100 protein-coding genes, 1 other RNA gene, 3 pseudogenes and 1 riboswitch (1 of these 105 cut by a window edge) are annotated in these 113104 nt (G+C 68.0%); of the genes and pseudogenes, 69 read left to right on the plus strand and 35 right to left on the minus strand.

What is annotated here, in order from left to right:
* Positions 1–121 precede the first annotated feature (121 nt).
* The 17 genes from ACS5PN_RS04220 to tolA all read left to right on the plus strand — a co-directional run bounded on the left by ACS5PN_RS04220 (position 122) and on the right by tolA (position 14319).
* Positions 122–973 carry a transglycosylase SLT domain-containing protein gene (locus tag ACS5PN_RS04220; RefSeq protein ID WP_439462684.1) on the plus strand — a complete coding sequence of 284 codons (852 nt, stop codon included), beginning with the start codon at positions 122–124 and terminating at the stop codon, positions 971–973.
* A 21-nt stretch (positions 974–994) separates the two neighbouring features.
* A riboswitch (ZMP/ZTP riboswitch) is annotated at positions 995–1107 on the plus strand.
* Between the two features lie 57 nt (positions 1108–1164).
* Positions 1165–2418 carry a serine hydroxymethyltransferase gene (gene glyA / locus ACS5PN_RS04225; RefSeq protein WP_439462685.1) on the plus strand — a complete coding sequence of 418 codons (1254 nt, stop codon included), beginning with the start codon at positions 1165–1167 and terminating at the stop codon, positions 2416–2418.
* Between the two features lie 9 nt (positions 2419–2427).
* The gene (nrdR, locus tag ACS5PN_RS04230; RefSeq protein WP_439462686.1) at positions 2428–2871 is read left to right on the plus strand and encodes a transcriptional regulator NrdR; all 444 of its coding nucleotides are present in this window, start codon (positions 2428–2430) and stop codon (positions 2869–2871) included.
* A 143-nt stretch (positions 2872–3014) separates the two neighbouring features.
* Positions 3015–3563 (plus strand): GspH/FimT family pseudopilin, encoded by a 549-nt coding sequence (locus ACS5PN_RS04235; protein WP_439462687.1) that lies wholly within the window; start codon positions 3015–3017, stop codon positions 3561–3563.
* 61 nt (positions 3564–3624) lie between these two features.
* Entirely contained in the window at positions 3625–4098 is a 474-nt protein-coding gene (locus ACS5PN_RS04240) for a type IV pilin protein (protein WP_439462688.1), read from the plus strand.
* Between the two features lie 2 nt (positions 4099–4100).
* Complete coding sequence (locus tag ACS5PN_RS04245) at positions 4101–4904, plus strand: PilW family protein (protein ID WP_439462689.1); 804 nt, start codon at positions 4101–4103, stop codon at positions 4902–4904.
* A gap of 11 nt (positions 4905–4915) precedes the next feature.
* Entirely contained in the window at positions 4916–6232 is a 1317-nt protein-coding gene (locus ACS5PN_RS04250; RefSeq protein ID WP_439462690.1) for a PilX N-terminal domain-containing pilus assembly protein, read from the plus strand.
* 12 nt (positions 6233–6244) lie between these two features.
* Entirely contained in the window at positions 6245–7567 is a 1323-nt protein-coding gene (locus ACS5PN_RS04255) for a type IV pilus modification PilV family protein (RefSeq protein WP_439462691.1), read from the plus strand.
* Between the two features lie 20 nt (positions 7568–7587).
* Positions 7588–8619, plus strand: coding sequence for a bifunctional diaminohydroxyphosphoribosylaminopyrimidine deaminase/5-amino-6-(5-phosphoribosylamino)uracil reductase RibD (ribD, locus tag ACS5PN_RS04260; RefSeq protein WP_439462692.1), 1032 nt, complete (start codon positions 7588–7590; stop codon positions 8617–8619).
* Positions 8620–8668: 49 nt separating this feature from the next.
* Positions 8669–9766, plus strand: a complete 1098-nt coding sequence (gene ribBA / locus ACS5PN_RS04265; RefSeq protein WP_439462693.1) for a bifunctional 3,4-dihydroxy-2-butanone-4-phosphate synthase/GTP cyclohydrolase II — start codon at positions 8669–8671, stop codon at positions 9764–9766.
* 15 nt (positions 9767–9781) lie between these two features.
* Positions 9782–10255 carry a 6,7-dimethyl-8-ribityllumazine synthase gene (gene ribH, locus ACS5PN_RS04270; RefSeq protein ID WP_439462694.1) on the plus strand — a complete coding sequence of 158 codons (474 nt, stop codon included), beginning with the start codon at positions 9782–9784 and terminating at the stop codon, positions 10253–10255.
* Positions 10252–10743 (plus strand): transcription antitermination factor NusB, encoded by a 492-nt coding sequence (nusB, locus tag ACS5PN_RS04275; protein WP_439462695.1) that lies wholly within the window; start codon positions 10252–10254, stop codon positions 10741–10743. The genes ribH and nusB overlap by 4 nt, the downstream gene beginning before the upstream one ends.
* A 7-nt stretch (positions 10744–10750) precedes the next feature.
* Positions 10751–11938 (plus strand): pyridoxal phosphate-dependent aminotransferase, encoded by a 1188-nt coding sequence (locus ACS5PN_RS04280; protein WP_439462696.1) that lies wholly within the window; start codon positions 10751–10753, stop codon positions 11936–11938.
* Complete coding sequence (gene ybgC / locus ACS5PN_RS04285; RefSeq protein ID WP_439462697.1) at positions 11935–12333, plus strand: tol-pal system-associated acyl-CoA thioesterase; 399 nt, start codon at positions 11935–11937, stop codon at positions 12331–12333. Before ACS5PN_RS04280 ends, ybgC begins: the two co-directional genes overlap by 4 nt.
* Entirely contained in the window at positions 12330–13004 is a 675-nt protein-coding gene (tolQ, locus tag ACS5PN_RS04290) for a protein TolQ (RefSeq protein ID WP_439462698.1), read from the plus strand. The genes ybgC and tolQ overlap by 4 nt, the downstream gene beginning before the upstream one ends.
* The gene (tolR, locus tag ACS5PN_RS04295) at positions 13004–13438 is read left to right on the plus strand and encodes a protein TolR (RefSeq protein ID WP_439462699.1); all 435 of its coding nucleotides are present in this window, start codon (positions 13004–13006) and stop codon (positions 13436–13438) included. The genes tolQ and tolR overlap by 1 nt, the downstream gene beginning before the upstream one ends.
* Entirely contained in the window at positions 13435–14319 is an 885-nt protein-coding gene (tolA, locus tag ACS5PN_RS04300) for a cell envelope integrity protein TolA (protein WP_439462700.1), read from the plus strand. Before tolR ends, tolA begins: the two co-directional genes overlap by 4 nt.
* Before the next feature lie 6 nt (positions 14320–14325).
* On the opposite strand, the gene ACS5PN_RS04305 is transcribed toward tolA, so the two are convergent.
* From ACS5PN_RS04305 to ACS5PN_RS04325, 5 genes are all read right to left on the minus strand, one after another.
* Positions 14326–15606: a response regulator gene (locus ACS5PN_RS04305; RefSeq protein ID WP_439462701.1), complete on the minus strand. Its 1281-nt coding sequence runs from the start codon at positions 15604–15606 to the stop codon at positions 14326–14328.
* 92 nt (positions 15607–15698) lie between these two features.
* On the minus strand, positions 15699–16199 hold the full coding sequence (locus ACS5PN_RS04310) for a DoxX family protein (RefSeq protein ID WP_439462702.1): 501 nt from the start codon (positions 16197–16199) through the stop codon (positions 15699–15701).
* Positions 16196–16897, minus strand: coding sequence for an HvfC/BufC family peptide modification chaperone (locus tag ACS5PN_RS04315; protein ID WP_439462703.1), 702 nt, complete (start codon positions 16895–16897; stop codon positions 16196–16198). The genes ACS5PN_RS04310 and ACS5PN_RS04315 overlap by 4 nt, the downstream gene beginning before the upstream one ends.
* On the minus strand, positions 16894–17745 hold the full coding sequence (gene bufB, locus ACS5PN_RS04320) for an MNIO family bufferin maturase (protein WP_439462704.1): 852 nt from the start codon (positions 17743–17745) through the stop codon (positions 16894–16896). Before bufB ends, ACS5PN_RS04315 begins: the two co-directional genes overlap by 4 nt.
* A 4-nt stretch (positions 17746–17749) precedes the next feature.
* Positions 17750–18013 (minus strand): BufA1 family periplasmic bufferin-type metallophore, encoded by a 264-nt coding sequence (locus ACS5PN_RS04325; RefSeq protein WP_439462705.1) that lies wholly within the window; start codon positions 18011–18013, stop codon positions 17750–17752.
* Positions 18014–18114: 101 nt separating this feature from the next.
* Between ACS5PN_RS04325 and ACS5PN_RS04330 the strand changes: the two genes are divergently transcribed.
* Positions 18115–18696 (plus strand): sigma-70 family RNA polymerase sigma factor, encoded by a 582-nt coding sequence (locus ACS5PN_RS04330; RefSeq protein ID WP_439462706.1) that lies wholly within the window; start codon positions 18115–18117, stop codon positions 18694–18696.
* On the plus strand, positions 18693–18887 hold the full coding sequence (locus tag ACS5PN_RS04335; RefSeq protein ID WP_439462707.1) for a zf-HC2 domain-containing protein: 195 nt from the start codon (positions 18693–18695) through the stop codon (positions 18885–18887). The genes ACS5PN_RS04330 and ACS5PN_RS04335 overlap by 4 nt, the downstream gene beginning before the upstream one ends.
* Here ACS5PN_RS04335 and pcp read toward each other — a convergent pair whose 3' ends face one another.
* The gene (pcp, locus tag ACS5PN_RS04340) at positions 18888–19541 is read right to left on the minus strand and encodes a pyroglutamyl-peptidase I (protein ID WP_439462708.1); all 654 of its coding nucleotides are present in this window, start codon (positions 19539–19541) and stop codon (positions 18888–18890) included.
* A gap of 129 nt (positions 19542–19670) precedes the next feature.
* Here pcp and ACS5PN_RS04345 point away from each other — a divergent pair, with 129 nt between their 5' ends.
* The 15 genes from ACS5PN_RS04345 (at position 19671) to ACS5PN_RS04415 (ending at position 36624) form a co-directional block, all read left to right on the plus strand.
* Positions 19671–22202, plus strand: a complete 2532-nt coding sequence (locus tag ACS5PN_RS04345; RefSeq protein ID WP_439462709.1) for an ATPase, T2SS/T4P/T4SS family — start codon at positions 19671–19673, stop codon at positions 22200–22202.
* A gap of 142 nt (positions 22203–22344) precedes the next feature.
* A complete protein-coding gene (locus tag ACS5PN_RS04350; protein WP_439462710.1) occupies positions 22345–24081 on the plus strand; it encodes a GspE/PulE family protein in 1737 nt (578 codons plus the stop codon).
* Positions 24078–25310, plus strand: coding sequence for a type II secretion system F family protein (locus ACS5PN_RS04355; protein WP_439462711.1), 1233 nt, complete (start codon positions 24078–24080; stop codon positions 25308–25310). Before ACS5PN_RS04350 ends, ACS5PN_RS04355 begins: the two co-directional genes overlap by 4 nt.
* A gap of 150 nt (positions 25311–25460) precedes the next feature.
* Entirely contained in the window at positions 25461–25838 is a 378-nt protein-coding gene (locus ACS5PN_RS04360) for a type II secretion system protein (RefSeq protein ID WP_439462712.1), read from the plus strand.
* Between the two features lie 4 nt (positions 25839–25842).
* Positions 25843–26292 carry a pilus assembly FimT family protein gene (locus ACS5PN_RS04365; protein ID WP_439462713.1) on the plus strand — a complete coding sequence of 150 codons (450 nt, stop codon included), beginning with the start codon at positions 25843–25845 and terminating at the stop codon, positions 26290–26292.
* Between the two features lie 37 nt (positions 26293–26329).
* Positions 26330–26887 (plus strand): type IV pilus modification PilV family protein, encoded by a 558-nt coding sequence (locus ACS5PN_RS04370; protein WP_439462714.1) that lies wholly within the window; start codon positions 26330–26332, stop codon positions 26885–26887.
* Entirely contained in the window at positions 26877–27689 is an 813-nt protein-coding gene (locus ACS5PN_RS04375; protein WP_439462715.1) for a PulJ/GspJ family protein, read from the plus strand. The genes ACS5PN_RS04370 and ACS5PN_RS04375 overlap by 11 nt, the downstream gene beginning before the upstream one ends.
* Positions 27686–28159 (plus strand): agglutinin biogenesis protein MshP, encoded by a 474-nt coding sequence (locus ACS5PN_RS04380; protein WP_439462716.1) that lies wholly within the window; start codon positions 27686–27688, stop codon positions 28157–28159. Before ACS5PN_RS04375 ends, ACS5PN_RS04380 begins: the two co-directional genes overlap by 4 nt.
* On the plus strand, positions 28129–31743 hold the full coding sequence (locus ACS5PN_RS04385) for a DUF6701 domain-containing protein (RefSeq protein ID WP_439462717.1): 3615 nt from the start codon (positions 28129–28131) through the stop codon (positions 31741–31743). The genes ACS5PN_RS04380 and ACS5PN_RS04385 overlap by 31 nt, the downstream gene beginning before the upstream one ends.
* Positions 31743–32726, plus strand: coding sequence for a hypothetical protein (locus ACS5PN_RS04390; RefSeq protein WP_439462718.1), 984 nt, complete (start codon positions 31743–31745; stop codon positions 32724–32726). Before ACS5PN_RS04385 ends, ACS5PN_RS04390 begins: the two co-directional genes overlap by 1 nt.
* Positions 32726–33406: a PilN domain-containing protein gene (locus tag ACS5PN_RS04395; protein ID WP_439462719.1), complete on the plus strand. Its 681-nt coding sequence runs from the start codon at positions 32726–32728 to the stop codon at positions 33404–33406. Before ACS5PN_RS04390 ends, ACS5PN_RS04395 begins: the two co-directional genes overlap by 1 nt.
* The gene (locus ACS5PN_RS04400) at positions 33403–34113 is read left to right on the plus strand and encodes a hypothetical protein (RefSeq protein ID WP_439462720.1); all 711 of its coding nucleotides are present in this window, start codon (positions 33403–33405) and stop codon (positions 34111–34113) included. The genes ACS5PN_RS04395 and ACS5PN_RS04400 overlap by 4 nt, the downstream gene beginning before the upstream one ends.
* A complete protein-coding gene (locus ACS5PN_RS04405) occupies positions 34110–34514 on the plus strand; it encodes a hypothetical protein (protein ID WP_439462721.1) in 405 nt (134 codons plus the stop codon). The genes ACS5PN_RS04400 and ACS5PN_RS04405 overlap by 4 nt, the downstream gene beginning before the upstream one ends.
* Entirely contained in the window at positions 34511–36298 is a 1788-nt protein-coding gene (locus tag ACS5PN_RS04410) for a secretin N-terminal domain-containing protein (RefSeq protein WP_439462722.1), read from the plus strand. Before ACS5PN_RS04405 ends, ACS5PN_RS04410 begins: the two co-directional genes overlap by 4 nt.
* Positions 36298–36624 carry a hypothetical protein gene (locus ACS5PN_RS04415; RefSeq protein ID WP_439462723.1) on the plus strand — a complete coding sequence of 109 codons (327 nt, stop codon included), beginning with the start codon at positions 36298–36300 and terminating at the stop codon, positions 36622–36624. Before ACS5PN_RS04410 ends, ACS5PN_RS04415 begins: the two co-directional genes overlap by 1 nt.
* A 2-nt stretch (positions 36625–36626) precedes the next feature.
* Here ACS5PN_RS04415 and ACS5PN_RS04420 read toward each other — a convergent pair whose 3' ends face one another.
* The 7 genes from ACS5PN_RS04420 to ACS5PN_RS04450 all read right to left on the minus strand — a co-directional run bounded on the left by ACS5PN_RS04420 (position 36627) and on the right by ACS5PN_RS04450 (position 44065).
* Entirely contained in the window at positions 36627–38459 is a 1833-nt protein-coding gene (locus ACS5PN_RS04420) for a right-handed parallel beta-helix repeat-containing protein (protein WP_439462724.1), read from the minus strand.
* Positions 38460–38538: 79 nt separating this feature from the next.
* Positions 38539–39423, minus strand: coding sequence for a DMT family transporter (locus ACS5PN_RS04425; RefSeq protein WP_439462725.1), 885 nt, complete (start codon positions 39421–39423; stop codon positions 38539–38541).
* On the minus strand, positions 39420–39923 hold the full coding sequence (locus ACS5PN_RS04430; protein WP_439462726.1) for a methylated-DNA--[protein]-cysteine S-methyltransferase: 504 nt from the start codon (positions 39921–39923) through the stop codon (positions 39420–39422). The genes ACS5PN_RS04425 and ACS5PN_RS04430 overlap by 4 nt, the downstream gene beginning before the upstream one ends.
* Positions 39920–41362, minus strand: coding sequence for an Ada metal-binding domain-containing protein (locus ACS5PN_RS04435; RefSeq protein ID WP_439462727.1), 1443 nt, complete (start codon positions 41360–41362; stop codon positions 39920–39922). Before ACS5PN_RS04435 ends, ACS5PN_RS04430 begins: the two co-directional genes overlap by 4 nt.
* 61 nt (positions 41363–41423) lie before the next feature.
* Positions 41424–42146, minus strand: a complete 723-nt coding sequence (locus ACS5PN_RS04440) for a substrate-binding periplasmic protein (protein WP_439462728.1) — start codon at positions 42144–42146, stop codon at positions 41424–41426.
* Positions 42147–42176: 30 nt separating this feature from the next.
* A complete protein-coding gene (locus ACS5PN_RS04445) occupies positions 42177–42935 on the minus strand; it encodes a LytR/AlgR family response regulator transcription factor (protein ID WP_439462729.1) in 759 nt (252 codons plus the stop codon).
* Complete coding sequence (locus ACS5PN_RS04450) at positions 42932–44065, minus strand: sensor histidine kinase (RefSeq protein WP_439462730.1); 1134 nt, start codon at positions 44063–44065, stop codon at positions 42932–42934. The genes ACS5PN_RS04445 and ACS5PN_RS04450 overlap by 4 nt, the downstream gene beginning before the upstream one ends.
* Before the next feature lie 135 nt (positions 44066–44200).
* Here ACS5PN_RS04450 and ACS5PN_RS04455 point away from each other — a divergent pair, with 135 nt between their 5' ends.
* The 3 genes from ACS5PN_RS04455 to ACS5PN_RS04465 are packed head-to-tail and all read left to right on the plus strand — an operon-like array spanning position 44201 to position 49877.
* Positions 44201–45610 (plus strand): phosphomannomutase/phosphoglucomutase, encoded by a 1410-nt coding sequence (locus ACS5PN_RS04455; RefSeq protein WP_439462731.1) that lies wholly within the window; start codon positions 44201–44203, stop codon positions 45608–45610.
* Positions 45610–46872, plus strand: coding sequence for a 3-deoxy-D-manno-octulosonic acid transferase (locus tag ACS5PN_RS04460; RefSeq protein WP_439462732.1), 1263 nt, complete (start codon positions 45610–45612; stop codon positions 46870–46872). Before ACS5PN_RS04455 ends, ACS5PN_RS04460 begins: the two co-directional genes overlap by 1 nt.
* Complete coding sequence (locus ACS5PN_RS04465) at positions 46869–49877, plus strand: fused MFS/spermidine synthase (protein ID WP_439462733.1); 3009 nt, start codon at positions 46869–46871, stop codon at positions 49875–49877. Before ACS5PN_RS04460 ends, ACS5PN_RS04465 begins: the two co-directional genes overlap by 4 nt.
* A 95-nt stretch (positions 49878–49972) precedes the next feature.
* On the opposite strand, the gene ACS5PN_RS04470 is transcribed toward ACS5PN_RS04465, so the two are convergent.
* From ACS5PN_RS04470 to ACS5PN_RS04490, 5 genes are all read right to left on the minus strand, one after another.
* The gene (locus ACS5PN_RS04470) at positions 49973–50758 is read right to left on the minus strand and encodes a THxN family PEP-CTERM protein (protein ID WP_439462734.1); all 786 of its coding nucleotides are present in this window, start codon (positions 50756–50758) and stop codon (positions 49973–49975) included.
* Between the two features lie 166 nt (positions 50759–50924).
* Positions 50925–52337: an efflux transporter outer membrane subunit gene (locus ACS5PN_RS04475; protein ID WP_439462735.1), complete on the minus strand. Its 1413-nt coding sequence runs from the start codon at positions 52335–52337 to the stop codon at positions 50925–50927.
* A 19-nt stretch (positions 52338–52356) separates the two neighbouring features.
* Complete coding sequence (locus ACS5PN_RS04480) at positions 52357–53940, minus strand: DHA2 family efflux MFS transporter permease subunit (protein WP_439462736.1); 1584 nt, start codon at positions 53938–53940, stop codon at positions 52357–52359.
* 7 nt (positions 53941–53947) lie between these two features.
* Complete coding sequence (locus ACS5PN_RS04485; protein ID WP_439462737.1) at positions 53948–55039, minus strand: HlyD family secretion protein; 1092 nt, start codon at positions 55037–55039, stop codon at positions 53948–53950.
* A complete protein-coding gene (locus ACS5PN_RS04490) occupies positions 55036–55890 on the minus strand; it encodes a pirin family protein (protein ID WP_439462738.1) in 855 nt (284 codons plus the stop codon). The genes ACS5PN_RS04485 and ACS5PN_RS04490 overlap by 4 nt, the downstream gene beginning before the upstream one ends.
* 101 nt (positions 55891–55991) lie before the next feature.
* On the opposite strand from ACS5PN_RS04490, the gene ACS5PN_RS04495 reads away from it, so the two are divergent.
* Entirely contained in the window at positions 55992–56924 is a 933-nt protein-coding gene (locus tag ACS5PN_RS04495; RefSeq protein ID WP_439462739.1) for a LysR substrate-binding domain-containing protein, read from the plus strand.
* A 2-nt stretch (positions 56925–56926) separates the two neighbouring features.
* Here the strand turns inward: ACS5PN_RS04495 and ACS5PN_RS04500 are convergent, their stop codons facing one another.
* The 4 genes from ACS5PN_RS04500 to ligA all read right to left on the minus strand — a co-directional run bounded on the left by ACS5PN_RS04500 (position 56927) and on the right by ligA (position 61886).
* On the minus strand, positions 56927–57769 hold the full coding sequence (locus tag ACS5PN_RS04500; protein WP_439462740.1) for a substrate-binding periplasmic protein: 843 nt from the start codon (positions 57767–57769) through the stop codon (positions 56927–56929).
* Positions 57770–57921: 152 nt separating this feature from the next.
* Positions 57922–58611, minus strand: coding sequence for a helix-turn-helix domain-containing protein (locus tag ACS5PN_RS04505; RefSeq protein WP_439462741.1), 690 nt, complete (start codon positions 58609–58611; stop codon positions 57922–57924).
* Positions 58612–58624: 13 nt separating this feature from the next.
* Positions 58625–59761 carry an epoxide hydrolase family protein gene (locus ACS5PN_RS04510; RefSeq protein WP_439462742.1) on the minus strand — a complete coding sequence of 379 codons (1137 nt, stop codon included), beginning with the start codon at positions 59759–59761 and terminating at the stop codon, positions 58625–58627.
* A gap of 88 nt (positions 59762–59849) precedes the next feature.
* Positions 59850–61886, minus strand: coding sequence for an NAD-dependent DNA ligase LigA (ligA, locus tag ACS5PN_RS04515; RefSeq protein ID WP_439462743.1), 2037 nt, complete (start codon positions 61884–61886; stop codon positions 59850–59852).
* Positions 61887–61920: 34 nt separating this feature from the next.
* Between ligA and ACS5PN_RS04520 the strand changes: the two genes are divergently transcribed.
* The 3 genes from ACS5PN_RS04520 to ACS5PN_RS04530 all read left to right on the plus strand — a co-directional run bounded on the left by ACS5PN_RS04520 (position 61921) and on the right by ACS5PN_RS04530 (position 66161).
* Positions 61921–62445 (plus strand): hemerythrin domain-containing protein, encoded by a 525-nt coding sequence (locus ACS5PN_RS04520; RefSeq protein WP_439462744.1) that lies wholly within the window; start codon positions 61921–61923, stop codon positions 62443–62445.
* 80 nt (positions 62446–62525) lie between these two features.
* Positions 62526–64073, plus strand: coding sequence for a methyl-accepting chemotaxis protein (locus ACS5PN_RS04525; RefSeq protein WP_439462745.1), 1548 nt, complete (start codon positions 62526–62528; stop codon positions 64071–64073).
* Between the two features lie 231 nt (positions 64074–64304).
* Positions 64305–66161, plus strand: coding sequence for a carbohydrate-binding module family 20 domain-containing protein (locus ACS5PN_RS04530; RefSeq protein ID WP_439462746.1), 1857 nt, complete (start codon positions 64305–64307; stop codon positions 66159–66161).
* Here ACS5PN_RS04530 and ACS5PN_RS04535 read toward each other — a convergent pair.
* From ACS5PN_RS04535 to smc, 4 genes are all read right to left on the minus strand, one after another.
* Positions 66151–67452, minus strand: coding sequence for a hemolysin family protein (locus tag ACS5PN_RS04535; protein WP_439462747.1), 1302 nt, complete (start codon positions 67450–67452; stop codon positions 66151–66153). The genes ACS5PN_RS04530 and ACS5PN_RS04535 overlap by 11 nt on opposite strands.
* 33 nt (positions 67453–67485) lie before the next feature.
* Positions 67486–70230, minus strand: a complete 2745-nt coding sequence (locus ACS5PN_RS04540; protein WP_439462748.1) for a putative bifunctional diguanylate cyclase/phosphodiesterase — start codon at positions 70228–70230, stop codon at positions 67486–67488.
* Between the two features lie 163 nt (positions 70231–70393).
* Positions 70394–71440, minus strand: a complete 1047-nt coding sequence (locus ACS5PN_RS04545; protein ID WP_439462749.1) for a cell division protein FtsZ — start codon at positions 71438–71440, stop codon at positions 70394–70396.
* Complete coding sequence (smc, locus tag ACS5PN_RS04550; RefSeq protein WP_439462750.1) at positions 71437–74952, minus strand: chromosome segregation protein SMC; 3516 nt, start codon at positions 74950–74952, stop codon at positions 71437–71439. The genes ACS5PN_RS04545 and smc overlap by 4 nt, the downstream gene beginning before the upstream one ends.
* 167 nt (positions 74953–75119) lie before the next feature.
* Here smc and queF point away from each other — a divergent pair, with 167 nt between their 5' ends.
* From queF to ACS5PN_RS04585, 7 genes are all read left to right on the plus strand, one after another.
* Entirely contained in the window at positions 75120–75560 is a 441-nt protein-coding gene (queF, locus tag ACS5PN_RS04555; protein ID WP_119046574.1) for a preQ(1) synthase, read from the plus strand.
* An 88-nt stretch (positions 75561–75648) separates the two neighbouring features.
* Complete coding sequence (gene dapC / locus ACS5PN_RS04560) at positions 75649–76854, plus strand: succinyldiaminopimelate transaminase (protein ID WP_439462751.1); 1206 nt, start codon at positions 75649–75651, stop codon at positions 76852–76854.
* Positions 76851–77675, plus strand: a complete 825-nt coding sequence (gene dapD, locus ACS5PN_RS04565; RefSeq protein WP_439462752.1) for a 2,3,4,5-tetrahydropyridine-2,6-dicarboxylate N-succinyltransferase — start codon at positions 76851–76853, stop codon at positions 77673–77675. Before dapC ends, dapD begins: the two co-directional genes overlap by 4 nt.
* Before the next feature lie 2 nt (positions 77676–77677).
* Positions 77678–78847, plus strand: a complete 1170-nt coding sequence (locus tag ACS5PN_RS04570) for a PilT/PilU family type 4a pilus ATPase (RefSeq protein WP_439462753.1) — start codon at positions 77678–77680, stop codon at positions 78845–78847.
* Entirely contained in the window at positions 78844–79716 is an 873-nt protein-coding gene (gene prmB / locus ACS5PN_RS04575) for a 50S ribosomal protein L3 N(5)-glutamine methyltransferase (protein ID WP_439462754.1), read from the plus strand. Before ACS5PN_RS04570 ends, prmB begins: the two co-directional genes overlap by 4 nt.
* Positions 79713–81647, plus strand: coding sequence for an ABC-F family ATP-binding cassette domain-containing protein (locus tag ACS5PN_RS04580; RefSeq protein ID WP_439462755.1), 1935 nt, complete (start codon positions 79713–79715; stop codon positions 81645–81647). Before prmB ends, ACS5PN_RS04580 begins: the two co-directional genes overlap by 4 nt.
* 307 nt (positions 81648–81954) lie before the next feature.
* Positions 81955–82335, plus strand: a complete 381-nt coding sequence (locus ACS5PN_RS04585; protein WP_439462756.1) for a hypothetical protein — start codon at positions 81955–81957, stop codon at positions 82333–82335.
* Between the two features lie 66 nt (positions 82336–82401).
* Here ACS5PN_RS04585 and ACS5PN_RS04590 read toward each other — a convergent pair whose 3' ends face one another.
* Positions 82402–82764 carry a DUF1304 domain-containing protein gene (locus tag ACS5PN_RS04590; RefSeq protein WP_439462757.1) on the minus strand — a complete coding sequence of 121 codons (363 nt, stop codon included), beginning with the start codon at positions 82762–82764 and terminating at the stop codon, positions 82402–82404.
* A gap of 136 nt (positions 82765–82900) precedes the next feature.
* On the opposite strand from ACS5PN_RS04590, the gene ACS5PN_RS04595 reads away from it, so the two are divergent.
* The 4 genes and pseudogenes from ACS5PN_RS04595 to ACS5PN_RS04610 form a co-directional block, all read left to right on the plus strand.
* Positions 82901–83386 carry a MarR family winged helix-turn-helix transcriptional regulator gene (locus tag ACS5PN_RS04595; protein ID WP_439462758.1) on the plus strand — a complete coding sequence of 162 codons (486 nt, stop codon included), beginning with the start codon at positions 82901–82903 and terminating at the stop codon, positions 83384–83386.
* A gap of 37 nt (positions 83387–83423) precedes the next feature.
* Positions 83424–83858 (plus strand): organic hydroperoxide resistance protein, encoded by a 435-nt coding sequence (locus ACS5PN_RS04600; RefSeq protein ID WP_439462759.1) that lies wholly within the window; start codon positions 83424–83426, stop codon positions 83856–83858.
* 272 nt (positions 83859–84130) lie between these two features.
* Positions 84131–85213, plus strand: a pseudogene (locus ACS5PN_RS04605) (esterase-like activity of phytase family protein); the annotation flags it as partial.
* A gap of 111 nt (positions 85214–85324) precedes the next feature.
* Positions 85325–85411: pseudogene (locus tag ACS5PN_RS04610) on the plus strand (PEP-CTERM sorting domain-containing protein); the annotation flags it as partial.
* Here the strand turns inward: ACS5PN_RS04610 and ACS5PN_RS04615 are convergent.
* On the minus strand, positions 85412–86332 hold the full coding sequence (locus ACS5PN_RS04615) for an asparaginase (RefSeq protein WP_439462760.1): 921 nt from the start codon (positions 86330–86332) through the stop codon (positions 85412–85414). It abuts the pseudogene before it with no gap.
* Between the two features lie 84 nt (positions 86333–86416).
* On the opposite strand from ACS5PN_RS04615, the gene lexA reads away from it, so the two are divergent.
* Complete coding sequence (lexA, locus tag ACS5PN_RS04620; RefSeq protein ID WP_439462761.1) at positions 86417–87088, plus strand: transcriptional repressor LexA; 672 nt, start codon at positions 86417–86419, stop codon at positions 87086–87088.
* An 83-nt stretch (positions 87089–87171) separates the two neighbouring features.
* Here the strand turns inward: lexA and ssrA are convergent.
* The 4 genes and pseudogenes from ssrA to ompA form a co-directional block, all read right to left on the minus strand.
* Positions 87172–87544: a transfer-messenger RNA gene (gene ssrA / locus ACS5PN_RS04625) on the minus strand.
* 14 nt (positions 87545–87558) lie between these two features.
* Positions 87559–88232 (minus strand): annotated as a pseudogene (locus tag ACS5PN_RS04630) (HAD family hydrolase).
* 2 nt (positions 88233–88234) lie between these two features.
* Positions 88235–88939 (minus strand): bifunctional 2-polyprenyl-6-hydroxyphenol methylase/3-demethylubiquinol 3-O-methyltransferase UbiG, encoded by a 705-nt coding sequence (gene ubiG, locus ACS5PN_RS04635; protein ID WP_439462762.1) that lies wholly within the window; start codon positions 88937–88939, stop codon positions 88235–88237.
* A gap of 76 nt (positions 88940–89015) precedes the next feature.
* A complete protein-coding gene (ompA, locus tag ACS5PN_RS04640) occupies positions 89016–89675 on the minus strand; it encodes an outer membrane protein OmpA (RefSeq protein ID WP_439462763.1) in 660 nt (219 codons plus the stop codon).
* 262 nt (positions 89676–89937) lie between these two features.
* Between ompA and gyrA the strand changes: the two genes are divergently transcribed.
* The 14 genes from gyrA to ACS5PN_RS04710 all read left to right on the plus strand — a co-directional run bounded on the left by gyrA (position 89938) and on the right by ACS5PN_RS04710 (position 105734).
* A complete protein-coding gene (gene gyrA / locus ACS5PN_RS04645; RefSeq protein WP_439462764.1) occupies positions 89938–92574 on the plus strand; it encodes a DNA gyrase subunit A in 2637 nt (878 codons plus the stop codon).
* Position 92575: 1 nt separating this feature from the next.
* The gene (locus ACS5PN_RS04650; protein WP_439462765.1) at positions 92576–93163 is read left to right on the plus strand and encodes a DUF2059 domain-containing protein; all 588 of its coding nucleotides are present in this window, start codon (positions 92576–92578) and stop codon (positions 93161–93163) included.
* A gap of 13 nt (positions 93164–93176) precedes the next feature.
* A complete protein-coding gene (gene serC / locus ACS5PN_RS04655) occupies positions 93177–94265 on the plus strand; it encodes a 3-phosphoserine/phosphohydroxythreonine transaminase (RefSeq protein ID WP_439462766.1) in 1089 nt (362 codons plus the stop codon).
* On the plus strand, positions 94258–95355 hold the full coding sequence (gene pheA / locus ACS5PN_RS04660) for a prephenate dehydratase (protein ID WP_439462767.1): 1098 nt from the start codon (positions 94258–94260) through the stop codon (positions 95353–95355). Before serC ends, pheA begins: the two co-directional genes overlap by 8 nt.
* Positions 95356–95364: 9 nt before the next feature.
* Complete coding sequence (locus ACS5PN_RS04665) at positions 95365–96261, plus strand: prephenate dehydrogenase (protein ID WP_439462768.1); 897 nt, start codon at positions 95365–95367, stop codon at positions 96259–96261.
* Positions 96261–98261 (plus strand): bifunctional 3-phosphoshikimate 1-carboxyvinyltransferase/cytidylate kinase, encoded by a 2001-nt coding sequence (locus tag ACS5PN_RS04670; protein ID WP_439462769.1) that lies wholly within the window; start codon positions 96261–96263, stop codon positions 98259–98261. Before ACS5PN_RS04665 ends, ACS5PN_RS04670 begins: the two co-directional genes overlap by 1 nt.
* A 197-nt stretch (positions 98262–98458) precedes the next feature.
* Positions 98459–100174, plus strand: coding sequence for a 30S ribosomal protein S1 (gene rpsA / locus ACS5PN_RS04675; RefSeq protein WP_439462770.1), 1716 nt, complete (start codon positions 98459–98461; stop codon positions 100172–100174).
* Between the two features lie 120 nt (positions 100175–100294).
* The gene (locus ACS5PN_RS04680; RefSeq protein ID WP_056202110.1) at positions 100295–100594 is read left to right on the plus strand and encodes an integration host factor subunit beta; all 300 of its coding nucleotides are present in this window, start codon (positions 100295–100297) and stop codon (positions 100592–100594) included.
* 26 nt (positions 100595–100620) lie between these two features.
* Positions 100621–100920 (plus strand): LapA family protein, encoded by a 300-nt coding sequence (locus tag ACS5PN_RS04685; protein ID WP_439462771.1) that lies wholly within the window; start codon positions 100621–100623, stop codon positions 100918–100920.
* Positions 100910–102055 (plus strand): lipopolysaccharide assembly protein LapB, encoded by a 1146-nt coding sequence (gene lapB, locus ACS5PN_RS04690; RefSeq protein ID WP_439462772.1) that lies wholly within the window; start codon positions 100910–100912, stop codon positions 102053–102055. The genes ACS5PN_RS04685 and lapB overlap by 11 nt, the downstream gene beginning before the upstream one ends.
* Positions 102056–102223: 168 nt before the next feature.
* On the plus strand, positions 102224–102964 hold the full coding sequence (locus tag ACS5PN_RS04695) for a glycosyltransferase (RefSeq protein WP_439462773.1): 741 nt from the start codon (positions 102224–102226) through the stop codon (positions 102962–102964).
* 2 nt (positions 102965–102966) lie between these two features.
* Positions 102967–103830, plus strand: a complete 864-nt coding sequence (locus tag ACS5PN_RS04700) for a Kdo hydroxylase family protein (protein ID WP_439462774.1) — start codon at positions 102967–102969, stop codon at positions 103828–103830.
* Positions 103831–104778 (plus strand): glycosyltransferase family 32 protein, encoded by a 948-nt coding sequence (locus ACS5PN_RS04705; protein ID WP_439462775.1) that lies wholly within the window; start codon positions 103831–103833, stop codon positions 104776–104778.
* The gene (locus ACS5PN_RS04710) at positions 104775–105734 is read left to right on the plus strand and encodes a glycosyltransferase family 2 protein (RefSeq protein WP_439462776.1); all 960 of its coding nucleotides are present in this window, start codon (positions 104775–104777) and stop codon (positions 105732–105734) included. The genes ACS5PN_RS04705 and ACS5PN_RS04710 overlap by 4 nt, the downstream gene beginning before the upstream one ends.
* Here the strand turns inward: ACS5PN_RS04710 and ACS5PN_RS04715 are convergent.
* Positions 105685–106815 carry a glycosyltransferase gene (locus tag ACS5PN_RS04715; protein WP_439462777.1) on the minus strand — a complete coding sequence of 377 codons (1131 nt, stop codon included), beginning with the start codon at positions 106813–106815 and terminating at the stop codon, positions 105685–105687. The two genes, ACS5PN_RS04710 and ACS5PN_RS04715, sit on opposite strands and share 50 nt — an antisense overlap.
* A gap of 65 nt (positions 106816–106880) precedes the next feature.
* On the opposite strand from ACS5PN_RS04715, the gene ACS5PN_RS04720 reads away from it, so the two are divergent.
* Both ACS5PN_RS04720 and ACS5PN_RS04725 read left to right on the plus strand, forming a co-directional pair.
* Positions 106881–108617 carry an ATP-binding cassette domain-containing protein gene (locus ACS5PN_RS04720; RefSeq protein WP_439462778.1) on the plus strand — a complete coding sequence of 579 codons (1737 nt, stop codon included), beginning with the start codon at positions 106881–106883 and terminating at the stop codon, positions 108615–108617.
* Positions 108617–108898 (plus strand): ComEA family DNA-binding protein, encoded by a 282-nt coding sequence (locus ACS5PN_RS04725; protein ID WP_439462779.1) that lies wholly within the window; start codon positions 108617–108619, stop codon positions 108896–108898. The genes ACS5PN_RS04720 and ACS5PN_RS04725 overlap by 1 nt, the downstream gene beginning before the upstream one ends.
* Here the strand turns inward: ACS5PN_RS04725 and ACS5PN_RS04730 are convergent.
* Positions 108872–110161: a patatin-like phospholipase family protein gene (locus tag ACS5PN_RS04730; RefSeq protein ID WP_439462780.1), complete on the minus strand. Its 1290-nt coding sequence runs from the start codon at positions 110159–110161 to the stop codon at positions 108872–108874. The two genes, ACS5PN_RS04725 and ACS5PN_RS04730, sit on opposite strands and share 27 nt — an antisense overlap.
* Positions 110162–110189: 28 nt before the next feature.
* A protein-coding gene (gene dnaE, locus ACS5PN_RS04735) for a DNA polymerase III subunit alpha (RefSeq protein WP_439462781.1) crosses the window boundary here: on the minus strand, positions 110190–113104 show its 3' portion. It continues 634 nt past the right edge of the window; the window shows 2915 of its 3549 coding nt (coding positions 635–3549); its start codon lies beyond the right edge, outside the window — the gene reads right to left on this strand; its stop codon occupies positions 110190–110192.

A 113104-nucleotide genomic window follows, 5' to 3' on the forward strand; every position in this document is an offset into this window, starting at 1 on the left:
GGTCCTCCGGGCACAGAGATGCCACAGACCAAAGCAATCGGCCGGGAAATTATCACCGTCGCCCCACCCAGACCGCCTCACACCGAGGCAGCCTGAGGCGGGCCGCGACACAAGGAGTCGCATGACGACACGTCAAGACCTGTTCAGCCTGGCTCGCCACACGCGGGATTCGGCGTCGCTGTTCGTGAAGGACATCGGCAACGGCCTGCTGGTGGTCAGCCACAACACGCTGGCCCTCGTCGGGCTGGCCGTGGTGTCGGTGCTGCTGGTGTTCACGAGCCAGGCTGGCCTGCGCGAAAAGCTGGAATCCGCCACCCTCGGCTGGCTGAGCGCCCGCCAGGAAGCCCGCGCGGAAGCCGAGGGCAGCACGCTGATGGCCGCGGCCGAGCCGGATGCCATCGCCCGTGCCACCGCCACGGACCCCCGCGAACTGAGCCGCCAGCAGGCCGCCGTTGCCCACTGGCTGGCGCGCCGCTACAGCGTGGCACCCGAGCCCATCAGCCGCCTTGTGCAGGAAGCCTGGGCCGTGGGCCAGCGCGCCAAGGTCGAGCCGACGCTGATCCTGGCCATCATGGCCATCGAGTCGCGCTTCAACCCTTTTGCCCAGAGTTCCGTCGGCGCCCAGGGGCTGATGCAGGTCATGACCCGCGTCCATGACGACAAGTACGAGGCTTTTGGCGGCACGCTGGCGGCCTTCGATCCGGTGACCAACCTGCGCGTTGGCGTGCAGGTGCTGAAGGAATGCATCCAGCGCGCCGGCGGCCTGGAAGAAGGCCTGCGCTACTACGTCGGCGCCGCCAACCTGGCCGAGGACACGGGCTATGCCGCCCGCGTGCTGTCCGAGCATGAAATGCTGAAGGCGGTTGCCGCCGGCCGCACCGTGCCGACGATGACGACCGTCCGCCCGCTGGTGCGTGAGGCGGCCTCTGCCCCCTCGACGGGCGACTCGGCACAAGTGGCTCTGCTGCGCTAGGCGCCGCCGCTGGCATACACTGGGTGTTCACGCGACTGGCGATCAGGGTCACGAGCTGACCCGAGGTGGGCCACCACCGGGGAGCGTGAGGCGGTTGTCCTGACCGCTTTCAGCCGTTCGCCTGGGCAGCCCTGGCCTCACGCTCGCTCGTGGGCGCCGGGGATTCACCGCCTGACCTTCGGAACACCAGCATGTTTGACCGCAACACCTCCACTCTCGCCCTGGTCGACCCCGAGCTCTGGACCGCCGTCCAGAACGAAAACCGCCGCCAGGAAGACCACATCGAACTGATCGCCAGCGAGAACTACACCTCGCCGGCCGTCATGCAGGCCCAGGGCAGCCAGCTGACCAACAAGTACGCCGAGGGCTACCCCGGCAAGCGCTACTACGGTGGCTGCGAGTACGTCGACGTCGTCGAGCAGCTCGCCATCGACCGCCTGAAGCAACTCTTCGGCGCCGAATACGCCAATGTGCAGGCCAACTCGGGCTCGCAGGCCAACCAGGGCGCCTTCTTCGCGCTGCTGCAGCCCGGCGACACCATCATGGGCATGAGCCTGGCCGAAGGCGGCCACCTGACCCACGGCATGGCCCTGAACATGAGCGGCAAGTGGTTCAACGTCATCTCCTATGGCCTCAACGCCAAGGAAGAGATCGACTACGACGCCATGGAAGCCCTGGCCCGCGAGAAGAAGCCCAAGCTCATCATCGCCGGCGCCTCCGCCTACTCCCTGCGCATCGACTTCGAGCGCTTCGGCAAGATCGCCAAGGAGATCGGCGCCTACTTCATGGTCGACATGGCCCACTACGCCGGCCTGATCGCCGCGGGCGTCTACCCGAATCCCCTGCCCCACGCCGACGTCGTCACGTCCACCACGCACAAGAGCCTGCGCGGCCCGCGCGGCGGCATCATCCTGACGAACAAGGAAGACATCGCCAAGAAGATCAACTCGGCCATCTTCCCCGGCATCCAGGGTGGCCCGTTGATGCACGTCATCGCCGGCAAGGCCGTTGCCTTCAAGGAAGCCCTGACGCCCGAGTTCAAGGCCTACCAGGAGCAGGTCGTCAAGAACGCCAAGGTGTTGGCCGACACGCTGATCGAGCGCGGCCTGCGCATCGTCTCCGGCGGCACCGAGAGCCACGTCATGCTGGTGGACCTGCGTCCCAAGGGCCTGACCGGCAAGGAAGCCGAGGCCATCCTGGGCGCCGCCCACATGACCTGCAACAAGAACGGCATCCCCAACGACCCGCAAAAGCCCATGGTCACCAGCGGCATCCGCCTGGGTACGCCGGCCATGACGACGCGCGGTTTCAAGGAAGAACAGGTGCGCCAGACGGCCCACCTGATCGCCGACGTGCTGGACAAGCCCCACGACGAGGCCAACCTGGCCGCCGTGCGCGAGAAGGTCGCCAAGCTGACGTCCGCCTTCCCCGTCTACCGCGGTTAAGCAAGCCCCATGCGCTGCCCGTTCTGCTCTCACACCGAGACCCAGGTCGCCGAGACCCGGGAATCGGATGAGGGCGACGTCGTCCGGCGCCGGCGCCGCTGCCTGTCCTGCGACAAGCGCTTCACGACCTATGAGCGGCCGGACATCGCCCTGCCCTCGGTCGTCAAGAAGGATGGGCGGCGCGCCGATTTCGATGCCACCAAGCTGCGTGCTTCCATGCAGCTGGCCCTGCGCAAGCGGCCGGTCAGCGTCGAGCAGATCGACGCGGCCATCAACCGCATCGAGGAAAAGCTGCTCGCCAGCGGCGCCCGCGAAATCGCCTCCACCCGCCTGGGCGAACTGGTCATGCGCGAGTTGAAGCGCATCGACAAGGTGGCCTATGTGCGCTTTGCGTCCGTCTATCGCAGCTTCGAAGACGTCGACGAGTTCCGGCAGCTGATCCGCGAGATCTGACCCCGGGACGACCCTATCCCCCTTTGGTGGGAGCTCGGGGGGAGGCCTCCCTCTCCATCCCCCTCCGTTCCGCCAAAAGGAGGAAAGACGCCGCGGTTGGCGCTTTCTAGAGTTCGTTCACACAACGAACCCAGGGAGCCGCCATGAACCGCATCGCCACCGCCCGCCGCAAAAACCGTGGGTTCACGCTGGTCGAACTCTGTGCCAGCGTCGGCATCAGCGCCGCCCTGCTCGGCCAGGCGGTGCCGGCGATGGGACAGCTGCACCAGGACCAGAAGCTGCGCGCCGCCGCGGAGGGCCTGGCCGGCGACTTGCGCCTGGCCCGCAGCGAGGCCGCACGCATGAGCGAGTCGGTCTACTTCCGCATCAGCGGCAAGGGCGCCAATGCCTGCTACGTGATGTACATCGGCAGCCGCGACGACTGCGACTGCGCCGGTGGCCAGGCCGTGTGCCGCCAGTCCACCAGCCAGGTCCTCAAGGCCGAATGGCTGCCCACGACGCAGCCGGTGCAGATCAGCAGCAACGCAGAAACGCTGGAGTTCCAGCACCGCCAGGGTCTGGTCACGCAGACGGGCAGCATCGAACTCAGCCTGAACGGTGGCCGGGCCATCCGTCAGGTCGTGGCCATCACCGGCCGGGTCCGCAGCTGTGCCGTGGGCAGCAAGTTCGGCGCCCTGCCGAAGTGCGCCTGATCCTCCGGTTCCCGGCTCGTGTCGCCGCGGCCGCCGTGCCGCGCCAACCAGGACTTCTGCCATGCGCAACTGCTCGCGTTGTCTGCATCGAGGTTTCAGCCTGATCGAGTTGATGGTGACGCTGGTCGTCGCCGGCATCCTCGCCACCCTGGCCTATCCGGCCTATACCGCGCAGATGCAGCGCGGCCGTCGCGCCGACGCCATCGCGGCGCTGACCGCGGTCATGCAGGCCCAGGAGCGTTTTCGCAGCAATGCCAGCGCCTATGCGGACAACGTGGCCGCCCTGGGCGTGAACATCGCCCGCATCGCCCCCGCCTATGAAATCACCTTGGCAGGCGTGGGTCCGGCCGCCAGCTTCGAGGTCGGCTACGTCGCGACGGCACGGCCGCTCGCGGGCGGCAAGCAGGCGCGCGACATCACCTGCAAGACCCTGGTCGTGACGCTGCTGGGTGCAAGCTCCAGCTACACCGCGACCGGCGATCCCGGCCACAGCGGCACGGATCGGGAGACCACCAGCGAATGCTGGCCGAGGTAGCCATGAACGGGTCATCTCGAGCTTTGAGCGTGGGGCTGGGCCGCGCCCACCGTGTCCAGCGGGGTGTGAGCCTCGTTGAACTGATGGTCGGCGTCACGGTCGGATTGATCGTCACGGCCGGGGCCGCCCTGGTGGCCACCCAGCAGATCAACGAACACCGCCGGCTGATGCTGGAAGTGCAGCTGCAGCAGGACCTGCGCGTCACCGCGGAACTGCTGCAGCGGGATCTGCGCCGCGCCGGCTATCGCGGCGTACCCGCCAGTGGCGTGTGGGAGCCCGAGCGCGGCGCAGGCGCCATTCCAGCCAAGGAAGCGGCCTCCAGCCCCTACACGGCGGCCTCGGCGAACCCGGCTGGCGACGAGTTCTATTACCGTTACGCGAGAACCGTCCCGGGCACCACGGCGATCAATGCGAGCAATGTCGTGGCCAGCAACGAGCAGTTCGGCATCCGCTGGAACAGCAGCACCAAGGCGCTGTACCTCCAGCTCGGCATGAGCAACGGCCAGCCCAACTGGCAGCCCATCACGGACCCGGACCTGGTCCTGGTCCAGCACTTCAGCGCCAATGTCGCGACGCTGAACGTGCCGCTGGACGACCTCTGCGATCCGTCCTGCACGGCGGCCGGCACCTGTCCGACCCAAGCCGTGCGCCTGGTCAACTTCACGATCACGGCGGTCGCCAGGTCGGACAGCAGGGTCCGGCGCACCTTGAACGTCAGCGAAAAGATCCGCGCGGACGCCATCAGCGGCGCATGCCCTTCAGCGGCAGCGCCGGCCCCTCCACCCGCAACGCCCCCCGGACCATGAAGCAAGTTCTCATGCCCCCATCCTGGCCGCAGCGTGGTGTCACCACGCTGGTCGTGGTCCTGGTGTTGTTTCTCGTCATGGGCCTGCTGGCCGCCTATGCCAACCGCATCCTGATGTTCGAACAGCGCATCGCCGGCAGCTACTACCGCGCCAGCCTGGCGCAGGAAATGGCCGAAGGCGGGCTGGACTGGACCGTGGCGATGTTGAATGGCGGCGCCATCAACAACAGCTGCGCTCCGGTTGCGGCAGGCGGAACACGTTTCGTCAATCGCTACCTGGATGTCTCAGCCGTGGACCGGGCCACGACGACCCGGCTGGCAACACGCACCGACCTTGCGGTCGACTGCGCCGAGACGCCCACCGGCCTGGTTTGCCGCTGTCCCGCGCCCAGCACGAGAACGGCGCAACCCAGCACGGCGCTGAGTGGCAGCCTCGTCCCCAGCGTCGGAGTCGCCCTGGGTACGGACACGGACCAGCGCTACGGCAGCTTTGTGGCGAGCAGCTATGGCTGCTCGGACAGCAGTGTCGACAACTGCTATGCCGGTCCTGCCGAGGCCCGCAGCCAGACCGCCACGGCCATGGCCGTGCAACATGCGGCGATCGCCTTCATCAGCGCCGTGCCGTCGTCGCCCGCCGCGCCACTCACGGTCAAGGGCAGCCTGACGACGACCGGCGTTCTTGACCTCGGCCTGCACAACACGGACCCGCGCTCCGGCGGCGTGCTGGTGGTGTCCGGAGGCCCGTCGCCGACGCCCGCCTTGAGCCCTGCCCGCCTGGACAGCGTGCCGGGCACGCCGCCCAGCCAGGCCGGCCTCTTTGCGGACGACTACCTGTCGAGGCTGTCCACGAGCGACGAAGACAACGCGCGCTTCTTTCGCAATTTCATGGGCATGCGCCCGGCCCGCTACCAGAGCCATCCCGCGGCACGCGTTGTCGCCTGCCCCAACAGTGGCGATTGCGGGCCCAACCTGGTGAGCGCCGTCAGTGCCGGCCAGCGCATGCTGACGGTGCCAGGGGCCATGGCCATCGGCAGCAACGTGATCATCGGCACGCCGGCCGCTCCGGTGGTGATCGTCGTCTATGGCCCCGTGGCCATCACCGGCCCCATGCAGTTGAACGGCATGTTGGTGGTCCTGGGCAGCCTGGCATGGACCAACAACGGCGGGCTGACCTCGCAAGTCACCGGCATGGTCGTGGTGCAAGGCGACATGGTCGCGACCGGGCATATGGACATCCTCTACCAGCAGGCCATTGCCGACGAGCTGCGCAACCGCGTGGGCAGCTATGCGCGGGTGTCCGGCGGCTGGATCGACGCCACCCTCCACTGAAACAGGCCTGCCATGCTCCAGACGCTCCCTGTCCTGCCTTCGCGCCTGGCGCCGCGGCTTCAGCGCGGTGTCACACTGGTCGAGGCTCTGATCGCCTTGCTGGTGATGTCCTTCGGCATGCTCGCCCTGGTCGGCTTGATGAGCCATTTGCGCCTCGGTGCCGACGTGGCCAGGCAGCGCAGCGAGGCCATGCGGATTGCACAGGCTGCCATGGCCACCGCGAGGAATTTCTCGGTGTTGAACATCACCGCCACGACGCCGGCGAGTGCCGTGGCCTATGCCCTTCTCACCAGCCAAGCACCGGTGCCGGTGACGCCTCCTGACGCCAACACGACCTACACCGTGCAGCGGACGGTCACCCCTGTGGCCGGAGTCCAGGCGATGCAGGTGCGCGTGAACGTCAGCTGGGCCGACCGCAGCGGCGGCCCGCAATTCATCAACCTCGACACCATCATCGCGGGCGTCGACCCGCTCTTCAGCGGTGCCGTCGGTTTTGCGCCGCCCGCGGCTGCCGTGACCCTGCCCTCGGCGCGCAGCCCTGCCGTCCCCGCCGGCGCCAAACAACTCGATGACAAGATCAGCGCCTTCCGCCCGAGTGGCCTGGGTCCGGTGGTCTGGATCTTCAACAACCTGAGCGGCGCCATCACCGGCAAATGCACCATCCCGGCCGGCACGCCGGTCTCGGCGCTGACGGCCGCCGACGTGGAGTCCTGCAAGAACAACACCGTCGGCTATCTGCTGAGCGGCTCGATCCGCTTTTCCCGCACCAACCCGGCCAGTCCGACCGCGCCGGAAGCCGCCGCCATCCCCGTGGGCCTGAGCCTCGTGGATGGCAGCTACTTTCTGCCTCGTCTCGATGCCCAGGGCATGCCCGTGATGAATGGCGGCGGCATGGTGCTGGACGGCTTCACCGCGACGGCGCCCGCGGGCGCCCATCTGCCCGATTGCTTCAGCGGTTCGCCGGGCGGCCCGGCCGGCGCCCAGTTCGTGAACTACCACTGCATCGTCTATCCGCCCGACACGGCAGCCTCCGGTTCGCGGCCCACCTGGTCGGGCAAGCTGGTGCTGACCGGGGTCAGCCTGGGCACAACGTCGGCCGAGTACCGTGTCTGCCGCTACAGCGCCGACTACAACGCCAGCGGCGGCATCTACACGGCGGACTGGAAGGCCCTGGAGAACGAGGAACATCCGGCCGTGTATGCCCGGGTCGCGGGTTCGCTGACACACCAGAACTTCCTGGTCGTGCGTGGCGACGTCGGATGCCCGCCGGCACCCGCGGCGAGCCCCGGTGCCGGGGTGTTCGCCGACTATTCGACGCTGCAACTGCAGCCCTGAGCCCTGGCTAGACTGCGGGCATGAATTCGCCCGCCATCACAGCGGCGCTGCGGCAAGCGCTTTCCCTGGCCGAGCAGGCCATCGGCCTCACCGATCCCAACCCCCGCGTCGGCTGCGTCATCCTGGCGGCCGATGGCCGGGAGCTCGGCGCTGGCCACACCCAACCCGCCGGGCAGGCGCATGCCGAAGTGATGGCCCTGCGTGATGCGGCAGCCCGCGGCCATGACGTGCGCGGCGCCACCGCGATCGTGACCCTGGAGCCCTGCTCCCACCATGGCCGCACGCCACCTTGCTGCGATGCGCTGATCGCCGCCGGCATCGCCCGCGTCGTGGTGGCCGTCGAAGACCCCAATCCCCAGGTCGCCGGCCAGGGCCTGGCGCGCTTGAGAGCAGCCGGCCTGCAGGTCGAACTGGCCGACGCGGCAACCGCCGAGGCCGCCAGCGAGCTCAATATCGGCTTTTTCTCGCGCATGCGGCGCGGCCGGCCCTTTGTGCGGCTGAAGTCGGCCATTTCCCTCGACGGGCGCACCGCCCTGTCCGATGGGCGCAGCCAGTGGATCACCGGCGAAGCGGCGCGTGCCGACGGCCATGCCTGGCGCCGCCGTGCCGGCGCCGTGCTGACCGGTATCGGCACGGTGCTGGCCGACGACCCGCGCATGGATGTGCGCCTGGTGCCGACAGCCCGCCAGCCGCTGCGCCTCGTGCTCGACCCGCAGGGCCGCATGCCGGCCGGCGCGCGCATCCTGCAGCCGCCCGGTGAAACGCGGGTCATCGGCCCGGGCCGGCCCGATCTTGCGGCGCTGATGGTCGAACTGGGCGGCCAGGGCATCAATGAACTGCATGTCGAAGCCGGCCCGACGCTGTCCGGTGCCTTCCTCGACGCCAGTCTGGTCGATGAGCTGCTGATCTACCAGGCACCGATACTGATCGGCGCGGGCCGGCCGCTCGCCGATCTGGCGGCCTTGACCGGCCTGGATGCAGCCCGGCGCTGGCGCTTCATCGAAGCCACACCGATTGGCCAGGATCTTCGTCTTCGGCTGCGGCCCAAGTAACACCCCACGCGGCACAAGCCGCTAGGGTCGCCACCTACAATCGCCGGCTATGCCCATCTCCCCCATTCCCGAGCTGGTGGCCGAGCTGGCCGCCGGCCGCATGGTCATCCTGGTCGACGAGGAAGACCGCGAAAACGAAGGCGATCTCGTGCTGGCGGCCGATCTGGTCACGCCCGAGGCCATCAACTTCATGGCCAAGTACGGCCGCGGCCTGATCTGCCTGACCCTGCCGCGCGAGCATTGCGAGCGCCTGCAGCTGCCGCCGATGACGCGCCGCAATGGCACCCAGCATGGCACCGCCTTCACCGTGTCCATCGAGGCGGCCACCGGCGTCACCACCGGCATCTCGGCCGCCGACCGGGCCCGCACCGTGCAGGCCGCTGTCGCGCCGGATGCCAAGGCCAGCGACCTGGTCCAGCCCGGCCACATCTTCCCGCTGCAGGCCCAGGACGGCGGCGTGCTGATGCGCGCCGGCCATACCGAAGCGGGTTGCGACCTGGCCCGCATGGCCGGCCTCTCGTCCACCTCGGTCATCTGCGAGATCATGAAGGACGACGGCACCATGGCCCGCCTGCCGGACCTGGAGGTCTTCGCCGCCGAGCATGGCCTGAAGATCGGCACCATCGCCGACCTGATCGAATATCGCAGCCGCAACGAGAGCCTCATCACGCGCGTCGCCCAGCGCCGCCTGACCACGGCCCAGGGCGAGTTCGACTGCCAGATCTTCACCGACCGCACCGGCGGCACCCACCTGGCACTGAGCCACGGTGAGTGGACGGCGGACAGCGAGGTGCTGGTGCGCGTGCACGAGCCGCTGTCGGTCATGGACCTGCTGGAAGCCGGCTCTTGCGGCCACTCCTGGGGCCTGCCCGCAGCGCTCGGCGCAGTGAAGGCGAGCGCGGGTGGTGTCGTCGTGCTGCTGAACTGTGGCGAAGACGCCGCCGGCGTGCTGGCCCGCGTGCAAGCCGAAAAGGCTGCGCCGCCCACCAAGGGCGCGATGGACCTGCGCACCTATGGCGTCGGCGCCCAGATCCTGAAGTCGCTCGGCGTGCACCGCATGAAGCTGCTCGGCAGCCCGCGCCGCATGCCCAGCATGACGGGCTACGGCCTCGAAGTGACGGGCTTTCTGGCCCCTCCCAACTGCTGACCCGAAAGGCCCGCGATGCAAGATTCCGAACAAGGCCTGCCGAGTTTCGAGGGTGCCCTCGACGGCAGCGAACTGACGATTGCCATCGTCCAGGCGCGCTTCAACGACGCCATCACGTCGTCGCTGGCCAGCGCCTGCCTGGCCGAGCTGTCGGTGCTGGGCGTGCCGACCGAAGCCATCCGCCACATCACCGTGCCGGGTGCGCTGGAGGTGCCGCTGGCCCTGCAGGCCCTGGCCGAGAGCAATGACTACGACGCCTTGATTGCCCTGGGCTGCATCATCCGCGGCGAGACCTACCATTTCGAACTGGTCGCCAACGAGAGCGGCTCGGCCGTGACCCGTGTCGGCCTGGACCATGGCATTCCGATCGCGAACGCCATCCTGACCGTCGAGAACGAAGCCCAGGCCTGGGCCCGCGCCGAACCCAAGGGCCGCGACGCCGCCCGCGTCGCCGTCGAGATGGCCAATCTGTTGAAAGAGATCGAGTGAACGCACCGCAAAAGACCGCATCCAAGACGGCCGCCAAGCCTGGTGCCAAGCGTGCCCCCGTCAAGTCGGCGCGCCGCCGCTCGCGCGAAGCCGCCGTCCAGGGCCTCTACCAGTGGTTGCTGACTGGCGAGGACATCGGCGCCATCGTGGCCCTGGGCCGCGAGCAGGAAGGCTATGCCAAGCTCGACGTCAAGCATTACGACGCCTTGCTGGGGGGCTGCGTCAACGAGGCGGCCGACCTGGACGCCATCCTGTCCCGCCACGTCGACCGCAAGACGACGGAGCTGTCCCCCATCGAGCACGCCATCCTGATGATCGGCGCCTACGAGCTCAAGCACTGCCTCGACATCCCCTACAAGGTCGCCATCAACGAGGCGGTCGAGCTGGCCAAGTCCTTCGGTGGCACCGACGGCCACAAGTATGTGAACGGCGTGCTGGACCGCGCGGCTGTCGATCTGCGCCCGCTCGAGATCGCTGCCAAGCGTTGATCGCGCCGTGAAGTTGGCCGCCCGGCTCGACCGCATCGAGCCCTTCTATGTGATGGAGCTGGCCAAGGCCGCGGCCCAGGTCGCGGCCGGGCCGTTGTGCGATCCGGCCCAGGGCGGCCGGCGCATGATCCGCCTGAATATCGGCGAACCCGACTTCGGTGCCGCGCCTGCCGTGCGCGAGGCCGTCGCCCACGTCGCCCAGGGCCCAACGCCCTACACCGACGCCCTCGGCCTGCCCGCGCTGCGCGAAGCGATTTCGCGCTGGTATGCCCAGCGCTTCGGCCTGGACATCTCGCCCTCCCGCATCGCCGTCACTGCCGGCGCCTCAGCCGCCCTGCAACTCGCCTGCCTTGCCCTCTTCGAGCGCGGCGACGAGGTGTTGATGCCCGACCCATGCTACCCATGCAACCGCCACTTCGTGACGACCGCGGACGCGACGCCGCGACTGCTGCCCACTGGTGCCGCCGAACGCTTCCAGCTCGATGCCGCCCAGGTGCGTGAGGCGTGGACGCTCGCGACGCGCGGCGTGCTGCTGGCTTCGCCGAGCAACCCGACCGGCACGTCGATCGCGCCCGAGGTTCTGGCCGACATGGTGGGTTTCATCCGCAGCCAGGGCGGTGTCACCGTCGTCGACGAGATCTATCTGCCGCTGAGCTACGAGGAACACTTCGGCCACAGTGCCCTGGGGTTACCTGGAGCAGGCGAGGACATCGTCTCGGTCAACAGCTTCTCCAAATACTTCGGCATGACGGGCTGGCGCCTGGGCTGGCTGGTGCTGCCCCCTGTCCTCGTGCCTGCCATCGAACGCCTGGCCCAGAACCTCTACATCTGCCCGTCCACGCTGGCCCAGAAAGCGGCCCTGGCCTGCTTCGAGCCCGAGTCCATCGCCGAGTTCGAGCGCCGCCGCGCCGTGCTGAAGCAACGCCGCGACTTCATCGTGCCGGCGCTCAACGACCTCGGTCTGACCGTGCCCGTGCCGCCCGACGGCGCTTTCTATGCCTGGATGGACATCAGCCGCTTCCACGCCGACAGCTGGGCCTTTGCCCACGAGCTGCTGAAAAGCGCCCAGGTCGCGCTGACGCCCGGCCGCGACTTCGGCCTGTCCGACCCGCAGCGCTGGATGCGCCTGTCCTTCGCCTCGTCGATCGAGGACCTTCAAGAGGCCGTCGCCCGCCTGCGCGAGGTGCTCGTGTGAGCGAATTCCAGTTCCCCATCCGGGTGTATTGGGAAGACACCGACGCCGGCGGCATCGTCTTCTACGCCAACTACCTGAAGTTCTTCGAACGGGCCCGCACCGAGTGGCTGCGCGCGGCCGGCGTCGAGCAGCACCAGCTGCGCGAGGAGACCGGCGTCATCTTCGTCGTCGCCGGCACCAGCCTGCGCTATCTGGCGCCGGCCAAGCTGGATGACCTGCTGACCGTCACCGTCGAACCCCAACCCGCGGGCCGCGCCAGCCTCGTCGTGCGCCAGCGCGCCCTGCGTGGCGACACGCTGCTGTGCGAAGGCGAGATCCGCATCGGCTGCGTGCGCGCCGACGACCTGAAACCCCAACGCCTGCCCGACTCGGTCGTCGCAGCGATCACCGCATGAACCAAGACCTGTCCATCGTCTCCCTGATCCTGCACGCCAGCTTCGCGGTGCAGCTTGTCATTGCCGGCCTGCTGCTGGTGTCGCTGGCGAGCTGGAGCGTCATCTTCGGCAAGCTGATCGGCCTGGGCCAGATCAAGCGCCGCAACGACGCCTTCGAGGCCGAGTTCTGGAGCGGCAAGAACCTCAACGACCTCTACCAGTCGGTGGGCAACCGCACCGACGGCGCGCCGCTGGAACGCATCTTCGCCTCCGGCATGCGCGAGTTCCTGAAGCTGCGCGAGAAGCGCGTGACCGACTCGGGCGCCCTGCTCGACGCCGCCCGCCGCGCGATGCGGGCCAGCTTTCAGCGCGAACTCGACGCGATGGAACACAACCTGTCCTTCCTCGCCTCGGTCGGCTCGGTCTCGCCCTATGTGGGCCTGTTCGGCACCATCTGGGGGATCATGCACGCCTTCGTCGGCCTGTCCAACCTGACGCAGGTCACGCTGGCCACCGTCGCGCCCGGCATCGCCGAAGCCCTGGTGGCGACGGCCATCGGCCTATTCGCCGCCATTCCCGCCGTGCTGGCCTACAACCGCTTCGCGCGCCAGATCGACCGCAGCGCGATCACGCTGGAGACCTTCATCGAGGAGTTCTCCAACATCCTGCAGCGCAACGCGACGCAACACTGATGGCTGCCATCTCCTCCCGGGGCGGCCGCCGGCGCCGCACGATGAACGAGATCAACATGGTCCCCTTCATCGACGTGATGCTGGTGCTGCTCATCATCTTCATGGTCAGCGCGCCGCTGATCACGACCGGCCTCGTCGACCTGCCTAGCGTGGGCAAGAGCCGCCAGCAGCCCGAGCACGTCATCCAGGTCATCGTCGGCACCGACGAGAAGCTCAAGATCAAGGTCGACCAGCTCGAGCCCGAGTCCATCCCGGTCAATCGCCTGGCCGAGCGCGTCAAGAAGGCCCAGGGCAAGGATGCCAACAGTCCCGTCGTCATCTCGGCCGACAAGAACGTCAAGTACGAGGCCGTCGTGCAGGTCATGGACACGCTGCAGCGTGCCGGCATCCAGCGCGTCGGTCTGGCCGTGAAGAGTGGTGCCTCCTCGAAGTGAATTCCGCCGCCGCCGTCCTGCGTCCTCCTGAGTCGGCCGGCCTCGGCCGTGGCCTGACGCTGGCCCTGGTCGCCCATGGCCTGCTCATCCTTGCCCTCAGCTACGGCCTGAACTGGCACAGCGACTCCTCGCCGGCCTTCGAGGCCGAGCTGTGGTCGTCCATTCCCCAGACCGCCGCGCCGCGCGAGGAAGCCCCGCCCGAGCCAGAACCCGAAGCGCCCAAGCCCGATACGCGCGCCCAGCAGCGCGCGGCCGAAGAGGCTGCCGCCGAGCAGCAGCGCGAGGCCGACATCGCCATCGCCAAGGAGAAGAAGCGCAAGGAGGAGAAGGCCCGCGACGAAGCGGCAAGGCTCGAGCGCCTGGAAAAGGAAAAGGCGGCCAAGGAACAGGAAGCCAAGGACAAGGCCGCGAAGGACAAAGCGGCCAAGGAAGAGCAGGAGCGCACCAAGAAGCTCAAGGACGAAAAGGCGACCAAGGACGCCAAAGAGGCGAAGGAAGCCAAGGACGCTGACGCCAAGCGCGAAGCCCAGCGCCAGGAGAACCTGCGCCGCATCCAGGGCATGGCGGGCGGCCAGCCCAACTCGACAGGCACCGGCACGCAGAACTCGGCACCTTCGGCCGGCTATGCGGGACGCATCAAGGGCAAGATCCGGCCGCTCATCATCTATGCCGACGACGGCAACGCCAATCCGACGGCCGAGATCCAGGTCACGCTCGGCCCCGATGGCCGCATCCTGGGCAGCAAGGTCCTCAAGGCCAGTCCCGATGCCGACTGGGATCGCGCCGTGCTGCGCGCCATCGAAAAGGCCGAGACCCTGCCCCGCGACGTGGACGGCCGCGTGCCGCCGGTGCTGATCCTGACCTTCCGCCCGCGCGAGTAGCGGGCGTCAGATCTCCGCCGGGGTGGGCCGTCCCGGCAGCACCCGGTGCAATTCTTCGGCCAGGGCCTGCAGATTCATGGGCTTGCTGAGGTAGCCGTCCATGCCGGCGCTCAGGCACAGGCTGCGGCGCAATTCGCTGTCGCCGGACGTCGCCGCGACGATGGGAAACGGCGGCAAGGTGCCGATGCGCTGCAAGGACCTCAGGTGCTCGCTGGCCTCCAGCCCGTCCATGACCGGCATGTCCACGTCCATCAGCACCATGTCGGGCGGCTCGTCGCAGCAGGAGTCGAGCGCCTCGATGCCGTCGGCGGCAACCACCACCTCGTAGCCCAGGGCCTCGAGCTGGCCGCGCGCCACGATCTGGTTCACCAGGTTGTCGTCGACGACGAGCACACGGCGGCTTTCCTGGACGTACAGCGGCGTCGGCGACGTCAGCCGCGACAGCGCCGTCGAGGTCCGCTCGTCGACATGGGCGGTGAATCGCTCCAGCTCCAGCGGGCTGAGCGGCAACACCCGGATGTCGACCGGGCCGCGGCCGCGCATGCGCAGCGTATCGGAGCCCAGGACCACGGCCAGCACCGTCCAGAGGCTGGGCAAGGCCTGCGCGACTTGTTCCAGAAGCGGCAGGTCCTCGCCGCCCTGCTCCGCGACGATCATCAGCATCGGCGCCAGTCCGGCCACGGTCGCCGCAGCGGCGTCTTCCAGCGATCCGAACGACATCACATGCCAGCCCATCTGCCGCAACCGCGTCTCGACCGAATCCAGCTCACCGGGTAAAGCGCTGACCAGCCATGCCACGCTGCCGGCGGCGTCAGGCGAGTGTTCAAAGGCGACGTCCTCCGCCGCGACCTCGCCGCTCAGGGAGATGACCAGGCCGTCGGGCCCGGCGTCGACGAACTGGACCAGGCCGGCGGTGGCCGGACACGGGGCTTCCGCCCGTGCTACCAGATCCTGGGTCTCGACAGCGTCTTCGGCAACCAGATGCAGGCGCTGCAGCACGCCCAGCACATCGCCAGGTCGGGTCACCCCGGTGCCCGCCGCGTGGATGACGATGCTGCTGCGGCCGTACACCGGCGGCTGGACTTCCGCGCTGAACATGACGAAGCCCGACTCGAAACAGTCGACGATGCCAAGCAGGATGCGGTGGATGCCCGCCCGTAGATAGGGGCCGGGCTCGTGAAGCTCGAGGCGGGGGCCACGGTAGTCGAAATAGGCGACCAACCCCTTGCTGCGGGCGTGTGGCAGCACGTCGCGCGCGCTCTGCGTGAACAGCTCTGAGAATTCCATGGACGGACCGTTACCAACTGTCCGCCAGACTAGGACAAACCCGGCCGCTACATCGTTTCCAGATGTGGCGGATTCTTACAGTGCGGTATCAGTCAGTGCGAGCGGCCGGCGGCCGGCTTGAAAAGCAGGCGATCGACAGACCAGCGGCCCGCGCCCCACAGCGCGATGACCAGGGCCAGCACGCCCCACAGGATGTGCTGGAACTCACCGGCGGGCGACAGGTCTTCGGCCGGCAGGGACAAGGCGGCCATCAGGTTGACGACAAACAGGCCGGCACCCGCGAAGCGGCCCGCCAGGCCGAGCACCAGCAACACGGGAATCACCAGTTCGCCCCCAGCGCCCATATAGGCCGCCAGCGTCGGCGGCAGCAGCGGCACCTGGTAGTAGTCGTTGAACAGGGCCAGCGTGGCCGACCAATCGTGCAGCTTGACCAGGCCGGACATGAAGAAGACCTTGGCCACATACAGGCGCGCCGCCAGCAGGGCCAGCGACTGCAGATGGCTCACCAGCGTGTCCAGCGGTGCCGGCAGGCGGGTCGGCTGCAGGCCGGGGTCGGTGAAGGCACGCAGGGTGGCGGAGATCAGAGTTTTCATGAGGATGTCGTGGTCCGGTTCGGTGGCGTCGCCCTGACCCCTTGCAGCCAGGCGTTCTGCAGCGCGGCTTGCAGCCAGGCGGCGAAGTCGAAGTCGGTTTCGGCGCCGGAACCTTTCACTGCCGCCGCTTCCAGCGCCTCGGCAAGATTCACCCCGTCCAGCACGGCCCGCACGAAGACGGCATCCAAGTCCGCGAGAGCCTGGGACTGCCCGCGCCAGCCCTGGCGCCAGACGAGGACGGCGCCCTCGGTCTGGGCCAGCAGGCTCACGCCAGGGCGCAGCTGCAACCACAGGGTGTCCGGCGCATGGCTGCCCAGCAATGCCAGGGATTCGGCATCCAGTGCGGCATCTTCGGCGCGCTCGGCCTGGTGCAGGGCCCAGTCCAGGCGCGCCAGGTCGGGCAGGCCCGAGGCCTCGCCGGCGCGCTCGACCAGAAAGCCGGCCAGCATCCCGCCCCACCGCCCGAGGTCGCCGCTCTCCGGCGGGTGGACGCGCCAGAAGGTCCAGGCCAGCGACGCGAATTCGTCCTCGCCGAGTTCCTCGCGCAGGCGCGCAAACGGCACGGCCAGGGCCTGGGCCGACAGTGCCTGGATGTTGTTGCGATAAGCGGCCAGGCCACGCTGGCTGCCGGTCAGACCGGCAGGCGCGGCGCCGCGGCCCAGCAGCGCGTCGACGAAGGCCTGCTGATCGGCCTTCATGGCTGCAGCGCCCTCGCCCGCCCGGCTTCGGCCAGCAGCACGCCGAGTTCGGGCACGGCGGTGTCCCATTCGATCAGCGTCGGCAGCGGGCCGAGGCGCTGCTGGGCGTGTGCGTAGACGCGCCAGACCTCATCGCGCACGCGGCTGCCGTGGTCGTCGATGACGAGGCCGTCCTCGCGCTCGCAATGACCGGCGAGGTGGATCTCGCCGACGCTGCCCGGGCGAAGGGCATCCACCCAGCGCATGGCCTGGGCCGCGGCGGCCTCGGCGACATGGCCGTCGTTGCGGGCGTTGACGAAGAGGTTGTTGACGTCCAGCAGCAGGCCGCAACCGCTGCGTCGCGTCAATTCGTTGAAGAACTCGGGCTCGGCGAGGGTGTCACCCGCCCAGCCGACATAGGCGCTGATGTTCTCGACCAGCATCGGCCGGCCCAGGCGCTCCTGCACCTGCTGCACATGGGCCACCATCAGCGCGAGCGACTCGTCGTTGAAGGGGATGGGCAGCAGATCGGCCGCATGCAGGCCCGAGCCGACGCGGGCAAAGCATGCATGGTCGGACACCCAGCGCGGCTGCATGCGCGCGGCCAAGCGGGCCAGGCGCTCCAGATGTGCTTCATCCAGGCCGGCGGCAGACCCCAGGGCCAGGCCGACGCCGTGCAGGCTGAGCTCATACGCTTCGCGGCCGGCTTCCAGCACGGCCAGCGTGATGCCGCCGTCGGCAAAGAAATTCTCGGAGTGGACCTCGATGAAGCCGAGCGCGGGGCGCTCGGCCAGCAGGGTCTCGTAATGAGGCTGGCGCCAGCCAATGCCCACGCAGGGGCCGGCCGGCGCCGGGGTGATCGCGATCAAGCGGTCACTTCTTGGCGGGCGCCTTGGTCGAGCCGCCTTCCTTCTCGCACGTGCCCTTGGCGACGTACTTCCATTCGTTGGCGTCCTTGTCGGCCTTGGATTGGCCGGCGCAGGAATGGCTGCCGTTGGCGGTAGCGCAGTCGTTCTGGCCGGCCTTGGCGATGCCGTAGCACTTTTCCTTGCCGGCGTCGGCCGCCTGGGCCTGGGCGACGAGGCCCAGCGACAGGGCGGCAGCGAGGGCGGAGGACACGAGGGCTTGGTTCTTCATGGACAGGTCTCCAAAAGGTTGGGGGGTGGAAAGGCGGCCGATGATGCGGCGGCGAGGCTGAAGTCGCAAGACACTGCCGAGTCCTTACACTGCCCGCCGTCATGACCGCCTCCGCCGATTTCTGCCGCCAGATCGAGACCCTGCGCCCTGCCCTGCTGAAATATGCCCGGCTGCAGCTGCGCAACCCGGCCTGGGCCGAAGATGCGGTCTCCGAGACCCTGCTCGCCGCGTTGGAGAAGCCCCAGGCCTTCGCCGGCGCGAGTCAGCTCAAGACCTGGCTGGTGGGCATCCTCAAGCACAAGCTGGTCGACCAGATCCGCAAGAACAGCCGCGAGATGTCGACGACGGCCACGAGCGAAGACAGCGAGGACCTGGACGAGCTGCTGTTTGCTGGCGACGGCCATTGGCGCGAGGCCCAGCACGACTGGGGCAACCCCGAGGACGTGCTGCGCCAGCTGGACTTCATGAAGGTGCTGGAGGCCTGTGTCGAGAAGCTGCCGGGCCAGCAGGGGCGGCTCTTCATGATGCGGGAATGGCTGGAGCTGGAGTCGGAGGAGATCTGTAAGGAACTGGCGATCACGCCGACCAATCTCTGGGTCATGCTGCACCGGGCCCGGCTGAGGCTCAGGGAATGCCTGCAGACCGGCTGGTTCGGCGCCGCGCAGGCCGGAGGAGCGACTTGATCAAGCTGAAGATCACATGCCGGGAAGCCACGGAGATCACGCTGAAGGCGGAGGATCGCAGCGTGCCGCTGGCCGAGCGCCTGTCGCTGCGCCTGCACCACCGCATCTGCACCAACTGCCGCCGCTTCTACCGCCAGGTCGCGCTGATGCGCCAGGCCAGCGCCCGCTGGCGTCAGTACACCGAAGACTGATCAAGCGACGGGCGCGCCTTCGTCGGGCGCCGCCGAGGCGAGCTCCTCTTCTCCCGTCCAGGCGATCGCGATAGCCAGCTTGATGGCATCGACCTGGGCCGCCAGGCTCATGCTGGCCACCGTCGGCAGGCTGCGCGCCGCCTGCTCGGGCAGGGCCGGAATGTGGATGAAGCCGCTCTTGACGGCCTGGCCGGCGAGCTGGTGCTGCAGCTCGAAGAACACCTGGTTGCAGACAAAGGCCCCGGCCGACAGCGAAAGTCCGGCGGGATGCCCGGCCGCACGCAGGCCATTGCGCATGGCCTTGATGGGCAGTGTCGAGAAATAGGCCGCCGGTGCATCCGCGCGCACCGGCACGTCTTGCGGTCGCTCGCCGGCGTTGTCGGCGATGCGGGCATCGATGAGGTTGACGGCCACGCGTTCGATGGAGATTTCGGTGCGGCCACTCGCCTGGCCGAGGCAGATGACCAGCGCCGGCCGCACTTGCGCCAGCGCCTGGGCCAGCGCGGCGGGTGCGCCGCCAAAGCTCGTCGGCAGGCAGCGCGTCTGCACCGTGGCGCCGGCGATGACCTGGCCCTGCAGGGCCCGTGCGATTTCCCAGGAGGGATTGATGGCCTCGCCGCCAAAGGGTTCGAAACCGGTGAGCAGGATGTTCATGGCCCCATTGTCCCCAAGCCCGGTGCGGGCTGCAGCCCGTGGGTCTGAGGCGTCAGCACGGCGTTTTTTCGGGCCTGGGCCGCGGCCCCAGCCCTCCATAATCATCGGCAGCCCCTGCTGCCCCAGCCCATGAACGACCCGTCCCAGCCCCTGCCCTGGCCCCATGTCGACACCGACCCCACTGCGGGTACGGGCGTTCCGGCTTCCGGTTTCCTCTGGCCCAGCCCCCCCTATGCCGCCTACCCCCAGCCGCAGGTGCAGCGCGGCCCCGAGGCCTGCGAGATCCTCGGCCTGAACAACAGCCGCAGCACCGGCCAGCTGCTGCAGCTCGATGCCAGCGACCGCATCGTGCAGATCAATGTGCCGCCGGCGCGCAACAGCATGCCGCTGAAGTTCAGCCAGTTCCGCGCCATCAAGCTGCTGCGCACGGTCACGGTACCGCCCCGGGATGCCGGCGATCTGAGCTCGCCGCTGAGCGTGGACCAGCGACCGCGCACCGAGTTCCGCGTCGTCTTCAACGGCGGCGACGAGCTCAAGGGCACCACCATCGGCCATCACAACGACAACCTGGGCCTCTTCCTGTTCCCGCCGCTGGCCGACGACGACGACTCGGTGCGCCGCGTCTTCGTGCCGCGCGAGGTGCTGGCGCACTTCGAGATCGGCGAGCGCCTGGGCGACATGCTGCTGAAGGATGCGCTGGTCACGCCCGAGCAGCTCAATGCCGCCGCCGTCGAGCAGAGCGATCTGCGCCAGCGCCGCGTCGGCGACATCCTCGTCAACCAGCAGATCGTCACGGCCGAGCAGCTGATGCAGGCCATCGAGCAGCAGGCCAAGATGCCCATGGTGCGCATCGGCGAGGCCCTGCTGGCCCTGGAGCTGGTCACGCCCGACCAGCTCGAGCACGCCCTGGTGCAGCAGCGCGACGACCGCTCCGTGCCGCTGGGCGAGCTGCTGGTGCGCAAGGGCGTCATCAGCCGTGCCCAGCTGCAGTCGGCGCTGGCGCGCAAGATGGGCTATCCGGTCGTCGACGTCGAGAACTTCACCATCGAGCCCGATGCCGTGCGCAAGCTGCCGCATGCCGTCGCCAAGCGGCTGGAAGTGCTGCCCCTGGTGCTGCGCGACGGCCGCCTCATCGTCGCCATGGAAGACCCGACGCGGCGCGACGCCCTCGACGAGGTCGAGTTCATCACCCAGCTCAAGGTCGTGCCGACGCTGACCAAGCTCGGCACCCTGCAGTTCGCGATTCCGTCGGCCTTCGACCGCTATGGCGCCGAGGCTTTGCCGCGCGGCAATGCCGACCCCCTGCCCGACTTCCAGCCCGACTTCACGCTGGAGAGCTCCAACAAGCTCATCGAGAGCCTGGAGCGCGACAGCAGCGAGCGCAGCACCAAGGAAGAAGAGTCGCACATCGAGCAGAGCGACAACTCCCTGGTACGCCTGATCAACTCCATGATCATCGAGGCGCACAACCAGGGCGTGTCCGACGTCCACATCGAGACCTACCCGGGGCGCGAAAAGCTCAAGATCCGTTTCCGCCGCGACGGCGTGCTGCAGCCCTATCTGGAGCTGCCCCATACCTATCGCAACGCCGTGATCGCCCGCGTCAAGATCATGTGCGACCTCGACATCTCCGAGCGTCGCAAGCCCCAGGACGGCAAGATCAACTTTGCCAAGTATTCGCCCCAGCACAAGCTGGAGCTGCGCGTGGCGACCATCCCGACCAACAACGGCCTGGAAGACGTCGTCATGCGGCTGCTGGCCAGCAGCAAGCCCATGCCGCTGGACCGCATCGGCCTGAGCCCGGCCAACCTCGCCGCCTTGCAGTCGGCCGTCGCCCGCCCTTACGGCATGGTGCTGTGCGTCGGCCCGACCGGTTCCGGCAAGACGACGACGCTGCACTCGGCGCTGAGCTACATCAACACGCCGGAGCGCAAGATCTGGACGGCCGAGGACCCGGTCGAAATCACTCAGGCCGGCCTGCGCCAGGTCCAGGTGAACCCCAAGATCGACTGGACCTTTGCCAAGGCCCTGCGTGCCTTCCTGCGCGCCGACCCCGACGTCATCATGGTGGGCGAAATCCGCGACCAGGAGACGGCCGAGATCGCCGTCGAGGCCTCGCTGACCGGCCACCTGGTGATGTCCACCCTGCACACCAACAGCGCGCCCGAGACCATCACCCGCCTGCTCGACATGGGCATGGACCCCTTCAACTTTGCCGATTCGCTATTGGCCGTGCTGGCCCAGCGCCTGGTGAGGCGCAGCTGCTCGACCTGCCGCACCAGCGAGGCCATGACCGAGGCCGAGCTGCAGGAACTGCTGGACGACTATCTGCATGTCTTCCCGGCCGAGAGCCGGCCCAGCAAGCTCGCACTGATGTCCGACTGGATCAAGTCCTATGGCCAGGGCGGCCGGCTGATGAAGTACCACAGCCCCGGCTGCACGGCCTGCGGCGGCAGCGGCTACAAGGGCCGCGCCGGCCTGCACGAACTGCTGACTGTGTCCAAAGACATACGCCGCATGATCCAGACCGGGGCCCGCGCCGAGGAACTACATCACGCCGGCCTCGCCGAAGGCATGCGTTCGCTGCGCCAGGACGGCATCATCAAGGTCTTGCAGGGCATCACCACCCTCGCCGAAGTCCACGCCACCAGCAATGCATAGATCGCCCACCCCCTACCGGCTTCGCCGGCCCCCTCGAGGGGGCACTGCCAGCGGCCTGGCAAAGCCAGTTCCGCGGCAGTCGCTGGGGAAGGCACTCTTTTGCGCAGAGGCTCGTGGAAGCCAACATTGAGAGTTCGAGCCGATGAGTGATACCCCGGTCGAAACGGCAGCCGCCGCCCCCCGCCCCAAGCTGCGCCTGGGCGACGTTCTCGTCGAGCAGCAGCTGATCTCGGCCGAGCAGCTCGGCCAGGCGCTGGAACTGCAGCGCGCCACCGGCAAGAAGCTGGGTCGCATCCTCATCGAGGCCAACCTCATCACCGAGGAGGCCCTGGCCCATGTGCTGGCCCGCCAGCTGCGCGCGCCCTTCGTCAACCTCAAGACCTTCCCGCTCAAGACCGACCTGGTGCGCCTGCTGCCCGAGACACCGGCGCGGCGCTTCCGTGCCCTGGTGCTGGAGGAGCGCGGCGACACCCTGCTGGTGGCCATGGCCGACCCGCTGGACCTGTTCGGCTTCGACGAGCTGGCCAAGATCCTGAAGCGCCGCCTGGCCATGGCCGTCGTCGCCGAAAGCCAGCTACCGGCCGTCTTCGACAAGCATTACCGCCGCAGCGACGAGATCTCCGGCCTGGCCAAGGCGCTGGAGAAAGACATCGGCGACGCCGTCGACTTCGGCGCCCTGCAGGCCAGCGTCGGCCAGGAAGGCGCGCCCGTCGTGCGCCTGCTGCAGTCGGTGTTCGAGGACGCGACCCGCGCCGGCGCTTCCGACGTGCACATCGAACCCCAGGAGGGCGAGCTGCTGATCCGCAACCGCGTCGACGGCCTGATGCAGACCCTCACGCAGGCCGACAAGCGCATCGCGCCGGCCCTGGCCCAGCGCCTGAAGCTGATGGCCGGCCTGGACATCTCCGAGAAGCGCCTGCCCCAGGACGGCCGCTTCACGCTGCGCCTGAGCGACCGCACCCTGGACGTGCGCCTGTCCACCATGCCCAGCCAGTACGGCGAGTCGGTCGTCATGCGTCTGCTGGGCCAGGGTTCGGCCCTGCGCCGCCTGGGCGACATCGGCATGCCCGAGGACATGCTCAAGCGCTTCCGCGAGCTGCTGAACCGCGACTCCGGCATGATCCTCGTCACCGGCCCGACCGGCTCCGGCAAGACCTCGACGCTGTACGCGTCCCTGGCCGAACTGGACTCCGAGAAGCTCAAGATCATCACGGCCGAAGACCCCATCGAATACCGCCTGCCCGGCCTGACCCAGGTGCAGGTCAACGACAAGATCGAGCTGGACTTCGCCAAGGTGCTGCGCGCCGCGCTGCGCCAGGACCCCGACGTCATCCTGGTGGGCGAAATGCGCGACGCCGAAACCGCCGAGATCGGCCTGCGCGCCGCCATCACGGGCCACCTGCTGCTGAGCACCCTGCACACCAAGGACACCGTCTCCACGCCCTTCCGCCTGTTGGACATGGGGGCGCCCCCCTTCATGGTCGCCACCTCGCTGCAGGCCGTGCTGGCCCAGCGGCTGCTGCGCGGCGTCTGCAAGCATTGCGCCGAACCGCATCACGCGACGCCCCAGGAGCAGGCCTGGATCAACGAGGTCATGACCTTGAACGGTGAGGAGACCGGCCCCGTCAAGAGCGTCGCGGGCCGCGGCTGCTCCGAGTGCAACGGTACCGGCTACCAGGGCCGGCGCGGCATCTACGAGATGCTGGAGCTCGACCCCGACATGGCCCTCGCCATCCAGAACAGCGATGCCGGCGGCTTCCTGACCGCCGCGCGCAGGTGGCTCAAGGGCAAGACCCTGGCCGACCGCAGCCTGGCACTGGTGCGCGAAGGCAAGACCTCACTGGCCGAAGCCGTCCGCATCAGCGTGGACGCTGAATGAGCAACTTCGCCTTCAAGGGGCGCAATGGCCGCGGCGAGCTGGTCGAAGGCATTGTCGACGCTGCCAACAGCGACGCTGTCGCCGCCCAGTTGATGGCCGGCGGCGTCGTGCCGGTCAGCATCGAGGCGACGAATGAAGCCGTCAGCGTGGCGGGTGGCAGCAACTGGCTCGAGGCCCTGCTCGCCAAGCCCATCACCCAGGAAGACGCCCTGGTGCTGACGCGTCAGCTCTACACGCTGCAGAAGGCCGGCGTGCCCATCCTGCGCTCGCTGGCCGGCCTGGAGGCCTCCACCAGCCACCCCGGCATCGTCGCCCTGTTGCAGGACGTGCGCGCCAGCCTGGACCAGGGGCGCGAGCTGGGTACCGCCTTTGCGCGTCACCCCACCGTGTTCAGCACCTTCTACGTCGCCATGACCCGTGTCGGCGAGCTGACCGGCAAGCTGACCGAGGTCTTCCAGCGCCTGTCCGAGCACCTGGAGTTCGAGCTCGACATCCGCGCCCGCATCAAGCAGGCGCTGCGCTACCCCATCATGGTGGTCGTCGCGATGGCCATCGCGCTGGTGATCATCAACATCTTCGTGCTGCCCAAGTTTGCCGAGGTGTTTTCCCACTTCAAGAGCGAGCTGCCGCTGATGACGCGCATCCTGCTCGGCTTCTCCGGCTGGACGGTGAAGTGGTGGCCCATGGTGGTCGCGGGCTTCATCGGTATCGCCCTGGCCTGGCGCAACTGGATCGCGACGCCCGACGGCCGCTACGCCTGGGACCGCTTCAAGCTCAGGCTGCCCATTGCCGGCAATATCGTGCTGAAGGCCACCCTGGCCCGCTTCGCGCGCAGCTTTGCGCTGGCCAGCAGCTCGGGCGTGCCCATCAGCCAGGCCCTGACCGTCGTGGCCCAGACCGTGGACAACGCCTACATCGGCGCCCGCATCGAGCAGATGCGCGACGGCGTCGAACGCGGCGAGAGCATCTCGCGCTGCGCCACCGGCACCGGCGTCTTCACGCCCATCGTTCTGCAAATGATTGCGGTGGGTGAGGAGACGGGCGAGCTGGACACCCTGATGACCGAGATCGCCCAGATGTACGAGCGCGAGACCGACTTCGCCATCAAGGGCCTGTCGGCGGCCATCGAGCCCATCCTGCTGACCATCATCGGTGCCATGGTGCTGGTGCTGGCCCTGGGCGTCTTCCTGCCGCTGTGGAACCTCGGCCAGGCGGCCATGGGGCGCTGACGGGCTCGTCGTTCGTGAATCCTGCAACGGATTGCAGGCCGGCTTTGAGCCGTCATAAAACTCGTGAGCTATTCACTTCTCATCGCTGGGGCCCTGGCCGATAGTCATGCCACATCGCACCACAGCGCATAGAGCGCAAGGAAGGCATCCATGAACAAGTCCCAGCAAGCCGGCTTCACCCTGATCGAACTGGTGATGGTCATCGTCATCCTCGGTGTGCTGTCTGCCGTGGCCCTGCCCAAGTTCGTTGCCGTCGATACCGATGCCAAGGCCGCTGCGCTGAGTGGCGTTGCCGGCGCGCTGAGCTCGGCATCGGCCATCAACTACGCATCCCGCAAGGTGAGCACCACCAACGGCAGCGTTCCCATCACCGACTGCAACCAGGTGCCGAACGCGCTGCAAGGCGGCCTGCCCACCGGCTACACCATTGCTTCCCTGGCAGCCGGCAACAACACCACCGTGAGCTGCACGCTGACGCAGACGTCGACCACCAATACGGCGACGTTCACCGCCACCGGCATCCTCTGATCCCATGACCCGTGCCCCGCGCTCAGCCGCGGGCTTCACGCTGATCGAGCTCATCCTCGTCATCGTGATCACAGCCGCCCTGGCGGTGTTCGCCATCCCCAAGATGGTGGACACAACGCAGTGGCGGCTGCGTTCTTTTGGCGATGACCTGATGGGCCGCCACCAGGCCCTGCTCAGGCAGGCCCTGCAGCAGCGCCGCCCCATCGTGGCGACCTTCAGCAGCACCGGCGTGAGCTGGGCCTATGCCAGCGGCGGTTCGCTCGGGACGCTGTCCTGCCCCCCCACCGAAAGCCCCTGCATCTCAGGAAGCGGCACCGTGACCTTCAACAGCGCCAACAGCGGAGCCACCACGACGAGTACGGGCGGCGCCTTGACCGTCACGGTCGCCTCGGGCAGCTACAGCCAGGCCTACCGCATCGAAGCGGATACCGGTCTGATTTACCCGACTCCTTGAGGCTTGGACCATGAGGCGCCCGGCTAGCATCCCCCGCATGCCGACGCTGCCCCGCCGGCCGCGCCCGCGCGGCCTGAGCCTGATCGAACTGCTGATGTTCATCGTCGTCGTCGGCATTGCCCTGGCGGCGCTGCTCAAGGTCTTCGTCACCGCGACGATAGGCAGTGCCGATCCCATGATCCGCCGCCAGCAACTGGCCATCGCCGAATCGCTGCTGCGCGAGGTGGAGTTGATGAATTTCACCTGGTGCGATCCTGAATCCCCTCAGCTTGCCACGGCCAACAGCGCCGCCGACTGTGCGGGCGGCGCCGAGAACAGCGGCCCGGAGACCGGTGAAACCCGCTACGGCCCGACCTACTTCGACAACGTCAACGACTACGCGGGCTTCTCCATGAGCGGCATCCGCGACGCAACTGGCACGGTCCTCGCCGGATTGAGCGGCTACGGCGCCTCGGTGGCCGTCACTGGGATGGCCCTGGACAGCGTCGCGGCTGGTGAGGCGCTGAAGATCACCGTCACCGTCACGGCCCCCAACGTCTCGGCGCTCAGCCTGCAAGGCTGGCGAACCCGCTATGCGCCCAATGATGCGAACTGAGCGCGGCTTCACGCTGATCGAGGCGGTGCTGGTCATCGTCCTGACCGGCATCGTCATCACCATCGTCTCGCTCTTCATCGTGCCGGCCAGCACCGCCTATTTCGACAGCGGCGCTCGCGCCCAGCTCGGCGAGCAGGCCGACACCACCCTGCGCCGCATCGCGCGCGACCTGACCGGCGCCCTGCCCAACAGCGTGCGCATCACCGGCAACAGCCTGGAACTCATCCCCGTCAGCGGCGCGGCACGCTACGCCACCGATGCCGCCGGCGCCTTGCGGTTCGGCGTGACGCCCATCCCCAACTTTGCAATCGTCGGGCCGCCCCTCAAGCTCAGCCATGCCAGCCAGCAATTGGCCTGGTACAACCTGGGCGCCGGCACCTCCGATGCCGATGCCTACACCGGCAGCAATGTGCGCACATCGACGAGCGCCGCCGGCAATGCGCTCAACGTCGGCGTCTCCGGCGCGGCTCTGCCCAACCCGCTGCAGGCGCCGCCGTTCCGGGTCTATGCCATCGAGCCGCCCGTGACCTACCGTTGCGATCTGTCGGCGCGGACGCTGACCCGCTACAGCGGCTACGGCTTTCTTGCCGTCCAGCCCAACCCGCCGGCCGGGGGCACCAGTGCGCTGCTGGCCCGCAATGTCAGCGGCTGCAGTTTCAGATTCGACCCAGCCGCCGTCGGGGCACGCTATGGCCTGGTCTCGCTGGAGCTGTCGCTGCAGACCCGGGACCCGGCCGTGCAGTCGGATCCGGTCGAGACGGTGACCCTGTACCACGCAGTTCACGTGGACAACCTGCCATGAAGGCGCTGCGTGGCTTCACCATGATGTCCATGCTCTTCATCCTCGTGGTGCTGGCGGCGCTGGGCATCGCGCTGGCCTCGCTGAGCCAGCGGCAGCAACTCGGCTCGGCCGGTGAGCTGGCCGCCGCCAAGGCCTACCAGGCCGCCCTGGCCGGTCTGGAGTGGGGCAGCTTCCAGATCCTGCGCAACGGCGCACAGCCAGCCTGCTTCGGGACCAAGAGCTTTGCCCTGCCCGACCAGTTGTCCGACTTCACGGTCACCGTCACCTGCGCCCGCACGCCGAACGCCGGCACGACGACGGACGGCGATCGGGTGCTGGCCTTCTACGACATCCAGGCCACGGCCTGCAACATCACGAGCGCCGGGACCTGTCCGAACGGCGCCACCACCGAGCCGGCCTATGCCGAGCGCCAACTCAACCGCACTCTGTCCTCCAAGACATGTCTCGTTGGTTCCGCCTCCTCCTGCTGATCGCCCTGGCGCTGTCGTATGGCTGCGCGCGGGCCGCGTCCACCTATACCTTCCGCAGCGACAGCTACGCCTGGGAAACGGCCGCCAATGCCATCACCTGGGACAAGACCTGCACCGGCTATCCCGGCGATGACGACAAGGCCACCATCACCCTCACCGGCGGATTCAAGTTCAGATTCGCCAGCACCGACTACACCTCGGTGCGCGTGCTGGCCAACGGCGGCCTGCAGTTCGGCACCGACACCGGCTTCTTCCGCACCTTCACCAACACCGCCCTGCCCGCCGGCACGCCGGCTGCGCAGAGCGGCTGCACGGCGACGGCGACGACCAATGTCATCCTGGCCTACTGGACCGACCTGAACCCCAGCGCGAGCGGCAGTGGCGGCGTGACCTGGGAACAAAAGGGCACGGCGCCGAACCGCTATCTCGTCGTGTCCTGGAACGGCGTCTACCAGTACAGCACGACCACGCCCTACACCTTCCAGATCATCCTCTACGAGAGTGCCAGCGGCGTGAACGGCGAGTTCAAGTACCAGTACGGCAATGCCAACGCCACCGGTTCCAAGGCCACCATCGGCGTGCAGATCGACAGCAGCGACTACACGCAGTACTCCTACAACAGCGGCTACAACGCCAATGGCAGCGCCATCCGCTGGTTCGTGCCCAGCGGGACGCCGACCCGCCGCGCCGAGTACCGCTTCGACGAATACAGCTACAGCGGCCGCGTCGGCGAAGTGCTGGACAGCAGCGGCGGCAGCAACAACGGCGTGCGCGTCGGCAGCGCCACCACCGTGGCCTCGCCGCGGGTGGTCTGCCGATCGCTCAGCATCCCGGCCGATGCCTCGTCCGCCAGTCACGCCGTCGACACGCTGCTCGACGTCAATTCCGGCATCGGCGACACCGGCGCCGTGACCTTCTGGTACTACGCCAACGCCGCCTGGAACAGCGGTGCCGCCATGCTGCTGGACGCGACGACTTCGACGAGCAAACCGTTTTTCCTGGTGCGCCAGAGCGACGGCTCCCTGCGCTTCACCGCCGCCGACAGCACCGGCGTGCTGATCTCTGCCGTCACCGCGGCCCAGACCGGCGGCGCCGCCACCTGGAAGCACATCGGCGTCACCTGGAAGCTGGCCTCCGGCAGCAACCAGAGCGTGGTCCGCATCTACATCAACGGCAGCCAGGTCGGCGCCACGACGGGCACGACCACGGGTGGCCTGGACAACAGCATCGGCACCCTCTTCGTCGGTGACAACCGCAGCAGCCCCGCGCCCACCAACGCCACGCTCGCCTCGGCCAATGGCTATATCGACGAGATGCGGGTCTACAACTACGAGATCAGCGCGCTGGAGCTGACGGCGGACATGAACCCGGCCCACACCTGTCCGCCGCCGCTGGACCATTACGAGGTGTGGCTGCCTTCCGCCAGCCTCACCTGCCTTCCCACCACGGTCACCGTCAAGGCCTGCTCGACGAATGCGGCCACCTGCAGCGTTGAGACCACGGTCAACGGCACCGCCACGCTGACGACCAACGCCGGCACCCTGGCCAACACCCTGCTCAGCTTCAGCAACGGCGTCGCCACGACGACCTTGAGCCTGCCCGGCGGCGCCGACAACACGGTTGCGACGCTGACGCTGAGCGCCGAAAGCACGTCCGCCGCCAACGCGCGGCAGTGCTGCCCGGACGGTGCCAGCTGCTATCCCTCCAACAGCTGCCCGACGACCTTCAAGCGCTCGGGCTTCATCGTGGCCAGCACGCCGGCCACGGCCACCAACACGGGCGGCGCCGCGATCACGCTGCCCACCCAGGTTGCCGGCACGGCGTCGTCCACCTACTACCTTCGTGCCGTCAAGAGCGGCACGTCCACCCAGGTCTGTGAGGCCGCGCTGACCGGCAACCGCAACGTGAACTGGGGCTATCAGTGCAACGACCCCACGACCTGCGGCGGCAGCAACCTGATGAGCGTCAACGGCACCGCCATCGCCAGCAACGCCAACGGTGTGTCGACGGCCACGGCAGCCGTGCCGATGACCTTCGACGGCTATGGCAACGCGCCCTTCACGTTGACCTTTGCCGATGTGGGCAAGACGGCGCTGTTCTTCAACTACGCCACCAACGCCCTGGCCGGCATTGACATCAGCGGCACCGGCAATGCCTTCGTCACCAGGCCGGCCAAGTTTTTGATCGACAACGCCGTCACTCCGGGCGGTGTCGTCAATCCGGCTTCCTCGTCCAGCACGCCCGGCGTCTTCGTGGCCGCAGGCGCGCTCTTCAATGCACGCGTCACGGCCCAGACCTCCGGTGGCGCGGCCACGCCCAATTTCGGCAAAGAGGCCGCACCTGAAGGCGTGCTGCTGGCCGCCAACCTCGTCGAGCCCGTTGGCGGCAACCCGGGCACGCTCGGCGGCAACACCACCGTCGCCGGGACCGCGTTCACCAATGGCGTCGCCGCCGTCACAGGCCTGACCTACAGCGAGGTGGGGCTGATGAGCATCACGGGCACGATCGCTGACACCAACTACCTCGGCGGTGGCAACGTCCCGACGCCCACGCTGCCCCTGCCGGCCAGCAACAACATCGGGCGGTTCACGCCAGCCGGCTTCACCGTGGTGCCCGTCGCGTCGAACCACCGCGTCGCTCAGGCTTGTCCGGCGGCCTCCGCCTTCACCTATCTCGACGAGAGCTTCAGCGTCAATTTCACCCTGGCGGCCGTCAACGCCCAAGGGGTCACGACGCAGAACTACGCCGGCAACACCTATGCCCGTTTCGACCTCGCCACGACAAACTTCAATCTGGCAGGCAGCGACACCACCAATGCCGTCACCACGAAATTGCCCTCGAGCCGGCTGACTGTGGCCAGCGCTGGCGCCTGGCCCGCGGTCGGCAACGCGGCAGCCGGCACGGCCAGCGTGACGTTGACGGTCACCCCCAGGCGCCTGGCCGCGCCCGACGGACCCTTCGACAACACGCTGTTCGGCATCGCGCCGTTGGATCAGGACAACGTCGGCATGCGCGCTTTTGACCTGGATGCCGACCCCGCCATTGCCGGCAACGACCACACCAGGGTCCATCCCGGGCAAATCCCCCTGCGGTACGGCAGATTGCGCCTACAAAATGCGCTGAGCGCGGCCAACCGCGCGCTGAAACTGCCGCTGAGCGCCCAATACTGGAATGGCGGCATCTTCGTCAACAACGCCTTGGATTCCTGCACCCGCATCACGGACACCAACCTGAGCTTCGGCAATTTCCGCAAGACGCTGACCAGCGCCGATGCGGTCATGAACCCGAATGCGGTCACCGTCGACCCCGCCAACCCCGTCTACATCACCCTGGCCGCCCCCGGCGGCGGACGCCTGGGCAGCATGGACGTCACCGTGGCCCTGGGTTCGACCTCGGCCGACGCCTCCTGCCTGAAAACCGCCAGCGGCTGGACGGCCTCGAAGGCCGCCACCGCCGGTGCCAATCTTGCGTCGCTGCGCGGCGCCTGGTGCGGCAACACCGCCACCAGCGACCCCAGCGCCCGCGCCACCTGGGGGCTGTTCCGCGGCAGCGATGGCGTCGTCTACCAGCGGGAGAACTATTGATGCGCTGGCCCTGGTCTCCCCGCCGCAGCGCCCATCGCCTGCTGCTGCGCCGTGTCGGCGAGCAGCACGCCTTCGTGCTGACCGACGGCCCGCCTGGCGAAGAACCCGCCCGCCTGCTGCGCTGGGGTCTGCTGCCGGAGGCAAAACCTGTCCCCAGCGGGGACGCTATCGCGCTGCTGGACCCGGCCGACTACCAGATCCTCAAGGTCGACACGCCCAATGTGCCGCAGGAGGAGCTGAAATCGGCCGCGCGCTGGCAGATCAAGGAGATGGTGGATGTCGATGTCGCCGAACTGACGCTGGACGTCATGCATGTCGGCGGCGACGTCGAGCGGCCGCAGCGCCATCTCTTTGTCATCGCGGCCCGCAACAGCGCCATCAAGACCCTGACGAACGGCGCAGCCGGCATCAGCGACCAGATCGGCATCGTCGACGTCTGGGAGACGGCGCTGCGCAATCTGCTGGCCGCCCAGGCGCGCGCCGACGAGCTGAGCGCGCGCGCCTGTGCCGCCGTCCACATCGACGAGCGCCATTGCCTGCTGGTCGTCTGCGCCGGCGACGAGCTCTTCTACACGCGCCGCCTCGAGGGCGACCCCGGCCTGCTGGCCCGCGCTCGCGGCGAGCAGGGCGGAGCCGGCGTTGCCGAGCTGCCGCTGGGCTTCGAGTACCAACCTGGCGGCGCCTTCGATGCCGGTGCCACCCAGGAATCGCCCCTGGTCGTGGAACTGCAACGCTCGATTGACGTGTGGGAACGCAGCTGGCCTGAGCTTCCGCTGGCGCGCCTGTATGTCGCGACGGCCGAGCACGGCGCCGAGGTCGCCGCGCTGATCCAGCGCGAGCTCGGCCAACGCACCGTGGCCCTGAATCCCCTGGCCGCCTTCGCCCCAGCCGCCCCGGCCCCCGAGGGCGATGCGACGCAGGCACTGGGAGCCTGCCTTCCGCTGCTGGGCGCCGCCCTGCGCACGGAGACAAGAAAGCTCTGATGGCCCAGCAAATCAATCTGCTCACGCCCATCCTGCTGGCACCCAAGCGCTATTTTTCGGCGCTGACGTTGCTGCAAGCCAGCGGCCTGTTGATCGTCGCCGGCTTTGTCGCCGCGCTGTGGATGCAGCAGCGCGACCGCAATGCGGAGGCCGAACACCAGGCCCTGCTGGCACGCTACGCCACCGAGCGCCAGGCCCTCACCGTCGCCCGCGCTGGCCTGCCGGCGCCGCTGGACCCGGCGGCCGTGCAACAGCAACTGCTGCCACTGCAGGCCGGCAACGCCGAGCGCCGCGCACTGCTGCGCACGCTGGGCGCCGACGGCCTGCCGGGCCAGCGCCACTCGGATCTGCTCGCACTGGTCGCCAACAGCCTGCCCGAGCAGGCCTGGCTCAGTGAGTTGCGCTACACGCCCGGCCGCCTCGAGATCAGCGGCGGCACGCTGGATACGGCCGTGCTGCGCCCGTGGCTGGCCAGGCTCGGCACGCATCCGCTGCTGGCGGGCCAGGAGCTGGCGGCCCTGCGCGTGGACCGCGCCGGAGCGCCGGGCAGCGAGCTCAGCAACCATCCGCTGATGGCGCGCGGCGCACCGCTCGAGAAGGCCGGCCTGCCGGTCTGGGTGTTCCGCGTGGTCAGCGCGCCGGCCGCGCCGGCCAGCGCCGCCTCCGGGAGCGCGCGATGAAGGCCCAGACCCAGATCGACCTCGCGCTGCTGCGTCGGCGCCTTGCACCGTTGCAATCCGCCTGGGAGCGCCAGGCCAAGCGCATCGACGCACTGAGCCTGCGCGAGCGGGCCATCCTCTTCCTCAGCCTGGTCGCGGTGCTGGCGGCGCTGTTTGACACTTTCGTCATGTCACCGCTGGCCGCCCGGGCCAAGGAACGCAGCGAGGCCCAGGCCAAGCAAGCCGCCGAGATCACGCAATTGCGCGAGCAGTTCAGGGTCGCCAGCAGCAGCAATGCCGACGGTCCGACGACGCAGCTGCAAGGCCAGCTGGATGCGGCCAAGGCCGACCGCCAGCAGCTGGACGCCGAACTGCGCCAGGCCAGCAGCCTCAATGCCGGTGAAGGCCTGTCGGCCGTGCTGCAGCGCCTGCTGGCCCAGCAAGCCGGCCTCGTGCTGGAAAGGCTGGTGCTGCTGGATGACCTGCCGATTGCAAGCCCCGCCGGCGCTGCGTCTGCGGCGCGAGGCGCCACGCCGGCGTTGATGCCTGGCATGAGCTGGCAAGGCGTGGAGTTGCATGTGCAGGGCAGCTATCGCGACGCGCAGCGCTATCTGCAGGCGCTTGAACGCGAACTGCCCGGCCTGCGTTGGGGCGAGCTGCGCCTGAGCGCCGACGGCGAAAAGCCGCGGTTGTCGGCACAGGTCTTTCTGCTCAAGGTGCAGCCATGAGGCCGTTGCTTCCCATCACCCTGCTGCTCGCGGCGGCGCTGGCCCAGGCCGCCGACGATGCCGCCCGCGACCCCACCGCCATGCCCGCTGCCCTGCGCAGCGCCATCGCAGCGGCGCAGGCCGCATCGGCGGCCTCGGGCGTGGAGGCTCCGGCCGAAGTCGCCATCCGCCAGGTCATGGTCAGCGGTGGCCGTGCCTATGTCGTCGTGCGCGGCCGCCGCTACGGCGTCGGCGAGCAGTTCGAGGGCGCCCGCATTGAACGCATCACCGAGCAGGCCGTCTGGCTGCGCGAAGCCGGCCAGCTCCGGCGTGAGCCGCTGTACGGTGGAGTCGAAAAGCGCCTGCCCGCCGAAACGTCCCAGGCCGCGTCTGGCGTCAAGAAATCCAAGGAGAAGCCATGAAGGCCCCCGTCCATCGACTGCTGCTGGCCAGTGCTGCGGCTGCCCTGCTGGCAGGCTGCGCTGACAAGCCGTTGCGCGTCGCTCAGCCCAGCCAGTCCCTGCGCGAAGAGCTGCAGGCCCAGCGTGCGGCGCCACCGGCCTCTGCAGCCGCCGCCGCGCCGGAAGTCATCGCGGCGCCCGTGCTGCCACCGGCGCCGGTCCTGCCGCCCGAGCCGCGTTTCGACCTTATCGTCAACGGCGCGCCGGCCCGAGACGTCTTCCTGTCCTTGGTCAGCGACACCCGCTACAGCATGATCGTCCACCCCGGCGTGTCGGGCCAGCTGTCGGTCACGCTGAAGGGCGTCACCGTGCGCGAATCGCTGGACGCCATCCGCGATGTCTACGGCTTCGACTACGCCATGGACGGCCGCCGCATCACCGTCTTCCCGCCGACACTGCAGACCCGTGTCTTCACCATCAACGCGCTGGCCCATCAGCGCAGCGGCCGCAGCGAAGTGCGTGTCAGCTCGGGCGCCGCACCCGCCAGCAGCTCCAACAACCCGGCCGGTGGCAACAACACATCCAACAATGGCAGCAGCGGCACGACCAACACCGTGCTGCAGCAGGACAGCACCCAGCTCACGACCAAGGTGCAGAGCGACTTCTGGGGCGAAACGGCGGGTGCCTTGAAGGCCTTGGTCGGCACCGGCGAGGGCCGCACCGTCATCACCAGCCCGCAGACCGGCACCGTCGCCGTGCGTGCCATGCCCGACGAGCTGCGCCACGTCGAGGCCTGGCTGAAGGCCACCCGCATCTCCGTCGAGCGCCAGGTCATGCTGGAGGCCAAGATCGTCGAGGTCGAGTTGCGCGAGGGCTACCAGAGCGGCATCGACTGGTCCCGCGTCGGCGACCGCGGCGCCATCGGCCAAACCAGCGTCAACCCGTCCATCCCGACCGGCGTCAGCACCATCATCAACCCGCTGGTCAGCAACACGCGCGGCCTGCCGGTGCTGTCCACCGGCACGCAGAACCCGGCCTGGTCCGACCTCATCCCCCTGCCCTCGGCCGGCGGCGGCACCTTCGGGCTGGCGCTGGCGCGCGGCGGCTTCCAGGCGCTGCTGAGCTTCATCGAAACCCACGGCGACACGCAGATCCTGTCCAGCCCGCGCATCGCGACGCTGAACAACCAGAAGGCCGTCCTCAAGGTCGGCACCGACGACTACTTCATCACCGGCATCAGCGGCAGCAACAGCGGCAACAACAACAGCAACACCGGCACCAACGGCACGACCAACCAGATCCCGACGCTGACGCTGACGCCCTTCTTCAGCGGCATCGCGCTGGACGTCACGCCCCAGATCGATGCGGCCGACATGATCACCCTGCATGTCCATCCCTCGGTCTCCAACGTGACCGAAAAGGTCAAGCAGGTCGACCTCGGCTCGGTGGGCAATTTCCGCCTGCCGCTGGCCAGCTCCAGCGTCAACGAGAGCGACACCGTCGTGCGCATCCCTGATGGCCACATCGTCGCCATCGGCGGCCTGATGCAGATGGAAGCCACCCGCCGCGGCTCGGGCCTGCCCGGCGCCGACAGCAACCCGCTGACGTCCATGCTGTTCGGCAACCGCGCCAACAACGGCCGCAAGCGCGAGCTCATCGTCCTCATCAAGCCCAGCATCATCCGCAGCGCTGAGGATTGGGAGCAGCACAACCGCCTGATCAGCGAGTCCCTGGACGACACGGAAAGCCGTTCGCGTCGCGTGATCCGGCTGGACGGAACGGCGGCGGAATCCAAGCCCAAGTGATGGGCGCAGGCCTTCGCCGCGCCCTGTCAGTGCTGTGCCTGGCCGTGTCCCTGCCGGCTGCGGCTGCCACGGTCGCCAGCCCGTTGGATCTGCGGCTGCCGCCCATGACGGCGCGCGGTTCACCGCCTGCTGGCGTGATTCACGCGCCGAGCCGCCCCGTGCTGCGGCTGGAGCCTCGCAAGACCCTCATCGAACGGGGCGTGGAAGGCAGCCGCGAGGCGCTTCTGGCCTGCCAACGCGGCGCCTATCCCGGCGCCACGGTCACGGCCTCCGGCGTCCAGGTGTCGGGCGGCGACGCGCAGCCCGACCACTGCTACCGGTTCTGACGTCAGGGCAGCGCGCCAGGCATGTGCGTCGCGCCCCAGCCCAGCTGCTTGCGCACGTCGGCGGGCAGCAGCAGCGGCTGCACGCCCTCGGGGACGCGGACCAGCTCGAAGCGGCGCAGTTCCGGGCTGCGGAACACGGCGCCTTCGAAACCCTGCTGGGCGCGCCCCGTGGACTCCACGCCGGGCACCGCCTGGCGGAAAGCCTCTAGCGTGGCGAACTGCGTCTGACAGGCCGCACCCGGCACCGGGGCCCAGTTGACCAGCGGCTGGGCACCGCCCCCCGCGCGCAGATAGACATTGCCGTCGACACGGCTTGTCATGGCCTGCGTGACCTTGCCGCAGGTGACAGGCGCCTGCTCGATGCGCAGCAGCGGGCCCTTCACGCCGGCATCGGCTACCAGCAGATTGCCCTCGAAGACGTGGCCGACGCGCTCGTTGACGTCGGGCCCGGTCTGCGGGTGCCAGCCGAAATGGTCGCCCTGGGCGCTGCGCTCGTTGCGGTCGATCAGCGCCGGTGAATTGACGAAGGTGTTGTGAATGATCCTGGCGCCGGAGCTGTTCAGGATGCGCACGCCCTGCTGGTTGTTGACGAAGACGTTGCCGGCGACCGTGATGCCCTTGGAGATCTCGAAGAACAGGCCCGCTTGCGCCCCTTCCACGTAGTTGTTGACGAAGACGCCATCGACATTGCCGACGTCGTACCAGACACCGTTGGAATTGGGCTGGTCGATGATGAGGTTGTCGCGCACCGTCACGCGGTTGGACTGGTTGAAGATCTTCACCGCCGCCGGGAAATAGCCGGTCAGCTGCTCGACGTTGTTGCGGCGGATCAGGTTGCGCTCCAGCAGCACGTCGGACGAGCCGATGACGTAGATGCCCTCGGTGCTGGTATCGCTGATCAGCGAGTTGCGGATCACAAGCTTGTCGCCGCGGAAATAGCCGGCCACCCGCGAGCAATGCGTGATGGTGACGTTCTCCAGCAGCGTGCCGACGACCTCCTTGCCATGCTGGTCTTCAGGCGTCGGGCCGACGGGATCGTCGGTCGGTTCCTCGGAGACCTGGGTAGACGGCTTCTTGCCCTCGATGTCGATGGCACGGTAGGCGTATTGCGTGAAGGTCAGGCCACGCAGCGTCGGGCCCTTGCGGTCCGAGGGCTTGCCATGAACCTCGCGCGAAGGCCGGTGCAAGGCGATGTCATGGGCCGTGATCTCGACCAGGCGGCCGGCCGGGTTGGTGCCGATGTAGACATAGCCCTTGTCGTAGTCGACATAGAAGGCCTTGGCCGACACCTCGCCCTCCCAGCCGGCGGACTGCAGGGCCTCGCCGTCGATGAAGACCATGTCGTTGTTGAAGCGGTGCAGCGGCGTCAGCATGCCCTCGCGCTCGCGCCGCCACCAACCCATGGGCTGGGCGGGAAACAGGGTGGCCCAGCGGGTGCGCCAGACGTTGTTGCCCAGGCTCTGCCAGTCGGTGGCGACCTGGGTGCCCTTGAACACGGGCACCTCGTCCAGATAGGGCTGCAGGGTGACGCCCTGGTTGAGCTGCAGGCCGCCAGTGCGGTAGGTGCCACCACGCATGACGATGGCGTCTCCGGTAACGACACGGTCGATCGCCGACTCGATGGACGTGGGCTCGCCGAGGGTCGCGCCGCTCGCTTCGGGCCTGCCGTCCGGCGCGACGAAATAGACATGGGCCGCCTTGGGGACCGCATAACGCTGCGGCACGGGGCCATAGGGGCCACCGGAAGGCTGGGCCGAAGCGGTACCGCTCAGCAGCAGGGCCGCTGTCAGGCCGAGGGCGCCGGCCCAGCGGCGGCGAGCGAAGGTGTAAGTCATGCAGTCTCCAAACGCAAAAGGTAGCGCTACCAATTCTTGTGGGGCGCACGCTACCACGTCTTGAGGCGGCCTTCTTCCTTCAGCGCTTTTTCGGCCCCACGAGGCCCAGGGCCAGGGCGATGCCGACCAGCACGATGGCACCACCGGCCACCATCTGCGCCGTGATGGCTTCCTGCAGGAAGATGGCTCCCCACAGGATGGCGAACAGCGGGATCAGGAAGGTCACCGACACCGCATTCGTCGGCCCGACCCGGCTCATCAGCCGGAAATAGAGGATGTAGGCCAGAGCCGTGCACAGGGCCGCCAGGCCGAAGGCGCTGCTCCAGGCCACCGTCCCGGGCGCCTGCGCCGGCCACAGCCACGCCGCCGGAAGGGCCAGCATCAGGGCCGCGGCGAACTGGCTGCCGGTGGCCACGGCCAGCGGAGAAGCGCCGGTCAGAAAGCGCTTGGTCGCATTCGCCGCGACGCCGTAGCAGAGGGTCGCCGCGGCGCAGGCCAGCACGGCCAGCAAACCGGAATGGTCTTCTTCCCCGGACTTGAAGCTGGCCTTGTCCCAGGCCAGGAAGGCCACGCCGGCAAAACCGATGACGAGGCCGAGCACGCGCCACGGGGTCAGGCCCTGGCGCAGCCAGACGAAGGCGACGACAGCCGTCCACAGGGGCGTCGTCGCGTTGACGATGCTGGACAGGCCCGCCGTGATCGACAGGGCCGCGAAGGAGAACAGCGCGAAAGGGATAGCGCTGTTCAGGGCGCCGACGATGAGCAGCCCCTTCCAGTGCGTACGAAGTTCGGCCAGTTGACCGCGCGAGGCCAGCAGCGGGATCAGCATGAGGCTGGCCAGGCCGACGCGCACGGCAGCCAGCACGATGGGCCCGAACTCATGGGCGCCCAGGCGCATGAAAAGGAAGGACGCGCCCCACAGGGCCGCCAGCAGGACGAGTTCGCCGATGTCGAAAGCCTTCATGCCGCCATCACCTCAACATTCGCTTCCAGCTTCAACAAGGCCTTCTTGCGCTCCAGGCCGCCGGCATAGCCCGTCAATGAACCGTCGGCGCCGACGACGCGGTGGCAAGGGATCAGGATGGAGATGGGGTTGCGGCCGACGGCCGCGCCCAGGGCCCGGGCGGCCTGCGCCCGGCCCAGGCGCTCGGCCAGATGGCCATAGGTGTCGGGCGCACCGGGTGCAATGTCGAGCAAAGCCTGCCAGACCTCACGCTGGAAGGCCGTGCCGGCCGGGTCGAGCGGCGGCAGCGTGAAAGGCCTGCCGCTGAAATAGGCCGTCAGCGCGGCTGCGGTCGCCGAGAGCACGGCATCGCTGCCATCGTCCTCGGGCGCATCGAGAGGCCCGGGATGGTGCTTCTGGCCGTCGAACCACAGGCCCGACAGGCCGGTGGCGCTGCGGGCGGCCGTCAGCGGGCCGAGGGGCGTCGCGATGCGGCGCTGCAGGATGTGATGGTGGCTCATGAATGTCTCCAGAGATGCAGGACGGCGTAGCTGCGGAAGGGGCGGTAGCGCTCCGCGGCTTCGAGGTAGATCTTGGGCGAAACGAGGGGCCCGCCGGCGCTGAGGGCCTTGCGCAGGACCACGTCGCCGGGCGGGAAGACGTCGGGCCAGCTCCAGCCCCGCATCAGCATGTAATTGGCCGTCCAGGGGCCGATGCCGGGGATGGCCGTCAGCTCCTGCGCCGCGGCCTCGGGCGTGCCCTCGCGGCGGGCAAAGGCCAGCGTCGGCCAGGCCTGTGCCAGGGCGATGAGGCTGTCGGCGCGACGGCCGATGATGCCCAGCGATGCGATGTCGTCGCGCGTCGCGGTGGCGATGCGCTCGGGCGTCGGGAAGAGGCGCTGGCAAGCTGCGGGGGCGTCGGGCAAGACCTCGCCGAAGCGTTCAACAAAGCGGCCCGCCAAGGTTCGCGCGGCGGCGACGGTGACCTGCTGGCCCAGCACGGCCCGCACGGTCAGCTCGAAACGGTCCAGGCAACCCGGCAGGCGCTGACCCGGCACGGCGCCGTCACCCAAGGCGGCGGCAATGGTCTCGGGATCGGCGTCCAGGTCCAGCCAGCGGCGCAGCAGCGGCAGCAGTGAGCCGACGGCCGGCCACAGCGAGGGCGACAGCTCGATGCCGACCTCGCCTGCCTTGTCGAAGCTGACACGCAGCCAGCCCGCATGGCGCTCACCGGCATGCATCAGGGCCAGGGAGCGGGTCACACCGCCCTCCCCCACGACCTCGACGCCGGCAATGGCGCGAGGCGCAAGAAACGCCAGCACGCCGGCGACGTCGTACGGCTGGCGGTAGCTCAAGCGCAGCCGCGACACGGGCGCCGCACCGCCGCCCTCACGGCGCAGGGCCGTCGGCTGCAGCCGGTAGTGCTCGATGAAGGCGGCATTGAAGCGGCGCAGGCTGGCAAAGCCGGCCGCAAAGGCGATCTCGCTGACGGGCAAGGTACTGTCGGTCAGCAAGGCCTTGGCGAGCAGCAGGCGGCGCGTCTGCAGGTATTGCAGCGGCGAGACGCCATGCTCGGCCTGGAAGATGCGACGCAGATGCCGGCTCGTGATGCCGAGATGGGTGGCCAGGTCTTCGACGCTGGCTTCGGCGTCGTCGCAGGTGTCCAGCCACGCCGCGGCCTGCTGGGCCAGGGTGCGGGACGCGTCCATCGTCGTCCACGGCAGGGCCCGGGGCGCGAGCTCCGGCCGGCATTTCATGCAGGGGCGGAAACGCTCGGCCTCGGCCTGGGCCGCAGTCGAGAAGAAGCGGCAGTTCTCGCGCCGCGGCAGGCGGACGCGGCAGACGGGGCGGCAGTAGATGCCGGTCGACGTGACGCCGACATAGAGCCGGCCGTCGAACCGGACGTCATGCGCCTGCAGGACGGCGTAGGCGGCTTCGGGGGGCAGGTTCTCGGACAACATGCAGCCAGTCTAGGCCGGCCCCCTGTCAGATCCTGGCAGTTTTCGGACATGCCGCCAGGACTTACGGAAAGTAGCGGCGGCGGATGCGGGCGACGGTGCCGTCGTCTTCGAGCTGGCGGTAGGCGGCGACCCAGCGCCGGGCCTCGGCGGCCTCCAGCCCGAGCGATGCGGCCATGTAGAGGGTGGCGTCACCGAGCGTCGTCTGCAGCACGAAGAGCATGCGGGCCTGGCCATACTCGTCCATGGCGGCCTCGAGCATGGGCGTGCCAGCGTAGACGGCATCCAGGGCCTGCTCGCGCAGCAGGCGCAGCAGGTCGCGGTAGTCCTTGGCTTCAACGATGGTCTTGAAGCGCTCGGCCCGCAGATTGGCCGCAATCGGCGAGCCGCGCAGCACGCCAACGCGCAGCTCACGCAACTGGTCGAGTTCGAGGCGCGACTCGGTCGCGAGGGTGTAGAGGCCGTAGCGCACCGTCATCAGCGGCACCAGCCATTGGAAGCGGGCTTCGCGGTCCGGCGTGCGCGCCAAAGGAAAGATGCCGTAGTGCTGCCCCTGCTCGACCGTGCGCACCGCTCGGGCCCAGGGCACATAGCTGACGGTGGCTGGACGGCCCAGGCGCTGGGCCATGGCGACGGCAAGCTCGTGGGCAAAGCCGCGCTGCCCGCCAGGCGCCTCCCAGGCAAACGGCGGCAGATTGCCGGCTACCCACTCCAGCGGCGGCGCGGCCCGGGCTGTGCCCAGCCATGCAGCCGAAGCAAACAGCAGGCAACGGCGGGACAACAACATGCCCCGACTCTAAGCCCGGACAAGGCCGGCCTACATCGCCTTGAACAGGTGGACGTAGGCGCGGCTGACTGGCAGCTCGCGCGCCTGGCCGCGGATGCGCACGAAGAGGCGGCTCTGCTCGTCGCGGCGTGTGCCGGCGAGATGGTCGAGGTTGATGATGGTCGAGCGGTGGACCTGCCAGAAGCGGTCGGGGTCGAGCTGGCCGCTGAGCTCGAAGATGGGCGTGCGGATCAGATGCTCCTGCGTCGCCGTCTGCACGACGGTGTATTTGTCGTCGGCGTGAAAGAACAGCACCTCGTCGATGGGGATCTGGTGCATCAGTTCGCCCTGGGCGGCGCGCACATAGCGCAACCGGGCCGGCGCGGCGGCGGCGGCGGCGGCCGGCAGCAGGCGCTTGAGGGTCTCGGCCAGCGCATCGTCGCCGCTCGGTGCCGGCGCCTCCTGGCGCAGCCGGGCGACGCAGGCCGCCAGGCGCTCGGCCTTCAGCGGCTTGAGCAGATAGTCGACGGCCCGGGCCTCGAAGGCCTCGATGGCGTACTGGTCATAGGCCGTCACGAAGACGACGCGGGTCGCGCCCTCGATGCCCTGGGCCACTTCCAGGCCGGTCAGGCCGGGCATCTGGATGTCCAGGAAGGCCACATCGGGCTCCAGCTCGGCGATGGCTTCGGCCGCTTCGACGCCGTTGGCGGCGACCTTGACGATCTGCAATTCGGGCCAGGCCTGGGCCAGCTGGGTCTTCAGATACTGGGCCAGATGGGGTTCGTCGTCGGCGATCAGGGCGGTCGTCATGGATTCGAGGCAGTCAGGGGTAACTGGATGCGCGCGAGGGTACCGCCACCTTCGCGGGGCAGCAGTTCCAGCGTGGCGGCGACGCCGAAGCGGGCCGTCAGACGTTCGCGGATGTTGGCCACGGCGACGCCATTGCCACCGCCGCGGCGCTTGGGGCCGTCCAAGCCCTGGCCGTCGTCGGCGACCTCGATCCACAGCCGGCCGTCGACGCGCTTGGCGCTGACGGCCACCGTGCCGCCGGCGATCTTGGGCTCCAGGCCATGGTGGATGGCGTTCTCGACCAGGGGTTGGGCCAGCAGCGGCGGCAACTCGACGCCGCGCAGGTCGGCCGGCAGCGACAGCTCCACCTTCAACCGCTCACCCATGCGCAACTGCATCAGGCCGAGATAGGCCTCCAGCATGGCGAACTCCTGGGCCAGCGTCGTCGTGTCGCCGCGCAACTGGCCGAGGCTGGCGCGCAGATAGTCGGTGAAACGCTCCAGCATCAGCTTGGCCCGCTCGGGGTCGAAGTCGATGAGGCTTTGCACATTGGCCAGGGTGTTGAACAGGAAATGGGGCTCGATCTGGCCCTGCAGCAATTTGAGCTGGGCCTCGGTGACGCGGGCCTGCAGCATCTCCTGCTTCCAACGCGCCCGGTAGCGCCAGCCCACGAAGACCGAAATCACCACCGACACGGCCAGAAACTGGCGCCAGAAGCCCAGGGTGCCCATCAGCTGCCGCAGGTTCTGGCCCGACCAGATCTGGTCGATGAAGCCGAGGCCGATGACGACGCCGATGAGGGCGCAGCAGACCGACGTGACGGAGAAGAACAGGGCCGAGCGCCAGTCGCGCCAGCCCGTGATGGTGTCCAGCAGCCACTGCGGCGCCAGGCGCTCGAAGGAGCGGAACACGGCGAAGAAGCTCACCATGACGCAGGTGCTGACGATCATGTTGCCCGGCACCTGCTGCTGCCACCAGGCCGCGGAGCCCAGGTTGCCGCGCTGCACGCCGGCCACGACGGCGAACATCGTGCCGAAGCCCAGCAGCCAGAGCGCATAGATCAGCAGCCTGAAACGCCAGCGGTCGGGCCGGTGCTTCATCAGCTGGCGCTGGTGGCGCAGGGCCTGGGCGAATTCCTGGGTGAATGTCATGGCCGCGAGTGTAGAAAGGCCCCAGGCCCTGCCCCCTGGAAGAGCGACGGGTCGACAGCCGACGCGACGGATCGACAGCCTTGGCGCCTGCCTACAATCCGCCGCGATTTCAAACGCAGTTTTCGAGGGCATCCCATGCAGGTCAACGCAACCATCTTCAAGGCCTATGACATCCGCGGCGTCGTCGGCAAGACCTTGGACGAGGCACTCGCCGAGCATCTGGGCCGCGCCTTCGGCACCGAAGCCAAGGCCCTGGGCGAAAAAGCCGTCGCCGTCGGCCGTGACGGCCGCCTGTCCGGCCCCGGCCTGGTCGCTGCCCTGATCCGCGGCTTGGCAAGCACCGGCCTGGACGTCGTCGACATCGGCGCCGTGACGACGCCCATGCTCTATTACGTTGCCGCCACGCGCATCAAGCACGGCTGCAACTCCGGCATCATGGTCACGGGCAGCCACAACCCCAAGGACTACAACGGCTTCAAGATGGTGCTCAAGGGCGCCGCCGTCTACGGCGAGCAGATCCAGGGCCTGCGCCAGCGCATCGAAGCCGAGGACTACGCCAGCGGCAAGGGCCAGAAATTGGGCCGGGTGGGCAAGATGGACGTCGGCGCCGAGTACTCGGCCCGCATCGTCAAGGACTGCAAGCTGGCCCGGCCGATGAAGGTCGTCGTCGACAGCGGCAACGGCATCCCGGGCGCCTCGGCCCCGGCCATCCTGCGCGCCCTGGGCTGCGAGGTCATCGACATCTTCTCCAAGGTGGACGGCGACTTCCCCAACCACCACCCGGATCCCTCGCGTCCCGAGAACCTCGAGGACCTGAAGAAGATCGTCCACGCCACCGATGCCGAACTGGGCTTGGCCTTCGACGGTGACGGTGACCGCCTCGGTATCGTCACCAAGGACGGCGAGATGATCATGCCGGACCGCCAGATCATGCTGCTGGCCGCCGACATCCTGAAGCGCAACAAGGGCGCCGAGATCATCTTCGACGTCAAGTGCACGCAGCGCCTGGCGCCATGGATCAAGCAGCATGGCGGCAAGCCGCTGATGTGGATGACCGGCCACTCCCTGGCCAAGGCCAAGTTGAAGGAAACCGGCGCGCCGCTGGCCGGCGAACTGTCGGGGCACATCTTCTTCGCCGAGCGCTGGTATGGCTTTGACGATGCCATGTACACGGCCGGCCGCATGCTGGAGATCCTGAGCCGCGATGCCGATCCGAGCGCGACGCTGAAGGCCCTGCCCAACAGCTTCAACACGCCCGAGATCAACGTGCCCTGCGCCGAAGGCGAGCACCACGAGGTCGTCAAGAAGCTCAAGGAACTGGTGACGCCGGGCGACCTGCCGGGGGTGCAGGAGATCATCACCATCGACGGCATGCGCTTCGAGTACGCGGACGGCTTCGGCCTGATCCGCCCGTCCAATACGACGCCCGTCCTCGTGCTGCGCTTCGAAGGCCACACGCAGGAAGCGCTGGAGCGCATCCAGCATGACGTGCTGGAGCAGCTCAAGCGTGTGAAGCCCGACGCGACCTTCGCCGCGGGTCATTGATGGCGCTGTGGGTCTATGCCGCCCTGTTGCGGCTGCTGACCCCTTTCTATCTGCTGCGCCTGTGGCGGCGCGGCGCCAAGGAGCCGCTCTACCGGCAGTCGCTGGCGGAGCGGCTCGGCCTTTATGGCGGCCCGCCGGCCGAGCGGGGTCGGTTGTGGATCCATGCCGTCTCCCTGGGCGAGACCCGGGCGGCCAGCGCCCTGATTGCCGCCTTGCGCGAGCGTGAGCCGGGCCAGCGCATCCTGCTGACCCAGTCCACCGCGACCGGCCGCGAAGCCGCCCAGGCCTTGGTGCGCGAGGGTGATGCCATCGCCTGGCTGCCCTATGACACGCCCGGCGCCGTGCGCCGCTTCCTGCGCCACTGGCAGCCCCGCATGGGCGTGCTGATGGAAACCGAGATCTGGCCGACGCTGCAGCGCGAGGCCGAGCGTGCGCGCTTGCCCATGGTGCTGGCCAATGCGCGGCTGTCCGAAAAAAGCCTGCGCCAGGGCCAGCGGCTGTCGGCCCTGATGCGGCCGGCGGCGCAGCGCCTGACGCTGGCCCTGGCCCAGACCGAGGCCGACGCTGCGCGCATCCGTGCCATGGGCACGGCCCGCGTCGAGGTCGCCGGCAACCTGAAGTACGACATCGCCATGGACCCGATCCTGATCGCGCAAGGCCAGGCCTGGGCCGCCCGGCTCGGCCGGCCCGTGCTGATGCTGGCCGTCAGCCGCGAAGGCGAGGAAAAGGCATTGCTGGACGATTGGGTGAGGCGACCCTCCCCTCGCCCGCTGCTGGCCATCGTGCCCCGTCATCCGCAGCGCTTCGACGATATTGCCGCCCTGGTCGAAGCGGCCGGATTGACGCTGGCGCGCCGCAGCAACTGGGTGGACGAGCCGCCGACAGCCGCGCTGGACGCCGATGTCTGGCTCGGCGACTCCATGCGCGAGATGCCGCTGTACTACGGCTTGGCCAGCATCGCCCTGCTCGGTGGCAGTTTCGAGCCTTTAGGTGGCCAGAACCTCATCGAGGCCGCCGCCTGTGGCTGCCCGGTACTGGCCGGGCCGCACACTTTCAATTTCGCAGAGGCGGCCGAACTGGCCATCGCGGCCGGTGCCGCCGAACGCTGCGGGAACCTGAGTCAGGCCATCGGCCGTGGCCTGGCGCTTTGCGCCGACACCGCGGCACGCCGGGCCATGAGTCAGGCGGCCACTTCCTTTTCAACCGCCCATCGCGGCGCCGCGAGCCGCATGGCGGCCGCCCTTCTGAGCCTGAACCGATGAATCGTGCCAACACCAGCCGCTGGGTCCTGCAAGCCCTGTTTGTCCTGTCCGGTTGCGCGGCGCTGATCTATCAATCCATCTGGTCGCACTACCTGGGCCTGATCCTGGGCCATGCGGCCTACGCCCAGGCCCTGGTGCTGGCGATGTTCATGGGCGGCATGGCGCTGGGAGCCTGGGTCATCAGCCGCATGACCCAGTCGCTGCGCCGCCCGATTGCCGTCTATGCCGGCGCGGAAGCGGTCATCGGCCTCATGGGCCTGATCTTCCACGCGGTTTTCTTGGCCTACAGCGGCTTCAGCCAGGCCTCGGTGCTGCCGGGTCTGTCCAGCGCTGGCGCAGCCACGGCGTGGCAATGGCTGAGTTCGGCGGCCCTGATCGCGCCGCAGACCGTGCTGCTCGGTTCGACCTTCCCGCTGATTGCTGCAGGCGTGCTGCGCCTGGACGCCAGCCAGCAGAGCCGCACCCTCGGCGGCCTGTACTTCACCAACAGCCTGGGTGCAGCGCTGGGGGCCCTGATTGCGACCTTCGCGCTGTTGCCCATGCTGGGCATGCCGGGGGCCCTGAAGGTCGCCGGCTGGTTGAACCTGGTGGTGGCGGTCTTCAGTGGCGGCCTCAGCATGGCGCTGCGCGAAGGCGCTGCAGGCAGCTCAGCGTCCGCTGCGCCTGCCCAGGCCAGCGAGCGGCCCGGACGGTTGTTGCCCGCCCTGCTCGCCGCGACGCTGATCTCCAGCGCGGCGTCGTTCGCCTATGAACTGGGCTGGGTGCGCATGCTCAACCAGGCGCTGGGCACCAGCCTGCACAGCTTCGAGCTGATGCTGGCGTCCTTCATCGCCGGCTTGGCTCTGGGCGGACTGTGGGTACGGCGCTTTGGCGACCGCATCGCCGACCAGGTCCGCTATGCCGGCTTCGTGCAGGTCGCCATGGGCCTGTGCGCCATGCTGTCGGTGGCCCTGCTCGGCAACGCCTACTACTGGGTGCCAGTGGTTCTCAACGCGCTGGCCCGCACCGATGCCGGCTACGTGCTCTACAACGTCGCAACGGCGGGCATTGCCATCCTCATCATGGCGCCGACGGCCTTCCTGGCCGGCATGACGCTGCCGCTGTTCACGGCGGCCCTGCTGCGCAAAGGCGCCGGCGAGCGTGCCGTCGGTCAGGTGTATGCCGCCAACACGCTGGGCGCCATTCTCGGCGTGGTCATCGCGGCGCACCTGCTGATGCCGACCCTGGGCGTCGCCATGACCCTGCTGCTGGCCGGCGCTGTGGACCTGGTCATCGGCCTGGCCCTGCTGCGGGCGCTGAGCCCCGCGCGTTGGGCGCCCTCGGTGGTGGCCGCCGCCGGTGCCGGCTTCCTGGTGCTGCTTGGCATGCTGCAGTGGGGGCTGCCCGACCGGCTGCTGCAATCGGCGGGCGTGTTCCGCTTCGGCAAGACCGACATGAGCGGCCGCGAACTGCTGTTCTACCGCGACGGCGCGACCGCCAGCATTTCGGTCGTGAAACAGGCCGCTGCCACGGTGATCTCCACCAACGGCAAGCCCGACGCCGGCCTGAGGTCGCTGGCAAGCCCGCCCACGAGCGACGAAATCACGATGCTGATACTTGGCGCCCTGCCGCTCGCCGTGCACCCCGATCCCAAGGATATCGCCGTCATCGGCTGGGGTTCTGGCCTCAGCACCCACACCCTGCTCGGATCGCCCCTGCCCAAGCGCGTGGACAGCATCGAGATCGAAAAGGCGATGTGGGAAGGCGCCTGGACCTTTGCCGAGCGCAATGGCCGTGCCTATATCGACCCGCGTTCGCAGGTCCATTTCGAAGACGCCCGCGAGTTCTTTGCGCGTGGCCAGCGCCGCTACGACATCGTCGCATCCGAACCTTCCAACCCCTGGGTCAGCGGCGTGGCCAGCCTGTTCACGCAGGAGTTCTATCAGGGCGTCAAACGCAGCCTGAAACCCGGCGGCATGCTGGTGCAGTGGATCCACGGCTACGAAATCTCCGACGCCCTGCTGGCGGAGATGATTGCCGCCCTGCTGAAGGAATTCCCGGACAGCGAGCTCTACACGGCCAACCCGGCCGACCTCATCATCGTGGCGCCCCTCGGCAAGTTGCAGCCACCGAGCGGCGCACCTTGGGCACAGTCCGCCCTGGCGGCGGAACTGCGGCGCGTCGGACTCGCAGCGCCGGTCGATCTGAGCGCGCGCCGCCTGGGCAGCGCAGCCATGCTGCGAACCTATGTGCGCCTGCAGAATGCCAAGCCGCACTCCGACTTCTTCCCGACGGTTTCGCTGTTCGGCCCCCAGCAACGCTTTCGCGGCAGCCACGCCGATCTGATGATGCGACTGGCCAGCGGCGGCCTGCCGGTGTTGCAGGTGCTGGACTGCCAGCGCACCTGGCCTGCGGCGGAGAACATCCAGCCGAGCCCCGAGCACCCCTTGCTGAAGGCCCGACAGGAAGCCGTCTGGGCCGCGGAGCGTTTCAGCGGCCGCGGCCCGGGACAGCCGCACGGCGCCGGCCTGTCGCAGCTGGTCGATGGGCTGCGCCTGTATCGGCAGCCCGGCACGCCGATGGACGGCGACGCGATGCTGATCTATGCCGCCAATCTGGCGGGCCAGATGCTGGCCCATGTGCCGGCCGTCGATCAACAGGCGCTCTGGGATCCGGCCGAGTGGCGCAAGGCGCGGCCAGATCTGCCGCCCAACGTTGAAATGCTGCTCCGCCTGTTTGAGGCCACCACGCGCAAGGACTGGCCCACCGTGGAAAAGACGGCCAGCGCGATCCTGGACGGTGCGGTCGAGCCCATTCCCGTCGGCGTCAAGGAGCAGGCCCTGGTGCTCAGCATGCTGGCCGGCCTGGCGCAGGGCCAGCAGGACGTGGTGAAGTCGCGCGAAGCCCGCTGGGGTGGCCGGGTGCCTTTCGGCGCCTATGCCGATCAGCGCCGTTTCATCAAGGCCTGGGAGGAAGGGCGCGAGCCGGTCTGCGCGGCTCGCACGCCGGGAGTCGCCCCGCGCTGAGCGCCTTTAAAAGCGCTTCCGCCACCGACCTGGCCCGCCTCGCCCTGCTCGGTGGCTGCCTGGAGCTCCGCGCGAGCCCGGTTTGCTACTCGCCCCTAACCGCGACGGCGACGGCCCGCCGCGGCGGCCCCGAGGACGGCGAGACCCACCAGGCTCAGCGCGCCTGGCTCGGGCAGCTTCAAGGCTTGCGTCGAAATCGTGAACGAGAAGGGCACGTTCGTCGCCTGGCCCTCCACCGTGGTGAAGCCGATGCAGCCCGCCGCCTGGCCGGCGGCCAGGCAGGCCGAGGCCTCCAGCACCGAGAAGGAGCCCGCGCTGCTGGGGAAGAGATTCAGGAAATAGGTCTCGCCCTCGAAGACGAAGTTTTGATTGGGCAGGCCGCTGAGCAAGACGAAGATGTCGTTGCAAGGCGTGGGGCTGGTCGAAACCGCACAGGTGCCTGAATTGGGCGTCTCGGCAAAGGCGATGTTGATGTCGAGCGGGCTCATGGCCCCCGGACCGGGGTAGCTCGGTGTGATGGCTTGCAGCGACAGCGTGGCCGTGAGGGTCGCCGCGGTCAGGGTGCTGCCGGTGATGGGCTTGTTGTTGTGCGTCACCGAGCCACCGTCGGCCCAGTAAGCCGTGGGCGCGGCGCCGCCACCGATGTAGGTGGTGATCGGGTTGCTCGAGCCGGTGGGCGAGAAAAGCTCCAAGCTGCTCTGGCCGGAACCGGTACTGGTGCCCCATTGCAAGGTGCTGGTACCGACGCCGGCAGCACCGGTTGCCGCCGTCCACGAACTGGAAATGCTGTAGTTCCATTGGGTCACGATGTCGGCGCGGGCGGTGCCCAGCGACGCCGCGAACAGGCTCGCTACCGCGAGCACGAATCGGATTGGACGCATTGAAGACCTCCAGAGTCTGATCGGCGGTTCGCCGCAGTTCCGAGGCAAGCAACGCGGATGCCAAGCTGTGAAATGACTCGCAAATCAACGGCTTGCGAGCGGCCCAGGCCCCCGCCGCGTGCGGCCTGTCAATTTCGTCGACACCCCTGGTCCCCAACCATTCCCCTCAAAGCGACGGCGCCCAGCCACCGCCCAGCGCCTTGACCAGCTGGGCCGTCGCCGCCCACTGTGCGCCGCGCAGCTGGGCCAGGGCGCGCTCGGTGGCCAGCGGCGTGCGCTCGGCCTCGGTCACGTCCAGATAGCTGACGGCGCCCTTGTCATAGCGGCTCTTGGCCACGGTCAGGGCCTGGCTGCTGGAGGCCAGCGTGCGGTTCTGGGCGTCCATGGTCGCCGTGCGGCCCTGCAGCTCGGCCAGGGCGTCGTCGACTTCGCGCAGGGCCTGCAGCATGCGGCCGCGGAAGGCGGCCAGCAACTCGTCGACCGAGGCCTTGCTCGCCGCCAGGTTGGCCTTGTTCTTGCCGCCTTCGAAGATGGGCAGCGAGATGCTGGGGCCGAAGTTGTAGAGGCGGGCCGGGGCGGACACCAGATCGCTCAGGTCCTTGCTCTGGTAGCCGAAGCTGCCGGTCAGGCGGATGGAGGGGTAGAAGGCGGCCTCGGCGATGCCCACCTGGGCCGTCGCCGCGTGCAACTGGGCCAGGCTCTGGGCCAGGTCGGGGCGGCGCTGCAGCAGTTCCGACGGCAGGCCGGCGCGGATCTGCGGGGGCACGGGCAGCGAGGTCGTGGCCTGCAGCTGGAGGTCGGCGCTGCCCTGCCCCGTCAGCGCGGCGATCTGGTTGATCACCAGGGCCTGGCGGCGCGGCAGGTCGGCGACGTCGGCGTCGGCCGAGGCCAGCTCGGCACGCACGCGTTCGAGATCCTGGGTCGTCGAGGAACCCGCGTCAAAGCGGGTCTGGGCGACCTTGAAGGCATTGGCGCGGCTGTCGCGCAGGCGTTGCAGGGCCGTGGCCTCGTCGGCCAGGGCACGCCACTGCCAGTAGGCGGCGGCGACGTCGGCCGTCAGCGCGACGCGGGCGGCGGCGGCGTCCAGCGTCGTGGCATCGAGCTGGGCCTGCGAGGCCTCCGCCTGGCGCTTGACGCGGCCCCAGAGATCGATCTCCCAGCCCAGCGATGCCTGGATGCCGGTCTGCGTGCCGTCGAAGGTGATGGCCTGGCCGCCGAGCACCGGCGTCGTGACCGACTTGGCGGAGGTGCGCAGGGTGGTGACGCTGCCGCCGACATCCACGCGCGGCAGTTCATCGGCCCTGACGCCGGCATACACGGCGCGCGCTCGCTCGACGCGCGCGGCCGCGGCAGCCAGCGTCGGGCTGGCCTGCAGGGCCTGCGCTTCCAGCGCATTGAGCTGGGCGTCGCCGAACATCAGCCACCAGTCGCGTTGCAGCTCGGCACCGGCCACCGGGGCGGCGGCGCGATAGGCAGCGGGCGCATTGGCAGCGGGGGCCTGGTAGTTGGGGCCCAGCGTCGTGCAGGCGGCCAATGCGGCCGTGGCGACGAGGGTGAGGACGGTCTTGAGCTGGATCATGGTGATCTCTCTTTCGAATTTAGTGGGCCGCTTCGGCGGCGCCGGCGCCACCGAGGACCTTCTTGCTCATCCAGACGATGAGCACGCAGCTGATGAGGGCGATGCCGAGGATGAGGAAGGCGTCGTTGTAGGCCATGACGAAGCTGTCGCGGCGCACGACGTTGTCCAGGGCCTTCATGGCCATGTCCTGGGCGGTGGCGAGGTCCATGCCCTTGCTCGCGAAGTTCTGCGTCAACGTGTCCAGCCGCGCTTGCGTGGCCGGGTCGTAGAGGCTGACGGCCTCACCGACGCGGGCGCTGTGCAGATGCTCGCGGTTGGTCAGCAGCGTGGCCAGGGTGGCGATGCCGACCGAGCCGCCGAGATTGCGCATCATGTTGAACATGCCCGAGGCGCTCGGCAGCAGGTTGGGCGGGATGCCGTTCACCGCGAAGTTGGTCAGCGTGATCATGATCAGCGGCTGGCCCAGCGCCCGGACGATCTGCGCGGCGATCAGCTCGGGGCCGGCCGTGTCGGCGCTCATGTGGGTGTTCATGAAGCAGGACACCGCGAACAGCACCAGGCCGAGGCTCATCATGACGCGGTTGTCCAGCTTGGTGGACAGCTTGGCCGCGAAGGGCATGATGAAGAGCTGAGGCAGGCCCATCCACATGATCACGAGGCCGATCTGCATCGGCGTGTAGTTCGCGATCTGGCCCAGGTAGAGCGGCAGGATGAAGGCCGAGCCATAGAGGCCCATGCCCGTCGTGAAGGCGATGACGCCGGCGATCAGGAAGCTCGGGCGGCCCAGGATGTGCAGGTCGATGAAGGTGTTCTTGCGCGTCAGGCCACGCCAGGCCCAGCCGTAGATGCCACCGATGGCCAGCACGGCAGCGATGATGATGAAGCGGCTCTGGAACCAGTCCTTGGCATTGCCCTCTTCCAGCATCGCGGTCAGCGAACCCAGGCCGATGGCCATGAAGGCGATGCCCCACCAGTCCACGTCGCGCAGCAGCTTGAGGTTCATCGGCTCCTTGTCCAGGCCGATGGTGACGCCCAGCATCAGCAGGATGCCCGGTGCCCAGTTGATGTAGAAGATGCTGGGCCAGCCGTAGATTTCGGTCAGGTAGCCGCCGACCGTGGGGCCGAGCGTCGGCGCGAGCGTTGCCGTCATGCCGAACAGGGCCAGGCCGATGGGCCGCTTGTTCAGCGGCAGCTTGCGCGTGACCAGGGTCATCGCCATCGGGATCATGACGCCGCCCGTGAAGCCCTGGGCCGCCCGGAAGGCGATCATGGACTCCAGGCTCCAGGCCATGCCGCACAGCGTGCTGAAGATCAGGAACAGCGCGACGTTGATGACCAGGTAGCGCCGCGTGGAGAACACCACCGACAGGAAGCCGGCCAGCGGGATGACGACGATCTCGGCGACGAGGTAGGCGCTGGAGATCCAGGAGCCCTCTTCCTGTGTGGCCGACAGCGCGCCGAGGATGTCCCGCAGCGAGGAGTTGGTGATGGCGATGTCCAGCACCGCCATGAAGGCACCCAGCAGGCTGGCCAGCACGGCCAGCCAGGTGCGGCCGCTGACCTTCTGGTCGGGCGGCGGTGGGAGGTAGTTTTCGTTGCCCATGGCAGGCTTACTCGGCGATCTCGACTTCCACCTGCACGGACAGGCCCGGCACGATGCGGTTGGCCTGCTCGCCCAGGGCCTTCAGGCTCTCGGGTTCGAACACGACCTTGACGGGCACGCGCTGGACGATCTTGGTGAAGTTGCCGGTGGCGTTGTCCGGCGGCAGCAGCGCAAAGCTGGCGCCCGAGGCGGGGGCGAAGCTTTCGACATGGGCTTCCAGTTCCTTGCCCGGGAAGGCATCGACCTTGACATGCACCTTCTGGCCGGGCTTCATCCGGGCGAGCTGGGTTTCCTTGAAGTTGGCGACGATCCAGGTCTCGGGCTCGACGATGGCGGCGAGCTGCTGGCCGGCCTGCACACGCTGGCCCACTTCGACCGTGCGCTTGCCGATGCGGCCGTCGCTGGCGGCCTTCAGCTCGACATAGCCGAGCTGGTTCTGGGCGTCCTTCAGCTGGGCCTGGGTCGCACTCTTCTGGGCTGCAGCGGATTGGCGGGCACTCTCAGCCGCGGCGATGGCTTCCTTGGCCGCGGAGGCGCTGGCCTTGCGGGCCGCCAGGTCGGCTCGGGCCACGTCACGCGCCGCCAGGGCGGCGTCCAGTTCCTGCTTGGAGGTGGCGCGCAGTTCCGCGCCGAACAGGGCCTGGCTGCGCTTGGCATCCAGCTCGGTACGCGCCAGCACGGCTTCGGCCTGGGCGACCTGCGAGCCCGTCGCCGCGGCCTGAGCCTTGGCCTGGGCCACCTGTGCACCGCTGGTCGCGATGGCGGCGTCGGACTGGGCGATCTGGGCCTTCAGCCGCTCGATCTGCACGGCCGCGTCCGCGGGGTCCAGGCGCAGCAGCACGTCGCCCGCCTTCACCACCGCGTTGTCCTGCATGTGCATCTCGGTGACCACGCCGGCCACGCGCGTCGCGACCGGGTGCAGGCGGCCGGCAACAAAGGCGTTGTCCGTCTCGACCAGATGCTGGCTGCGCCACCACATGCGGCCACCCAGGCCGATGCCGCCGATCAACAGGATGGCGCCGACGATGAGCAGGGGCACGGGCGGGCCGCTCTTGGTGGGCTTGGGGGCAGCGGCGTTGGTCTCTTGCGGTGCGTTCATGACAGGCTTTCCTTGTTGTGATTGCTCGGGGTTGTTCTGGGGACGGCTCTGGGACTTAAGCGGCCCATGCCGCCCGACTGGAATCGCTGCAGGGCCGCGACGACCTGACCTTCGTCGCTCATGACGAAGGGGCCGTGGCGCACCAGGGGTTCGAGGAGAGGCCGGCCGCAGAAGCAGGCCAGGCGCAGGGCCTCGTCGGCCACGACGCGGGCGCCGCCGCCGACAGGCAGGCTCAGGGCGCGTCCGGTGGACAGGGGCAGTTCTTCGGTGCGGCCGCTGCCCTGGATGACGAGGGCAAAGCCCTGCTCGCCCTCGGGCAGCGTGATGTCGAAAGTGGCGCCGGCGTCAATGTCGACGAGGACCAGGGACGTCGACCAGGGCAAGGGCAGGCCGGTATCGGCACCGAAGACCTGCACGGCTTTCCAGCCTTCGCCGACGCGGCGCGGCATCTGTTCGGCGGCCAGGCGCATCACGGCGGGCGCGCGCAGTTTCTGCTCGGCCGGCAGGTTGACGAAGATCTGCAGGCCATGGGCCTCGCGGCCGGCGTCGATGGGGAATTCGTCATGCATGACGCCACGGCCGGCCAGGGTCCAGTGCAGGCCGCCGGGCAGGATTTCATGCTCGCCGCCCAGGGAATCGCGGCTGACCATGCCGGTGGCCGAGTCGTCAAAGAGGTAAGTCACCGCCGAGAAGCCGGCATGGGGGTGAGGCGCAAAGGTCGCCTCGCTCATGCGGAAATGGTCGACCATGATGAAAGGGTCGAGCAGCGCCAGCGGCTCGCGCCAGCCCTCGGCCTGGAAGCCGGCGCCGATGCGGTGCCTTTGGGGTTGCAGAAGACGGGCGGTTGACATGATGGCCGCGACTGTAGAGAGTTCCATTTATGGTGAATAGCCACAAAACTCGAACTCACCGTTCCGGAAACGAAACGAAATAAAACGAGATAAACCAGCCCATGAAGATCGACGACCTCCTGCTTCTCGCCCAGGTTCACAAGGCCGGATCGCTGTCGGAAGCCTCCCGGCAACTGGACCTGCCCAAGGCCACGCTGAGCCGGCGCCTCACGGCGTTGGAGACCTCGGTGGGCGCTCGACTTTTCGTGCCCGGGGCCAGCCGGCTGACGCTGACCGAACTGGGCGAGCAACTGGCCGAGCGCGCTGCCCGCCACCACGACGACATCGCCGAGACCCGCGATTGGCTGTCCTCGCGCGAGGCCACGCCGCAGGGGCGGCTGCGTGTGGCCGTGCCGGCTGAATTCGCGATGTTGGTGCTGTCCGAAAGCCTCTCACGCTTCGTGCGCCGCTACCCCAGGGTGGAACTGGAGATCGACACGACGCCGCGCCGCGTCGACCTGTTCAACGAGCCCTATGACGTCGCCGTGCGTGTCGGGCCGGTGGACGAGCCCGACCTCGTCGCACGCCGCTTCATGCTGCTGGAACGCGGCCTCTACGCCAGCCCCGTCTATCTGCAGGCGCGGCCCGCGCCGCAGACGCCGGCCGACCTGGCGGCCCATGACTTCGTCGTCATGACCCAGGCCAAGGAGGCCAACAAGCGCCGCCTGCAGAACGGCTCACAGACCGTGGACATCGACCTGAAAGGGCCGCTGGAGGCCAACTCTATCGGCTTGGTGCTGGCACTGACACGGGCCGGCGGCGGCATCGGCAGTTTTCCCTTCGGCATGGTGGCGGCCGACCTCGAGGCTGGCACTCTCGTCCATGTGCTGCCGGAGTGGAGCTACGAGCCCCTGCCCGTGCACCTGCTGACGGCCAGCCGCCGCCTGATGCCGGCCAAGACAAGGGCCTTCATCGACCATCTGTTCGAGACGGCCCCGGAATGGGCTCGGTCGGGACTGCCTGGGTTGCCGGCGGGCTACGGCCGCAGCGGCTGATTTCAGGGCGGCGGGCTCGCGCGTTTCCAGAGCTCGATGTTCTTGTCGATCCAGCCGCTCATCAGGCTCTGGCGCGACAGCGTGTACATGGCCCGCGCCAGGCGGCCACGCATTTCCGGGGTGTTGCAGGCGGAGCGGTGCGACAAGGTCAGGTACAGCGGTTCGCTCGCCACGGCGGGCTTCAACGGGCGGATACCCTCGATGTTCAAGCGCGCCAGGTAGGCGAGCGCCGGGCTATCTTCGTAGATCAGGTAGTCGATGCGCGACTTCTGCAGCATCAGCAGCGCCTTTTCCACGCTCGCCACTTGGGAGACCTTCAGCTTCTCGCGCGAATAGCGATCGAACTCCTCACCGAAGCTGTTGCCGATGACGGTGCCGCCCTGCAGCGGCGCGAGGTCGCTCCAGCGCCGGTAGTCGAGCCGGCTGCCGCTGCGCACGAAGACGACTGACCGCGTCTCGTGGAAGGCGGGGTGGAAATAGTCCATGTACTCGGTGCGCGCCAGCGTGAAGAAGGCGCCGGCGATCAGGTCGATACGGCCGGCGCGCATTTCCTCCTGCACACGCCCCCAGGGGCCGACGTAACGCGCTTCGATGGGCAGCCCCAGCTCCCTGGACAGCCAGGCGAGCATGTCGGCGTTGGCACCGACCAGCCGGTCTCCGCTTTCGTCGGCGCGCCACAGATAGGGCGGGTACTGCGGATTGCCGGACGCCACCAGCTGGCGGCACGCAGGCGCACTCGGCGGCGCCGATGCAGGGGCTTGCGCCTGCGCGGCAGCGGCCAGCGCCGAGGCCTGCAGCAAGGCCATCAGCCAGCGCAACAAGCCCGTCCGCGGCATCGTCACCATGGGGCCATCTCTCCCGATCAAGATTCAAGCTGGGTCATGGAGCAGCCGGCGCAGCCGCTCTTCCTCCAGCACGGTAACACCGGGTGTGCGCAACTCAGCCTGCCGCCACGCAACAGAGAAGGCCGTGCCGGCGCCGGATGCAGCCCTCGCCCTCAGGCACGGGCCGGCTTCAACTGGCTGGGCGTCGCATCCAAGATGCGGCGCAGGGAATTCGTCAGATGAGCTTGGTCGCTGTAGCCGAGCCTGGCCGCCACATCCGCCGGCCGCAGCCCTTGCTGAAGCAGCTTGGCGGCGGCATCGGCGCGCAGAATCTGCTGCATTTTCTTGGGACTGAGCCCGGTCACGTAGGCACTGTGGCGCTGCAGGCTCCGATCGTCAACGCCTTGCCAGCCCCTATGCCCCGCACGCAGGACGAGGCGATCGATCTCGATCAGGCCGCGGCTCGCCAGCGCCATCACGAAGCGCTCGGCGTTGTCGAAGGTCGGCAGTTCCAGACTCTCGCCATGGATGAGGCAACCACGCTGGCCGGCCATTTGATGAACATGGCCGAGATTGGTCATGGCAGCGCCGGGGCGGCCAGGCATATACACCTCGGGCCGGAAGGCGATGTTGAAGTAGCGATCGCCAGCCTCGCCGGGGAGCTGCACGACACGATCGGTCTGGCCGGTCTGCAGCACCATCAGGCCATGGCGGGTCTGGCGGAACACCAGGTCCCAGGTACCGTCGGGCCGGGCCACCTCGACCGCCGCGGCTGCATATTCGACCTGCTCGATGCGAGCGATGAAGCGCGCAGCCGACGGGGAGTCGGCCTCGCGCGTCTCGCGGCGGATATCGGCAGGCATCCGCCCATGGTACTCAGCCCACTTGTGCGAAGAACTTGCGGATGTCGTCCACCAGCAGTTCGGGCGCATCCACCGCCGCGAAATGGCCACCTTCAGGCATCTCCGTCCACCGCACGATATGGCTGTGCGAACGCTCGGCAAAGGTGCGCACGGAACGGAAGTCGTTCGGAAAGGACGCCACCGCCGTCGCCATCGTGCTGGGCAGTTCGCGGTAGCCGGCGCCGGTCTGGGCGTTCTCGTAGTAGAACTCTGCCGCCTGGCCGCCGGTGGCCGTGAACCAGTACAACGACACATGGGTCAGGAAGCGCTCGCGATCCATCGTGCTGGCAGCCTCGCCTTCGAAGCCGAAGAAGAGCTCGGCATTCCAGGCCAGCTGCGCCACCGGCGAGTCGACCAGTCCAAAGCCCAGCGTGGCCGGCCGCTTGGACTGGATCTCGGCATAGCCGTTGTACTTCTGGAAGCGCTGCAGATTACCAAGGCCTTCCATCTCGAAGGGCGAGAGCTTCTCCATCTCGCCGGGCGCGCCGCTCGGGAAGGCGAAGATCTGCTGCAGGTGCACGCCGACCAGGCCTTGTGGGTTCTGGATGCCCAGCTCTCGCGTCACCAGCGCGCCGGCGTCGCCGCCCTGCGCCCCATAACGCTTGTAGCCGAGGCGCTTCATCAGCACATCCCAGGCCGCGGCGGTGCGGGCGGCATCCCAGCCCGGACCGGCCAGCGGGGACGAGAAGGCAAAACCCGGCAGCGAGGGAATGACGAGATGGAAGGCCTGAGCCGGGTCCAAACCATGGGCACGCGGGTCGCTCAAGGGGCCGATGATGTCCAGGAACTCGGCCACCGTGCTGGGCCAGCCGTGGGTCAGGATCAGGGGCAGCGCGTGCGGCTCGGGCGAGCGAACATGGAGGAAGTGGATGGTCTGGCCGTCGATCTCGGTCGTGAACTGCGGATGCCGGTTCAGCTCGGCCTCGGCCTGGCGCCAGTCATAGGCGTTCAGCCATTGATGGGCCAGTTCGCGGACGAAGGAGACGGGCTGGCCGCGGCTCCAGTCGGCGGCCGAGGTCTGCGGCCAGCGGGTCTGGCGCAGGCGCAGCCTCAGGTCGTCGATGGCGGCTTGCGGGATCTCGATGCGGAAGGGGCGGATGGTGGTGTTCATGATGGGCTCCAGGGGGTGAATCGATGGAACCCAGTGTCTGGATTGGCGGGTTTCGGGTCTTGCAAAAACCCGCCACAACCGCCCCACCCTAGCCCGCCAGCAAGGCGCGCAGCCCCTCCTCGTCCAACACCGTCACACCCAGCGCCTGCGCCTTGTCCAGCTTGCTGCCGGCGTCCTCGCCCGCAATGACGTAGTTCGTCTTCTTGGACACCGAACCGCTGACCTTGCCGCCGGCCTCCTCGATCAGGGCCTGGGCCTCGTCGCGGCTCAGCACCGGGAATTTGCCGGTCAGCACCAGCGTCTTGCCCAGCAGCGGGCGCGGCCGGTCGTCCGCCTCGCCTGCGCTCTCCTTCGGCTGCACACCCGCCGCCAGCAATTGCTCGACGACCTCGCGGTTGTGCGGCTGGGCAAAAAAGGTGTGGATGCTGGCCGCGACGATGGGGCCGACGTCGGGCACTTCCAGCAATTGCTCGACGCTGGCATTCATCAGTTTGTCCAGCGTGCCGAAATGACGGGCCAGGTCCTTGGCCGTCGTCTCACCGACCTGGCGGATGCCCAGCGAGAACAGGAAGCGCGCCAGCGTCGGCGTCTTGCTCTTCTCCAGCGCGTCGACGATGTTCTGGGCGCTCTTCTCGGCCATGCGGTCCAGCGCCGCGAGCTTGGCGACACCGAGCTTGTAGAGGCCCGGCAGGCTCAGCACGATGCCGGCATCGACGAGCTGCTCGACCAGCTTGTCGCCCAGGCCTTCGATGTCCATGGCGCGGCGGCCGGCGAAATGCAGCATGGCCTGCTTGCGCTGAGCCGGGCAGAACACGCCGCCGGTACAGCGGTAGTCCATGCCGCCCCGCTCACGTGCGGCCTCGCTCTTGCAGATGGGGCAGGCGCGCGGCATGTGGAAGTTGGGCACATAGCTGGCACGCTCGCCCGGCACGCGGCCGACGACTTCGGGAATGACGTCACCGGCGCGGCGGATGATGACCTTGTCGCCGACGCGCACGCCCTTGCGGCGCATCTCGAACAGGTTGTGCAGGGTCGCGTTGGACACCGTAGTTCCGCCGACAAAGACCGGGTCCAGCCGCGCCACCGGCGTCAGCTTGCCGGTGCGGCCGACCTGGATGTCGATGGACAGCAGCGTCGTCACCTGCTCCTGGGCCGGGTATTTGTGGGCCACCGCCCAGCGCGGCTCGCGGGTCTTGAAGCCCAGCCTGGCCTGCAGCTCACGCGAGTTGACCTTGTAGACGACGCCGTCGATGTCGAAGGGCAGCGCGTCGCGCTTGGCGGCCATCGCCTGATGGAACCGGACCAGCCCCTCGTGCCCTGCGGCCACGACGCGGTCGCCATTCACGGGCATGCCGAAGGCGGCCAGCGCATCCAGCATGCCGGCGTGGGTGGACGGGATGTCCCAGCCCTGCACCTCGCCCAGGCCATAGGCATAAAAGCAAAGGGGCCGCTGGCGCACCAGGGCCGGGTCGAGCTGGCGGATGGCGCCGGCCGCCGTGTTGCGGGGGTTCACGAAGGTCTTGTCGCCACGCTCGCGCTGGCGTTCGTTGAGCTTCTCGAAGTCATCGCGGCGCATATAGACCTCGCCGCGCACCTCCAGCACTGCGGGGGCCTGGCCCTTGAGCCGCAGCGGGATCTGGCCAATGGTGCGCACGTTCTGCGTGACATCCTCGCCGGTCTCGCCATCGCCTCGCGTGGCGGCCTGCACCAGCACACCGGCTTCGTAGCGAAGGCTCATGGCCAGGCCATCGAACTTCAGCTCGGCGGCGTACTCGACCGGCGGATCGGCTTCGGTCAGCGCCAGCTCGCGGCGCACGCGGGCGTCGAAGGCGATGGCACCGCCGTCGGTCGTGTCGGTCTCCGTCGTGATCGACAGCATGGGCACGACATGGCGCACCGGCGTCAGGCCGGCCAGCACCGCGCCGATGACGCGCTGGGTCGGCGAGTCCGGCGTCAGCAGCTCGGGGTGTGCAGTTTCCAGGGCCTGCAGTTCTGCAAAAAGCTTGTCGTACTCGGCGTCCGGCAGCTCCGGCTGGTCGAGCACGTAGTAGAGGTGGGCGTGGTGGTTGAGCTGGGCGCGCAACTCGGCGGCGCGTTCCACGGGCAAGGCAGGCTTGGCGGTCATGGGGGCATTTTGTCGCGGCCGGACAATGATTGGCATGAGCCGCGTCCGACTCGACACACTGCACTCCGGCCCGGCCGTGGGTTTCGACGAGCCCTTCGAGATGCTCGCTGCCTGCCACGACCGCATCCGGCGCAGCCTGGATCTGCTGCGGCGCCTGGATGCGCACGTCGACCGCCACGGTGCGAACGCCCAAGCGCGCGAAGCCGCGGCCGATGTGCTGCGCTACTTCGACCTCGCCGGGCCGAAGCACCACGAAGACGAGGAGCGCCACGTGCTGCCGCGGCTGCGCAACGCTGGCCTGGCGGCGATGGCCGATCGACTGGAGGCGGAGCATCGCGAATTGGAAGGGCTCTGGTCGCAGCTGCGCGAACCGTTGCTGAGCTGGACGCGCCATGAGCCCGGCGTGATCGGCCCCACGATGCTCAAGCGGTTCCTGACTCTCTACGAGACGCATCTGGCGCTGGAAGACCAGGAGGCCTTCGCTGCCGCGCGCGATGGCCTCGACGAGCCCTCTCTCGCCCGCATGGGCGAGGAAATGGCCAGCCGACGGCGCAGCTAGCCCTTCCCACCGTTGTGCGCCGCCGGCTCCGCTGCCATCATGGCCGGACCGGTCCATGTCCGGGCCGCAGGGAGGTCCAGATGTTGTCGAATCTTCGTGTCGGCCCGCGCATGGCGCTGGGCTTTGGCCTGTTGCTGGCGCTGATGCTGGCCATGGGCGGTTTCGCCAGCAGCCGCGTGGCGCGGGTGCAGGCCAATGTCGTCGACCTGGCGGACAACTGGCTGGTCAGCACCCAGCAGCTGGCCGGCATGGGCGAGGCGCTGAATCTGATGCGCCGCTCCGAGCTGCAGATTGCCCTCGGCGGCACTCCCGATTTCATGAAGAACGAGCAGGACCGCCTGGCCAAGCAATGGCAGGCCATGGAGTCCCTGCTGAAGGGCTATGCCGAGAACCTCAGCCCCGGCGACGAAACACGCCAGTTTGCGATCTTCAAGGAGGCCTTGGCAGCCTACAGATCCAGCCAGCCCGGCCTCATCGCCCTCTTCCTGGACGGCAAGGCCGAGGATGGCCTCAAGCTGCTGCGCGGCGACTCGCGCAAGCAGTTCGCCGCGGCCTCGGACAGCGTGCGCAAGCTGGTCGAGATCAATGGCGCCGGGGCCAAGCAGGCCAGCGCCGATGCCGGCGACAGCTACCGCGCCGTGCTCTGGGGCATCTGGCTGATGGTGGCAATCGCCATGGCCATCGGCGCCGCCGTGGCCTGGCGCATGACGCGTTCGGTGACGCTGCCACTGAGCCGTGCGCGCTCGGCCGCGGAGCAGATTGCGGGTGGCGACCTGACCACCGAGGTGGACAGCCAGGCCCGCGACGAACTGGGCGACCTGCTGCGCGGCCTGGCCCGCATGCGCGACGCCCTGCACGAATCGCTGAGCACGGTGCGCCTGAGTGCCGACGCCATCGCCCAGGCCAGCGACGAGGTCTCGGCCGGCAGCCTGGACTTGTCCTCGCGCACCGAGGAGGCGGCGGCCAGCCTGGAGCAGACGGCGGCAGCCATGCAGCAGATCACCGAGAGCGCCCAGTCCAATGCGCAGGCGGCTGGCGAGGCCAACCAGCTCGCAGGGGGCGCCTCAGGTGTGGCCGAGCGGGGCGGCTCGGCGGTCGGCGACGTCATCCGCACCATGCAGGGCATCCAGCAGTCTTCGACCAAGATCGCCGACATCATCGGCGTCATCGACGGCATTGCCTTCCAGACCAATATCCTGGCGCTGAATGCCGCCGTCGAGGCGGCGCGGGCCGGCGAGCAGGGCCGCGGCTTTGCGGTTGTCGCCGCGGAAGTGCGCACCCTGGCCCAGCGCAGCGCCCAGGCGGCGCGCGAGATCAAGACGCTGATCTCCAGCTCGGTCGAGCAGGTCGAAGCCGGCTCGCGCCAGGTGGCCCAGGCGGGGGAAACCATCCAGGATGTCGTGCACGCGGTGAGCCGGGTCACGCAGATGATCGGCCAGATCAGCAGCGGCGTGCAGAACCAGACCCACAGCCTGGGCGAGGTCAACACGGCCGTCGTGCAGCTGGACTCGATGACGCAGAAGAACGCGGCCCTGGTCGAGGAGTCGGCGGCGGCTTCCGAGGCCCTGAAGCACCAGGCGGCGACCTTGGCCGAAGTGGTAGCCAGGTTCCGCTTGCGGCGCGCCTGAATTCCACGCGCCTTGACACTCGGTAGGCAAACTACATTACGAAACAACTGGCTAGGCTGCTTGTTAGGGATAAACGCGGCAAATAAGTAGTTTTCCTACGAAACACTGGCGCAGCACTGTCTAGAGTCAGCGCACTTCCCAAAACGGGGAAGGCGGCCATGGCTTGTTGTCGATTGGCCGAACCCAGCCGCCCCGCCACGAGGGCGGCGGTCGATCCAAACCGGAGACAACATGTTCAAGCTGCCGCACCCGAGCCGCCGGCTCGCCCTCGCCCTCACGCTGGCCCTGGCCGGCGGGGCCACCGCCCCTGCCCTCGCGCTGAACCCGAACTCCACCTCGGTGCAGATGTTCGAGTGGTCATGGCCCGACATCGCCACCGAATGCACCCAATGGCTGGGCCCCAAGGGCTTTGGCGGCGTGCAGATCTCGCCGCCAGGCGCGTCCAAGAACGCCAACGGCTGGTGGGGCGTCTACCAGCCCGTCAACTACGCGAACCTGACCAGCCGCATGGGCACGCCGTCCCAGCTGCAGACCATGATCAACACCTGCCACACGGCCGGTGTGCGCGTCTACGCCGACATCGTCGTCAACCAGATGGCCGACGGCAGCGGCACGGCCACCGACGGCTCGACCTGGAATGCCGCGACGCTGGCCTACCCCTATTTCAGCGCCAGCGACTTCCACGCCAACTGCAACATCAACGACGCCGACTACAACTCGCCGTCAGGGCGCAGCAACGTCCAGAACTGCCGCCTCGGCGGCCTGCCTGACCTGGCCACCGAGAGCAGCTATGTGCAGGGCCAGATCGTCAACTACCTGAAGGCCTTGCTGGCCATGGGCGTCGACGGCTTCCGCATCGACGCGGCCAAGCACATGCCCGCCGCCAGCTGGACGACGATCATGAACGCGGTCAAGGCGGCCTACCCGACCACGCTGAAGGGCGAGCCCATCTGGGTCACGCAGGAAATCATCAACGACGGCGAGGTGGACCGGCCGAGCTATTTCCCGGTGGGTACGCTGAACGAGTTCCAGTTCACGTCGGCCATGCGGGACATCTTCCGCAACAACAACGGCCTCAACCTCGCCAGCATCCCGACCGTGATGGGAACCTGGGGCAACTGGGGCGGCACGTGGGGCTTCATCCAGCCACAGAACGCCACCATCTTCGTCACCAACTGGGACACCGAGCGCAATGGCGGCTCGCTGAACATCAACAACAACGGCGGCGCCGACGCCGGCGGCCAGCGCTACACCTTGGCGCACATCTTCATGCTGGGCCAGGGCTACGGCGAAGCCCAGCTCTACTCGGGCTTCAAATTCACCAGCACCGACGCCGACCGCCCCAGCGCCAGCCCCTACAGCGGTGGCACGCCGCAGATCAACGTCGTCTGGGACTTCGCCCACCGCTGGACGCCACTGGCCAATATGGTGGCCTTCCGCAATGCCGCCATCGGCCAGGCCCAGCAGAACTGGATCGTCGGCAACAACGGCAACCAAGTCGCCTTCAGCCGCGGCAATGTCGGCTTCGTGGCGCTGAACAACAGCGCCAGCGCCTGGACACGCAGCTTCGCTACCGGCCTGCCTGCCGGCACCTACTGCAACGTCATCAACGGCAGCAAGAATGCGGCCGGCACGGGCTGCACGGCCGATTCGGTGACGGTGGATGCCAGCGGCAACGCCAGCATCACCGTGCCGGCCAACAGCGGCAGCCCCACGCCCGCCGTGGCCATCTACACGGGCCAGAAGACCAGTGGCGGCAGCGGCGGCACCTGCGCGGTGACGTTCACCATCGCCAATGCCAACACCGTGAGCGGCCAGAACCTGCGCGTGGTCGGCAACGTCACCGGCCTGGGGGCCTGGGCACCGGGCTCGGGCTTTGCGCTGACCATCCAGGGTTCGGGCGCCAATGTGCCGTGGACGGGCACGGTCAGCCTGCCCGCCGGCACGGCGATCCAGTACAAATATGTGAAGTGGAATGGCTCAACCGCCGTCTGGGAGAGCAACCAGTCGACCAGCAGCGGCAACCGCGAGTTCACGAGCTGCGCGAGCGGTTCCCAGTCGCGCGCCGACGGCAACTTCAAGTTCTGACAGCAGGCGCTACCGCGGTGATCATGACCTGGTCGACGCGGTAGCTGTCCACGTCCACCACCTCGAAGCGCCAGCCTTCCCACTCGACAACATCGGTGCGCCGCGGGATGCGGCGCAGCATCACCATCAGGAAGCCGGCCAGGGTGTCGTAGGTGCCGGCGTGCGGCCAGCCTTCGATGCCCAGCGACCGTTCGATATCGGGGATGGGCGTGATGCCGTCGGCCAGGAAGGAGCCGTCCTCGCGGCGCACGATCTGTTCCTCATCGTGGGGCGCGACCAGGCTGCCCATCACGGTGTTCATGACGTCGTTCAGCGTGATGACGCCCACCACGCGGCTGTACTCGTTGACGACGACGGCGAAGTCCTCGTGAGCCTCGCGGAACTGCGTCAGCATCTCCGACAAGGTCAGCCGGTCCGGCACGATGAGCACCTTCTTGACCAGCACGCCGCCGTCCTCGCGCAGCGACAGCTGCTCGTCGCGCAGCACGCGTTGGAACAGGTCGGTTGCATCCACATAACCGACCACCTGGTCGACGTCGCCGTCGCAGACGAGATAGGTCGAGTGCGGCGCGTCGGCGATGCGGTTGCGGATCAGCACGTCGTCGTCGTCGCGCGAGAAGAAGACGATGCGCTCGCGCTCCGTCATGACCGTCTCGACGGTGCGTGTGTCCAGCTCAAACACGTTGGCGATGACCTGCTGCTCCTCGTCGGCAACGACGCCGGCCTGGTAGCCCGCTTCGGTCAGGGCCAGGATGTCGCGGTAGCTGATGGTCTCGTCGCGCTTGGCTGGCAGGCCAAGCAGCCGGATCAGGCCTTCGGTGATGCTGCTGAAGAACCAGGCCAGGGGCTTGAGCAGCTTGCACAGCAGCAGCATGGGCCCGACCAGGCTCATGGCAACCCGTTCCGGCTCGTTCATGGACAGGCGCTTGGGCACCAGGTCGGCCATGACGATGAAAAGGGCCGTGATGCTGATGAAGGAGGCCGCAAAGCCCAACGTCGCGGCCAGCTCGGGCGAGACGGCCAAGCGCAGTGCGGCCTCGAAATGAGGCGTGAAAGCGCCCTCCCCCACGATGCCGGCCAGGATGGCGACGGTGTTGACGCCGATCTGCACGACGGTGAAGTAGTCGCCCGGATGCTCCTGCACGGCCAGCACCTTGGCCGCGCGGGCATCGCCGCCATCGGCGCGTTGCTGCAGGTTCAGCCGGCGCGACGCCGCCAGCGACAGCTCGGCCATCGAGAAGAAGGCGCTGGCGGCGATGAGGAGGGCAATCAGCAGCAGGCTGGTGGTCAAACGCCGGATCCGGGAGCAGTCATGGCGGGCAGTTTATGCCGCCATCCCGTTCACGATCGCTGCCTCGCTCCTGCACTTCTCCAGGAAGGCTGTCGCGTCGCGCACCGGCACCGGGCGTGCATAGCCGAAGCCCTGCATGACGTCGCAATGCCAGCCGCGCAGGCAGGCCTCCTGGCCGGCGTCCTCGACGCCTTCGGCCACCACCGTCATGCCCAGGCTGTGCGACAGCTGGATCATGGCCTGGACGATGGCTGCGCCGCTCTCGTCCTGGCCAAGGTCGCGCACGAAGGCGCGGTCGATCTTCAGGCGGTTGATGGGAAAGCGCTTCAGATAAGCCAGGCTGGAATAGCCCGTGCCGAAGTCGTCGATGGCCAGATGCAGGCCCAGGGCGCGCAGCTCGGCCATCTTGGCGATGGTGGCCTCGGCGTCGTCCATCATGGCGCCCTCGGTGATCTCCAGTTCGATGTAGTGCGGGTCCACGCCCGACTTGGCCAGGGCCTCGCGCACCGTGGCCATGAACTCGGGATGCTGGAATTGGCGCGGCGAGATGTTGACGGCCACCACCGGCCGGTCCGGGCCGCTGTCGTGCCAGGCCTTGGCCTGCAGGCAGGCCTGCTGCAGCACCCAGCGGCCGATGGGGACGATGAGGCCGGATTCCTCGGCCAGCGGGATGAAGCGGTCCGGCGGTATCAGGCCCTCGGGGCTGCGCCAGCGCAGCAGGGCCTCGAACCCTGACAGCTGGCGCGTGCCCAGGTCGCATTGCGCCTGGTAGAAGAGTTCGAGTTCGCCGCGGTCCAGGGCCTGCACCAGGCGCGCCTCCAGTTGCAGCCGGCCCTGCTGGTCGTCCAGCAGGCCTTGGGTGAAGATCACGGCGCTGTTGCCCGGCTGGCCCTGGGCCTGGCGCATGGCCAGCTGGATGGCCTTGGCGATGTCGGCCGTCTGGCCACCGTCCCGCGGGTATTCGGCGGCACCGATGCTCAGCGTGACGGCGAGCTGCTGGCGCTGCACCTCGAAGACGGGCTGCATGACCTCCAGCAGCTGGTCCAGCAGGCCGCGCAGGGCCTCAGCGTCGCTCAGGGCCGGCACGATGGCCCCGAACGACAGGCCGTCCATGCGGTAGAGCCGTCCCCCGGCCGCCTCGACGACGGACTTCAGCCGCCCCGCCACCTGACACAGCAACTCGTCGCCCGCCGCATGGCCCAGGCTGCCCATGATGCGGCTGAAGCGGTTGATGGCGATGCCCAGGCCGACGAAGCTCTCATCGGCAAGCTCCCGGGCCCGCTGTTCCAGTGCGCGACGGTTGGGCAGGCCGGTCACTCGGTCATGCAGGCCGACATGGGCCAGCTCGGCGTTGTGGGTCTTGAGGGCGCGGTTGGCCCTGCGGGCGCGGCGGTACAGGGCCACCGTCAGCAGCACGACAACGAGCATGGCCAGGGCCAGGCCCAGGGTCAGGCGCCTCTCGCTGCGGTGGCGCTCGAGCTGGCTGGCCTGCAGCTCGTTGTCATGCTTGAGGCTGTCCAGGGCACGCTGGTTCTGCTCGAAGCTGGAGCGGCGCTGCAGCTCCAGCACCGTGCTGACGCGGTCGCTGCGCACCAGCTCGGCCTCCAGGGCCAGGGCCTTGCGCGATTGGCGCACGGCGCCCGCCACGTCGCCCAAGGCCTCCAGCAGTTCGGCATGGCGGTTCAACTGCTCCATCAGCCTCACTTTGCGGCCCTGCTTCTGCAGGGCCGCAAGCCCCTGGCTCACGAGTTCCTCACCGGCCGCCTTCTGGCGCAGGCCGAGTCGTGCCATGCCGAGGCTGATGGTGGCCACGGCCACGGCGTCCTCGTCGCTGCCTTCCTGGCGGGCCAGCTTCAAGGCCCGCTCGGCATAGCTCTGGGCGGGCGCGAAATTGCGTGCACTCAGGTGCAGATCGGCGAGCTCCTGCACCACCTCCGCCTGCGTGTTGAGCCAGACGGCACTGCCCGTAGCCGGGTTCACGCCGGCCGCGCTGGCGGCCACCGCGGGCTCGATGCTGGCGGCCAGCCGGCGCGCCTGCTCCTGGGCCCGATCCCGCGCCATCGGGCGTCCGGCCTCTTCCTCGACCAGCGATTCGATCAGCTTGGCCGCGAGCTGCAGGGGACGATTGCCGGCAGCCTCGGCCAGCCGGAAGGCCTGCTGGGCGTCGGCGCGGGCGCCGTCGATGTCGCGCAGGGCCAGGCGGATGGGCGCCAACGCGCTGTGGGCCGTTGCCCCGCGCCGTGGATTGGACTGGGCCTGCGCCGATCGGCTTGCCGCAGCATAGGCACGCAAGCCCTCCTGCAGATGGCCCGTCGCCAGGCTGATGTTGCCGGCCGTCATGAAGACCCAGGAGCGCAACGGCTCATCCTGCGTCTTTTCGACCCAGGGCAAGGCCTCGTTGACCCAGCCATAGGCCGCGTTGACCCGCCCCGAGAGCTGCAGCATGGTCGCCCGCAGCGCATACGCCGAGGCCATGGCCGCGGCATTGTTTTCGCGTTCGCCCAGGTCGATGAGCTCGGCGGTCGCCGCGTCGACCACGGTGAACTGATCCATCAGGCCATGGGCATAGCCCCATGCAGCGAGGAAGACGCGCAGGTTGTCGCCCCCCAGGGCACGGGCCTGCGCTTCCAGCGGTCTCAACTTGGCAACGACCTCGGGCGGCTCGCTGCCATGGCTCGCTTCGATGGCTTCGATCTGCTGGGCCAGCGTGGGAGCCTGGGCGGCAAGGCCGGGCTGCCCCAGCAGCGACAGCAGCAGCAAGCCGCCCAGCAGCCACATCCGGAGGGCTGGATGAAGGACAGGACTGAAGACTGGGTAGGAACCGCCGCTGCGCATCAGGCTTCGAAAGGCCATTGACGCGCTGACTTTAGGAGCTTTGCGCCCCAAAAGCCCCACCGGCTGTCAGTCCGACCGCGGCGTTTGCGCGGCCAATGTCACGCGATCAGCTGAACAGCCGGCGCGCAGCGGGCGAGCCGGCGGCCAGATCGCGCTCGGCCAGGGCCTCGTAGAGCTTTTTCAGCTCGACGTCGATGGCGGCGAAGGCATGCAGGCCCAGCACCTGGCCGCGGTCGTCGCAGACCTCGGCCTCCAGGTCGCGGGCCAGGGCGCGGGCCGACTCCTGCCAGCTGGCAAAGGGCTCGGCCTCGGAAGGCGTCTGCGGCACGTCCAGGGACAGGGTCAGCTCGCGCAGCGACAGGGCCTCGGGGTCCTCGGCCAGGGCCGCCTGGGCGTCGAACTGCAGCGTCAGCACCGGCGGCGCGCCCTCCTCGCCCGAAGGCATGACGAGGCGGCCCGGCAGGGCGCCGGCGACAAAGCCGTGGCGGGCCGCGGCCTGCTGCACGAAGCCCGGCGTCCAGGCCGTGGCCTTGGCACGCAGCAGCAGGGCCAGCTGGGCGTCATGGCTGGCGGCGAACTGGTCCAGCTCGCGGGCGCGGGCGACGACATCCAGCATGTCGGGGAATTGCACGAAGCCGCCCACGCCATCGGCAAAGGCCTGGATCTTCTGCACGAACTCCGAGTACTCGATCTCGTTCAAGGCGCCGCTGCGGTTGGCCATCTTCAGACCGGCCTGGAACTCGCTGTAGCGCTGGCCGGGTGCGGGCAACTCCCAGTCGCCAGTCTCGGTGTTCAGGCCTTCGATCTGCAGCGGCTTGGTGCCGGCGCGGCGGCTGCCGGGCTGGTGCTGCAGGGCCATCTCGCCGGACACGGGTCCTTCGACGGTGATGGCAGCGATGGCGTCGATCAGCGCATCGATGCGGGCCGAAGGCCGCCGCAACGGGCGGGCCACGGCCGGCAGCGTCACTTCCAGCGGCGCGTCCTCCGCGGCAGCCTCGACGGCGGCCGGCGGGGTGTCGAAATGCGGCTCTTCCATCGGCGGCGTGGCGCGCTTGGGGCCGGCCTTGCGCGCCTGCCAGGCGCCGTGGGCGATGACGCCGGCCAGAACGACGCCGCCGGTCATGGCCAGGAGTTGGGTCAGCGTGACGCTCATGCTGCCTCGGCCATTGCGAGGGCCTTGTCCATGTCGACGGCCACGATGCGCGACACGCCCTGCTCCTGCATGGTCACGCCAATCAGTTGTTCAGCCATTTCCATCGCAATCTTGTTGTGCGAGATGAAGAGGAATTGCGTGCCGGCGCTCATCTTGGTCACGAGGCGGGCATAACGCTCGGTGTTGGCGTCATCCAGCGGCGCGTCCACCTCGTCCAGCAGGCAGAAAGGCGCCGGGTTGAGCTGGAAGATGGCGAACACCAGGGCGATGGCGGTCAGCGCCTTCTCGCCGCCCGACAGCAGGTGGATGGTGCTGTTCTTCTTGCCCGGCGGCTGGGCCATGACCTGCACGCCGGCGTCCAGGATCTCGTCGCCCGTCATGACCAGCCTCGCCTCGCCGCCGCCGAAGAGTTCGGGGAACATGCGGCCGAAGTGGTCGTTGACCTGGTTGAAGGTCGAGCCCAGCAGGTCGCGTGTCTCGAGGTCGATCTTGTGGATGGCGTCTTCCAGCGTCTTGATGGCCGAGTTCAGGTCGGCGCATTGGGAGTCGAGGAAGGTCTTGCGCTCGCGGGCCGCCGTCAGCTCGTCCAACGCGGCCAGGTTGACGGCACCGAGGGCGGCGATCTCGCGGTTGATGCGATCGATCTCGCCCTGCAGGCCATAGAGCTTCACACCGCCCTCTTCGATGGTCTTGGCCAGGGCCTCGAGATCGACAGCAGCGGCTTCGAGCTGCTCGCGGTACTGGGCGCCGCCGAGCTGGGCGGCCTGCTCTTCCAGCTGCAGCTTGGTGATGGCCTCGCGCAGCGGGTCCAGGCTGCGCTCGAAGGTCATGCGCTGCTCGTCGGCCTTGCGCAGGCGCAGCGACAGGTCGTCGTAGCTGGCGCGCACGGCAGCCAGGGCCTGCTCGCGCTCGACCTTGAGGGCCAGGGCGTCCTGCAGGCCGGCCTGGGCGGCGGCGTCGTTCAGCGTGTCCAGCTCGGCCTGCAGGCTGGCGGCCGACGTTGCCACCTGGCCGATCTGGGCCTGGGCCGTCTCGATGCCGCGCTGCAATTCACCGCGGCGGGCCGCCAGGGTCTGCGTGGCGAAACGCGCCTCCTGCGAGCGGCGCTCCAGCGTGCGCAGCTGCTCGCGGGCGTCGGACAGCTTGCGCTCGGCCGCGATGGTGCCGTCTTCCAGCTCGGCATGGCGTTGCTGCGAATCGCCGAGCTGGATGTCCAGCTCCTCGAAGCGGGCCTCGCCGACGGCGCGGCGCTCCTGCAGGCCTTCCTGCTGGGCGGCGATCTCGGCGAGCTCCGCATCCAGGGCGCTGCGGCGCTGCTGGCTGGCCTCGGCCTGCTGGCTCAGGCGCAGCAATTCGACGTGGAGCTGATGAGCGCGGGTCTGAGCCTCGCTGGCCTCGCGGCGCAGCGTCGTCAGGCGCCCATTGGCGTCGTTGAACTGGTGCTCGATGCGGCCGAGCGACATGCGGGCCTCATCGGCGATCAGGTTCTGGGCACGCTGGGCGGTGGTCAGCTGCTCGATCTCCTGGGCGCGGGCCAGCAGGCCGGCCTGCTCGGAATCGGGCGCATAGAAGGTGACCGAGAACTGGCCGACGGCATGGCCCTGCGGCGTCAGGATCAGTTCGCCATGCGTCAGCCTGCCGCGTGCGGCGAGCGCCGCATCCAGATCGGGCGCCGTGTAGACGCCTTCCAGCCAGTCGTTCAGCAGCGCAGACAGGCCGGCATCGTCCAGGCGCAGCAGCTCGCTGAGCTTGGGCAGGGTCTCGTGCGTGTTGGCAATGGAGCCGGGCGGCGTCGAATAGAAGGCCAGGCGGGCCGGCGGCGCATCGAGCTCAAACGCGCGCACCGTGTCCAGGCGGCCGACGCTCAAGGCGCCCATGCGCTCGCGCAACGCGGCTTCGAGGGCGTTCTCCCAGCCTTGGCTGATGTGCAGCTTGGTCCACAGCCCTTGCAGGCCGTCGAGGCCATGCTTGGCCAGCCAGGGCTTGAGCTTGCCTTCGGTCTGCACCTTCTCCTGCAGGGCCTTCAGGGCCTCCAGGCGGGCGGTCAGTTCGGACTGCCTGGCCAGCTGGGCGTTGGCGTCCTGCTGGGCGTTGCGGCGCTGCTCTTCGAGCTGGGGCAGTTGCTCGGCCAGCTCCTGCAGGCGCGCTTCGGACAGGTCACGCGCCTCGTCGGCCTCGGCCGTGCGGGCCTTCAGCGTCTCCAAGGCATCGTGGTCCGGCGCGCCGAGGGCACGCGACTCGGCCGTGAGCCTGTCCTCGCGCTGGCGCAACGCCCTCGCCTGCTCGTCAACGCTGCGGCTCTCGGCGGCCAGCACCTGGATCTGCTGCTGCACCTGGGCGACCAGGGCGCGCTGCTCATTGGCACGGGCCTGGGCGGCGCGCAGTGCGTCCTCCACCACGGGCAGTTGGCCCTGCTGCTCCTCGGCCTGGGCGGCCAGGATCTCGCTCTGCTCGTCCGCGCCGGCGATCTGCTCGGCAATGCCTTCCAGCTCCGCCGCAGACTGCTCGACGCGCTCGCGCCACTGGCCGTCCTGGGCATGCAGCTCGGCCAGGCGTTGCTGGGCGCGGTTGCGGCTTTCGACGACGAAGCGGATGCGCTCCTCCAGCCGGCTCACTTCGAGCTGGGCATCGGCAAAGCGGCCTTGGGACGCATGCAGTTCGTCGCCCGCCGCGTAGTGCGCCTGGCGCACCTCTTCCAGCGTGGCCTCGACGGCCCGCAGCTCGGCCGTGCGCGACTCCAGCGCGTTGACGGCTTCGACATGGGCGGCCTTGACGCGGGTGGCCTCGCTGCCGGCGTCGCGCAGCTTCAGCCACCACAGCTGGTGCAGCTTCAGCGTGCCGGTGTCCTGCAGGCTGCGATAGCTGGCCGCCACCTCGGCCTGGCGCTCCAGCTTTTCGAGGTTGGTGTTGAGCTCGCGCAGGATGTCGTCGACGCGGGTCAGGTTCTCGCGCGTGTCCTTGAGGCGGTTCTCGGTCTCGCGGCGGCGTTCCTTGTACTTGGACACGCCGGCCGCTTCTTCGAGGAAAAGGCGCAGCTCTTCGGGCTTGCTCTCGATGATGCGCGAGATGGTGCCCTGGCCGATGATGGCGTAGGCCCGCGGACCCAGGCCGGTGCCGAGGAAGACGTCCTGCACGTCGCGGCGACGCACCGGCTGGTTGTTGATGAAGTAGGAGCTGGTGCCGTCGCGCGTCAGCACGCGCTTGACGGCGATCTCGCTGAACTGGTTCCACGGCCCGCCGGCGCGGGCGGATTGGTTGTCGAACACCAGCTCGACACTGGAGCGCCCCGCAGGCTTGCGGTTGCCGCTGCCGTTGAAGATGACGTCCTGCATGGACTCGCCACGCAACTCGCTCGCCTTGCTCTCGCCCAGCACCCAGCGCACCGCGTCCATGATGTTGGACTTGCCGCAGCCGTTGGGGCCGACGACGCCGACAAGTTGCCCGGGCAACTGGAAGGTCGTGGGCTCAGCGAAGGATTTGAAGCCGGCCAGCTTGATCGAATTCAGCCGCATGTAGCTCGGACGTAAGCCCTTGATTTGGCTAAAGAAAAGCGCCTTTCAAGGGCGCTTTGACGGGGCCGGATGATACCATTTGCACCCTCTCAGAAAGACCCGTTGCGAACACTCACATGGCCACCAAGAAGTCCGCCGCCGCCCCCGCCAAGAAGAACAAGCCCAAGATGCGCGAGGTGCCCCCGAATCCGCCGAGCAAGCCCAGCAAGGACATCCTGGTCTTCCCCAACCCGAATCCCGAGCGCGATTACGTCATCCAGTTCCAGGTGCCCGAGTTCACCTGCCACTGCCCGCTGACCGGCCAACCCGACTTCGCCCACTTCACCATCGACATGATTGCGGACGAGCTCTGTGTGGAGCTCAAGAGCCTGAAGATGTACTTCTGGAGCTACCGCAACGAGGGCTCCTTCCACGAGAAGGTCACCAACAAGATCCTGGACGACATCGTCAAGGTCACCGACCCGCGCTTCATCCGCATCACGGCCAAGTGGTATGTGCGCGGCGGCATCTACACCAACGTCGTCGCCGAGCACCGCAAGCCGGGCTGGACGCCCGCGCCGCGCGTCGACCTGCCGGCCCACGGCTTCGAGTCGGGCATGCTGGGCTGAAACCGCAGCGGCGCGCTTCGCCGCGCCGCGTGCCCAGGCTGGCCCGAGGACGAAGCCGGCCGGACACCCTGCCGCCTATGATTCCGGCATGAGTGTTCCCGTCAATCCGCGGCTCGAGCGGCTGCACCCCTACCCCTTCGAGCGCCTGCGCGAGCTGACCGCGGGCATCACGCCGAATCCGGACCTCGCGCCCATTTCCCTGGGCATCGGCGAACCGCGCCACGCGGCACCGGCCCTGATCGCCGAGGCCATCAACGCGTCGATGAAAAGTCTGGCGGCCTACCCGGCCACGGCCGGCACGCCGGCCCTGCGCGAGGCCATCGCCGGCTGGATCTCGCGCCGCTACGGGCTGACGCTGGATGCAGGCACGCAGGTCCTGCCGGTCAACGGCTCGCGCGAGGCCTTGTTCGCCATCGCCCAGACCGTCATCGATTCGACCCGGCCCGGGGCGACCGTCGTCTGCCCCAATCCCTTCTATCAGATCTACGAAGGCGCGGCCCTGCTGGCAGGCGCCGAGGTGGCCTACGCCAATTCCGACCCGGCCCGCAATTTCGCCGTGGACTGGCGCCAGATCGACGCAGCCACCTGGGCCAAAACCCAGCTGATCTACGTCTGCTCGCCGGGCAACCCGAGCGGCGCCGTCATGCCGCTGTCCGAGTGGCAGGCCCTGTTTGAGCTCAGCGACCGCCATGGCTTCGTCATCGCGTCCGACGAGTGCTATTCGGAGATCTATTTCCGCGACGAGGCGCCACTGGGCGGCCTGGAGGCCGCGGAAAAGCTGGGCCGCAGCGACTTCAGGAACCTGATCGCCTTCACCTCGCTGTCCAAGCGCTCCAACGTGCCGGGCCTGCGTTCGGGCTTTGTGGCCGGCGACGCGGCCCTGCTGAAGAAATTCCTGCTCTACCGCACCTATCACGGCAGCGCCATGAGCCCCATCGTGCAGGCCGCCAGCATCGCGGCCTGGGGCGACGAGGCCCATGTCGTCGAGAACCGGGCGCGCTACCGCCACAAGTTCGCCGAGGTCACGCCGCTGTTGGCCGAAGTGCTGGACGTGGCCCTGCCCGACGCCGGCTTCTACCTCTGGGCGGCTGTTCCCGGCGGTAACGATGTCGCCTTCGCCCAGGGCCTGCTCGCTCAATACAATCTCGCCGTCCTGCCGGGCAGCCTGCTGGCGCGCGAAGCCCATGGCAGCAACCCCGGCGCCGGGCGCATCCGCCTGGCCCTGGTGGCCGACGAGGCCGAATGCCTGGAAGCCACCCGCCGCATCGTCTCCTTCACGAAATCCCTGTCATGAACACCGCTGAACTGCAAAGCCTGATCGACCTCGCCTGGGACAACCGCGCGTCTCTCGATCCCGTCAACGCCCCCGAGGTGCGCCAGGCCGTCGATCACGTCATCGCCGAACTGGATGCAGGCCGCCTGCGCGTGGCCACCCGCGAGGGCGTCGGCCAGTGGACGGTGCACCAGTGGGTCAAGAAGGCCGTGCTGCTGTCCTTCCGCCTGAATGACAACCGCATCATGGGCGACAAGGAGCTGACCTTCTTCGACAAGGTGCCCACCAAGTACTCGGGCTGGAGCGACGAGCAGTTGCGCGCCACCGGCGTGCGCGTCGTGCCGCCGGCCGTCGCTCGTCGCGGCAGCTTCCAGGCGAAGAACGTCGTGCTGATGCCCTCCTACGTGAACATCGGCGCCTATGTCGACGAAGGCGCCATGGTCGACACCTGGGCCACCGTCGGCTCCTGCGCCCAGATCGGCAAGAACGTCCATCTGAGCGGCGGCGTCGGCATCGGCGGCGTGCTGGAACCGCTGCAGGCCAACCCGACCATCATCGAAGACAACTGCTTCATCGGCGCCCGCTCCGAGGTCGTCGAAGGCGTCATCGTCGAAGAGAACTCGGTCATTTCCATGGGCGTCTACATCGGCCAGAGCACGCCGATCTACGACCGCGCCACCGATACCGTGAGCTATGGCCGCATTCCGGCCGGCTCCGTCGTCATCTCCGGCTCGCTGCCCAAGGATGGCGGTCGCTACTCGCTGTACGCTGCCATCATCGTGAAGCGCGTCGACGCCCAGACGCGCTCCAAGACCAGCATCAACGAACTCCTTCGAGCCTGAACATGACGGGACCCAGCGCCGGCAATATGGAACGCATCCTGCGGCTGATGGCCGACAAGGGTGCCTCTGACTGTTATCTGTCGGCCAACATGCCGGTGCTGATCCGCATCAACGGACAGACCGTGCAGCTGTCGGACCAGTTGCTGACGCCGCCCCAGCCGCGCCAGCTCATCGCCGAGGTCATCGACCCGACCTCGCTGGCCGAACTGGACAACACCGGCGAGCTCAACCTCGCCGTGTCGGTGCGCGGCGTGGGGAGCTTCCGCCTGTCGGGCTTTCGCCAGCGCGGCTCCATCGCCGGTGTGTTCCGCCACATCCCGCACGACATCCCGACGCTGGAAAGCCTGCTGCTGCCCGATGTGCTGGGCACGATGATCAAGGAAAAGCGCGGCCTCATCCTGATGGTGGGCGCCACCGGCACCGGCAAGAGCACGACGCTCGCGTCCATGCTGGAAATGCGCAACCAGACGATGACCGGGCACATCCTCACCATCGAGGACCCGATCGAATACCTGTTCAGCAACAAGCGTTCGGTGGTCAACCAGCGCGAGATCGGCCGCGACACGGCCTCGCTGCAGATCGCGCTGAAGAACGCACTGCGCCAGGCGCCGGACTGCATCCTGATCGGCGAAATCCGCGACCGCGAGACCATGACGGCGGCCATTTCGTACGCGCTGTCCGGCCACCTGGTGCTGGCCACGCTGCACGGCAACAACACCTATCACGCGCTGAACCGCATCCTGTCGTTCTACACGCCGGAATCCCGCCCGGCCCTGCTGAACGACCTGGCGGCCGGCCTCAAGGCTGTCGTGTCGCAGCGCCTGGTGCGTGCCACCGCCGGCGGCCGCGTGCCCGTCGTCGAGATCCTGCTGAACACCAAGCTGACGGCCGAGCTCATCGAACAGGGCGACTTCGCCGGCGTGAAGGAAGCGATGGAGAAGTCCATCGCCGAAGGCTCGCAGACCTACGAAGAACATTTCGCCAAGCTCATCAGCGAAGGCACCATCACCCGCGAGGAAGGCCTGGCCTTCGCCGACTCGCCGACCAACCTGCTCTGGCGTCTGCAGAACGAGGCGCCCGGCGCCCGCATGACCAACGCGCCGCGCAAGGAAGAGAAGGCCGGCGACGAAGCCAGCTTCACCGAAATCACATTGGACGTCCGCGGCACTTGAAGCTGATCGACTGCATTGAATCCCAAGCCGCCCGCCTCGCCCAGGCGGGCTTGTTTTTTGGCCATGGCACCACGAACGCTTTCGACGAGGCCATGTGGCTGGCGCTGTGGCGCCTCGGCCTTCCGCTGGACGGGCTGGACGACCATGAGGAACGCGAGCTGACCGAGGCCGAAGCCGCCTCCATCGCGGCCCTGGTCGACGAGCGCATCACCACCCGCAAGCCCGCCGCCTATCTGACCGGCGAGGCCTGGCTGCAGGGCGTGCCTTTCACCATCGACGAGCGCGCCATCGTGCCGCGCAGCTTCATCGCCGAGCTGATTGCCGACGCCAGCATCGACCCCTGGCTGGGCGAAGACACGCGACGCGTGCTGGACCTGTGCACCGGCAACGGCAGCCTGGCCGTGCTGGCCGCCATGGCCTGGCCGGACGTGGAAGTGGACGCGTTGGACATCGACACGAACGCCCTCGCGGTGGCGAAGCTGAATGTGGAGCGCCACGACCTGGCGCTGCGCATCCGGCTGCTGCAAGGCGACGGCCTGGCCGGCGCAATCGACCAAGGTGCAGGCCCCTACGACTTGATCCTCTGCAACCCTCCCTACGTCAACAGCGCCAGCATGGCCGCCCTGCCCGCCGAATACCGCGCCGAGCCCGAGTTGGCCCTGGCCGGCGGCAACGACGGCATGGACTTCATCCGCGAGCTGCTGCGCGCCGCGCCCGCCGCCCTGAACGATGGCGGCGTGCTGGTGCTGGAGATCGGCAACGAGCGCCACTTCTTCGAAGCCGCCTTCCCTGACCTCGAGGTCGTGTGGATGGAAACCTCTTCTGGCGCTGACCAGGTCCTCCTCGTCACCAAGGAGTCCCTGCTGTGATCACCATTCGCGACATCACGCTGCGTCGCGGCGTCAAGGTGGTGCTGGACGGCGCGTCCGCGACCCTGCAGCCCGGCGAGAAGATCGGCCTGGTCGGGCGCAACGGGGCCGGCAAGTCCAGCCTGTTCGCGCTGCTGACCCACCGCCTGGGCAACGACAAGGGCGAGGTCGAGGTGCCCAAGCACTGGCGCCGCTCCGAAGTGGCCCAGAACATGCCCGAGACCGACGACGGCGCCACCGACTATGTGCTTCAGGGCGACCTGACGCTGGTGGCCGCGCGTGTCGCGCTGGCCGCGGCCGAGGAGGCCGAGGACGGCCATGCGATGGCCGACGCGCATGCCGCGCTGGCCGACGCCGGCGCCTTTGACGCCCGCTCGCGCGCCCAGGCATTGCTGATGGGCCTGGGCTTCAAGACCGAGCAGCTCGACGCCCCGGTGAACAGCTTCTCCGGCGGCTGGCGCATGCGCCTGCAACTCGCCCGCGCGCTGATGTGTCCGGCCGAGCTGATGCTGCTGGACGAACCCACCAACCACCTGGACCTGGACGCGCTGGTCTGGCTGGAAGCCTGGCTGCAGCGCTACGACGGCACGCTGATCATCATCAGCCATGACCGCGAGTTCCTCGACGCCATCACCAAGGTCACCCTGCACCTGGATGAAGGCAAGCTGGTGCGCTACGGCGGCAACTACACCAGCTTCGAAACGCAGCGCGCCGAGCGCATGGTGCTGCAGCAGGCGGCCTTCGCCAAGCAGCAGGACCGCGTCGCCCACCTGCAGAAGTTCATCGACCGCTTCAAGGCGAAGGCCAGCAAGGCCAAGCAGGCACAAAGCCGCGTGAAGGCCCTGGAGCGCATGGAGAAACTGGCCCCGGTGCTGGCCTCGGCCGACTTCAACTTCGAGTTCCGCGAGCCGCTGAACCTGCCCAACCCGATGCTGATGTTCGATGAGATGTCGGCGGGGTATGGCAGCACCACCATCGTGCGCAATGTCGACCGCTCGGTGCTGGCCGGCCAGCGCATCGGCATCCTCGGCGCCAACGGCCAGGGCAAGTCCACGCTGGTCAAGACGATTGCCGGCGCGCAGCCGCCGCTCAGCGGCACGATGACGCAGGGCAAGGGCCTGTCCATTGGCTACTTCGCCCAGCAGGAGCTGGACGTGCTGCGCCTGGACGAAGGCCCGCTGGAGCACATGGTGAGGCTTGCACGTGAAGTGGGCCCGGCAGGAAGAGAGCAGGAGCTGCGCGACTTCCTCGGCCAGTTCCGCTTCACGGGCGACATGGTCAACCAGCAGGTCGGCAGCCTGTCAGGCGGCGAGAAGGCCCGCCTGGTGCTGGCGATGCTGGTGTGGCAGCGCCCCAACCTGCTGCTGCTGGACGAGCCGACCAACCACCTGGACCTGAACACCCGCGAGGCGCTGTCGATGGCGCTCAACGAGTTCGAAGGCACGGTCATGCTGGTCAGCCACGACCGCGCGCTGCTGCGCGAGGTCTGCGACGAGTTCTGGCTGGTGGCCGACGGCGTCGTCAAGCCCTTTGACGGCGACCTGGACGACTACCAGAAATGGCTGCTGGACCAGAGCAAGGAAGCGGCACGCGCGGCCAAGAAGGGCTCGACGCCCGCTGCCGCACCGGCTCCCGTAGTGGCGGCCGCCCCGGCGCCTGCGGCCCGCGAGGACCGCAAGGCCTCGGGCCAGGCCCGCGCCAAGCTCGCCGAGCAGACGCGCCCACTGCGCAAGGAAATGGAGGCCATCGACAAGCGCATGCACGCGCTGGCCGAGGAGCGCAGCGGGATCGAGGCTCAGCTGGCAGAAGGCGCGGCCGCGTCAGCCATCGCCGAGATGGGCAAGCGCCTGAAGGCGATTCACGACCAGCTCGAAGCCGACGAGATGCGCTGGCTCGAACTGGGCGAACAGATCGAGGCGCTGAGCGCCTGAGCCGAGATGAAGAAGCGCCCCGCGGGGCGCTTTTTTTCGCCGCATAACACCAGCGTCGTGCGTTGGGTCAACCCCAAGAAGCCACTTTCGGCGCGCGCGGGCCCATCGTTGGCGGCTCAGTCTTGCCCGCGCTTGAACGAAAGCGCAACATCAACAAGATTCAGGCCGCTCGCGGCCAAACCGGTGGCGGTGTGCGGCGAACGCATGTTCGGCGCTGCTGCTGAAGACGCCCAAGTCAACGCTTGGGACCTCCGTTGTCGGGCGTTCAAGCCTGGCGGTGCATTCCTACCAACCCAAGAGAGATCACATGCGTACCTCAGCAAAATTTGCCTCGCTCCTGGTGCTCTTCACGTCCTTCGCGTTTGCGCAGACGTTTGACGGGAAATGGAGCGGTCCGGCGACGAGCCCCAGCGCTGGCGACATCCAGGTCGATCTGACGATCGCGAAGAGCGGCGGCACCATGCGTTACGAGCAGAAGGTGAACTACACCACCATCGATCAGTGCGCGAACCGGGACATTCCGGTTTCCGTGGTGTCGCAGACGGCGACCGAGATGGTCATCGCCATCCAGGGCGCGAAGGTGCTGAAGGGCTGCTTTGACGAGACCGCGACCCTCAAGATCGTTGACGGCAAGACGCTGCAGTCAACGCTCAAGGACGGTCGGACCATGAAGCTGAGCCGCAAGTAGCTTGCGCCGCGCCGCAGGCCCACAAGCGTTCTTGACGCCCGGCGGCATGGCCGCCGGATACATCGCTCAAATGGCCAGCACCGCCGCCAGCGCGACGGCGCCGGGAATGGCCTGCACGAACAGGATCTTCTTGGAGGCCGTGGCCGCGCCGAACACGCCGGCCACGACGACGCAGCCCAGGAAGAACACCAGCCAGGGCTTGCCCGCACCCGCGGCGCCCAGCACCAGGCCATAGACCAGGCCCGCCACCAGGAAGCCGTTGTAAAGGCCCTGGTTGGCCGCCAGCGCCTTGCTGCGCTCGGCGAAGTCCTTGTCCAGCCCGAAGGCCTTGCGGCCCAGCGGCTTGGTCCAGAAGAACATCTCCAGCACCAGGAAGTACAGATGCAGCAGCGCCACCAGGGCTGCCAGCACGGTTGCGACCATCAGCATCATTTCTCTCCTTGTCGTTGTTCGATTGGGGGTGGCGCATCCTCGCAGATCACCCTAGCGTCGCTGTCGCTCAAGAGACGATGCATAAAGACCATTTAGCTTGTGTGCAATTGAATTGTTGACTACATTAACTCCCATGGCACGCAGCAAGACCCCCACCCCCACCGTCGATCCCCGCGGTGAATGGCTGCAGCTCGACCGCCAGCTGTGCTTTGCGCTGTACAGCAGCTCGCTGGCCATGACCAAGATCTACAAGCCGCTGCTGGCGCCGCTGGGCCTGACCTATCCGCAATACCTCGTCATGCTGGTGCTGTGGGAGATCGAGGGCTTGAGCGTCTCCCAACTTGGCCAGCGCCTGTCGCTGGACTCGGGCACGCTGACGCCGCTGCTGAAACGCCTGGAGTCGCTCGGCCATATCGAGCGCCGCCGCGCCAGCGATGACGAGCGCCGTGTCGACATCTTCCTGACACCCCAGGGCCGCCAACTGCGCGAGCTGGCCCTGGACATCCCCGGCCATCTCGCCTGCGCCACGGCCTGCGAGCTGGACGAGGTCATCGCGCTGACGCAGCGCCTCACCCAGCTGCGCCAGCAACTCAACAAGGCCGCCGACGCGGCCGCCTGATTTCTTTCACCCACCGACCCCCACCCAGGAGCCCACCATGGCCATCGAAAAAGCCCTCTACACCGCCACCGCAACCGCCACCGGCGGCCGTTCCGGCACCGCCAAGTCGTCCGACGGCGCCATCGACGTGACCCTGTCCACGCCCAAGGAACTGGGCGGCGCCGGCGGCCCCGGCACCAACCCCGAGCAGCTGTTCGCAGCCGGTTATTCCGCCTGCTTCATCGGCGCCATGAAGGCCGTCGCCGGCAAGCAGAAGATCGCCCTGCCTGCCGAGGTGTCCATCACCAGCGACGTCGCCATCGGCCCGCATGCCAACAAGCCGGGCGCCTTCGGCATCCAGGTCGACATGAAGATCTCCGTGCCCGGCATGGACCGCGCCGCCCTGGAAGCCTTGGTCAAGACCGCCCACGAGGTCTGCCCCTACTCGAACGCCACGCGCGGCAACGTCGACGTGTCGCTGACCATCGTCTGAGTCCCTGGGCCGGCTGATGCCGGTTCGTGACATCCGTCACGCTGGCGTCACGGCCGCCAGCGAGCATCGCGGGTTTTCCAACCACCCGGAGACCCGCGATGCGCCCCTTTCTGACCACCGCTATCGCCAGCGCCCTGCTGGCCCTGGCCGCCCAAGCTCGCGCGGCCGAGCCGGTGCTGATCGGCATGGGCAATCTCAGCGGCTCGCTGAGCGACCTCTCCGGCCTGAACTACAACCTCGAAAGCGGCCTCGCTGCCAACCTGCTCGGCGGCATGGGCTCCGGCCTGGCCTGGGCCGGCGGCAACACCTTCCTGGCCCTGCCCGACCGCGGCCCCAACGCCAATGACTGGGGCGCCTCCAGCCTGGACAACACGACCTCCTTCATCAGCCGCTTCCAGACGGTGCAGCTGGACCTCGTTGCCGCAGCCCCCGGCTCCGCCCTGCCCTACACGCTCACACCGACGCTGAAGTCCACCACGCTGCTGTCCAGCACCACGGCGCTGAACTACGGTCCCAAGGCGCCGACGCTGACCGGCATCGTCAACAGCAACACGCTGACCGCGGGCAGCACCCAGTACTTCTCCGGTCGTTCCGACAACTTCGCTGCCGGCCTGTCGACCAACCCGAACAACGCCCGTCTCGACCCCGAAGGCATCCGCGTCTCCAACGACGGCAAGAGCGTCTTCATCTCCGATGAGTACGGCCCCTACGTCTACCAGTTCGACCGCGCCACCGGCCAGCGCCTGCGCACCTACACGCTGCCGAACAGCTTCGCCGTGTCCAACCTGAGCAGCTCGGGCGCCGCCGAGATCTCCGGCAACACCACGGGCCGCGTCGCCAACAAGGGCATGGAAGGCCTGGCCATCTCGCCCGACGGCAAGACCCTGTTCGGCTTCGTGCAGAGCCCGCTGGCCCAGGACGGCGGCGATGGCGGCCGCTACAACCGCATCGTCAAGATCGACATCGCCACCGGCGCGGTCAGCCAGTTCGCCTTCGACAACCAGATCAACGGCAAGGCCTACAACAGCAGCGAGCTGCTGGCCCTGAACGACCATGAGCTCGTCGTGCTGGAGCGCGACGGCAAGGGCATGGGCGATGGCGCCCCCGGCTCCAAGGCCGCCGTCAAGCAGCTCGTCAAGATCGACCTGACCGGCGCCACCGAGGTCAGCGGCATCACCGACCTGCGCACCCAGCCCGGCGCCGCCATCGTCGGCAGCAAGTTCCTGGACATCCGCGCCGCGCTGAATGCCGCCGGCATCTCCGACGCCAACATCCCGTCCAAGCTCGAAGGCATCGCCTTCGGCCAGGACGTCACCGTCAACGGCAAGACCATGCACACGCTGTATCTGGCCAACGACAACGACTTCCTGGCCACGGCCGTACCGAACGGCAGCAACACGGCCGTCGCCTATGGCAACCAGTTCTACGTCTTCGCCTTCGAAGGCAACCTGGTCAACCAGACCATCGCGGCCGTGCCCGAACCCAGCCAGTACGCATTGCTGCTGGCCGGCCTCGGCGCGGTGGGCTTGATCGCCCGTCGCCGCCGCGGCTGATCAGGCCTCGGCCAGCAGGGTCAGGATCAGCTCGATCCTGGCCTTGACCGGGCTCAGGGCGCCCGCGCTGGGCAGCAGGCCCGCCAGCTCCATCACCGGGCCGGCGTCGCAGCGCGTGCTGCGGACGACGCGCACGCCTCCCGCCTGGGCTTCGCGAAGGGCCGCATCCAGGCCACGGCTCAGTGTGCCGTTGCCGGTGCCCGCGGCCACCAGGCCGTCGATGCCACCGGCCCACAACGCGCGCACGACGCTGCCATCCGCGCCGGCATGGTTCATGACGATCTCGACGCGTGGCCAGCGCTCGGCCGGTGCGGCAATGCGCGCCAGGCCCAGGGCTTCACCCGTCGGCCAACGGCCGACCGTGCGCACGCCCCCCTCCTCCACCCGCGCCACCAAGGCGCCATCGACCGACTCGAAAGCGTCGACGCGGTAGCTGTGTGTCTTGCGCACCTGGACCGCGTCGTGCACACGGCCGGCAAAGGCCAAGACGACACCTCGGGCGCCTTCTGCGGCAGCCACCTGCACCGCATCGAAAAGGTTCTGCGGCCCGTCCGGCGCCAGCGCCGTTGCCGGGCGCATGGCCGCCGTCAACACCACCGGCTTGGCCGGCGCCAGCACACGGTGCAGGAAATAGGCCGTCTCCTCCAGCGTGTCGGTGCCATGGGTGATGACGATGCCGGCGACCTCGGGCCGGTCCAGCTGCTGCTGCACGGCGACGGCCAGCTTCTGCCAGGTCGCGAAATCCATGTCCTTGCTGTCGAGCTGGGCGACTTGATGCGCCTCCAGCTTCTGGCCCGACAAGGCCGGCACCGCCGCCAGCAAGTCCCCGACGCTCAGTTGCGCCGCCGTGTATCCCACGCCGTCGCTGGCGGTTTTGGCGGTCCCGGCAATCGTGCCGCCGGTACCCAGAATGACGATCAAACGATCAAGGGTTTGCAATTTCTTGGTTTCCTGGACAAAAATACAGGTGCTGGACAAATTTCCAGCCCAAACATGAGGCCGCCCGTGCAAGACCAACCCAAGCTTACCGCCCGCCAGCAGCAGATCTTCGACCTGGTCCGCAAGGCGATCGAGAGCACCGGTGCCCCGCCGACCCGCGCCGAGATCGCGGCGGAGCTGGGCTTCAAGTCCGCCAATGCGGCCGAAGAACATCTGCAGGCCCTGGCCCGCAAGGGCATGCTGGAACTCGTCGGCGGCACCTCGCGCGGCATCCGCCTCAAATCCGAGATGCTGAGCGCCCTCAACCGCGCCCGCCAGTTCAGCCTGCCCATCCCCAGTCTCGCGCAATTGACGCTGCCACTGATCGGCCGCGTCGCCGCCGGCGCGCCCATCCTGGCGCAGGAACATGTTGAGCAGACCTACAGCGTCGAACCCAGCCTGTTCTCCAAGAAGCCCGACTACCTGCTGAAGGTCAAGGGCATGAGCATGAAGGACATCGGCATCCTCGACGGCGACCTGCTCGCCGTGCAGTCGGCCAAGGAGGCTCGCAACGGCCAGATCGTCGTGGCCCGTGTCGGTGAAGAGGTCACCGTCAAGCGCTTCAAGCGTGGCCCCGAGGGGATCGAGTTGCTGCCTGAGAACCCCGATTTCGAGCCCATCCTGGTCAATGAACACAGCGAAAGCTTCAGCATCGAGGGCCTGGCCGTCGGCTTGATCCGCGGGCAAGGGTTCAACTGACGGTGCGGACGGGGGTTCAATTCACCCCGGCGCACACGAAATGAAAAAGGCCCGTGTCGGTGACACGGGCCTTTTTGCTTGGATGGTGGAGCCGGGGGGAATTGAACCCCCGTCCGCAAGCCATCACCGGGCAGATCTACATGCTTAGCCGGCTGATTTGGATCTCACGGTCAACTCGCGCAGTGGCACGCTAGCTTTCCCGCCAGTCACTTGATCTCGCGCCGCACCGAGTGACCCGGTATGACGCCAGCCGATGTGAGTGACTTCTCAGCCTTGCCCCTTGCGGAACTCAGCCCGGCCCATCGGCCTGCCGTTGAGAAGCTCATCCGCAATTAAGCGGCGAGTGCGAACGTAGAGTCGTTTGCAGTTACTGTGTTTCCAGTGGTTTTACGAGCGGACTGGTGCTCGGCATGCCCTACTCCGGATCCGCACCCACGTCGAAACCAAGTCGGCCCCAGAGAAACCGTAGTTTAGGCCAGTCCGAGCCACTTCAAGAGCTCGCCCGGCGCCGACAACTCGATGTCCGCCTTCCAGTGGCGATATTCGCCACCCTGGCCGAGGTAGCCCCAGGCCGCAGCCGCCGTCGCCATGCCCGCGGCGCGACCCGCAAGGATGTCGCGCTCGTCATCCCCGACGTAGAGGCAGGCCTCAGGCACAACGCCCAGCCGCCTTGCAGCCTCAAGAAGGGGCGCCGGATGCGGCTTGGTGTGCCCCGTCGTGTCGCCCCCAACGACGGCTCCGGCAAACAGGCCCAGGGCCTTGGCCAGCGGCAAGGCAAAGCGCTCTGCCTTGTTGGTGACGATGCCCCAGGCCAAGCCCCCGGCGGCCAGCCCAAGCAACTCGGCTTCGATACCCGTAAACGGCCGGGTGTTGTCGTACATGAGCAGCTCATAGCGGTCGAGGAACTCGCGTTTGAGTTCCTCGTAGCCCTCTTGGCCGGCGCCATGCCAAAGGCCTGGCTCAGCATGCCGCGTGCACCCGAGCCACCATGCGGCCGGTATTGCGAAAGAGGCAGCGTACTCATGCCTCGATCAGCACGCATCGCATTCGCGGCCGCGGCGAGATCGGCGGCGCTGTCGATCAGCGTGCCGTCCAGATCGAACAGCACGGCACGCAGATGCGACCAGGGGGCGGCGAGCTTCAAATTCAAGCGGGACGGCGGCAGGCCAGCAGATAGTTCACGTCGGTGTCCCTGCCCAGGCTGTAGCGCTGGGTCAAGGGGTTGTAGCCGAGGCCGCGGCTGGCCTGCAGCTCCAGCCCGGCATCACGGCAGAACTGCGACAGCTCCGATGGCCTCAGGAAACGCGCGTACTCATGCGTGCCTTTGGGCAGCATCTGCAGCACGTATTCCGCGCCGACGATGGCCAGCAGAAAAGCCTTGGCGTTGCGGTTCAGCGTCGACAGGAAAACCCAGCCGCCCGGCTTGACCAGAGTGGCCAGGGCGCGCACGACCGAAGCGGGGTCGGGCACGTGCTCCAGCATTTCCATGCAGGTGACCGCGTCGAAGCTGGCAGGCTGCTCGGCCGCCAGTGCCTCGACGGCGATTTCGCGGTACTCCACGCCTTCGGTACCCGCCTCCATCGCATGCAGCTCGGCCACGCGCAGCGGCTTGGTCGAGAGGTCGATACCCAGCACCTGGGCGCCGGCCCGAGCCATGGAGTCGCTCAGGATGCCGCCGCCGCAACCCACGTCGACGACGCGCTTGCCCGCCAGCGGGCAGAGCTGCTGGATCCAGCCCAGGCGCAGCGGATTGATCTGATGCAGAGGCTTGAAGTCGCTCTCGGGATCCCACCAGCGGTGGGCCAGTTCGCCGAATTTGGCGAGCTCTTGCGGGTCGGCGTTGATCGTCATGACGGAATCAGGAAAAAGAAAAGCCCCGACGGCGGGCCGGCGGGGCTTTGCGCAAAGCGCCCGAGGGCGCTAGAGCTTACTTGTTACGCGTACCGACGACTTCGATCTCGGTGCGGCGGTTCTTGGCGCGGCCTTCGGCGGTCTTGTTGTCGGCCACGGGCTGCTTCTCGCCCTTGCCTTCGGTGTAGACGCGGTTCGGCTCGACGCCCTTGCTCACCAGATAGGCCTTGACGGCTTCCGAGCGGCGGATCGACAGCTTCTGGTTGTACTCATCGCTGCCCACCGAGTCGGTGTGGCCGACGGCGATGATGACTTCCAGGTTGATCCCCTTGGTCTTGCTGACCAGGTCATCCAGCTTGGCGGTGGCTTCGGGCTTCAGGGTCGACTTGTCGAAGTCGAAGAAGGCGTCAGCGGCGAAGGTGACCTTTTCGCTGACCGGAGCCGGCGGCGGCGGCGTCACGGGCTTCGGGGCAATCGGGGCGGGGGCCGGCGGCGGGGGTGCCACAGCGGCCGGAGCCGGAGCCACGGGAGCCGGCTTGATTTCGCCGTCGCAGCCCTTGGCAGCCGTTGCCGGCGTCCAGAAATTGTCGCGCCAGCAATATTCGTTGGTGCCGTTCTTCCAGACGGTGCCGTCGGTTGCGCGCCAGTTGTCGATAGCCTGGGCCGATGCGCCAGACGTAGCAACGGCGACAGCGGCCACCGCAAACAGCGACGCCACACGATTCAGTTTCTTCATGATTCTCCTCTCAAGGAATGCCGCAGTTGCCCTGCGAGAGTCAGTACTCAACCTCTAACCTCAGGAGAGACTTTAGGGTTTCTCCTAGGGACTCGACGATTGTGCCATGGGGGCACCGAGACGAACGCATTGTGGGGGCCTACGTTCATGGCCATGGTGACGATGTTGCGCTGCTGCTACAGGGTGGCGGGCCGCATAGAATTCGCGCCTTTCACCTACCTCCAAGGACGCCGCGCCCATGTAGGCGCGTGCAACGCTGCGCATGACCCAGTTCGCCAAGGAAACCCTGCCGATCAGCCTCGAGGAGGAGATGCGCCGCTCCTATCTCGACTACGCGATGAGCGTGATCGTGGGACGCGCCCTGCCCGATGCCCGTGACGGCCTGAAGCCTGTCCATCGTCGCGTGCTGTACGCGATGAACGAGATGGGCAACACCTACAACGCCAAGTACCGCAAGTCTGCGCAGGCCGTGGGTGAGACCATGGGTAAATACCACCCGCACGGCGACTCGGCCATTTACGACACCATCGTGCGCATGGCCCAGCCATTCAGCCTGCGCCACATGCTGATCGACGGCCAGGGCAACTTCGGTTCCATCGACGGTGATAACGCCGCGGCGATGCGATACACCGAGATTCGTCTCGACAAAATCGCTCACGAAATGTTGGCCGACATCGACAAGGAAACCGTCGATTTCGGGCCCAACTATGACGGCAGCCATAAGGAACCCCTGGTTCTGCCGACCCGTTTGCCAAATCTCCTGGTGAACGGTGCTGCGGGTATTGCCGTGGGTATGGCGACGAATATTCCGCCGCACAACCTGAACGAAGTCGTCGACGCCTGCCTGTTCGCGCTGAAGAGCCCGGAGTGCACCGTCGACGAGCTGATGGAGATCATCCCGGCGCCCGACTTCCCCACCGCCGGCATCATCTACGGCTTGGCCGGCGTGCGCGACGGCTACCGCACCGGCCGCGGCCGCGTGGTGATGCGCGCCAAGGTGCACTTCGAGGACATCGACAAGGGCTCGCGTCAGTCGATCATCGTTGACGAGATCCCCTACCAGGTCAACAAGAAGACCCTGCTCGAGCGCATCGCCGAGCTGGTGCAGGAAAAGAAGATCGAGGGCATCAGCCACATCCAGGACGAGTCCGACAAGTCCGGCATGCGTGTGGTCATCGAGCTCAAGCGCGGCGAAGTCCCTGAGGTGGTGCTGAACAACCTCTACAAGCAGACCCAGCTGCAGGACAGCTTCGGCATGAACATGGTCGCCCTCGTCGACGGCCAGCCCAAGCTGTGCAATCTGCGCGACATGATCATCGTGTTCCTGGAGCACCGCCGTGAGGTGGTGACCCGTCGGACGATCTACGAACTGCGCAAGGCCCGCGAACGCGGCCATGTGCTGGAAGGCCTGGCCGTCGCCCTGGCCAACATCGACGAGTTCATCGAGACCATCAAGACCTCGCCGACGCCGCCGGTCGCCAAGGCCGCGCTGATGGCCAAGAGCTGGGATTCGTCGCTGGTGCGCGAGATGCTGGCACGTGCCGAAGGCGGCAGCGCCGCCTACCGCCCCGAAGGCCTCGAAGCCGAGTTCGGCATGCAGGCCGACGGCCTGTACCGCCTGTCCGAAGCGCAGGCCGGCGAAATCCTGCAGATGCGCCTGCAGCGCCTGACGGGCCTGGAGCAGGACAAGATCGTCGGCGAGTACAAGGAAGTGATGGCCGAGATCGCCGACCTGCTCGACATCCTGGCCACGCCCTCGCGCGTCACGACCATCATCAGCGACGAGCTGACGCAGCTGAAGACCGAGTTCGGCCAGACCAAGCTGGGCGCCCGCCGCAGCGTCATCGAGCACAACGCCCAGGAACTCGGCACCGAGGACCTGATCACGCCGACCGACATGGTCGTGACGCTCTCGCACACCGGCTACATCAAGAGCCAGGCCCTGAGCGAATACCGCTCGCAGCGCCGCGGCGGCCGCGGCAAGCAGGCGACGGCGACCAAGGAAGACGACTGGATCGACCAGCTCTTCATCGCCAACACCCACGACTGGATCCTGTGCTTCTCCGATCGCGGCCGCGTCTACTGGCTCAAGGTCTGGGAAGTGCCGCAGGGCTCGCGCAACTCGCGCGGCAAGCCCATCGTCAACATGTTCCCGCTGCAGGCTGGCGAGAAGATCACCGTGGTGCTGGCGCTGACAGGCGAGTTCCGCAGCTTCCCTGAGGATCACTTCATCTTCATGTCCACCGCCATGGGCACGGTCAAGAAGACTTCGCTGAAGGACTTCAGCAACCCGCGCAAGGCCGGCATCATCGCCGTCGACCTGGACGAGGGTGACCACCTGATCGGCGCCGCGCTGACCGATGGCCACCATGACGTGATGCTGTTCAGCGACGGCGGCAAGGCCGTGCGCTTCGACGAGGACGATGTGCGCCCCATGGGCCGCACCGCCCGCGGCGTGCGCGGCATGATGCTCGAGCCCGACCAGCGCCTCATCGCCATGCTGGTGGCCGAAGACGAAACCCAGAGCGTGCTGACAGCCACCGAGAACGGCTACGGCAAGCGCACCTCCATCGTCGAGTACACCCGCCATGGCCGCGGCACCAAGGGCATGATCGCCATCCAGCAGAGCGAGCGCAACGGCCGCGTCGTCGCTGCGACGCTGGTGCGCCCGGAGGATGAAATCATGCTGATCACCGACAAGGGCGTGCTGGTGCGCACCCGTGTCGCCGAGATCCGCGAACTCGGCCGCGCCACGCAAGGCGTCACACTGATCGCCCTGGACGACGGCGCCAAGCTGTCGGGCCTGCAGCGCATCGTCGAAAACGACGCCAATGAAGCCGATGCCAACGCCGAAGGCGGCGAGGCGGAAGGCGACACCCCTGAAGCTCCCAAGGACTGACATGACTTCTCGCAAGCTGGGCCTGGCCCTCGCCCTGGCCCTGGCCGCCGGCACCGCCCTGGCCGATCCCTCGCCGGCCAAGAAGGTGCTCATCGACAAGATCGTCGCGCTGCAGACGCAGGGCATGGCCGACGGCCTGACCGCCAACATCATCAACGGCCCGCTGTCCCAGCTGACCCAGGGCGGGCGCGCCGCGCTGCAGCAGGTTCCTGCCGAGAAGCGCGAAGCCACGGCCAAGGCCATGGACGCTGAACTGAAGAAGTTCGTCGACGAGAACGTGCCCTACCTGAAGGACAAGATCTCCAAGGCCGTGCCGTCGACGGCTTCGGCCCTGCTGGATGAACGCTTCAACGAGGACGAACTGAAGCAGATCCTGGCCTGGGGAGAATCACCGGTCAGCCAGAAGTTCGGCATGGCCAATGCGGAATTGCAGAAGGCGGTCGCCCAGAAGGTCCTCACCGAAGCCGGCCCGACTCTGGACGGCCGCTTCAAGACGCTGAACGCCAACATTGCCAAGCAACTCGGCCTGCCGGCACCCGGCGCCTCCGCACCCAAGCCCGCAGCCCCGGCCCCAGCACCCAAGAAGTAGCCCTCCCATCTCGATGACCTCTGCCCGCCCGTTCAACTTCTCCCCCGGCCCTGCGACCCTGCCGGAACCGGTGCTGCAACGGGTGGCCAGCGAGATGCTGGACTGGCATGGCAGCGGCATGAGCGTCATGGAGATGAGCCACCGCGGCAAGGAGTTCGGCGCTATCCTCGAAGCCGCCCTGGCCGACCTGCGCGAGCTGCTCGCCGTGCCGGCCAACTTCCGCATCCTGTTCATGCAGGGCGGCGGCCTGAGCGAGAACGCCATCGTGCCGCTGAACCTGAGCCGCGGTGCCAAGGTCGATGTCGTCGTCACCGGCTCCTGGTCGCGCAAGAGCGCGGCCGAGGCGCGCCGCTATGCCGACGTGCACATCGCGGCCGAAGGCAATGGCCGCACCATCCCGCGCGACTGGCAGCTGCGCGATGACGCCGCCTATGTGCACGTCTGCACCAACGAGACCATCGATGGCGTCGAGTTCCATGACCTGCCCCGCGTCGACAACGGCGTGCCCCTGGTCATCGACTGCTCGTCCCACATGCTGTCGCGCCCCATCGATTGGAGCCGGGTCGGCCTGGCCTTCGGCGGCGCGCAGAAGAACATCGGCCCGGCCGGCGTGACGCTGGTGTTCGTGCGCGAAGACCTGCTCGGCCATGCCATGGCCATCTGCCCCACGGCCTTCAACTACGAGACGGTGGCGGCCAACAACTCCATGTACAACACGCCGCCGACGTTTGCGATCTACGTCGCCGGCCTGGTGTTCCGGTGGGTCAAGGGCCTGGAATATGCCGGCAAGCGGGGCCTGGCGGCCATCGAGCAGCGCAATATCGACAAGGCCGGCCTGCTCTATGCGGCACTGGACGCTTCCGGCTTCTACGAGAACCGCGTCGATGCGAGCTGCCGCTCGCGCATGAACGTGCCCTTCTTCCTGAAGGACGAGAAGCTCAACGAGACCTTCCTGGCCGAGGCCAAGACGGCCGGGCTGCTGCAGCTCAAGGGCCACAAATCGGTGGGCGGCATGCGCGCCTCCATCTACAACGCCATGCCGCTGGAGGGCGTGCAGGCCCTGGTGTCGTTCATGAAGGATTTCGAGGCCCGCCATGGCTGAACCCGTCGCCTCCCAGGCCCTGCTCGCCCTGCGCGACCAGATCGACGGTCTGGACAAGCAGCTGCTGGACCTGCTGAACCAGCGCGCCCGCGTCGCCGAGCGGGTCGGTGAGATCAAGCGCGCCGAAGGCACGCCCTTCTTCCGCCCGGATCGGGTCGCCCAGGTCATCGACAAGATCCGCGCCGCCAACCCCGGCCCTTTGAAGGCCGAGCATGTCTCGGCCATCTGGCGCGAGATCATGTCCGCCTGCCTGGCGCTGGAATCGCCGCAGCGCGTCGCCGTGCTGGGACCAATGGGCACCTTCTGCGAGCAGGCCGCGCTGGAATATTTCGGCGGCGCAGCCGACATGACCTACTGCGCCAACTTCGACGAGGTCTTCCACGCGACGGCCAGCGGCAGCGCGCAGTTCGGCGTCGTCGGCGTCGAGAACATGACCGAGGGCGTGGTCACCCGCTCCCTGGACCTCTTTCTGCACACGCCCTGCCATGTGGTCGGCGAAGTCAGCCTGCTGATCCGCCACAACCTGATGCGCAAGGAGCCGTCCATGCACGGCATCGAGGCCGTGCTGGCGCATCCGCAGGCCCTGGCGCAATGCCAGAACTGGCTGAACAAGCACCTGCCCGATGTCGAGCGCCGCGCCGTGTCCAGCAATGCCGAGGGCTCGCGCCTGGCCGCCACCAACCCGGCCTGGGCGGCCCTGGGCAGCGACCGCGCCTCCACCCTTTTCGGCCTGCACATCACGGCCCACGCCATCCAGGACGAGGCCTACAACCGCACGCGCTTCGCCGTCATCTGCCTGCCGCAGACCATGGCAACGCCGCCAGCCACCGGCCGCGACTGCACCAGCCTGGTGGTCTCCGTGCCCAATCGCCCCGGCGCCATGCATGATCTGCTGGTACCGTTGAAGAAGCACGGCGTGTCCATGACCCGCCTGGAGTCGCGCCCGGCCCGCACCGGCCAGTGGGACTACTACTTCTATATCGACCTCGACGGCCACCCGACCCAGCCCCACGTCGCCAACGCGCTGGCCGAGTTGCGCGAGCTTTGTGCCTTCTTCAAGATGCTGGGTGCCTACCCAGTCAAAAACTGAGGTCTGACGATGTTCAACCAGCTCGGCGTGATCGGATGCGGCCTGATGGGTGGCAGCTTCGCGCTGGCGATGAAGAAGGCCGGCCTGGTCAAGCGCGTCGTCGGCTACAGCAAGTCGCCCTCGACGACCGAGCAGGCCAAGAAGCTCGGCGTCATCGATGTCGCTGCCGAATCGGCGCTGCTGGCCGTGTCGGGCTCGGACATCGTTCTGATCGCGGTACCGGTGTCGGCCACCGAAAGTACGCTGAAGGCCATTCGCCACCTCGTCAACCCGGGCGTCCTCTTCATGGATGTCGGCTCGACGAAATGCGACGTCATCGAGGCTTCGCGCCGCGCCCTGGGCGATCGGGCATCGAGCTTCGTGCCCTGCCACCCAATAGCCGGCAAGGAGTCGGGCGGCGTCCAGCATGCCGAGGCCAATCTCTATGAAGGTCGTCAGGTCATCCTGACGCCCCAGCCCTTCACCAATCCGCAGCTCGTGCAGCGCGCCACTGATGTCTGGTCGGCCCTGGGCGCCACGGTGCTGAAGATGCGGCCGCACAACCACGACGCCGCGTTTGCGGCCGTCAGCCATCTGCCGCATCTGCTGGCCTTTGCCTACTTTCAGGCCATCGCCGAGCAACCGGCCGCGCGCGACTATCTCAGTCTGGCCGGGCCGGGCTTCCGCGACTTCACGCGCATCGCCGCCGGCGAGCCGGCTGTCTGGCGCGACATCCTGCTGGCCAACAAGCACGAGGTGCTGGCCCAGTCCAAGCGTTTCCGCACCATGCTGGACCAGCTCGAAGCCTTGATCGAAGCGGGCGACGCCACGGCACTCGAAGTCGCACTGCGTCCCATCTCCGAAGGCCGCCTGGCCTGGGGCAATCCGCCTCCCGTTCCTCCTCCCGGCCGCCCGGCCGGCAAGTGATGTTCAAGATCCCCTTTCTCGACCTGCCGCCTTTGCGTGGCGCAGCGGGCATGGTGCGCCTGCCCGGCTCCAAGAGCATTTCCAACCGCGTGCTGCTGCTGGCGGCGCTGAGCGAGGGCAAGACCATCGTGCGCGACCTGCTGGCGTCCGACGACACGGCCGTCATGCTGGAGGCGCTGCGCGCCCTGGGCTGCGGCGTGTGGCGCGAAGGCGAAGCCATCGTCATCGACGGCCTGGGTGCCCGGTTGCGCGCCAAGGAAGCCCAGCTCTTCCTGGGCAATGCCGGCACGGCCATGCGTCCGCTGACCGCCGCGCTGGCGGTTCTGGCCGCCACGCAAGGCGGCAGCTTCGAGGTGTCGGGCGTGCCGCGCATGCACGAGCGACCCATCGGCGACCTCGTCGACGCGCTGCGCGGCCTGGGCTGCGAAATCGACGACCTCGGCAACCCCGGCTACCCGCCGCTGCGCCTGCGCGGCCCTTCAGCACTGGGGCTCGACACGCCGGTGCGCGTGCGCGGCGACGTGTCCAGCCAGTTCCTGACTGCCCTGCTGCTGGCCCTGCCCCTGGTGGCCGAGCGTGACATCCGCATCGAGGTCATCGGCGAGCTGATCTCCAAGCCCTATATCGAGATCACGCTGGCCTTGCTGGCGCGCTTTGGCATTGAGGTGAAGCGCGAGGCCTGGGAAGCCTTCGTCATCCCTGCCGGCAGCCGCTACCGCTCGCCGGGCGAGGTTTTCGTCGAGGGCGACGCATCGTCGGCCAGCTATTTCGTCGGCCTGGGCGCGATTGCCGCCGTCGACACGCCCATCCGCATCGAAGGCGTCGGCAGCGAGTCGCTTCAGGGTGATGTGCGCTTCATCGAAGCCGCCGCCGCCATGGGCGCCGAGGTCAAGACCGGCCCCAACTGGCTGGAAGTCCGCCGTGGCGCCTGGCCGCTCAAGGGCATCACGCTGGACTGCAACCACATCCCCGATGCGGCGATGACGCTGACCGTCATGGCGCTGTACGCCGACGGCCCGACGACGTTGACCAACATCGCCAGTTGGCGCGTCAAGGAGACAGACCGCATCGCCGCCATGGCGGCCGAACTGCGCAAGCTGGGTGCGACCGTTGAGGAAGGCCCGGACTGGATCCGCGTGCAGCCGCTGCGCGACTGGAAGGCTGCATCCATCCACACCTACGACGACCACCGCGTCGCGATGTGCTTCTCGCTGGCCGCCTTCAACGGCCTGGTCACTGACGACACCGTGCCGGTGCGCATCCTCGAGCCGCACTGCGTCGCCAAGACCTTCCCCGACTATTTCGAGACGCTGTTCGGCGTCGTCATGGCCCGGGCTGAGGACATCCCCGTCATCACCATCGACGGCCCGACCGCCTCCGGCAAGGGCACGCTGGCGGATGAGGTGGCCAAGGCCCTGGGCTTCGAGGTGCTGGATTCCGGCGCGCTCTACCGCGTGACCGGTCTGGCCGCCCGCCGTGCCGGCCTGGACCTGGACAACGGCGAGGCCGTCGCCGCCATCGTGCCGACGCTGCAGCTCAGCTTCCGCGACGGCCATGTCTTCCTGGGCGAGGAAGACGTCAGTGCCCGGCTGCGCGCCGAGGCCACCGGTCTGCTCGCTTCCCAGGTGGCCGTGCACACGCCGGTGCGCCAGGCACTGCACGAGCTGCAATTGAGCTTCCGGCGCCTGCCCGGACTGGTCGCCGACGGCCGCGACATGGGCACGGCCCTCTTCCCGGACGCCCCCCTGAAGGTATTCCTGACGGCAAGCGCCGCCACGCGTGCCGAACGCCGCTATAAGCAATTGATTTCCAAAGGGATTTCGGCTAATATCAAAGGCTTGCGCGAAGATTTGGAGGCGCGGGACGAACGGGACAAGAACCGCTCGGCCTCACCTCTGGCTCCTGCGCAAGACGCGCTGCTGCTGGACAACTCGGCGCTGGGTATCGAGGAATCGGTGTCCCAGGTGCTGGATTGGTGGCAACAACGCAGGCCGTTCTGACGTCGCAACCCTCGCGGGAATGTCGATTGCCAGAATGGCCCAGGCCTGAGAAGCCAGGGCCCGCCGGCCTCCATCGGACGCCAGTCCGACAGGCAGAGGAATGCAAGTTCCTCGTGACCGGCGGAACTCAACAAACTAACCCGCAGGTTCGCCTGCACCGCAGCGCCGCTTTCGGCGGCGCATCAGGATCCATCAACATGTCCCAATCCCAAACCGCCCAAGCCTCCGGCATGGAATCCTTTGCCGCCATGTTCGAGGAGTCGCTGCAGCGCTCCGACATGCGCGCCGGCGAAGTGATCTCCGCTGAGGTCGTTCGTGTCGAGCACAACTTCGTCGTCGTAAACGCCGGCCTGAAGTCCGAGGCCTATGTGCCCATCGACGAATTCAAGAACGACCAGGGCGAACTGGAAGTCCAAGTCGGCGACTTCGTCTCCGTCGCCATCGACGCCATCGAAAACGGCTACGGCGACACCATCCTGTCGCGCGACAAGGCCAAGCGCCTGGCCTCGTGGCTGAGCCTGGAAACGGCCCTGGAGTCCGGCGACTTCGTCACCGGCACCGTCTCCGGCAAGGTCAAGGGCGGCCTGACCGTCCTGGTCAACGGCATCCGCGCCTTCCTGCCCGGCTCGCTGCTGGACACCCGCCCGGTGAAGGACATGAGCCCGTTCGAGGGCAAGACCATGGAATTCAAGGTCATCAAGCTCGACCGCAAGCGCAACAACGTTGTGCTGTCGCGTCGTGCCGTGGTCGAAGCCTCCATGGGTGAAGAGCGCGCCAAGCTGCTGGAAACGCTGTCGGAAGGCGCGATCGTCCAGGGCGTGGTCAAGAACATCACCGAATACGGTGCGTTCGTGGACCTCGGCGGCATCGACGGCCTGCTGCACATCACCGACATGGCCTGGCGCCGTGTCCGTCACCCGAGCGAAGTGGTGACGGTGGGTCAAGAGCTGACGGCCAAGGTCCTGAAGTTCGACGCCGAGAAGAACCGCGTCTCGCTGGGCATCAAGCAGCTGGGCGACGACCCCTGGTTCGGCGTTGCCCGCCGCTACCCGACCGGCACCCGCCTGTTCGGCAAGGTCACGAACATCGCCGACTACGGCGCCTTCGTCGAGATCGAGCCGGGCATCGAAGGCCTGGTGCACGTCTCCGAAATGGACTGGACCAACAAGAACATCGCCCCCAGCAAGCTGGTCTCGCTGGGCGACGAAGTCGAAGTCATGGTCCTGGAAATCGACGAAGACAAGCGCCGTATCAGCCTGGGCATGAAGCAGTGCAAGGCCAACCCGTGGGAAGAGTTCGCCGAGAACGTCAAGCGCGGCGACAAGGTCAAGGGTCCGGTCAAGTCCATCACCGACTTCGGCGTGTTCGTGGGCCTGGCCCAGGGCATCGATGGTCTGGTGCACCTGTCCGACCTGTCTTGGGACGAGACCGGCGAAACCGCCGTTCGCAACTTCAAGAAGGGCCAGGAAGTCGAAGCCGTCGTGCTGGCCGTGGACGTCGAGCGCGAGCGCATCTCGCTGGGCATCAAGCAGCTGGACAGCGACCCCTTCACCGCCTACACCACGATCAACGACCGTGGCGCCTCGGTGACCGGCAAGGTCAAGACCGTCGACCCGCGCGGCGCCGAGATCGAGCTGGCTGACGGCGTGATGGCCTATCTGCGCGCTTCGGAAATCTCCCGCGACCGCGTGGAAGACGCCCGCAATGTGCTGAAGGAAGGCGACGAAGTCACCGCCATCATCGTCAACGTGGATCGCAAGACCCGCAACATCCAGCTGTCCATCAAGGCCAAGGACAACGCCGACAACCAGGAAGCCATGCAGCGCCTGAGCCAGTCGAGCGAGCGTGAAAACGCCGGCACCACCAGCCTGGGCGCCCTGCTGCGCGCCAAGCTGGACAACCAGGGCAACTAAGCCCTCGGTTGAACTGCCCGGCCTGAAGCATTTCGCTGAAGGCCGGGTATGCTCCCCACAGGCTCGCCGGCCTCGCCAGCGGGCCTGTTTCAATTCCAAGACCGACAAGCCGCTCCGCTTATGACCCGCTCCGACCTCGTCGCCGTGCTCGCCGAAAGATTTGGCCAATTGACCCAGCGCGACACCGAGTTCGCCGTCAAGACCATCCTCGACGCCATGAGCGACGCGCTGGCGCGCGGCCACCGCATCGAGATCCGCGGCTTCGGCAGCTTCTCCATCAGCCGCCGCCCGCCCCGTGTGGGCCGCAATCCGCGCAGCGGCGAACAGGTCATGATCCCCGAGAAGCTGGCGCCCCACTTCAAGCCCGGCAAGGCCCTGCGAGAAGCGGTCGACAAGCACCTGCCCGTCACCGACGCCTGAGCTGACCTGACGCAAAATCCCGGGCCATGCGCACCCTCGTCTGGCTCCTGCGGGCCCTGCTCTTCTTCACGCTGTTCGCCTTCGCGCTGAACAACAGCCACGAGGCCGTCGTGCGCTGGTTCTTCGGCCACGAATGGCGCGCGCCGCAAGTCATCATCGTGCTGCTGGCCTTCGGCTTCGGCGCTGCTTTCGGCGTGCTGGCCATGGTGCCGACGTGGTGGCGCCACCGCCGTGCCGCGCAGCGAGCCGAACCTCTCCCCGGTGCTCCCGCGCCGGCGCCCGAAGTCCCCCCTGCCCCTTACGCCGCCCACCAAGATGGAGTTTGATCCGCGCTGGCTGCTCTTTGTCCTGCCCGTCGTCTTCGTCCTCGGCTGGCTGGCCTCCAAGCTCGACTCCAAACAGTGGAAGCTTGAACAACGCGAGTCGCCCAAGGCCTATTTCAAGGGGCTGAACCTGCTGCTGAACGAGCAGCAGGACAAGGCCATCGACGCCTTCATCGAAGCCGTCCAGAACGACCCCGACACCTCCGAGTTGCACTTCGCCCTCGGCAGCCTGTTCCGCCGCCGTGGCGAGACCGAGCGGGCCGTGCGCGTGCACGAGCATCTGCTGCGCCGCGGCGACCTGTCCAAAGCCGACCGCGACCGCGCCCAGCACGAACTGGCCCAGGACTTCTTCAAGGCCGGCCTGTTCGACCGCGCCGAGGCCGCCTACGCCGAACTGCGCGGCACGGCCTTCGAGCGCGAGGCTCGCCTGGCGCTGCTGTCGCTGTACGAGCGCTCGCGCGACTGGGCCAAGGCCGCCGAGGTGGCCGCCGAGCTGGAAGCCGCCGGCACCGGCTCCTTCTCGGGCCGCATCGCTCACTACCTCTGCGAGCAGGCCTTGGTGGCTCAGTCCCAGGGCCACATCGACCTTGTGCCGTCGCTGCTCGAACAGGCCCAGCGCCGCGCGCCCGAAGCCGCCCGCGCCTATGTGCTGCAAGGCCAGCTGCTGCTGAAGGCCGGCCAGGCCGAGGCTGCGCTGACCGCCTTTGCCAAGCTGCTGGCCGCCAACCCGCCGGCCTTCAACCTCGTCGCCGCCGACTGCGCCGCGGCCGCCCAGAGCCTGGGCCAGCCCGAGCGCGCCATCGCCCTGCTGACCGAGCAGTACCAGCGCGCGCCCAGCATGCATCTGCTGCGCGCCCTGGCCACGCTGCAGCCTGGCCCGCAACGCGAACGCCTGGCCGCCCATCTGCGCGAGCAGCCGGCCCTGTCCGCCGCGACCGACCTGCTCAAGCTCAATGCCGCCGCCCTGCCCGCCGATGAGGCCGAGCCCATGGTGCGCGCACTGGAGAAGGCCGTGAAGCCGCTGCAGCGCTACCGCTGTGCCGCCTGCGGCTTCGAAGCTGCCCACTATTTCTGGCAATGCCCCGGCTGCCTGAACTGGGACAGCTACCCCCCACAATTCATCGAGGAACTCTCCTGATGAAGCCTGCCCCTCGCCCGGTCCTGCACCGGCTGAACGCCGGCAGGCCCAGTCGGTGCCCCGAGGGGACGGCGATGCTTGCGGCATCGAGCCGCCAGCACATCGCCAGCGCGGGCCGGCCAGGGAGCGGCCCGGCGCTCGGCCCGCAATGAACATGGAGCAATTGAAATGACCAGCGCGGGCGAAGACCGCTTCATCATCTGCATGAAGTGGGGCACCAAATACGGCCCCGAATACGTCAATCGCCTCTACGGCATGGCGGCCCGCCACCTGCGAGGCCCGTTCCGCTTCATCTGCTTCACCGACGACACCCAAGGCATCCGCTCCGAGGTGGAATGCCTGCCGCTGCCCGAAACCCAGGCGCAACAGGGCAAGCGCGACGGTGGCTGGAAGAAGCTGGGCACCTACCAGGCCGATCTGTTCGGCCTCAAGGGCACGGCCCTCTTCCTGGACCTGGACGTCGTCATCGTCGGCGACCTGACCGAGTTCTTCGAGGTGCCCGGCGAATTCCTCATCATCAAGGACTGGAAGCGCCCCTGGCGCGTGACCGGCAACTCCTCGGTCTACCGTTTCCGCATCGGCGCCCACGCCGACGTGCTGGACCACTTCATCGCCCACCAGGATGAAGTCCGCGCCAAGTACCGCAACGAGCAGGAATACCTCAGCCACTTCCTGGCCGACCAGGGCAAGCTGGGTTACTGGCCCACGGACTGGTGCGCCAGCTACAAATACCACTGCCTGCCGGTCTGGCCGACCAGCTTCTGGCGCGACCCCTTCATCCCCGCAGGCGCCCGCGTGCTGGTCTTCCACGGCGTCATGAATCCGCCCGACGCCCTGGTGGGCCGCTCCGCGGGCAATTGGCGTCATGCCCGCCCCGCGAAGTGGATCGCCGACCACTGGCGCGAGTGAGCATGGACAACCGCATCGTCACCGTCGACAGCCGCGACTGGACCTCGCCCAAGGCCGGCCTCGTGCCGGACCTGGAAGCCGGCCGGGTGCTGTTCTTCCCCGAACTGCGCTTCGAGCTGGCGCCGGACGAGCAGAAGCTGCTGCGCCCCGACGTGCGCGACGAGAAATCCCGCAACATCAGCCTGCGCAACGACGGCGTTCTGGCCGGCGCGGCACTGCAAGGCGAGGAGGCCGCCCGGCTCGCGGCCATGATCGGGCGCTTCCGCACCCAGGCCAGCGCCCTCATCGATGCCATCGCGCCGGCCTACAAGCCCGCGCTGCGTCTGGCGCCCACCAGCTACCGGCCCACGCAGGTGGAGTCGCGCGTGCAGTCCTGGCGCGCCGACGACCGCCGCCTGCACGTCGACGCTTTCCCGTCGCGCCCCAACCGCGGCGAGCGCATCCTGCGCGTGTTCACCAACCTGAACCCCAACGGCGAGCCGCGCGTCTGGCGCGTCGGCGAGGCCTTCGAGGACATCGCCCGCCGCTTCGTGCCGCGCGCCAAGCCCTATGTGGCCTGGCAGGCCCAGGTCCTGAAGACCCTGCACGTGACCAAGTCGCTGCGCACCGAGTACGACCACCTGATGCTGCAGTTGCACGATGGCATGAAGGGCGACCCGGACTACCAGCGCAGCAGCCCCCAGGTCGAGATGCCCTTCCCGCCCGGCTCGACCTGGGTCTGCTATTCCGACCAGACCTCGCATGCCGTCATGTCGGGCCAGTTCATGATGGAGCAGACCCTGCATCTGCCGGCCCAAGCCCAGGTGGACCCGCAGGCCAGCCCGCTGGCCATCCTCGAACGCCAGACGGGCCGCCGGCTGACCTGAATGAGCTGGCTGCCGACCGCCCTCTTCCTCATCATCGCCGGCCTGTTCCTGCGCGAGCTCGCCACCATCCTGCTCGCCCGTGTGCCGACGCAGACCCGCGCCGTCATGGTCGGCGACAACGCCCCGCTGTGCCAGGACGAGATTCCGAAAATCATCTGGACCTACTGGCAGGCCGCGCCGGCACCGGCCTTCATCCAGGCCTGCCTGGACAACTGGCGCCGCTTCGCGCCTGACCACGAGGTGCGCCTGCTGGCCCGTGATGACGTCTCGCGCTGGCTGCCCGAGTTGCGCGCCGACTTCGACACCCTGCCCGCCTACCGCCAGGCCGACTGGTTGCGCATCCAGCTGTTGGCCCGCCATGGCGGCATCTGGATGGATGCTTCCATGCTGCTGAGCCGCGACCTCGCATGGCTGCATGAAACACGCAAGCGCCGCGCCGCGGACTATGTCGGCTTCTACATCGACCGCTACACGACGCGGCCCGAGCTGCCCATCGTCGAGAACTGGATGATGGCCTCGGTGCCGGGCGGACGCTTTGCCACCGCGCTGGCCGCGGCCTTCGACCGCGCGCTGGATGACGGCGCCGAAGCCCTGCTGGGACGCCTGCAAGGCGAAGGCCGCCACGCCCGCGTCGTGCAGGCCCTGACCGAGGACTTCCAGCGCTATCTGCTGATGCATGTGGCCGCCGCTGAGCTGCTGGACCGCGAGCCCCAGCTGGCGCGGCTGGTGCTGCTGCGCGCCGAGGACGGGCCCTTTGCGTGGCATGCCGGCGTGGGCTGGCGCAAGCGCCATCTCTTTGCCCGCCTGGCCCTGGTGCCCTGCCCTCGCGTGCTGCCCGCCGTGCTGAAGCTGCGCGGCGGCGACCGTACCGTCGTCGAGCGCAACTGGCAGCGTGGCTGGGTGTCGCCTTTCAGCGCCCTCGTCCAGCTCATCGACCGCAGCAAGTGAATCAGCCCTGGCTCAGCCTGCTGTTCCCGATGTATCGGGTCGAGCCGTGGCTGAAGGCCTGCATCGACTCGCTGAAGCCCCAGCTCGACGAAGGCGTCGAGCTGGTCTTCGTCGATGACGCATCGCCTGACGGCTCGGCCGCCCTGGTCGAACAACTGCTGCCCCAGGCCCGCCTGATCCGCCAGCCGCTCAACCGCGGCGTCAGTGCCGCGCGCAACCGCCTGCTGGACGAAGCCCGCGGCGACTACCTCTGGTTCATCGACCCCGACGACCTCGTCGAGGCCGGCGTCATCCCGCGCTTGAAGGCCTTGCTCGAGCGGCATCGGCCCGACCTGCTGAGCTGCGACTTCCGCGTCTTCGACGATGGCGCATCGACCGAATCCCTCAAGCCGCGCCACCGCCATATCGCCAGCTTCGAGGGGCCGGCCGGGGTCGTCATGGACGACGTCGACCAACGCCTGCGCGGCTTCTTCGTGCATGGTCAGTTCCACCCCTGGAGCAAGGTCGTCCGCCGCGCCTGCTGGCCGGCGGGGCTGCGCTTCCCCGAAGGCCGCGTCTTCGAGGACATGGCCGTCTACCCGCGCCTGCTGCTGCACACGCCGCGGCATCTGCACATCGCCGAAGTCTGGATCGCCTATCGACAGCGCGGCGGCAGCCTGCTGGCAACGCTGGACGTGAAGCGGCTCGATGACTGGACCTGGGCCCTGGCGGGCCTGGCAGCCGAACTGCCGCCCCTCCACGACGACACGCGCTTCGAGATCGCCCACTTTTGCGCCCGCACGCTGCTGCGCGCCAAACGCCGTCGACAGCAACTGGGCGGCGAGGCCTTGGCCGGCCTGACCCTGGACGCCGAGCGCTTCGACAGCAGCTCACCGCTGACGAAGCGCGAGCTGCTGGCCGCCTACTTCAGGCGGGGCCGCTGGCTGCGAGGGCTGCAGTGGTGGCGCAACGCATGATCAGGGCCTCGTAACGCTCGCGCATCAGCGGCAGGCCATGTTCGGCCAGGGCCTGCTCGCGCGCCGCGGCACCCAGCCGGGCTCCCAGCGCCGGATCCCGCAGCAGCCGCGCGATGGCATCGGCCAGGGCCTGGGCGTCACCCTCGGGCACCAGCAGGCCCGTCACGCCTTCCTCGAGCACACCGCGCACGCCCGTGACATCGGAGGCGATGCAGGCGCAGCCCGCCGCCATCGCCTCGACCAGGGCCAGGGGCATGCCTTCGAAATGCGTGGACAGCACATAGACGGCCTGGCTGCGCAGCAGACCCGGCATGTCGGCGTGATGTCCAAGAAAGATCACCTGATCGCCCAGCCCCAGCCGGGCAACCTTGGCCTGCATGCGCTTCAGCAAGGGTCCGGTGCCGGCCAGCTGCAGCCGTGGCTTCAGGCCTTGCCGGGCCAGGCAGGCCATGGCGTCGATGAGCGTCGCATGGTCCTTCTGCCGCGCAAAGCGGGCCGACATGAGGAGCCCAGCCTCGCGCTCGCCACCCGCCACGGCAAAGCGCGTCAGGTCCACGCCGTTCGGAATCGCGACCGTCTTGTCCGCCGGCAGGCCCTGGGCCAGCAGGCTCTCGCGCACCCCTTCGCTGACGCCGACCAGGGCCGCGCTCTTCGCGGCCAGGCGGCGGCTCTCGCGCCGGCTCCAGGGCATGTAGCGCTCACGCGAGTTGTGCTCGACCTGGATCAGCACCGGCACGCCGGCATCCAGCCCCGCCTGGCGGCCGATCAGGTGCTCAGGAAAGCCGTGGGCCAGCAAGGCGACAGGCCGGATGTCGACCAGCAGGCGCGCCAGCTCGGCCTGGGTGCGTCGATGCACCCAGTAAGCCGGCACGAGCAGCACGCGCAGGCCCTGGGTCCTGAGGGCCACGACGCGGGCCATCGGCGTGTGCGATTTCTGCCTCAGGATGAGGACGGGCTCGAAGGGACCGCTGTGCAGGGCCGACAGACAGAGGTCGACAGCCACCTGGGTGGCGCCGGAGAAGCCACCGGTCACGAAATGAACGACTTTGGGGCGCTCGCGCAGGGAGTTGTCGCTCGGCATGGGGCAGGCAGTGTAATGAGCGCCTCCGGGTGGAGGCTCCCCGCCACGGGAGACAATCGCGCCCCATGTCTCCTGACGCCCACGTCTCGCCCGCCCGCCGTCTCGGCCAGTTCGTCTACCCGCATCGCTGGGGCGCCCTGCTCACCGTGCTCGCCTATATCGGCGCCGCCGCCACCGAGCCCATGCTGCCCAAGCTGATCGGCTATGCCTTCGGCGAGGGCTTCACCAAGGACGCCTTCCCGCTGTGGATGGTGCCGGTCACGCTGATCGGCCTGTATGTGATACGCGGCGTGTTCAGCTTCGCGGGCCAGTACCTGTTCAACTGGACGGTCACGCGCAGCGTCATGGACTTCCGCACGGCCCTCGTCAACGCGCTGATGCGGCTGGACGCCCAGGTCTACACGCGCATGCAGCCGGGCACGGCCGTCAGCAAGGTCGTCAACGACCCCCAGCAGATCCTGCAGCTGGTCGGCGATGTCGGCATGAGCGTGCTGCGCGACGGCCTGCCCGCGCTGGCCATCCTGGTGTATCTGTTCTTCCTGAACTGGCAGCTGACGCTGCTGGCCCTGGTCGTGACGCCGCTGATGGCCTTGGTCATGAAGAAGGTCAACCAGCGCGTGCGGCTGATGGCTTCACGCTCCTACGACGCCCAGCTGCTGCTGGTCAACAAGGTCGACGACCTGACGCGGGCCTGGCGCGTGGTGCGCCAGTTCGGCGCCCTCGCGTTCGAACGCGAGCGCTTCATGGAGGTGTCGCAGGAGGTGCGCCGCAACACCATGAAGACGGTCACGGCCGGTGCGCTGTCGCAGCCGCTGTCGCAGCTGGTGGCCAGCGTGGGCCTGTCCTTCATCATCTGCGTGGCGCTGTGGCAGGCCCGCCATCAGGGCACGGGCGTGCAGGCCTTCGCCGAGTTCGTCACCGCCCTGATCCTGCTGACCTCGCGGCTGCGCCACCTGTCCGACCTGGCGGCGCCGCTGACCCGCGCCACCGTCATCGCCAAGGGCTGCTTCGAGCTGCTGGACGCGCCCAAGGAAGTCGACAACGGCACCCGCGAGCTGACCGCACATGCCCAGGGCGAGCTGGCCATGCAGGACGTGCGCCTGACCTACCCCGGCGCCACCCAACCGGCTCTCGATGGCCTGAGCCTGGCCTTCCCGGCCGGCAAGACGACGGCCCTGGTCGGGGCGTCCGGTGCGGGCAAGAGTTCCATCATCCATCTGCTGCTGGGCTTCGGTCGGCCCGATGCCGGACGCATCCTGCTGGACGGCATCGACATCGAGACGCTGACGCGGCTGAGCCTGCGCCGCCAGTTCGCCGTCGTGTCCCAGGACATCGTGCTGTTCGACGACTCGGTGGCCAACAACATCGCCTACGCCCAGCCGCGCGACGAGGCACGCCTGGAGGCCGCCCTGCGCGCCGCCCATCTGTGGGACTTCGTGCAAGGCCTGCCCGAGGGCGTGGAGACGACGGTCGGCGCCAACGGCAGCAAGCTGTCCGGCGGCCAACGCCAGCGCCTGGCCATCGCAAGGGCGCTGTACAAGGACGCGCCGATCTGGATCTTCGACGAGGCGACGTCGGCCCTGGACACCGAGAGCGAACGCGCCGTGCAGCAGGCCCTCGCCGCCTGGACCGGCCGCAAGACGCTGATCGTCATTGCCCACCGCCTGTCGACCATCCGCGATGCCGACGCCATCCATGTGATGGGCGCTGGCAAGCTGGTCGAGACCGGCACCCATGCCGAGCTGATCGCCCGCGACGGCGCTTATGCGGCCATGGTACGGGCCCAGGCTGGCGAGGCCTGATGAAGCGCCGGGCGCTGCTGCTGTGGGCGGCCGTGCCTGCCTTCGCCCAGCAGGCCGAGGTCGAAGCCAACACGGCGACACGCGCCGAACTCGAATCCCTGCCCGGTCTCGGTCCCGCCTTGGTCCAGCGCCTGCTGGCCGCACGCCCCTTCAAGGACTGGGACGACCTGACGCACCGTGTGCCGGGCGTCAAGGCCGCCATGGCCCGCAAGCTGTCCGCCGCCGGCCTGCGGGTGGCCGGCCAGCCCTTTTCCTCAGCAGCCGGCAGCGAAACCGGCTGAACGGCTGCGCCGCAGTGCCGCCGGGTCGATCTGCGGCGCTCGCGCCGGCCAGCCGAAGAAGCGTTGCACCTCGGCCCGCTTGGCCAGGGTGTCGCTCATGCCCAGGTTGATCAGCTCGTTGACGAAGCTGGGTTCGAACAGCAGATAGCTGACCAGGGCCGAGCCGCTGGTCTTGTTGCCCTTGCCGCTGACGCCGAAGGCCCTCAGCATGGCGCGCACCGAATTCGGCAGGCTGGCCTGGTGCTCGCCGGCCAGGTCGTCCAGGCGGCGGCTGGGCGCGATGACGAGCAGCTCGATGGGCCGCAGCGCCGTCGCCGCCCGCGTCTCGCGCGACAGCAGGGCCAGCGTGCGGTTGATGCGGCGCAGCCGCTCGACGTCGACCGACAGCGCATCCAGGAAGATGTTGGACAGCGCATGGCCGGCGATCTGGGCCATGCTGGGGTGCTGCTCATTGGCGCCGACGCGCCGGCCCTCGGGCTCCTTCATGCGCCCCGCGCCGATGACGAGGACGCGCTCGGCGCCCAGGTGCACGGCTGGCGAGATGGGCGCGCTCTGGCGCATGGAGCCGTCGCCGAACCACTCCGGCAGACCTTCCAGCTCGATCAGCTCGGCCGGGAAGATGAAGGGGATGGCCGAGGAGGCCATCAGATGGGCTAGGCTCAGCCGGGTCTGCACGGCCATGCGCTGCTCGCGCAGCCAGGGCACGATGTGATGGTGGGTCTGGAAAAAGGTGACGTGCTGGCCCGAGGTGTAGCTCGACCCCGTCAGTGCCAGTGCGCGCAGGTGGCCGCCGTCCAGCATGGACTCGATGCGCGGCATGTCCAGATAACGCGCCAGCAGCTCGCGCAGGGGCGCGTTGTTCAGCAGGCTCTTGGGTCGGCTGCGCGTCCAGCGCGCGACGGCCCAGCCCAGGCTGAGCATGCTGAGCCAGCGCGCGCCGCTGCGCACCGCCTCGAAGGCGTCGGCGCGGTAGATGTTCTCGACATGCAGGCCCTGCCAGAGGTGCAGCAGGCCGTCGACGGCGCCATCGAAGTCATCCGCATGGCAGGCCAGCGTCGACGCATTGATGGCACCGGCCGAGGTGCCGCTGATGACGGGAAAGGGGTTGTGCTGGGTCTGCCCAGCGTCGCGGCGCAACTGGGCGATGGCGGCCAGCACGCCCACCTGATAGGCCGCACGTGCGCCGCCACCGGTCAGGATCAGCCCTGTGACCGGCTGCTGGCGATTCAACCCGGGGAGGGGTTTGGGTACGGCTTGCAGCATCCAGCGAAATCATCGCCGATGCGGAGCCTCAACCAACCTCGTAAATGACCTCAGCCGCCGTGCCCAATTTGGCTAAAGCCTCGTCGGCCGGCCAGAAACGGCTGGCCTCGCCCAGTTCGACCAGCCAGCGCGCACCGGCCTTGTCGCCGTCGGGCTCGGCCTTGACCGACACCCGCACCGGCAGGCCGACCCGGCGCGTGCCGCCCTCTTCCGTCTCGACATCGCGCGGCGGGAAGCGCTCCACCAGTTCCTTGATGAGGCCGGCAGCACCGGCATTGCCCAGCAACAGGTGACGCCCGAAGCGCGCCCGCGCGGCAGCCAGGCTCCACACCGCCTGCACATTCATGCGCAGGCCGCCCGAGAAGCGATCGTTCTGTACCTTGCCCTGGGCAATGATGAGTTCGTCCTCGGCCAGCAGTTCCTTGTTGGCATTCAGCAACTCTTCGTTGGCCACGGCCTCGATGGCGTCGCTCTTGTCGTCGATCTTGAAGATGGCGACGCGGCCGCGCTGGCCGTTGATGACGCGCATGCCGCTGACGATGCCGGCCACGATGGTGGGCTCGCGGCTGTCTTGCAGGTCGGCGATCTGGCGCTTGACGATGCGGCGCACCTCGGTGCCGCTCTGGTCGAAGAGGTGGCCCGACAGGTAGAAGCCGATGGCCGTCTTCTCCAGCGACAGGCGCTCCTTGATGCTCCATTGGGGAGCGTCGACGAGGTCGGGCTCGGCGGTGCTGGAGGCGTGGGAGTCGCCGAAGTCGAACAGACCGCCCTGGTCGGCGTTGGCCTCGGTCGTTTCGGCATGGGTGTAGCCGCGGGCGACGCTGGCCAGCAGCTTGGAGCGCTCGGGGTTGATGCTGTCGAAGGCGCCCGCCTTGATGAGGGCCTCCACCACGCGCTTGTTGACCGACTTGCGATCCACGCGCAGGCAGAAGTCGTAGAAGCTCAGGAAAGGCCCACCGGCCTCGCGGGCCGCGATGATGGCCTCGATGGCGCCGCGGCCCGTGCCCTTGACGGCACCCAGGCCGTAGTTGACCAGCCGGTTGCTCAGCGGCTCGAAGCGATACATGCCCTTGTTCACGCAGGGCGACTGGAACTCAACGCCGAAGATCTTGGCGTCGTTGAGCAACACCTTGAGCTTGTCGGTGTCGTCCATTTCGATGGTCATGTTCGCGGCGTAGAACTCGGCCGTGTAATGCGTCTTCAGCCAGGCCGTGTGATACGACAGCAAGGCATAGGCAGCGGCGTGCGACTTGTTGAAGCCGTAGCCCGCGAACTTCTCCATCAGGTCGAAGACCTCGTCGGCTTTCTTCTCGTCGATGTCCTTCTCCGCCGCACCCTTGCGGAACATCGCGCGGTGGGCGGCCATCTCATCGGCCTTCTTCTTGCCCATGGCGCGGCGCAGCATGTCGGCGCCGCCGAGGCTGTAGCCGCCCAGCACCTGGGCCGCCTGCATCACCTGCTCCTGGTAGACGAAGACGCCATAGGTCTCCTCCAGCACCTGGCCCAGCAGCGGATGCGGGTACTCGATGGTCTCCTTGCCATGCTTGCGGGCGACGAAGGACGGGATCAGATCCATCGGGCCCGGGCGGTACAGCGACACCAGGGCGATCAGGTCCTCGAAGCGCGAGGGCTTGGCGTCCTTCAAGAGGCGCTGCATGCCGGGCGATTCAAACTGGAACACGCTCTCCGAGTAGCCCTTGCCGAAGAGGTCGAACACCTTCTTGTCGACGAGGGGCACATTGGCCCAGTCGAAGTCCTTGCGGTCGGGGTGGCGGGCGACGATGAAGTCCTTGGCCAGCTCCAGGATGGTCAGCGTGGCGAGGCCCAGGAAGTCGAACTTGACGAGGCCGATGGCCTCCACGTCGTCCTTGTCGTACTGGCTGACGGCCGAGGTCGAGCCGGGCTGCTGGTACTGCGGGCAGAAGTCGGTGATCTTGCCAGGCGCGATCAGCACGCCGCCAGCGTGCATGCCGATGGAGCGCACCGTGCCTTCGACGCGCGCCGCCATTTCCAGCAGGCCGGCCACTTCCTCGTCGGCCTTCTCGCGCTCCTCGATCTCGGGCGACTCATGCCGCGCGTAGACCATCTTGGCCTTGTCCGGGTCGAAGTTGGGCGGCAGCTTGGCCAGGGTCACCGTCTTGCCAGGCGGCGCCGGGATGAGCTTGGCGACGCTGTCTACATGGCCGAAGCCCATGCCCAGCACGCGGCCGATGTCGCGCAGCGCGCCCTTGGCGGCCATGGTGCCGAAGGTCGCGATCTGGCTGACCGCCGGCCGGCCGTATTTGTCCTTGACGTAGTCGATGACGCGGTCGCGGTTGCCCTGGCAGAAGTCGATGTCGAAGTCGGGCATCGAGACCCGCTCGGGGTTCAGGAAGCGCTCGAACAGCAGGTTGTATTTGAGCGGGTCCAGGTCGGTGATGAGCAGCGCATAGGCCACCAGCGAACCAGCGCCCGAACCCCGGCCCGGCCCCACCGGGCAGCCGTTTTCCTTGGCCCAGCGGATGAAGTCCGACACGATGAGGAAGTAGCCCGGGAAGCCCATCTTGATGATGGTGTTGAGCTCGAAGTCCAGGCGCTCGACATAGCGCGGGCGCTCCTTGTCACGCTCGGCCTCGTTCGGGAAGAGATGCTTCAGGCGCCCCACCAGGCCTTCATGGCTCAGCTCGCGGAAGTACTGGTCCATCGGCATCGGCGTGCCATCTTCCAGCAGCGGCGTCGGGAAGTTGGGCAGCTGCGGCTTGCCCAGCACCAGGGTCAGCGAGCAGCGACGCGCGATCTCGGTCGTGTTCTGGATGGCGCTGGGCACGTCCTTGAACAGCTCGCGCATCTGCGCCTGGGTCTTGAAATGCTGGCTGGGCAGGAAGCGCTTGATGCGCTTGGGGTTGGCCAGGGTCTCGCCCTCGGCCACGCAGACGCGGGCCTCATGGGCCTCGAAGTCGTCTT

The sequence above is a fragment of the Roseateles sp. NT4 genome (assembly GCF_051857475.1).
Classification (GTDB): domain Bacteria; phylum Pseudomonadota; class Gammaproteobacteria; order Burkholderiales; family Burkholderiaceae_C; genus Pelomonas.

Bases quoted from the DNA above. Each gene is read 5' to 3' on its own strand.
- ACS5PN_RS04520 (WP_439462744.1), top strand. From the start codon at position 61,921: ATGAGCCGCGTCCGACTCGACACACTGCACTCCGGCCCGGCCGTGGGT.
- ACS5PN_RS04405 (WP_439462721.1), top strand. From the start codon at position 34,110: ATGAGGCCGTTGCTTCCCATCACCCTGCTGCTCGCGGCGGCGCTGGCC.
- dapD (WP_439462752.1), top strand. From the start codon at position 76,851: ATGAACACCGCTGAACTGCAAAGCCTGATCGACCTCGCCTGGGACAAC.
- ACS5PN_RS04715 (WP_439462777.1), bottom strand. From the start codon at position 106,815: ATGCCGAGCGACAACTCCCTGCGCGAGCGCCCCAAAGTCGTTCATTTC.
- ACS5PN_RS04235 (WP_439462687.1), top strand. From the start codon at position 3,015: ATGAACCGCATCGCCACCGCCCGCCGCAAAAACCGTGGGTTCACGCTG.
- ACS5PN_RS04665 (WP_439462768.1), top strand. From the start codon at position 95,365: ATGTTCAACCAGCTCGGCGTGATCGGATGCGGCCTGATGGGTGGCAGC.
- pcp (WP_439462708.1), bottom strand. From the start codon at position 19,541: ATGAACATCCTGCTCACCGGTTTCGAACCCTTTGGCGGCGAGGCCATC.
- ACS5PN_RS04315 (WP_439462703.1), bottom strand. From the start codon at position 16,897: ATGAAGGCCGATCAGCAGGCCTTCGTCGACGCGCTGCTGGGCCGCGGC.
- ACS5PN_RS04305 (WP_439462701.1), bottom strand. From the start codon at position 15,606: ATGGAATTCTCAGAGCTGTTCACGCAGAGCGCGCGCGACGTGCTGCCA.
- tolR (WP_439462699.1), top strand. From the start codon at position 13,004: ATGGCTGCCATCTCCTCCCGGGGCGGCCGCCGGCGCCGCACGATGAAC.
- queF (WP_119046574.1), top strand. From the start codon at position 75,120: ATGCGCGAGGTGCCCCCGAATCCGCCGAGCAAGCCCAGCAAGGACATC.
- ACS5PN_RS04600 (WP_439462759.1), top strand. From the start codon at position 83,424: ATGGCCATCGAAAAAGCCCTCTACACCGCCACCGCAACCGCCACCGGC.
- ACS5PN_RS04380 (WP_439462716.1), top strand. From the start codon at position 27,686: ATGAAGGCGCTGCGTGGCTTCACCATGATGTCCATGCTCTTCATCCTC.
- ACS5PN_RS04370 (WP_439462714.1), top strand. From the start codon at position 26,330: ATGCCGACGCTGCCCCGCCGGCCGCGCCCGCGCGGCCTGAGCCTGATC.
- ACS5PN_RS04355 (WP_439462711.1), top strand. From the start codon at position 24,078: ATGAGCAACTTCGCCTTCAAGGGGCGCAATGGCCGCGGCGAGCTGGTC.
- ACS5PN_RS04730 (WP_439462780.1), bottom strand. From the start codon at position 110,161: ATGCTGCAAGCCGTACCCAAACCCCTCCCCGGGTTGAATCGCCAGCAG.
- glyA (WP_439462685.1), top strand. From the start codon at position 1,165: ATGTTTGACCGCAACACCTCCACTCTCGCCCTGGTCGACCCCGAGCTC.
- ACS5PN_RS04425 (WP_439462725.1), bottom strand. From the start codon at position 39,423: ATGAAGGCTTTCGACATCGGCGAACTCGTCCTGCTGGCGGCCCTGTGG.
- ACS5PN_RS04475 (WP_439462735.1), bottom strand. From the start codon at position 52,337: ATGATCCAGCTCAAGACCGTCCTCACCCTCGTCGCCACGGCCGCATTG.
- pheA (WP_439462767.1), top strand. From the start codon at position 94,258: ATGGCTGAACCCGTCGCCTCCCAGGCCCTGCTCGCCCTGCGCGACCAG.
- gyrA (WP_439462764.1), top strand. From the start codon at position 89,938: ATGACCCAGTTCGCCAAGGAAACCCTGCCGATCAGCCTCGAGGAGGAG.
- smc (WP_439462750.1), bottom strand. From the start codon at position 74,952: ATGCGGCTGAATTCGATCAAGCTGGCCGGCTTCAAATCCTTCGCTGAG.
- ACS5PN_RS04590 (WP_439462757.1), bottom strand. From the start codon at position 82,764: ATGCTGATGGTCGCAACCGTGCTGGCAGCCCTGGTGGCGCTGCTGCAT.
- ACS5PN_RS04460 (WP_439462732.1), top strand. From the start codon at position 45,610: ATGGCGCTGTGGGTCTATGCCGCCCTGTTGCGGCTGCTGACCCCTTTC.
- serC (WP_439462766.1), top strand. From the start codon at position 93,177: ATGACCTCTGCCCGCCCGTTCAACTTCTCCCCCGGCCCTGCGACCCTG.
- ACS5PN_RS04540 (WP_439462748.1), bottom strand. From the start codon at position 70,230: ATGTGGCTGCTGGGCGGCTTGCTGCTGCTGTCGCTGCTGGGGCAGCCC.
- ACS5PN_RS04250 (WP_439462690.1), top strand. From the start codon at position 4,916: ATGCCCCCATCCTGGCCGCAGCGTGGTGTCACCACGCTGGTCGTGGTC.
- ACS5PN_RS04725 (WP_439462779.1), top strand. From the start codon at position 108,617: ATGAAGCGCCGGGCGCTGCTGCTGTGGGCGGCCGTGCCTGCCTTCGCC.
- ACS5PN_RS04700 (WP_439462774.1), top strand. From the start codon at position 102,967: ATGGACAACCGCATCGTCACCGTCGACAGCCGCGACTGGACCTCGCCC.
- ACS5PN_RS04390 (WP_439462718.1), top strand. From the start codon at position 31,743: ATGCGCTGGCCCTGGTCTCCCCGCCGCAGCGCCCATCGCCTGCTGCTG.
- ACS5PN_RS04505 (WP_439462741.1), bottom strand. From the start codon at position 58,611: ATGCCTGCCGATATCCGCCGCGAGACGCGCGAGGCCGACTCCCCGTCG.
- ubiG (WP_439462762.1), bottom strand. From the start codon at position 88,939: ATGACGATCAACGCCGACCCGCAAGAGCTCGCCAAATTCGGCGAACTG.
- ACS5PN_RS04500 (WP_439462740.1), bottom strand. From the start codon at position 57,769: ATGGTGACGATGCCGCGGACGGGCTTGTTGCGCTGGCTGATGGCCTTG.
- ACS5PN_RS04415 (WP_439462723.1), top strand. From the start codon at position 36,298: ATGGGCGCAGGCCTTCGCCGCGCCCTGTCAGTGCTGTGCCTGGCCGTG.
- ACS5PN_RS04445 (WP_439462729.1), bottom strand. From the start codon at position 42,935: ATGACGACCGCCCTGATCGCCGACGACGAACCCCATCTGGCCCAGTAT.
- nrdR (WP_439462686.1), top strand. From the start codon at position 2,428: ATGCGCTGCCCGTTCTGCTCTCACACCGAGACCCAGGTCGCCGAGACC.
- ACS5PN_RS04345 (WP_439462709.1), top strand. From the start codon at position 19,671: ATGAACGACCCGTCCCAGCCCCTGCCCTGGCCCCATGTCGACACCGAC.
- ACS5PN_RS04400 (WP_439462720.1), top strand. From the start codon at position 33,403: ATGAAGGCCCAGACCCAGATCGACCTCGCGCTGCTGCGTCGGCGCCTT.
- ACS5PN_RS04455 (WP_439462731.1), top strand. From the start codon at position 44,201: ATGCAGGTCAACGCAACCATCTTCAAGGCCTATGACATCCGCGGCGTC.
- ACS5PN_RS04485 (WP_439462737.1), bottom strand. From the start codon at position 55,039: ATGAACGCACCGCAAGAGACCAACGCCGCTGCCCCCAAGCCCACCAAG.
- ACS5PN_RS04365 (WP_439462713.1), top strand. From the start codon at position 25,843: ATGACCCGTGCCCCGCGCTCAGCCGCGGGCTTCACGCTGATCGAGCTC.
- ACS5PN_RS04670 (WP_439462769.1), top strand. From the start codon at position 96,261: ATGTTCAAGATCCCCTTTCTCGACCTGCCGCCTTTGCGTGGCGCAGCG.
- lapB (WP_439462772.1), top strand. From the start codon at position 100,910: ATGGAGTTTGATCCGCGCTGGCTGCTCTTTGTCCTGCCCGTCGTCTTC.
- ACS5PN_RS04360 (WP_439462712.1), top strand. From the start codon at position 25,461: ATGAACAAGTCCCAGCAAGCCGGCTTCACCCTGATCGAACTGGTGATG.
- ACS5PN_RS04350 (WP_439462710.1), top strand. From the start codon at position 22,345: ATGAGTGATACCCCGGTCGAAACGGCAGCCGCCGCCCCCCGCCCCAAG.
- ACS5PN_RS04465 (WP_439462733.1), top strand. From the start codon at position 46,869: ATGAATCGTGCCAACACCAGCCGCTGGGTCCTGCAAGCCCTGTTTGTC.
- ACS5PN_RS04495 (WP_439462739.1), top strand. From the start codon at position 55,992: ATGAAGATCGACGACCTCCTGCTTCTCGCCCAGGTTCACAAGGCCGGA.
- ACS5PN_RS04310 (WP_439462702.1), bottom strand. From the start codon at position 16,199: ATGAAAACTCTGATCTCCGCCACCCTGCGTGCCTTCACCGACCCCGGC.
- ACS5PN_RS04325 (WP_439462705.1), bottom strand. From the start codon at position 18,013: ATGAAGAACCAAGCCCTCGTGTCCTCCGCCCTCGCTGCCGCCCTGTCG.
- ACS5PN_RS04585 (WP_439462756.1), top strand. From the start codon at position 81,955: ATGCGTACCTCAGCAAAATTTGCCTCGCTCCTGGTGCTCTTCACGTCC.
- ACS5PN_RS04510 (WP_439462742.1), bottom strand. From the start codon at position 59,761: ATGAACACCACCATCCGCCCCTTCCGCATCGAGATCCCGCAAGCCGCC.
- ACS5PN_RS04595 (WP_439462758.1), top strand. From the start codon at position 82,901: ATGGCACGCAGCAAGACCCCCACCCCCACCGTCGATCCCCGCGGTGAA.
- ACS5PN_RS04395 (WP_439462719.1), top strand. From the start codon at position 32,726: ATGGCCCAGCAAATCAATCTGCTCACGCCCATCCTGCTGGCACCCAAG.
- ACS5PN_RS04440 (WP_439462728.1), bottom strand. From the start codon at position 42,146: ATGTTGTTGTCCCGCCGTTGCCTGCTGTTTGCTTCGGCTGCATGGCTG.
- ACS5PN_RS04545 (WP_439462749.1), bottom strand. From the start codon at position 71,440: ATGAGCGTCACGCTGACCCAACTCCTGGCCATGACCGGCGGCGTCGTT.
- ACS5PN_RS04330 (WP_439462706.1), top strand. From the start codon at position 18,115: ATGACCGCCTCCGCCGATTTCTGCCGCCAGATCGAGACCCTGCGCCCT.
- ACS5PN_RS04650 (WP_439462765.1), top strand. From the start codon at position 92,576: ATGACTTCTCGCAAGCTGGGCCTGGCCCTCGCCCTGGCCCTGGCCGCC.
- ompA (WP_439462763.1), bottom strand. From the start codon at position 89,675: ATGAAGAAACTGAATCGTGTGGCGTCGCTGTTTGCGGTGGCCGCTGTC.
- ribD (WP_439462692.1), top strand. From the start codon at position 7,588: ATGAATTCGCCCGCCATCACAGCGGCGCTGCGGCAAGCGCTTTCCCTG.
- ACS5PN_RS04430 (WP_439462726.1), bottom strand. From the start codon at position 39,923: ATGAGCCACCATCACATCCTGCAGCGCCGCATCGCGACGCCCCTCGGC.
- ACS5PN_RS04240 (WP_439462688.1), top strand. From the start codon at position 3,625: ATGCGCAACTGCTCGCGTTGTCTGCATCGAGGTTTCAGCCTGATCGAG.
- dapC (WP_439462751.1), top strand. From the start codon at position 75,649: ATGAGTGTTCCCGTCAATCCGCGGCTCGAGCGGCTGCACCCCTACCCC.
- ACS5PN_RS04385 (WP_439462717.1), top strand. From the start codon at position 28,129: ATGTCTCGTTGGTTCCGCCTCCTCCTGCTGATCGCCCTGGCGCTGTCG.
- ribH (WP_439462694.1), top strand. From the start codon at position 9,782: ATGCAAGATTCCGAACAAGGCCTGCCGAGTTTCGAGGGTGCCCTCGAC.
- ACS5PN_RS04470 (WP_439462734.1), bottom strand. From the start codon at position 50,758: ATGCGTCCAATCCGATTCGTGCTCGCGGTAGCGAGCCTGTTCGCGGCG.
- ACS5PN_RS04525 (WP_439462745.1), top strand. From the start codon at position 62,526: ATGTTGTCGAATCTTCGTGTCGGCCCGCGCATGGCGCTGGGCTTTGGC.
- ACS5PN_RS04680 (WP_056202110.1), top strand. From the start codon at position 100,295: ATGACCCGCTCCGACCTCGTCGCCGTGCTCGCCGAAAGATTTGGCCAA.
- ribBA (WP_439462693.1), top strand. From the start codon at position 8,669: ATGCCCATCTCCCCCATTCCCGAGCTGGTGGCCGAGCTGGCCGCCGGC.
- ACS5PN_RS04705 (WP_439462775.1), top strand. From the start codon at position 103,831: ATGAGCTGGCTGCCGACCGCCCTCTTCCTCATCATCGCCGGCCTGTTC.
- ACS5PN_RS04245 (WP_439462689.1), top strand. From the start codon at position 4,101: ATGAACGGGTCATCTCGAGCTTTGAGCGTGGGGCTGGGCCGCGCCCAC.
- ACS5PN_RS04570 (WP_439462753.1), top strand. From the start codon at position 77,678: ATGACGGGACCCAGCGCCGGCAATATGGAACGCATCCTGCGGCTGATG.
- ligA (WP_439462743.1), bottom strand. From the start codon at position 61,886: ATGACCGCCAAGCCTGCCTTGCCCGTGGAACGCGCCGCCGAGTTGCGC.
- ACS5PN_RS04480 (WP_439462736.1), bottom strand. From the start codon at position 53,940: ATGGGCAACGAAAACTACCTCCCACCGCCGCCCGACCAGAAGGTCAGC.
- ACS5PN_RS04220 (WP_439462684.1), top strand. From the start codon at position 122: ATGACGACACGTCAAGACCTGTTCAGCCTGGCTCGCCACACGCGGGAT.
- ACS5PN_RS04435 (WP_439462727.1), bottom strand. From the start codon at position 41,362: ATGTTGTCCGAGAACCTGCCCCCCGAAGCCGCCTACGCCGTCCTGCAG.
- ACS5PN_RS04410 (WP_439462722.1), top strand. From the start codon at position 34,511: ATGAAGGCCCCCGTCCATCGACTGCTGCTGGCCAGTGCTGCGGCTGCC.
- ACS5PN_RS04450 (WP_439462730.1), bottom strand. From the start codon at position 44,065: ATGACATTCACCCAGGAATTCGCCCAGGCCCTGCGCCACCAGCGCCAG.
- ACS5PN_RS04255 (WP_439462691.1), top strand. From the start codon at position 6,245: ATGCTCCAGACGCTCCCTGTCCTGCCTTCGCGCCTGGCGCCGCGGCTT.
- rpsA (WP_439462770.1), top strand. From the start codon at position 98,459: ATGTCCCAATCCCAAACCGCCCAAGCCTCCGGCATGGAATCCTTTGCC.
- ACS5PN_RS04720 (WP_439462778.1), top strand. From the start codon at position 106,881: ATGTCTCCTGACGCCCACGTCTCGCCCGCCCGCCGTCTCGGCCAGTTC.
- ACS5PN_RS04420 (WP_439462724.1), bottom strand. From the start codon at position 38,459: ATGACTTACACCTTCGCTCGCCGCCGCTGGGCCGGCGCCCTCGGCCTG.
- ACS5PN_RS04695 (WP_439462773.1), top strand. From the start codon at position 102,224: ATGACCAGCGCGGGCGAAGACCGCTTCATCATCTGCATGAAGTGGGGC.
- ACS5PN_RS04375 (WP_439462715.1), top strand. From the start codon at position 26,877: ATGCGAACTGAGCGCGGCTTCACGCTGATCGAGGCGGTGCTGGTCATC.
- tolQ (WP_439462698.1), top strand. From the start codon at position 12,330: ATGAACCAAGACCTGTCCATCGTCTCCCTGATCCTGCACGCCAGCTTC.
- ACS5PN_RS04490 (WP_439462738.1), bottom strand. From the start codon at position 55,890: ATGTCAACCGCCCGTCTTCTGCAACCCCAAAGGCACCGCATCGGCGCC.
- ACS5PN_RS04530 (WP_439462746.1), top strand. From the start codon at position 64,305: ATGTTCAAGCTGCCGCACCCGAGCCGCCGGCTCGCCCTCGCCCTCACG.
- ACS5PN_RS04685 (WP_439462771.1), top strand. From the start codon at position 100,621: ATGCGCACCCTCGTCTGGCTCCTGCGGGCCCTGCTCTTCTTCACGCTG.